We start from the raw sequence: 113,002 nt of genomic DNA, 5'->3' as shown, positions 1-113,002 counted from the left end.
GCCCGGCTCGCGGGTGACGATGGACAGGTCCAGGTCCTGGCGCTGCAACAGTTGCTTGGACGATTCGCAGTGGACTTCGATCTGGATCAGCGGGTAAGCCTGGGCGAAGCGCGACAGTATTCCCGGCAGAAACCGCATGACATAGTCATCCGGCGTGCCGATGCGCACCGTGCCGACCATGTGGGGTTCGCGCAGGGTATTGAACACTTCGCTGTGCAGTTTCAGGATCCGTCGCGCGTAGCCCAGCAGCACCTGCCCTTCGGCGGTGAGCTTGACCTGGCGCCCGTCGCGCTGGAATAGCTGGCGCTGCAGCACGTCTTCCTCCAGGCGCTTCATTTGCATGCTGACGGCAGATTGGGTGCGATTGACCAGCTCACCGGCCCGGGTAAAGCCGCCCTGATCGGCAATGGCGACGAAGGTCCGCAGGACTTCGGTGTCGATGCTGGGGTAGCTGGACAATTCATCAATCTCCGAGATGTATTGCATAAGAAACATTCGTTGGATTGATCTTAGCTGCGCGGCGAGACTTTAGTCATCCCCACTGGAGGGCAAGATGATGAAAGGTCAAAAAGGTTATGTGCTGGCGCAGAAGTTTTCGTTTCACGGTCTTTCCTGGCGGACGGTGCTGCAAACAGTCGCCCGCTGGCATCAGCGCAACCGTGAGCGGGTCGAGTTGGCGAGCATGAGCGACGAAGCGCTCAAGGACATTGGCTTGAGCCGCGCAGACGTCGAGCGTGAAATCAGCAGGCCCTTCTGGGATGACCCGATGTCCAAATAAACGGCTACACAAGCGGCTGGCGGCTGAGGTAGTTTGCGGGCAGACAAGGAGATGCCCATGCCCGCCCAACTGTCGTTTTCCATCAAGCAGGCCCGACGCCTGGCCTTGGCTGCTCAAGGCTTTGGCGTACGGCCCTCGACCGCTGCGATAAGTTCGGCCCAGGTCAATCGTATGATCGGGCGCCTGGGCCTGCTGCAGATTGATTCGGTCAACGCCCTGGTGCGCTCGCACTACCTGCCGTTGTTTTCGCGCCTCGGCAATTACTCCCCGCAACTGCTCGATCAAGCGGCCTGGAGCCAGGGCCGCCAACGTCGGTTGTTCGAATACTGGGGGCATGAGGCCTCGCTGCTGCCGTTGGCCATGTACCCCTTGTTGCGCTGGCGGATGCAGCGCGCCAGCCAGGGGCAAGGTATCTATGGGCAATTGGCGCGTTTTGGCCAGGAGCAACAGGCGACCATTCGCCGGGTGCTGGCCTGTGTCGAGGAACAGGGCGCGCTGGGGGCGGGCAGCCTGTCGACCCGGCAGGAGCGCGCCGGCCCCTGGTGGGACTGGAGTGCCGAGAAGCACGCGCTGGAGTGGCTGTTCGCTGCCGGCGAAGTGACGGTGGCCGGACGTCGTGGTTTCGAGCGGCTGTACGACCTGCCGGAGCGGGTGCTGCCCGCCGCCATCCTGCAGCAGCCCTTGCTCGACGAGGCAGAGGCCCAGCGCGGCTTGCTGTTGCATGCGATTGGTGCACTCGGAGTCGCCACGGAAAAAGACCTGCGTGATTACTTCCGGCTGAGCCCCGCGGACGGTCCGGCGCGCCTGGCCCAGTTGCTTGAGGCCGGTGAGGTGCAACGCTGCGAGGTCGAGGGCTGGCGGCAAGCGGCCTATTGCCTGCCAGCGCCTAAAGTGCCGCGCAAGGTCGAGGCCAGCGCCTTGCTCTCGCCCTTTGATTCACTGGTCTGGGAGCGCAGCCGGACCGAGCGCCTGTTTGATTTTCGCTACCGGCTGGAGATCTATACCCCGCAACACAAACGGATTTATGGCTACTACGTGCTGCCGTTCCTGCATGACGAGCGGATCGCCGCGCGGGTCGACCTGCGGGCTGAGCGGGCATTGGGGCGCCTGGCAGTGCATGCCGTGCATGAAGAACCGCAGGGGCTGGATGAACAGGGGATGATGGCGCTGGCAGCCAATTTACGCCAAATGGCGCAGTGGCTGGGGCTGGAGCAGGTCCAGCTCAATTGCCCAAGGGCCAGTGCCCAGCGATTGCGGGGTTTTCTCTAGGGCTGCGGGGCACGCTCGCGGGCTTATCCCGCCACGAGCGCGCCCGGCTTGCTCAGCGCTTGACCTGTTTCAAGGTCTCGGCAATCAGGAACGCCAGCTCCAGGGATTGATCGGCGTTCATCCGCGGGTCGCAGTGGGTGTGATAGCGGTCCGACAGGCCATCCTCGGTGATAGGGCGCGCGCCACCGATGCATTCAGTGACGTTTTGTCCGGTCATCTCGATGTGGATGCCGCCGGCGTAGCTGCCTTCGGCTTCGTGTACCTGGAAGAACTGCTTCACCTCGTTGAGGATCTGCGCGAAGTCGCGGGTCTTGTAACCGCTGCTGGCTTTGATGGTATTGCCGTGCATCGGGTCGGAGCTCCACAGCACCTGCTTGCCTTCGCCTTCCACCGCGCGGATCAGTTGGGGCAGGTGATCGCCGACCTTGTTCGCGCCCATGCGCACGATCAGGTTGAGGCGTCCGGGATCGTTATCCGGGTTGAGGATATCGATCAGGCGAATCAACTCGTCGGTGTTCATGCTCGGGCCGACCTTGACCCCGATCGGGTTGTTCACCCCGCGCAGGAATTCGACGTGGGCGCCGTCCAGCTGGCGGGTGCGGTCGCCGATCCACAGCATGTGCGCCGAGCAGTCGTAATAGTCGTTGGTCAGGCTGTCGCGCCGCACAAAGGCTTCTTCGTAGTTCAGCAGCAGGGCCTCATGGGCGGTGAAGAAGCTGGTCTCGCGCATTTGTGGCGAGCTGTCCATACCGCAGGCGCGCATAAAGGCCAGGGTTTCATCGATCCGGTCGGCCAGGTGGCTGTACTTCTCGGCCAGGGCCGAGTTGGCGATGAAGTCCAGGTTCCACTTGTGCACCTGGTGCAAGTCGGCAAAGCCGCCTTGGGCGAACGCGCGCAGCAGGTTCAGGGTCGCGGTGGACTGGTGGTAGGACTGCAGCAGGCGGTCCGGGTCCGGGACTCGGCTTTTCATGTCGAAACCGATGCCGTTGACGATATCGCCCCGGTAGGCCGGCAGGGTCACGCCGTTGATGGTTTCGTCGTTGGCCGAGCGCGGCTTGGCGAACTGACCGGCCATGCGCCCGACTTTGACCACCGGGCAGCCGGCGGCGAAGGTCATGACGATCGCCATCTGCAGCAGCACCTTGAAGGTGTCGCGGATCTTCGCGGCAGAGAACTCGGCGAAGCTCTCGGCGCAATCGCCGCCTTGCAGGAGGAATGCGCGACCCTGGGTCACCTCGGCAAACCGGCGTCGCAACTCCCGGGCTTCACCGGCAAACACCAGCGGCGGATAGCTGGCCAGGGATTGCTCGACCTGCAGCAAATGGGCTGCATCGGGGTAGTGGGGTTGTTGCTGGATCGGCAAGGCACGCCAGCTGTCGGGACTCCAGGGTTGGCTCATCACGCACTCAAGTGTTCTTCGGTGGGAGGCGCATGTTATCAGCAATTAGTGCGTGACCTGTTCCCGTCGCTTGGTCGACAATCGCGCCTTTCCCGCTCGGCGCCGAGTGGTTGGTTGATTGCAATGGCGAGCTTGAGCCCCATTGCGCCTAGGAGATGAGATGACTGAGGAGCGCGTCGAGCACCTGCTCGCCGAAGTGCACGATGAGTTCGGCATGATCCGGGTGCTGGAAGTGGCCGATTACCGCTTTCTCGAGTTTGGCGATGCCATCGAGCAGAGCTGCGTGTTCACTGCCGATCCGAGCTGGCTCGAGTACGACTACACCCGCGCCATGTTGATCGGTGCCTTGTGCCATGAGCACCCGGAAAGCGCGCTGTTTCTCGGCCTCGGCGCCGGGACCCTGACTCAGGCCTGCCTGAAGTTTCTGCCCCTGGAAGACGTCGAAGCCATCGAACTGCGTCCCGATGTGCCACGCCTGGCCATCGAATACCTGGGGCTGGACGATGATCCACGGCTGTACATTCGCGTCGGCGATGCCCTGGAACTGCTGGAGACTGCCGAACCTGCGGATCTGATCTTCGTCGACCTTTATACCGATGTCGGTCCGGGTGTCGGGCACCTGGCCTGGGGTTTCCTGGAAAACTGCCAGAAGCGCCTCAACCCGGGTGGCTGGCTGGTGATCAACCAGTGGGCCACCGATGATGGCAAGCCCCTGGGCGCGGCGCTGTTGCGTGGGCTTTATCATCGGCATTACTGGGAGTTGCCGGTGAAGGAGGGCAACGTGATTCTGATCGTGCCCGCAGACCTCGACCAGGAACTGGACAGTGGCGCCCTGTCTGCCCGCGCCGAAGCCCTGGCCCCGCGCCTGGGCTACTCATTGCAATCGCTGATCAAGGCCATCCGCCCAGCGACCTGATGGCCCGCCGTCGCAGTAGGCCGGTATGTGCGCCGGCGGGTTAGGGCCAGCGCAGCCTTGTTCCTCGGCAGCGGCTACAGACCCTTGAACACCCCTGGGCGCTTTTCGATCATTGCCCGCACGCCCTCCTTGGCGTCCTCGCTGTTCAGGAGTTTCTTCACCAGCGGCGGCAAACCCAGGGCTGCTGCGGTTTCACCTTCCAGGCGCGCCTGGCGGGCAGACATCAAGGTGGCCTGGACCCCCAGCGGCGCCTGCCGGGCAATCCGCTCGGCCAGCAGCATCGCGCGCGGCAGCAAATCCTCACTGGCCATCACCTCTTGCACCAGACCCAGGCGCAAAGCGTCGTGGGCATCGAATTCGTCGCCGGTCAGCAACCAGCGCATGGCGTTGCCCCAGCCGGCGATCTGATGCAGACGCAGGGTGGCGCCGCCAAAAGGAAAAATCCCCCGCTGCACTTCCAGTTGGGCAAACCGGGTATTGCTGGCGCACAGGTTGATATCGGCCGCCAGCATCAATTCGATGCCGATGGTCAGGCAGTAGCCCTGCGCCGCGACAATCACCGGTTTGCTGACCCGGGGGCCGGCAAACACACCCCAGGGATCACAACCGCCGGCCGGGGCCTGCCAGCCTTCAGCCAGTGCCGCGCCGACATTGGCCAGGTCCAGCCCGGCGGTAAAGTGCTCGCCATGGGCAAAGACCACCGCTACCCGGGCCTCGCTGCTCGCCTCGAATTCGCCATAAGCCAGGCTCAACTGGTTGAGCAGCTCGAGATCAAAGGCGTTGCGCTTGGCGACTCGGTCCAGGCCGATCAGAAACAGATGACCACGCTGTTCACGGCTGACGCGACTGCTGCTGGGCTGATTCATGGGCATATCCTAGGGGGGGAAGGGGCGTCTCGGACCGACGGTACCAGCCTGAAAGATGAACCGTTTAAGCTCCGTGGCCAGCGGGGCCGGGCCTTTGCAAAATAGACCGTTGGCGGATGATCCGCAAAGCCCATGGCGCACAGGCATACAGCGGGGTTTTCCGATAAAAAAATCTCCCTTTTTTGAGTAATTCCGGTATAGTGCGCGCCGGCCTTTAACCGGGCCACGTTTAGGTATTGCAATTCCCCGAAGTCAGCTTCGGCTGCTTGTCCGCTGCGCGGACTATCCTTGACGATTCTTTCATTCAATCGTTTTCGCAAATCCCCGCCGACAAAGCTGCCAGGGCGACTCTTGAGTCTTACACGGCATGCGCAGCTTTGGAGCATGGGTCTTTGCGGATGCACTTAGAGGCAGACCCATGACCCAGGAAACCGGCGGCTTCGCCGCTTTTAATCTTAATCCGAATATTCTTGCAGCCGTCATCGCGACTGGCTACGAGGAGCCTTCGGCTATCCAGCATCAATCGATCCCGATCATCATGGCCGGTCACGACATGATTGGTCAGGCGCAAACCGGTACGGGTAAAACCGCTGCGTTCGCCCTGCCGATCCTGCACCGCATCGATCCTGCTAAGCGCGAACCGCAAGCCCTGATCCTGGCTCCAACCCGTGAGTTGGCGCTGCAAGTTGCAACCGCTTTCGAAACCTACGCCAAGCAAATGCCGGGCGTTACCGTTGTGGCCGTTTACGGCGGCGCGCCTATGGGCCCACAACTGAAAGCAATCCGTAATGGCGCACAGATCGTTGTCGCCACTCCGGGCCGTCTGTGCGACCACCTGCGTCGTGACGAAAAAGTCCTGGCTACCGTGAACCACCTGGTTCTCGACGAAGCTGACGAAATGCTCAAACTGGGCTTCATGGACGACCTGGAAGTTATCTTCAAGGCCTTGCCAGCAACCCGTCAGACCGTACTGTTCTCGGCCACCCTGCCACAGTCAATCCGTGCCATTGCCGAACGCCACCTGCGCGATCCGCAACACGTGAAGATCCAGACCAAGACTCAGACCGTTACCGCGATCGAACAGGCTCACCTGTTGGTTCACGCTGACCAGAAGACCTCGGCTGTATTGAGCCTGCTGGAAGTGGAAGACTTCGACGCCCTGATCATGTTCGTGCGCACCAAGCAAGCGACCCTGGATCTGGCCAGTGCCCTGGAAGCCAAAGGCTACAAAGCCGCTGCGCTGAACGGTGACATTGCCCAGAACCAGCGTGAGCGCGTGATCGACTCCCTCAAGGATGGCCGTCTGGACATCGTTGTGGCGACCGACGTTGCTGCTCGCGGCCTGGACGTACCGCGCATCACCCACGTATTCAACGTGGACATGCCGTACGACCCGGAATCCTACGTGCACCGTATCGGCCGTACCGGCCGTGCCGGTCGCGAAGGTCGTGCGCTGCTGCTGGTGACTCCACGTGAGCGCCGCATGCTGCAAGTGATCGAGCGTGTAACCGGTCAGAAGGTTGCTGAAGTTCGCCTGCCGGACGCCCAAGCGGTGCTCGACGCGCGTATCAAGAAGCTGACCAACAGCCTGTCGCCGCTGGTGGCCGATGCTGAATCGACCCACGGTGATCTGCTGGATCGCCTGACCGCTGATATCGGCTGCACGCCACGTGCCCTGGCTGCTGCTCTGCTGCGCAAAGCTACCAACGGTCAGGCTCTGACCCTGGCAGCCATCGAGAAAGAGCGTCCACTGGTGCCGAACAACGCACCGCGTGGCGATCGTCCTGAGCGCACTGGCGACCGTCCAGACCGTGGTGACCGCGAGCGTCGTGCTCCGATCCCGCTGGCTGAAGGCCGTGCTCGCTGCCGTACCGCGCTGGGCGCGCGTGATGGTATCGCTGCCAAGAACCTGCTGGGCGCCATCCTCAACGAAGGCGGCCTGGCTCGTGAAGCGATCGGTCGCATCCAGGTGCGTGACAGCTTCTCCCTGGTGGAGCTGCCGGAAGATGGTCTGGAGAAGTTGCTGACCAAGCTGAAGGACACTCGCGTTGCCGGTAAGCAGCTGAAGCTGCGTCGCTATCGCGAAGATTGATCCGCTCTTGGGCTGATTGATCGAACATAAAAAATCCCCGACTGGTTCGGGGATTTTTTTTGCCTGGCGTTTATCGCCTGGCGGCAGGCAGGCCAGTGAGGCGCCTAGGCAAAGCGATAGATATCCATACCCAATGCACCCAGGGTGAAGCCTTGGTGGACGATGCTGAATTCGCCGCCGGCACCACGGGCGAAATACAGCGGCAACAGGTGTTCATCACTGGGGTGGCTGCGCACCGCATTTGGCGCCTGGCGCCGGTAATCATGCAAGGCCGCCTCATCGTTTGCTGCCAGCTTGTCGATCATCCAGTCACGAAAGGCCTTGGCCCAGGGCTCGATGCTTTCCGGCCCGGCGTGCCAGTCGAGCTCGCCCAGGTTGTGGGTGATGCTGCCGGAGCCGATCAGCAACACTCCCTGCTCGCGCAGGCTGGCCAATGCATGCCCGACATGGGTCTGCAGATCAGGGCCGAGGCGGCTTGGTAGCGAGACCTGGACCACAGGAATGTCCGCTGCGGGGTACATCAGCGACAACGGTACCCATACGCCGTGGTCGAGGGGGCGCTTGCTGTCGAGCTGTGCGGGCAAGCCATCGGCCTTGAGCAGCTCTACCACCTGGGCCGCCAGGGCCGGATCACCCGGGGCCGGGTACTGCACGGCGAACAGGGCGGCGGGGAAGCCACCGAAGTCGTGCCAGGTCTCCGGATGCGGGTTGGCGCTGACCCGCAGGTCTTGGCTTTCCCAGTGCGCGGAAACCATCACGATTGCCTTGGGTTTCGGCAGTTGCGCAGCCAGTCGCGCCAATGCCGGACCGCTGGCCCCGGGCTCCAGGGCGAGCATGGGTGAACCATGAGAGATAAACAGGCTGGGGAGCATGGAGGGGATCCTGGGGGGTTAAGATAGGGCCATCTTCAATCAGATCATCAATCTAAATCTAATATAAGTTTTAGTGCTTTTTGATCGAATTTTCAGGGTGATTCATGGAGCCGGAATTTTGGCAAAAACGCTGGGAGCGCGATCAGATCGGCTTTCACCTATCAGAGGTCAATCCCTATCTCCAGCAGTTCTGGCCGCACTTGGGGCTCACCCCAGGGGCGCGGGTGCTGGTGCCGTTGTGTGGCAAAAGCCTGGACCTCAAGTGGCTCGCCGGCCTGGGGCACGAGGTGCTGGGCATCGAGTTGTCGGAAAAGGCCATCCAGGACTTCTTCAGTGAACAGCAACTGACGCCCACCGTTACTCGGCACGGGCGTTTCCAGGTCTATCAGGAGGGCGCGATCCAGCTCTGGTGCGGCGATATCTTCGCCCTGGCCGCCGAGGACGTCGCCGATTGCACGGCTTTGTATGACCGGGCGGCGTTGATCGCCTTGCCGCCAGAGATGCGCGGCCAGTACGCAGCGCTGTTGAATCGCGTACTGTCCCAGGGCGCGCGTGGCTTGCTGATCACCATGGATTACGATCAGGCGCTCATCGAAGGACCGCCCTTTGCCGTGCTCGACGAAGAGGTCAGGCACTTGCTGGGCGCGCGTTGGCAGCTTGAGGTCGAAGTGGAGCGGGACATTCTGGGCGAGAGCTGGAAGTTTCTAAAGGGTGGGGTCACGCGCCTGGACGAACGGGTCTACCGGTTGCTGGACAAGGCCTGAGCCTGGTTTTATCGCGACCATGCAAAAGGGCGACTCGCGTCGCCCTTTTGGGTGTTACTGGTGTCGCTATCAGCCGCGACGACGCAGTGCTTCAATACGCTCTTCCAGCGGTGGGTGGCTCATGAACATCCGAGCCAGGCCTTGCTTGAGACCACCGTTGATGCCGAAGGCGTTCAAAGTGTCGGGCATGTGCACCGGCAAGCCCTGTTCCGAGCGCAGGCGCTGCAGGGCGCCAATCATCGCGCTGGTACCGGCCAGGCGGGCGCCGGCTTCGTCGGCACGGAACTCGCGTTTGCGCGAGAACCACATGACGATGGAGCTGGCGAGGATGCCCAGGACCAGCTCGGCGAAGATGGTCGCGATGTAATAGGCAATGCCCTGGCCTTCTTCGTTCTTGAAAATCACCTTGTCGACAAAGTTGCCGATGATACGGGCGAAGAACATCACGAAGGTGTTCACCACGCCCTGGATCAACGCCAGGGTGACCATGTCACCGTTGGCGACGTGCCCGATTTCATGGGCCAGCACGGCTTTAACTTCATCCGGCGAAAAACGTTCCAGCAAGCCCTGGCTGACCGCGACCAGCGCGTCGTTCTTGTTCCAGCCGGTGGCAAAGGCGTTGGCCTCGTAAGCCGGAAAAATACCGACCTCGGGCATCTTGATCCCGGCTTCACGGGACAGTTGTTCAACGGTCTGCAGCAGCCATTGCTCGTGACGAGTGCGTGGCTGGCTGATGATTTGGGTGCTGGTGCTCATCTTCGCCATCCACTTGGAGATGAACAGCGAGAACAGCGAACCGGCGAAACCAAAGACGGCACAGAAGATCAGCAGCTGAGTAAGGTCGAGATCAACCTTGTTGGCCGCCATGATCCCGTTGAAGCCGAAAAGGCTCAGGGTAATGCTGGCAATCAGCACGACCGCCAGGTTAGTGGCCAAAAACAGCAGAATGCGCATCATGGTTGTTAAAATCTCCTCATGCTTAAGATGTAGCGTACTGCGGGGTATATAAGGTGCGGCACCGGGCTATTCAACCGGGTGACTATTTCAAACTGTGTCTTACAGACTGATCCTAGACGCGTGCATGAAATTTCTGCGGCGAATCAGATAAATCCCGAAGTGTGTTTTTTGCTACAAGCCCTTGCACCAGCGGTGTGTCGGGAGGGTGTCAGCTTATAGAAGGGAGGCGGGGCAGGGGAGCGAAGATGTGTTGCTGAATTAATCGCAGTGCGACCGGCGGACCGATCGCGCTGCAACGGGTACTTACTGACGGTAAGACTTGAGGAAGCTGCCGATCCGGCCAATTGCCTGCTCCAGGTCATCTACCCGTGGCAGGGTGACGACGCGGAAGTGGTCGGGCCATGGCCAGTTGAAGGCCGTGCCTTGAACCACCAGCAGTTTCTCCGAGAGCAGCAGGTCGAGGACGAACTTCTCATCGTTATGAATCGGGCAGACTTTCGGATCGATCCGCGGGAAGGCGTACAGCGCGCCCATGGGCTTGACGCAGCTTACGCCGGGAATGTCATTGAGCAGTTCCCAGGTGCGATTGCGTTGTTCCAGCAGGCGGCCCTGGGGCAGGACCAAGTCGTTGATGCTTTGATAGCCGCCCAGTGCAGTCTGGATGGCGTGCTGGCTCGGCACGTTGGCACATAGGCGCATGTTGGCCAGCATATCGATGCCCTCGATGTAGCTCTGGGCATGGTGCTTGGGACCCGAAATGGCCACCCAGCCGGAGCGGAAGCCCGCGACCCGATACGACTTGGACAGGCCGTTGAAGGTCAGGCACAACAGGTCCGGAGCCAGGGACGCGGTGCAGATATGCACCGCGTCGTCGTACAGAATCTTGTCGTAGATCTCGTCGGAGAACACCACCAGGTTGTGCTGGCGGGCCAGTTCGAGCATGCCCAGCAGCACTTCCTTGGGGTATACGGCGCCCGTCGGGTTGTTGGGGTTGATAATCACCAGGGCTTTGGTGTTCGGGGTGATCTTGGCCTTGATGTCGGCCAGGTCCGGCCACCAGTTGGCCTGCTCGTCACACAGGTAATGCACCGGATTGCCGCCTGCCAGGCTGACCGCAGCGGTCCACAGCGGGTAGTCCGGGGCCGGGACCAGCACTTCGTCGCCATTGTTGAGCAGGGCCTGCATGGCCATCACGATCAGTTCGGAAACACCGTTGCCCAGGTAGATGTCTTCGATGCCGACGCCTTCCACCTGCTTCTGCTGGTAGTACTGCATGACCGCCTTGCGCGCACTGAACAGGCCTTTGGAGTCGCTGTAGCCCTGTGCGGTCGGCAGGTTGCGGATCACGTCCTGAAGGATTTCATCCGGCGCTTCGAAACCAAAGGGTGCCGGGTTGCCGATGTTCAGCTTGAGGATGCGATGGCCTTCCTCTTCCAGACGTTTGGCGTGCTTGAGCACTGGGCCGCGAATGTCGTAGCAGACGTTGGCGAGCTTGTTCGATTTGCTGACCTGCATGGCGATGTGTTCCCGAAAATGAACGATCCAGATGGCGGATGAACTACCGTACTGGGAATCCTGCGTTTTCACACAGGCCTGTAGCCTACGCTTGCAGCGGCAAAATCCGTTTGAATGCGCTTGGCGCGGCTGCCAGACTGGCGTCTAACGAGGCGCAATCATACGTGCCGCCTGATCCGTGGAAAAGATACAGATCGGGCTTTTTCAGTTGCAGAGGAGGGATGATGGAAAAGCTGGAAAAAACCCTTGAAGAATGGCGCGCCATGCTCGATCCCGAGCAATACAACGTATGCCGGCTCAAAGGCACCGAACGACCGTTCTCGGGCAAGTACAACGGCACCAAGACCGACGGGGTCTATCACTGTATCTGCTGCAACGAGCCCTTGTTCGACTCGCGGGCCAAATTCGATTCCGGCTGCGGCTGGCCGAGTTTCTACGAACCGATCGGTGAAAGCGCCATGGTCGAGATTCGCGATGTCAGCCACGGCATGATCCGCACTGAAGTGGTGTGCGCCAAATGTGATGCGCACCTGGGGCATGTATTCCCCGATGGCCCGCCACCGACCGGCCTGCGTTATTGCATCAATTCGGTGTGCCTGGACCTGGTGCCGCGCTAAGACCTGCCGACAAGAAGCGATTTTTCGAAATCGCTTTCCATTGAATTAGGTTGTACACAATTTAATTGGGCGCTATTTTTAGCGACCTTTACTGTTCCTGGAGCCTGCACCATGAGCGATACCCTGTTGAACATCCCGTGCACCACCATCAAGGGCGAGCAAACAACCCTGGCCGACTTCCACGGCAAGGCCGTACTGGTGGTCAACACCGCCAGCAAGTGCGGTTTTACGCCCCAGTACAAAGGGCTGGAGGAGCTGTGGCAGACCTACAAGGATCAAGGTCTGGTGGTGCTGGGGTTCCCGTGCAATCAGTTCGGCAAGCAGGAACCGGGAAACGAGGGGGCGATTTCCGAGTTTTGCGAACTGAACTTCGGTGTCAGCTTCCCGCTGTTCAAGAAGGTCGATGTCAATGGCGCACAGGCCCATCCACTGTTCGTTCAGTTGAAAAAGCGTGCGCCGGGCTTGCTGGGCTCCCAGGGCATCAAGTGGAACTTCACCAAATTCCTGATCGACAAGGACGGGCAGGTGGTCAAGCGTTTCGCGCCGACCACCAAGCCCCAGGACCTGACGAGCGAGATTGAAGCCCTGCTCAAATGAACGACCTGTCCGCCGATTCGCTGAGCCTCGACCGTCAGCTGTGTTTCAAACTCTACGCCGCCTCGCGGGCTGTGGTGCGTGGCTACAAGCCGATGCTCGACCAGTTGGGCCTGACTTACCCGCAGTACCTGGTGATGCTGGTGCTGTGGGAGTGGCAGGCAACGCCGCCCGAATTACCCACCGTCAAGGCGCTGGGTGAGCGCCTGGCGCTGGACTCCGGAACCCTGACGCCATTGCTCAAGCGACTGCAACAGTTGCAACTGGTGCAGCGCCAGCGCTCGGTCCTGGATGAGCGTGAGGTGCATCTAAGCCTGAGCCCTGCGGGCCTGGCCCTGCGCGAGCAAGTGCCGCCGCTCAAGGCGGCCTTGCTCTGCGACAGCGGCGTCGACCTCAATGGTTTGGACGAGTTGCGCAATGGTCTGGACCGTTTGCTGGCCCAGGTCAAAGCATTGTCGTAGTCGGCACCCAGAGGTCCAGCAGGGCGGCCAGTTCTTCGCGTCGGAACGGCTTGGCCAGGTAATCGCTCATGCCTGCCAGGCGGCAACGTTCGCGCTCTTCGGGCATGGCGTTGGCGGTCAGGGCAATGATCGGCAGGTCCGGCCAGCGGCCGCTGCGACGTATCTGCCGGCTCGCCTCGTAACCGTCCATGACCGGCATGTTGCAGTCCATCAGCACCAGATCGAAGTCCTCGTGCTCCAGCAGGTTGAGGGCTTCGGCACCGTGGGCCGCGACGCTCACGGCGCAGCCGAGTTTGCTGAGCATGCCCTTGGCCACCAGTTGGTTCACCGGGTTGTCCTCCACCAGCAGGATCCGTGCTCGACGTAAAGGCGTGTAGGTCTCCAGCTGAGCGTCGTCGATGATCACGGTGTGCCCCAGCAGTGCCCGACGCAGTGTCTGGTACAGGGCATTGCGCGCCAATGGCCGGGCCTGTTGCTGCAGCGGCGCCAGGGCCGCAGCCTCCTCACTGGGGAGAAAACTGCCATAGGCGGTGACCAGCAGGATCGGCGCAGAGAGGGTCGGGCGCAGGCCGAACAGGCATTCCGGGCAGTCGGTGATCAACAGGTCGGGCTCGAGCCCGAGCAGCGAATCGCTCAGGTTGCAGCGTCGATAATTCAGGCCCCAGGCCGGCAGGAGTTTGCCCAGCAGTTCAGCGAGGCCGCTGCCAGGCTCGGTAATTGCCAGGATAGTGCCAAACAACGGCGCCGGAGCCACGGCCGGGGTATGGCAGGGTAACGGCAGGTCGGCGCAGAACTGGCTGCCAAAACCCACCTCGGAGCTGATGCTCAGCCGTCCCTGCATGGCCTCGCACAGGTTGTGGGTCAGGGCCAGCCCAAGGCCGGTGCCGCCGTACTGGCGCGTGATGCCGGCGCCAGCCTGGGTATAGGGTTGAAAAATCCGCAGTTGAGCTTCCGGTGCGATGCCGATGCCGGTGTCGCAGACTTCGATCCGCACCCCGTCATCGTGGGTGCACAGGCGCACATCCACCCGGCCGAATCGGGTGAATTTCAGCGCGTTCGACAACAGGTTGCTGACGATCTGCCGCACCCGAGTCGGGTCACCCAGCACCAGGGCCGGGAAATCGGGTTCGATCAGGCAGGTCAATTCGACGCTGGACGCGGTGTTCTGCGACAGCAGATTGGCGGTGTCTTCGACCAGCACGCCGAGGTCGAACGGGATGCGTTCCAGTTCCAGTTGCCCGGCGTCGAACTTTGACATGTCGAGAATATCGTTGAGCAACTCCACCAGCACCTTGCCGGAATCGTGGGCGATCGACAGTTGCTGGCGTTGTTCGGCGTTCAGCTGGCTGTCCAGGGACAAGGCGATCATGCCCAGCAAGCCATTGAGCGGGGTGCGGATTTCGTGGCTCATGTTGGCCAGGAAGGCGGCCCGCGCCTGAGCCATATCCAGAGCGGTGCTGCGGGCGGTTTCCAGTTCTTCGTTGGATTGGCTCAGGCGCTGGTTGATCGCCTTGAGCTCAGTAGTGCGTGCGGAGACGATGTTTTCCAGTTGGCCAAGATAGTCGGTCAGGCGGTTTTCTGCGTTGCGCCGTTGCTGGATCTCGGTGGACATGTTTTCAAACTGCTGGTTGGCGACCTTGACCAGCACCCCGATTTCATCGTTTTCGTGGCCCGGCGGGAAATCCAGCTTGGGCTGGTCGGCGCTGCGCGGGTCGCGGCCACTGAGTTCGCGGATCACCCTGACCAGCGGCTTGGTCAGCATCACGTAAAACAGGCCAAGGAGAATCCCGGTCAGGATCAGGCTGCGGGCGAAGCCGTTGATCAGGGTCACTTCGGCCCGGCGCAGGAAGCGGCTGCCGAAGGCGAAGGTATCGACCTCCAGGTGCAAGGTGCCCAAGGATTCTTCGGGTAGATGGCTGAGAAAGAGCCGGTCTTCGAACTGGCGATTGGCGCCGAACAGGAAGTCGCTGATGGCCCGGTAGCGGCTTTTCAGCGGTGGACGCTCGACATTGGCCAGCAGGGTGTTGTTGTTATCGATCAGTTGCGCGCCAATGATGGCCGGTGAGCGTAGCAAACCCAGGGTCAGTTCCTGGGCCAGTTCGGCGTCGATGTTGTAGGCGATACGCGAGGCCGGGTTATGGCTGATTTCCAGGAGCGAGCGTATTTCCTGATTGATGGAGGCGTCTTCACTGGCATAATCGATGCCGATTTGCAGCAGACTGAGCGCCGTCCCGAGGATGAAGCCGACCAGCACTGTAAGCCTGGCTTGTTTGTAAGACAGGCGGTGGGTGAATTTAATATCCATGGGATGCTGAGCCACTTTCCGTTTCCCTTCGCTGGGCAAGCATAGCTGATCGTCAGTTATTGCCGGCAGGGGCCTGGCGCTGATCCTGCTTGGGTAGACCACGGGCATCGCACTCCTGTTTCGTCTGGATGCCCGACCATTATTGTGAACCTGTCTGAGGAGAAGTCGTGGATTCTCGATTGAATGCTTTTCTTGAACGCGCCGATGCGGTCCTGGCTCGGCTTGAGCCGTTGCTGCCGGCCCCGCGACAAGTCATCGACTGGACGCACTGCCTGGCCGCGCGCTGGCAACGGGAGGGACGCAATGGCTTCCTGTTGCCCCTGGAGGTCAGCCTCGACATGCGCTTGTCCGATCTGATCGGCGTCGACCGGCAACGTGAGCAATTGGCACGCAATACCCAGCAGTTTCTCGATGGCATGCCGGCCAACCACGCTTTGCTCTGGGGCTCGCGCGGTACCGGCAAGTCGTCGTTGGTGCGCGCCTTGCTGGCTGAACACGCCAAGGGCGGTTTGCGCCTGATCGAAATCGAGCGCGATCACCTCGCGGACCTGCCGCGAGTGGTGGAGCAGTTGGTCAAGCTGCCCCAGCGTTTCGTGCTGTTCTGCGATGACCTGTCGTTCGAGGCCGGTGAAGGCGATTACCGGGTGCTCAAGAGCGTACTCGACGGCTCGCTGGAACAGGCGCCGGACAACGTGCTGCTCTACGCGACCTCCAACCGGCGGCACCTGGTGCCCGAGAAAGAGAGCGACAACGAGAACTGGAAGCGCGTCGATGGCGAACTTCACCCTAGTGAAGCGGTGGAAGACAAGATCGCCCTGTCGGATCGCTTTGGCCTGTGGCTGTCGTTCTACCCTTTCACCCAGGAACACTTCCTCAATGTGGTGGAGCACTGGATCGGCGAGCTGGCGAGCAAGGCAAACCTCAGCTGGCAGCGGGATGAGGAACTGGAGATTCTCGCGGTGCGCTGGGCCACGGGCCGCGGCAACCGCAATGGCCGTTGTGCCTACCAATTCGCCCGCTACTGGGTTGGCCTGAAGTTGCTGGAGCAAAAGGCATGATCGATTTGCAAAGCGCCGGTAAGGGCCTGGAAGGCTATGGGTTGTTGTGCGCCCAGCTGGAATCCCTGCTGGCCGATGAGCGGGATTTCATTGCCAATGCCGCGCAGTTTTCGGCGTTTCTGTTCAACCAGCTCGACGATTTGAACTGGGCCGGCTTCTACCTCAACCGTGATGAAGAACTGGTGCTCGGCCCGTTCCAGGGCCAGATCGCCTGTGTGCGGATTGCCTTCGGTCGTGGTGTATGTGGCGCGGCTGCGGCCTCGCGGCAAACCCAGCGGGTCGAAGATGTACACGCGTTCCCGGGGCACATTGCCTGCGACAGCGCGTCCAACAGCGAGTTGGTCGTGCCGCTGGTCAAGGACGGACGGCTGATCGGCGTGCTGGATCTGGACAGCCCGAAACTGGCCCGCTTCAGCATCGACGATCAAACCGGCATTGAAGCCCTGGCGGCGATTTTCCTACGGCTGAGCGACTGCTGATCCGCTTCACTCCATCAGTCCGGCCTTGCGCAGCAGGCCTTGCGGGTCGACCGCATCGATCTGCTGCGGCTCCAGAAAGCGTTCGGCGTAATGCCGATAGACCTCTGCCTCGATAAACAAGCCGAACAGTTCGGGATCGATATGGGCGTCATGGCACATCATGGCCATGATGCCCAGGGCTTCACTCAGGGTCTTGCCCTTCTTGTAGGGGCGATCCGCGGCTGTCAGCGCTTCGAAGATATCGGCGATTGCCATCATCCGTGCCGGCAGGCTCATCTGTTCGCGCTTCAACTGTTTGGGGTAGCCGGTGCCATCCATTTTCTCATGATGGCCGCCAGCGATTTCCGCGACGTTGTGCAGATGGTGGGGGAAGGGCAGGTGGTTGAGCATCAGGATGTTTTGCACCATGTGGTGGTTGATCACATAGCGCTCCTCACGGGTCAGCGTGCCGCGGGTGATGCTCAGGTTGTAGAGCTCGCCACGGTTGTACTTGTGCGGTGGTGCGTCGAGCTTGAAACCCCAGGGGTTGTCTGCGGCGATCAGTTCGCTTTCATCGCGCTCCAACAGATGCTCGGGTTTGTCGGCGAGGAGCCGTTCACGGACCGGCAGCGTTGGAAGCGGCCCGCGCTCCTGGCGTTTTTTCTCCTCCCAGGAGACCCCCAGGCGATCATCCAGGGTTCGGCTCCAGGTGCGTTCGGCAATCTCTCGCAGGCGCTGCAAGTCGGCCTCGGCCATGGCTTCGCCGCCCACGTTGCAGTGGGCGACAAAGGCGAAGTCGGCGTCCAGCTGGGCCAGCTCGGCATCCCGGGTGCTGGCCAGTGAGGATTCATCGCCTTCGCGGGCCAGGCCTTGCCAGTAGTTGATCCAGGCATCGCGCTTGAGGACTTCGAAGCGTGTGCGGATTTCGTGGATACGGTCGTTCAGGGTTTCCAGCTTGGTGGCCTTGTCGACCACGTATTCCGGGGTCGTGACCTTGCCGCAGTCGTGCAGCCAGGCAGCGATATGCAGGGCCTCCCATTCATCTTCATTGGGCTGGTAGGCGGCGAAGGCCGGTTGCTGGCTGGCGGCAGCGGCTTCGGCCAGCATCAGGGTCAGTGCCGGCACCCGTTGGCAGTGACCGCCGGTATAGGGGCTCTTGGCATCGATGGCCCCGGCCAGCAGTTGGATAAATGAGTCGAGCAACTGCTTTTGTTTGTTTTGCAGGCGCTGGCTGTCGATGCACAGCGCGGCAGCACCTGATATGGCCTGGATGAAGGCGATGCGATCAGGACGCAGTTTTTCCAGGTCGGCTTCCTGGCCGCTGTCCACCAGCAGCAGGACGAGCACGCCGACGGTTTCGTTGTGTCGATTGCGCAGGCGCAGGCCAATCAGGTGGGCGCTGGGGCAGGCCAGGGCCAACATCACACTTTGCAGATTCCCGGCCTGTTCGAAACCCAGGGTGGTGACCAGGCTGTCGCGGTTTGCCAGTTGCAGCAGCCAGGTCGGGCCCTGGGGGTTGTCGAGGACCAAAGCGGGCAGGTTGAACGCCGCCGGGTCTTGCTGTTGGCCGTCGATGGTCAGCCCGTGGGGCTCCAGGCGCGTGCCTTCGCTTTCGCAGAGGAAGATCAGCCCCGCCTGGGCCTGGCCGATTTTCACGGTTTCAAACAACACGCGTTGTAACAGCGGGTCGAACCGCGTCTCGGCGGACAGGCTGGCAGTGATCTCGAAGAAACTCGCCAGGGTGTCCTTCATCCGCGCCATGGAGACACTCAACTGATCGACCTCAAGCACCGGCGAACGTCGGGTGACCGGGTAGTGGAAGTCGAAGCTGCGAATGGCGTCGGCCTCCTGCACCAGGGCCCGCAACGGCCGGACCAGCACTCGCGAAATCAGCCAGCCCAGGGGCAGACACAGCAACAGCGTGGCCAAGGTGATCAGTGCACCCTGCCAGCGCATGCGATAGGCATCCACCAGCAGTTCATCCTCCGGCACCAGCAGCGCCAGTTGCAGGCCGCCGGGACCCCCTTCCGCGATATGTCGGCTGGCGACGATCCAGGTGCGGTCTCCCACCTGCAGACGATTGGCCTGGGCCGCGCCGTGCAGCAACGCATCAAGGGCCGGGCTCAGATCGTTGGCCTTGATCAGTCGCGCGGTCTGGGCCTCGATGATCAGCCGGGTACTGTCCGGGTAGGCCACCGCATTGCCGTTGGCGTCGATCAGGGCGATTTCGGTACTGGGGGTGACGCGGTGCTTGGCCAGGGTGGCGGACAGTTGCTCGAGGGTCAGGTCGGCGCCTATCACTGCGCTGTCGCCGCTGCGCCGGGCCAGGGTGGTGCCGACGTTGCGCGTGGAAAAGAACACATAGGGGGCGGTGGTGATCTGTTCGTCATCGCGAGGAGCATTGGCAAACCAGGCGCGCGTGCGCGGGTCATAGCGTTCGTTGCTATTGCTGCGTTGATCGAGCAGGCCCAGGGTGCTGTCGTAGAACAGGGTTTGCGAGCGCACCTGCTCGCCGCCGGGGTCGCGCTCGATGCTCCAGACTTCGTAGGCGGCCGCCTCCGGAGCCTTGCGTGCGGCCTTGAGCGCGGCGCTGCGCAGCGGCCGGACCATGAAAAAGTCGCCGTTGGCATAACCCACATAGAGTGAGGCCAGTTCCCCATGGTCGATGAGCGATTGGCTGAACGGCTTGAGCAGCGCCAGGCGTCGATTCAGGTCGGGTGTCTGGATGGCCGGGTTGTCGGCCTGCAGGCTGAGCAGGTAACGAATCGGCTGGTAGGTGTGTTTCAGGTCCTGCTGCACATCCTGCTCGATGCGCTGGAACAGATGTTCGCTGCTGGACAGGATGATCCGAGTGGTTTGCTGGTAGTTGAAAAAGCCCAGCACGATACCGGTCAACAACAGCAAAAAGGTAAACATCACGCTGATATGCACGTGGAGAGGAAAGCGGCGTTGTTCGGACCGCGGCGTGCTCGGCATTGCAGTGCTCTCCAGGGCGCACGGGGGGGCGCTGCTTAGGGGGTAAGCATAGTTAAGGCAGATCCATTTTGCCTCGCGACGCAAGCGGGAGGCTGCCGCCCAGCACCCTGGACATCAAGGCAGAGTCTTGAAAATACCGAATAGTGGCGTTTTGATATTTATCTGGCAAGCGCCGATTTTTCCTGGTGTGTGGGCCGTCAGACCAGTGCATTGCGTTTCGCCATATCGATCAATTTGGCCATGGACTGGATATCCAGTTTTTGCATGATTCTTTTCTTGTAGGTACTGACGGTCTTGTTGCTCAGAAACATGCCGGTGGCTATTTCCTTGTTGGTACGGCCCAGGGCGAACAGCTGCAAGACGATCAGTTCGCGGTCATTGAGTGAGCGGAACAAGGCCAGTTCCAGGGGCGAGCTGTGCTCGGCGGGCGTGGTGGACAGGGTTTGGCTGGGAAAGTAGTGGTAGCCCCCCAGGATTGCCTTGATCGCGCCGAGCAGTTCATTGAGCTCCTGCTCCTTGCTCAGGTAGCCGCTGGCTCCGCCCCGCATGCAGCGGTTGGCGAACAGCGCCGGCGGCTGGGCGGTCAGGACCAGGGTCCGCAGGGAGGGGCTCAGGGCGTTGAAGCGGTAGAGCAACTCCAGGCCGTCGATCTTGGGCAGGCAGATGTCGAGGATGACCAGGTCCGGCATGCACTCGCGGACCAACTGCAGGGCATCGACGCCGTTGTCGGTTTCGCCGACGATCTGGTGCCCCTCGTGTTCCATCAGGATACGGATTGCCAGACGCATGATCGGATGGTTGTCGATGATGAAAATCGAACTCATGTTAAACCTGCTCGGAGCAATTAAAGGCCCCGAACATTAGCCCAGCTCAACGCTGGAATTACGTGATCCAGGGCCTCAAACGCAAACTAGGAAGGTTCCTACGCTCAATGGAGGTGGGGATTACAACGGGCTGGCGGTTGGGTGAAGTACATCCGTTTGCAAATGTTAATGAGCGACCATCAGCGCTGCGCACCGCGGTCGGTGAACAGGCCTGGAAGCCGTCCAAAGGTGTGCCTGAGAGTGTCAGGTCGGGCATCAGGGGAATGCCGCCCTTCCACGATGGGGAAGGGCGGGGCAGGACCCGGTTAGTGCGGGCTTGAGCGGCCGGTCATTTCCCGGGCCATTTCACTGGCGTAGCTGTCAGTCATGCCTGCGATAAAGTCGATCATGCGCAGGAACGACGCGTGCAGCGGCCAGTTCGGGTCCGGGGCGTTGTTGCCCAGAAGGTCGAGGATGCGCCGGTTCTTGAACGACGGGGTGCGCCCGCCATGTTGCTCCAGCGCTGCGCCGCAGAAGGAGTTGAGGAGGATTTCCAGGGTGGTGTAGGCGCCGATTTCATGCAGGGTCTTGCGCTTGTCCTGGAAGATTTTCTTGCGGGCGATGTCCTTGGCGTTCAGCACGCAACGCTTGGCCGGGCCGTGCATGTGCTCCACCAGGTCACCGTGCAGGGTGCCGGCCAGCAGCGCATCCTGTTGCTCGACGAACGCGCGGGCGGCGGCATTGGTCAGGTGCTCGATGGCCTTGCCCCGCAGGATCGCCAGCTTGCGCCGGCGTGAATCCTGAGGGCCGAGCTGGCGATAGGTCTCGGGCAGGTCGTCACCCACCAGCCCCAGCAGCAGTGATTCAACCTCGGCATACTCCAGCAGCTCCATCTCCAGGCCATCTTCGAGATCGATCAGGGCGTAGCAGATGTCATCCGCGGCCTCCATCAGGTACACCAGCGGATGGCGGGCCCAGCGCTGTTCTTCGAGTTGCGGCAGGCCGAGTTTGTGGGCGATCTGCTCCAGCAGCGGCAACTCGCTCTGGTAGCAGCCGAACTTGTGCTTCTTGTAGCCCAGGGAGTCGGCGTGGCGTGCGGTCCAGGGGTATTTCAGGTACGTGCCGAGGGTGGCGTAGGTCAGGCGCGTGCCGCCGTCGAACTGGTGGTATTCGAGCTGGGTCAGTACCCGGAAACCCTGGGCATTGCCTTCGAAGTTGAGGAAGTCGTTGCGCTCGGCCTCGCTCATCGCATCCAGCCAGCCACGTCCGGCAGCCTGCTGGAACCAGTGGCGGATGGCATCTTCACCGGAATGGCCGAAGGGCGGGTTGCCGATGTCGTGGGCCAGGCAGGCCGATTGCACCACCATCCCCAGGTCGCTGGGTTCGCACCAGTCGGGCAGGGCGCTGCGGATCGTCTCGCCGACCCGCATGCCCAGGGAGCGGCCGACGCAACTGACTTCCAGGGAGTGGGTCAGGCGCGTGTGGATGTGATCGTTGCTGGTAACCGGGTGCACCTGGGTCTTGCGTCCCAGGCGGCGGAAGGCGCCGGAGAAGATGATGCGATCGTGGTCTTTGTGAAAGGGGCTGCGGCCGAGTTCTTCTGGGCTGTGCAGCGGTTTTCCGAGGCGTTCGCGGTTGAGCAGGGTCTGCCAATCCAAGGCTGGGTCTCTCCGTCAAGTGACTGATGGGCTAGCTTCCCGGTTCGCGTCACGACCTGCAAGTGCTGCTAATCACTAAAGCCCGGCGGCATCGATATCGATCAACAGCAGACGTTGGCCATTATCGAAAAACTGCCCGGCGGTCAGGCAATACTGGTTGCTGGTGGCATCGCGGTAGGTGTTGGACAGGGTCAGGCGGCGCTCGTCCCAGCCTTCGGCCAGCAGGTGATAGAAGTAAGGTCGCCACGACCAGTTGTGCCCGACATAGCTGTGGTTGGCTTCCCAGCCGTTGTTGCGCCACTCCAGGTTGGGGGTCAGTTGCGTGCCATGGCGGTCGCATTGATAGAAGCGCAGCAACCAGGGGAATGCCTGCAACTGTGGCAGTTGGCTGATCGGCGCCTGAGCCTGGGCCCAGGCTTGCAGAATCGCCATCAGCTCGGCGAGTTGCTGGCGCATCACCATCAATCGATTGCGCTCGCCGAGCTTGTGCTGCACGTAGCGTTCGCGCAGTCGGGCGAACGGCGCGACAAAGGCATCGCTGGCGAAAAAATGTTCCTCGGCGCGGGCAAACAGAAACCCTTGCACATAGCGCGAACCGCACTCCAGGGCGAAACTCAGCTCGGCCTCGGTCTCCACTCCTTCGGCGATGATCCAGCAGCCGGTCTTCTCGGCCATCTGTGCCAGGGCCTTGACCACGTCGCTGCTCGGGCCGCCTCGGGCCGCCTGGAACAGGCGCATGTCGAGCTTGAGGATATCCGGCTGCAGGGCCAGCACCCGATCGAGCTGGGAATAGCCGGCGCCGAAGTCGTCGATGGCGATACGCGCCCCGGCCTCGCGATAACGCGCTACCACTTCGGCCAGGCGCTGACTGTTGCCGCCCAGTTCGGTGATCTCGAACACGATGCGCTGTGGGTCGACCCCGTGTTGCTGCAACTGCTTGAGGCTCGGCAGGGCTTGGCCGCTGCGCAGGCGGCTGATCCAGCGCGGCGAGATATTCAGGCTCAGGAACCACTCTTCGGGCGCTTCGTGCAGGCGGCTCAGGGCGTTGTCGCGAATCAGGCGATCAAGGCGGCGCAGGGCGGTCGAGGGGGTTCTGGAGTCGGCGAACAGAGGACCGACCGAAGCCAGTTGGCCATCAGCCTGGCGCAGGCGCCCCAGGGCTTCGACACCCGCGATACGCCCGGTGGCGGTATCGATGAATGGCTGAAAGCAGGCGAGCGGTTGCCCGTCGATCACATGGCCTCCTTAAGTGTGTCTTGTTGGATTTGAAGCCGGCGACTGTCGGTTGGACAGGCAGGAAACGGCCCCTTTGATAAAGGGGCCGATCGAGGATGCTTAGCAAGAATGCAGCCAGATTCAGACTGACTAGTTTTTACGCGAGGAGCCTTGCATGGCCAGTTTGATCAGCGGCACCAGGGTGGTGCCCAGGCGGACTATCCGGGTCAGGCTGCTGACGCTGCCGCCCTTGGCCCCCTTGCCGGTGAAAAACCCCAGCAGGGTCACCGCAGCCACGCCCCATAACGGCGCGTGCTTGATACCAAAACCGGCTTGCCAGCTTTGACCCAGCCCGCGCATGCGCTGCAAGGGCTGGAGCAATTGCTGGGATTCGTGGCGGATTTCCTGGCGATGCATTTCCATGCGCAAGCGAATCAGCGCCTTGCGCATTTCCCGGCGGGAGCTGTTTTGCGGAATCTCGGGCAGGTTCATGGCAGCAGGCGCTCCCGGTCGTTGGCGAGTTCTTCGAGGGTGCCGTGGAAGGGCGAGGACTCATCGAAGATCGCGGCTCTCAGGCGCATGGCGCAGAACAGCGCGGCCAGGCTGTAGAACACGCACAGTCCGATGATGCCGGCCAGGCGGTAGGTGTCCCAGAGCAAAATCAGCACCAGCGCCGACAGCCCTACCAGCAACAGCAAGGCGAACACCAGGGCCAGCCCGGCAAACAGCAACAGGCTTACGGTGCGCGATTTCTGCTCTTGCAGCTCGATGCCGAACAGCTCGACGTGGCTGTGCAACAAACCCAGGAAAGCAGCGCCCAGGCGCCGCGATGAGGAGCTGGCGCCCGCTGCGGGCGAGTCGGAATCACCGATAGCCATATCAGCGCCGTGTCGCCAGCAAGCCAATCAAAAAGCCCACGCCTGCCGCAATGCCGACCGACTGCCAGGGGTTGGACTGGACATAGTCTTCAGTGGCAGTGACCGCCGCCTTGCCGCGTTCGCGCAGGGAGTCTTCAGTCAGTTGCAGGGTTTCGCGGGCGCGCAACAGGCTGTCGTGGATCTGCCCGCGCAACTCGTCGGCCTGGTCGCCGGCCAGGGTCGCGGTGTGTTCCAGCAGACGTTCCGTGTCACTGACCAGTGCCTGAAAATCCGCCATCAGTATTTCTTGAGCAGTCTTTGCCGTTTTGCTGGCCATGGTTATCTCCGTAGTGGCTTGTGAGTGTTTCGAGTATGAGCCTTGGCTGAAGGTTCAGTGCAAATCTCTGGTACAGCTTTTGCTTTGTCGTGGTGCGCAATCTCGGGCGATTGCGCTGAAAACGCGCACCCGCACCCGCAAGGCGCGTCAAACCTTAGCCTAAAAAACCAAAAATCGAACCTTTGATCCCCGAGCACGATTTGCCTCGACACCGGCTCTGCGCCAAAACGGTTCGCCAATGACCCCGCCAAGGGGTGGTTGGTGCCAACTTGGTGCAAGTAGCCTGGTCCACAGCATCAGGGGTCTATTGCTGATATCAGGTCTGCCAACCCCATGGAAAATTTGCAAAGCGCTGTGGACAGTCTGGTCCATGCTTCCAACTCGCTGTTTATCCTGATTGGCGCGGTCATGGTCCTGGCCATGCACGCCGGCTTTGCGTTCCTTGAAGTCGGCACCGTGCGCCAGAAGAATCAGGTCAATGCCCTGTCGAAGATCCTCAGTGACTTCGCGATCTCGACCCTGGCCTATTTCTTTATAGGCTATTGGATCTCCTACGGCGTCAGCTTCCTGCAGCCGGCGGCGGTGCTCAGTGCCGATCACGGCTACGGGCTGGTGAAGTTCTTCTTTCTGCTGACGTTTGCCGCGGCGATCCCGGCGATTATTTCCGGTGGCATCGCCGAGCGGGCGCGCTTTGTGCCGCAACTGTGTGCGACGGCGCTGATCGTGGCGTTTATCTATCCGTTTTTCGAAGGCATGGTCTGGAATGGCAATTTCGGCCTGCAAGCCTGGTTGCAAGCGCGCTTTGGCGCCGGCTTCCACGACTTTGCCGGCTCGGTGGTGGTGCACGCCATGGGCGGCTGGCTGGCGCTGGCGGCGGTGCTGTTGCTGGGCCCGCGCAATGGCCGCTATCGCGACGGCAAGCTGGTGGCGTTTGCGCCTTCGAGCATTCCGTTCCTGGCCCTGGGATCGTGGATTCTGATTGTCGGCTGGTTCGGCTTTAACGTGATGAGCGCCCAGACCCTGCAAGGCGTGAGTGGCCTGGTGGCGGTCAACTCGCTGATGGCGATGGTCGGCGGCACCGTGGCGGCGTTGATTGTCGGGCGCAATGACCCGGGCTTTTTGCACAACGGCCCATTGGCCGGGCTGGTGGCGATCTGTGCCGGATCCGACCTGATGCACCCGGTGGGGGCGCTGGTCACCGGGGCCATTGCCGGCGCCTTGTTTGTCTGGTGCTTTATCGCCGCGCAGAGCCGATGGAAGATCGACGATGTGCTGGGCGTCTGGCCATTGCACGGTTTGTGTGGCGTGTGGGGCGGCATCGCCTGCGGGATCTTCGGCCAGAGCGCCCTGGGTGGCCTGGGCGGGGTCAGCCTGGCCAGCCAGTTGATCGGCACCACCCTCGGGGTGATGGTGGCGCTGCTCGGCGGCTTTGCCGTGTACGGCACGATCAAGGCTTGCCACGGCCTGCGTCTGAGCCAGGAAGAGGAGTATTACGGCGCCGACCTGTCGCTGCACAAGATCGGCGCGGTCAGTCAGGACTGACCGCGGTCGTTCCACGGCGCGAGCTAAAGGCCGCTGAGCAGGCGTGCTTCGCAGGCTTCGATCGCCCCCAGGGGGCCGCACAGCACCAAGGTATCGCCGGGCTGCAGACGGGTCGCGGTGTCGGCCGAGAGTTCCTTGCTGTTGCGTTGGATGCACTGCACCTGGGCCCCCAGTTGTTCCAGGCCCAGGGCGCTCAAGGGCAGGTAGCAGGCGTGAGCGTCGGGCCCCAGGTTGACCGCATGCTTGAGCACCCGGGGCTGGCCATTGTTGTCCATGAGGTTGCTTTGCGCCCCGTGGTAGAAACCGTGAAGCAACTGGTAGCGGTCGCGGCGAACATCGTCGACCTTGGCCTGCACCTGCTGTTCGGGCACGCCGAGCATGATCAGGGCATGGGAGGCGAGCATCAGGCTCGACTCCAGCAGTTCGGGCACCACTTCGCTGGCGCCGGCGGCCTTGAGTTCGGCCAGTTGGCTGTCATCTCGGGTGCGCACCAGGATCGGCACCTGGCGATTCAGGCGCCGGGCTTCCTTGAGCACCAGCAGGGCGATATCGGTTTTATCCACCGCAATCACCACCAGCCGGGCGCGCTCCAGGCCGACCGCGGTGAGCAGGTCGCCGCGTCGTGAGTCGCCGTAATGCACGCAGCTTTCACCCGCCGCCGCTTCCTGGACCCGCACCGGGTCGTCATCCAGGGCAATGAAGTGCTGCTGCTCGCGGCGCAGAAAGCGCCCGATCGACTGGCCCACGCGGCCATAACCGCAAATCACCACGTGTCCTTGCAGCTCGGCGGTGAGGGCGCTGATTTCTTCGAGCCGGGCTTCCTGGTTCGGCTTGCGGTGCAAGCGTGCGGCAATCGCCGGCGCCGCCCGCAACAGCAGGGGCGTGAGCAACATCGAGCAGAACGTCGCGGCCAGCAGCAGGCCGCTGATCTCGGCGGGCATCAACTGGCCTTGTTGCATCTGCGCCATCAGGGCAAAGCAGAACTCGCCGCCCTGGGCCAGGGCCAGGCCGCTGCGCCAGGCGGTTTCGCCATCGCTGCCCCGCAGCTTGAGCAGGATCGCCACCACCGTCCCTTTGATCAGCAGCAACGCCAGGGTCAGGCCGAGAATCAGCAGCCCGTGGCTGGCGAACAATTGCAGGTCAATCAACATGCCGATACTGACGAAAAACAGGCCCAGCAGGATGTCGCGAAACGGCCGGATGTCGGCCTCGATCTGGTGCCGGTAATGGCTTTCACCCAGCAACATCCCGGCCAGAAACGCGCCCAGGGCCGGGGACAGGCCAAGCAGGTGGGTCAGCCAGGCGGTCAGCAGCACGATCACCAGCGCCAGCAGCACAAACAGCTCGGCGGAATGGGAAGCAGCAACCTCGTGAAACAGCCGGGGCAGCAACCAGCGGCTGGCCAGCAGCAGGCCGACAAACAGCACCACGGTCTTGCCCAGGGTGCTCGGCAAGGCCCAGTACCAGGCCTGCTCGCTGTGGCCGGCGAACACCGGGACCAGGGTCAGTAGCAACACCGCAACCACGTCCTGAAACAGCAGCACGCCGATGGCGTTCTGGCCGTGGCTGCTGAAGATTTCCCCCAGGCTGGTCAGTTCCTTGCTGACAATTGCCGTCGATGACAGGGCCAGGCCGGTACCGAGCATCAGTGCCGCGCCCAGAGGCATGCCGAAGATCGCCAGCAGGCTGCCCAGCAATACGCCGCAGCACAGCACCTGCAAGCTCCCCAGGCCGAACACCACGTGGCGCAGGGCGAGCATTTTCGAGAGGGAGAATTCCAGCCCCAGGGAAAACAGCAGAAACACCACCCCCAATTCGGCCAGGTCCGGCAGGTCTTCGCTGTCATTCACCCAATCGAATGCCGTAGGCCCCACCAGCAGGCCGACGCACAGGTAGCCCAGTACCGGCGGCAGGCGCAGGCGCCGGAACAGGGCTATCACCACCAGCGACGAGGCGAGAATGATCAACAGATTGGCAAACACAGGTATCTCCGGACAGGGGGCGCACGTGGGGGTACAGCCTAGAGGCAAAAAAGCCGCGAGGGTCGCGCAATCGCCCTGGGCGTGAGCTGATATAGGTCATGTTTTGCCCGGAATGTCCGAATGCGTGGTCCGGCAGCCGGATTCGAGGGGCCGTCGAGGCGTGGGTTTCGGCTGTAATGCGCCCCGGGCCTGGGTCGACGAGCATTGGCGACAGGCTTAGAATAACGCCCCTGTTCCTTTTTTTGGTCTGTGCGTCATGCCTCCTGAATGCCAGTTGTTCGGCACCCTTGGTTGCCACCTGTGTGAGCTTGCCGAAACAGAATTGATGCCGCTGGTCGAGCATGGATTGCTGGTCGAACTGGTGGACATCGCCGACAGCGAGGCCTTGTTCGAGGCTTATGGCTTGCGCATTCCGGTACTGCGCCGGGTAGACACCGGTGCCGAACTGGACTGGCCCTTCGAAGCCGAACAGGTCGTGGCCTTCCTGCGCTGAGGGCAACGCGCCCTGGCTCCCCGCCTGTCGCACGCCTGCTAATCCGTTGGCAACAACCCGATAATTCGTTTACTGTATGTGCGTACAGTATTTGGGGTGCCCTGCCATGTCCTTGACCATTCTTGCCCGTGCCGAGCGCTTGCAGCACTTGCTGCCCGAGCCCGGAGAGTCGCGAGCTGATTCCAGCGTTGTCGCGGATGAACAGGCGCTGCTGAACGGGTTTTCCCTGGACCGTACCGTAGGCCTGGGCGCCCCGCAGATCCGTGCAGTGCTGGTCGATGACGACAGCTTGCTCGGGTTTGGCATTTACCCCGGTGACCGCTTGATTGTCGATCGCTCGGCGACCCCGGTCGCGGAACACTATGTCGTGGTCCATCTCGATGGGGAAAGTCGCTTCAGCCTGCGCCTGCTGGCGCCCGATCCCAGGGGCGGCCTGCTGCTCAAGGCTGCGCGCCCGTCGATACCGTCGGTAGCGGTGAATGATCAGGAGTCGCTGCAGATCTGGGGTGTGGTGCTGTGGGTGGTCAGCTATGTGGGCCGTGGATGATCTTGCCATGCAGAGGGTGCAGGCAGGGGACGAATGAAGAAGGGAAGGGATAGATGATGGTCAATGTCGAACAACTGAAAAGCAGTGTGAACCGCATGTCGGCCGATGTGGTGCATGAGGCGGTGCTCGAACTGCGCCTGGATGGCCTGGTCACCGAAGGCAAGACACCGTTCAACAAGTTGCATTTCAATACCTGCTTCGCCGAAATCGAAGCCTTGTTTCAGCGGGCCGGTTACCACCGCCAGTTGGATGTGGTGGGCTACCAGGGCCTGCTTTATGCGCTCTACGATCCAGGGCGTTGGGAGGCGGTGGATGTGCTGCGCTGGCTCAAGGAGTTCACCGATGCAGCGGCGCAAGCCAAGGTCGGGCACGCTTGATTCGCTTGCGCAAACTCTCCTAGGCGCCTCGCAGCCCTTGCCGGATAATGCGCCTTTGCATTAACGGCTCGAGCTTTTCGTATGTCTTCCACACCTTTCAATGCCGCGCAGCACCAGGCCAGCACCTTGTACCTGCCTCCAGGTTCCTGGTCGACAGTGCTCGATTGCCTCTGTGATCACTTCAGCACCATCAGCCGCGAGCAGTGGCTCGACCGCATTGCTCGCGGACGGGTGCTTGACGGGCAGGGGCAGCCTGTCGGCATTGACCTGGTGTACCGCGAAGGCTTGCGAATTCATTATTTTCGAGAAGTGCCGGGCGAAAAGGTGATACCGGTGCAGGAGTCGATTCTGTTTGCCGACGAGCATCTGGTCGTGGCTGATAAACCGCATTTTCTGCCGGTCACGCCGGCAGGCGAGTATGTCGAGCAGACGCTACTGCGACGATTGATTCGGCGTCTGGACAACCCCCACCTGGTGCCCTTGCACCGTATCGATCGGCATACCGCAGGGCTGGTGCTGTTCTCCGCCAATCCCCATAGCCGTTCGGCCTATCAATCGTTGTTTCCCACGCGGCAGATTGAAAAACGCTACGAGGCCATTGCCCGGGCGTTGCCGCAACATGACTTTCCACTGGTGCACAAGAGTCGGCTGGTAGAGGGCGAGCCGTTCTTCCGCATGCAGGAAGGCGCCGGCGTCAGTAATACCGAAACGGCGGTGGAGGTGCGTGAAAAAAACGGTGAGCTCTGGCGCTACGGTCTGTACCCGGTGACGGGCAAGAAGCACCAGCTGCGGGTGCACATGAGTGCCTTGGGGGCGGGGATCTGCAATGACCCGTTCTATCCACAGGTGCTCAAGGACGCGCAGGACGACTATGCCCAGCCGCTCAAGTTACTGGCCCAGGGCCTGCGTTTTCTCGACCCGTTGACGGGGCAGGAGCGCGAGTTCGAAAGTCGCATCCGCCTGGACTGGTAACGGGGCATGGCGCTGGATTTCAGTGCCCTGCATAGAATAAAGCCCGCGCAAGGCGGGCTTTATGTCAGTCGGGCGCAAGCTGGTGGGCTTACAGCTCTTTGACAGTACGAACCTGATCTTTGTTGATGCGGGTTTGCTTGCCGTCCAGTTGTTCGAATTCGTAGAAGCCCGAATCCTTGTCGAACTTAGGTGAGTCGACGGCCTGGATTTCGCGACCGTCATTCAAGGTGATCACTGTAGGCGAGGCGCAACCGGCAAGAGTGGCGATACCCAGTGCGAGCATGAGCGTGGCGAGAGTCCGTTGAGTCATTGCATGTCTCCGAAATTGAATACTTTGAGTACTGATGTTCAGACGTATACAGCGTCAGCAAGTTCCTTACTAGCGTCATTCTGCCACTCTGTTGTGCTGGTGTAACAGCTCAGGCGTGTTCAGGTTAGCCAGCCGTGCATCATTTTCCGGGCATTGCAGTGCCACACACCTCAGGTCCCGCATGACTTTGCCGGGGCTGCGCTGACCTTCCAGCCAGGCCCGCTCCACGTCCGGTAGCAGTGATGTCGGGATGACACACAACAGGGGCTCCCAGTGCCCGCCCTGGCGCAGCATCAGCGGTTTGCCTGGGTGGGCACTGGCGGTTTGCAGCATCTGCAACAGCAGTTCGGTATCGACCTGCGGCACATCGCAGGGCAGCACCAGCAACCGCTCATGGCGCGCAGCCTTGAGCCCGGCGCGAATCCCCGCCAGCGGCCCGGGAAAGTCCTGGCTTTCGTCGTGCACCAACTGATCGGCATAGCTGGCGTACAGCTCCAGGTTGCGGTTGCAGGAGATGATCAGGTCGTCGCTCAAGCCACGGGTCAGGCGTTGCAAGTGGGCGATCAGCGGCTCCCCGCGCCATTCGATCAAGCCTTTGTCCTGGCCACCCATGCGTTGCCCTCGTCCGCCAGCCAGGAGCAGGATCGAACAGGGCGGTGTGGGCAGACACAAGGTCATGGCGAGTCTCCGTAGCGGCAGTCAAAGAGAGCGCTGTGATATAACACCGGGCTGTTTCTCCTACAACTGGATCGAGCCTATGAAAGCCAAGGCTGATGTGCCTTTCGCAGCGCTGAACATTGCCGTGCTGACGGTCAGTGATACTCGCACCCTGGAGACCGATACCTCCGGTCAAGTCTTCGTCGATCGCCTGAGCGCAGCCGGGCATAACCTCGCCGCACGGGTTCTGCTTAAAGACGACCTCTACAAGATTCGCGCGCAGGTGGCGACCTGGATTGCCGATGACGTGGTGCAGGTGGTGCTGATCACCGGCGGTACGGGCTTTACCGGTCGCGACAGCACGCCCGAAGCGGTCAGTTGCCTGCTGGACAAGCAGGTCGATGGTTTCGGGGAGCTGTTCCGGCAGATCTCGGTGGCCGATATCGGCACTTCCACTGTGCAGTCCCGGGCTCTGGCCGGGCTGGCCAACGGTACGCTGGTCTGCTGCCTGCCGGGATCGACCAATGCCGTGCGCACCGGCTGGGACGGGATCCTCGCCGAGCAGTTGGACTCGCGCCATCGGCCGTGCAACTTCGTTCCCCATTTGAAGCAGGCCGCACCCTGTGAATCCCGTGGGTAAGCCTGGCAAGACCGGCACCTTGCTGCCGGTGGAAGAAGCCCTGGCACAGTTGCTGGCGATGGCGGAAGCGGCGCCGATTCTTGAGCGTGAACGCTTGCCCCTGGCCCAGACCCAGGGGCGAGTGTTGGCCGATGACCTGGTTTCCACCCTGGACCTGCCGCCATGGCCCAACAGTGCGATGGACGGCTATGCCTTGCGTCTTGCGGATTGGCACGGCGAGCCGCTGCCGGTCAGCCAGCGGATCTTCGCCGGGCAAGCGCCCGAGCCGCTGAAGGCGGGCACCTGTGCGCGCATTTTCACTGGTGCGCCGGTGCCGGCAGGGGCCGATTGTGTAGAAATGCAGGAAAACGCCCAGGTCCAGGCGGATGAGCGAGTGCTGTTCAGCGAGCCGATGAGCCCCTGGCAGAACATTCGCCCCCAGGGCCAGGAAACCACCGTAGGCGAGACAGTGCTGGTGGCCGGCACACGCCTGGGGCCTATCGAGCAAGGGCTGGCCGCTTCCCTGGGTTGCGCCGAGCTAGAGGTGGTGCGCCCTGTGCGCGTGGCGGTGTTGTCTACCGGTGACGAGTTGGTTGAGCCGGGCCAGGCCTTGGGACCGGGGCAGATCTATAACAGTAATCGGGTCCTGCTCTGCAGTTGGCTGCAACGCCTGGGGTGTGAGGTGGTAGACGCCGGGATTCTTCCCGATGACCTGCCGACCACGCGCCAGCGCCTGGCCGAGCTGTCCGATGTCGACCTGATTTTATCCACCGGCGGAGTCTCGGTGGGCGAAGCGGATTTCCTCGGCATCGCCTTGCGCGAGGAAGGTGAACTGGCGTTGTGGAAGTTGGCGATAAAGCCTGGCAAACCGCTGACCTTCGGACATTTTCGCGGGGTGCCGGTCATTGGTCTGCCGGGTAACCCGGCGTCGACCCTGGTGACCTTTGCCTTGCTGGCCCGGCCTTATCTGTTGCGCCGGCAGGGTGTACGCGACGTACTGCCATTGCAGTTTCAGGTACCTGCGGGTTTTGTCTGGGCCAAGCCCGGTAACCGGCGTGAGTACCTGCGTGGGCGGATGGAGCAAGGTCGGGCGGTGATTTACCGCAACCAGAGCTCCGGTGTGTTGCGCAGCGCTGCCTGGGCCGAAGGGCTGGTCGAGGTGCTCGAGGGGCGCACACTGGTCGAAGGGGATTGGGTCAACTTCATTCCCTTGAGTGAAGTGCTCGGTTGAAGTGGCAGCAGACATGCCCGACCGGATCATGGTCGGGCGTGTGTCGGCAAGGCCTGGCGGCTAGCGCAGCAGGAGCAATAGCAGCAAGCCGAAGCGGCTGTTGATGCCCCAGCTCAGCAGCCCCGTCAGCAGGGCCACGGCCAGGCCGGCCCAGGCGAGCCTTTTCAGCAGGCGCAGGCATTTTCCCTCGCCGGCCTTGAGTTCGACGGTCGATTGCACGACCCCGCCAGCCACCTGCACAGGCTTGGGTGCCAACCACAGGTTATGGCCGGGTCGGCGATTGAGGCCGGAGTTCGAACCCTCGAAAAGTTGCTTGTCGTTCATGATATTCACGTCCCTGTAACAGGCGCCGTTCGCCTGACCTGAACCTTCTTCGATTACCGGGATGGGGTCAATTCAGGCAATTCCCAATCTGTTGTAAGAAAAGTAAAGAGAGTCCGTACGAAAGTTGGAGCCTCGCTCAGAGAATCCGGCTGACCGGATCAGGCCGGCCCTTTTTCTCCAGGGGTGCGTCCATAGGCATCGGTGAAACGCACGATGTCATCCTCCCCCAGGTACTCGCCGCTTTGCACTTCGATCATCACCAGTTCGTCAGCCTCCGGGTTGACCAGGCGGTGCGGGCGGCCCGGTTTGATAAAGGTCGATTCGTTGGTTTTCAGCACGAACGCCTGGTCGCCATTGGTGACCTGGGCCGTGCCGCTGACCACTATCCAGTGCTCGCTACGGTGATGGTGCAGTTGCAGCGAGAGTGAGGCGCGGGGCTGCACCACGATGCGCTTGATCTTGAACCCCGGGCCTTCTTCCAGAACCGTGTAGGTGCCCCAGGGACGGCTGACGGTGCGGTGCAGGCGATAGGCATCATGGCCTTGGCGCTTCAGGGCCTGGGCGATGACCCCGACGTCCTGGCTGCGTGCCCCATCGGCGATCAGCAGGGCATCCGGGGTGTCGATAATGATCAGGTTGTCCAGGCCAATCGCACCTACCAGGCGGCGCGGGGCGTCGATGTAGCAGTTGCTGACGTCCAGCAACACGCTTTCCCCCTGGCATTGGTTACCGTGGGCGTCGACCGGGCGCAGTTCGCGCACCGCCTGCCATGAGCCGATATCGCTCCAGCCCAGTTGGCAGGGCACCACCGCCACCTTGTGCGAGCGCTCCATGAGGGCGTAGTCGATGGAAATATCCGGTACGCAGGCGAAGCTGTCCGCGTCGAGTTCCAGGTGCAGTTCGCCAGGGCCCTGGCGGCTGTGGCTTCGCGCCAGGCACTCTTGCACGCTGGTCAGCACCTCGGGCGCATGCTCGCGCAATTGCTCCAGCAGGGTGTCGACGCGCATGCAGAACATGCCGCCATTCCACAGGTGGCGACCGCTGTCGACATAGGCCTGGGCGGTCATTGCGTCGGGTTTTTCGACAAATCGCGCGACCTGAAAGCTCGCATCATCCAATGCCGCGCCTTTTTCGATGTAACCGAAGCCGGTTTCCGCGCGCTGAGGAACCAGGCCGAAGGTCACCAGCCAGCCCTGTTCGGCGAGTGTCCGAGCGTGGCCTACCGCGGTGGCGAAGGCGTCCAGCTCGGTGATCAGGTGATCGGCCGGCAGCACCAGCAACTGGGCGTCCTCGCCGTAGTGGCGGCGCACGTGCAGGGCGGCGGCGGCGATTGCTGGCGCGGTGTTGCGCCCGAAAGGCTCGAGGATGAAGTCCAGCTCCAGCTTGCGGCGGTTCAGGGGGCGGTAGTCATCAAGGGTGTTAAACAGCACTTCCCGCCGGGTTACCGTCAGCAGCCGGCCGACGTCATCCAACCCGCTCGCGCGAGCGAAGGTTTTTTGCAGCAGGCTTTCGCCATCGGGCAGACGCATGAAGGGTTTGGGCAGGGCCTCCCGAGAAACAGGCCACAACCGGGTCCCGGCGCCGCCAGCGATGATGCAAGGAATGAGAGTGCTCACTCAGAAGGCCTCAGGTGTCAGGTGCGCGGCCAGGGCTGCGCCGAGTAAAAGCGAAATGGTTTGTGACGGCATGCGCGCACGAAACCTGGGCTGTCGACCTACGCTGGGTAATGGCGAACCGCCCTGTTACGAGTGAGTGCGCTGTTTTTCCACAGGAATCGACGAAGGTGATGAATTAAATGGCCAACCACGGGTTTTTTTCCTCGTCCGGTGGTCAACATCCAGCAGCAACCTTCGACTGACAGGAGTGACGACGGATGAGCGAGCGCAAAGCGCTGTTGATTTTACACGGTAAGCAAGCCCTCAACGAACAAGTACGCAACGCCGTCGAACGCAAGCGTGAGCAGGGCTGGGAGCTGGCCGTACGTCTGACCTGGGAGGCGGGCGATGCCCAGCGCCTGGTGAGTGAAGCCCTGGCCGCAGGTTATCCACAGCTGATTGCCGGCGGCGGCGATGGCACCTTGCGCGATATCGCCGAGGCCATGGCCGGGCATGCCGGCGAGGCCAGCCTGGTTCTGTTGCCTTTGGGCACGGCCAATGATTTCGCGCGTGCGGCGGGCGTTCCTCTGGAGCCGGAAGCCGCGCTGGACCTGCTTGATGTCGCGCCCCAGGCGATCGATCTGGGGGAAGTCGGCGGCCAGGTGTTCCTGAACATGGCCACCGGCGGGTTTGGCAGCCAGGTGACCGCCAATACGTCCGAAGATTTGAAGAAAGTCCTGGGCGGTGCGGCCTATCTGTTTACCGGTCTCTCCCGTTTCAGCGAGCTGCATGCGGCCTACGGCGAGTTGCAGGGGCCGGATTTCCACTGGCGCGGCGAGTTGCTGGCGCTGGGGATCGGCAACGGTCGTCAGGCGGGTGGGGGGCATGTGCTGTGCCCGAATGCGCTGGCCGACGACGGGCTGCTGGATATCAGCATCCTGCCGGCGCCGCAGGAGTTGGTCGGGACCTTGAAGGATCTGTTGGCCGGGGGCTTTGGCCTGGACAACATGTTTGTCCGGGCGCGCTTGCCGTGGGTCGAGATCAAGGTCAGCGAAGGCCTGGACATCAACCTCGACGGCGAGCCGCTGAAGGGCGACAGCCTGCGCTTCTGCGCCCGGCCTGGGGCGCTACGCGTGCATTTGCCGGTGGGCTCACCCTTGCTCGGCCAGCGCCCGGCGCACTAGTCGTCGAGGCTGATGATCTGTTCGCGCACGGCAAACAGCACCAGGCCTGCGACGTCGTAGATCTGCAGGCGCTTCATGATCTGCGAGCGGTGGGTTTCCACGGTCTTGATGCTCAGACCCAGGCCCTGGGCGATTTCCCGGGTCGACTTGCCGCGGACGATCAGGCGCAGGATTTCCAGCTGGCGCGCAGTCAGGTTGTGGGTATCGGCCTGTTCCGGCTGCTGCTTCTGGACTCGGGTGAGGGCCTGGTTGATTACTGTGTGGGCGATGGCCGGGCTCAGGTAGCGCTCGTTGTTGCGCAGGGCTTCAAGGGCGTGCTCGAGTTCGGTGGCGGTGGTGTCCTTGAGCAGGTAGCCATGGGCGCCGGATTCCAGCGCTTGCATGATCAGGGCCGGGTCGGTGTGCATCGACAGGATCAGCACCTTGCTCAGCGGACGTACCGCCTTGAGCCGCTGCAAGGCTTCGAGGCCACCGGTGTCTTTCATGGAAATATCCAGCAGCACGATATCCGGCAGCAGCTGTTCAACCAGCTCCAGCAGTTGGCCGCCGTCGCTGGCCTCGCCGACCACTGCGTAGCCGGGTATGTCCATGACCAGGGCTCGCACGCCGGCCCGGATAAGCGAGTGGTCATCCACCAGAAGTAAATTACAGGTCAATGTAAAACCTTATTCTTGCTGGCCCGTTCGAGTGCCCGGGGAGCCCAGGGGAAGAGTGCTTCAATCTGTGTTCCCTGCTCGGACTGGCTGGTGATTTTCAAGGTGCCGCCCAGTTGTGCGATGCGCTCGGACATGCCGGCCATGCCCCGTTGCCCCTGGGCACCCGGGTTGGCCGCCGGGGCAAAACCCCGGCCATCGTCGCTGATCAGCAATGACAACCCCTGCGGCAGGCGCTGCAGGCGCACCAGCAGGTTTTGCGCCTGGGCATGACGCAGGATATTGGTGACGGCTTCCTGGGTAACCCGAAAGGCTGCCACGGCCATTTCCTCGGGGATCCCGGTCAAGTGCTGCTGGCATTCCAGGCTCCAGTGCACCGGGGTGTTTTCCAGGGTCTTGAGCAGGTGCGCGCGCAGGCTGGCTTCCAGTCCCAGGCTGTTGAGTTGTCGGGGGTTGAGAATAGCCGAGACGTCGCGCACCTTGGCCAGGGTCTCATCCAGCGTGGCGCCCAGGGTCGCGCAGTGACTGTGCAGGTCGTCGGGCAGGCGCCGCTTGAGCCATTCGTTTTGCAGCTTGGCTGCGGTCAGCAGTTGCCCGATATCGTCATGCAGTTCGCGGCTGAGGCGATGGCGTTCGTTTTCCTGGACTTCCAACAGGCGGTCGGCCAACTCCTGGGGCTGGAACTCGATCGACTTGCGGGTATAGCCGTACTGGATCCAGGTACAGGCCAGCGCCGCCATATTCAACACCAGCAGGGCCGTCGGCAGGGTACTGGCCAGGCAGTAAATAACCAGGTTGGCGACGGCTGCGCATGAGCACAGCAACAGGCTCAGCCACAGCAGGTTTTTATGAGGACGCGACCAGGTGATAAAGGACTTGAGGCTGGCGTGCATAGCATATGAAGCCAATAAATGTTCAGTACGGGGAGCCCGGTCACAACGTGTGACGGGACCCGGTTTGAAAAGCGGTGCTGTTTGAAAGGGCAAGGTTAAAAATCAGCACGCTCCATAAGTCGCGAGCCAGCCTTTTGCAGGTTCTGAATGAAGGCAATTTGCCATTATTTAATGCATCTAATGGATCGCATAATACCACTTCGAATACCGTTGGTCGCGTTTCCAAATAGACGACTTATATGTCTGGGAAGTCAGGTTTATTGGGTTTGGGACGGGTGTTCCATTTGTGTCTTATGCTTGTAATCAGTAAATATCTATTTGATTTTATTAGGGTTTTATTGGGTGTTAGAGCGCCAAACTTGCAGTCCCGATAATGGGCCTTAGTTGGCGGTGCTAATACTTGAGTATGTCGCTGAGGGATATGAAGTATTCAATGGCGACATCACGCTCAAAACGCTCAGCGGTCTGTTCGGGCAGGCCCGAAGTCGAAATGACTGGCAGCGTTTTCAGTTGTTTCGCTTGGAGATAGAGAGCGTTTGGTAGGGCGTGCCTGAGGAAATTCGCCGGGGAGGGTGCTGATCAAGCTGCGTGGCAAGGGCATCGAGCAGCAGGCTTTGTTCGCTGTCATCCATGTTCAGTTGGCCGCTGGTGGGGTCGACCAGTTCCAGTTGCCAGGCCATCAGTGTCAGGCAGTCCTTGAGTGCGAGCAGGACCTGTTGCCCCAGGTCCATAGAGTTTCGGGAGGGGTCCAGTACCTCATGGACGCACCGGGCAAAATCACTGAGAGGCTCTACATCTCTGGCGTGGGTGATGTTCGCAAGCTTGAGCAGGGAGTCGCGCAGGCACTGGATGGCTTCTTCATCGTTGCTGATCAGGTGCAGGTGATTCAGGCAATCTTCGGACTTGGCCAGCAGCTTCTCGGCTTCGGCAAGGAATTCCGACAGCGGCTGATACCCCTTATAGCCTTCCTTCAGCATGCGGATCTCCACGACGGGGTGCCAGGTAATGGAAGGGTTAGGCCGGCCAGGGATTTGAGGATGCCTATGAGGCCGAACGTGCTGCGCGCCGGTGCGACTGATGGGGCGGCGAGGGTAGGCAGGGAGTGGCCGAATCTGCAAAGGCAGGCACCGTCAGCGCCGCTGACAAGCAAGAGCTCGCGCGCTGGAAGATCAAGGACGGTGGGGCTTGAGAGGGTTCCAAGCTGTGTTCCTGCGGTCGCACACAAAAGCCTGACTCCATTCATGCAATGAGAATGGCGTCACATTAATGGCTATTGGATACTGCGAATATCAGGTTGGTCCTGATTGTTCCTAGGGGATTCCCCTAGACGCAGGAACTTTGCCGGCGCTTTGTGGTCGGCGCCAGTAATGTCGTGTTCGTGTGAGATGACGACCGCAGTAAACCATGATGTTAATGTGACATCAATGGTTTTACGTGGCATTTTGTAAGGGGGTCAAGGTCCGGCTTTATCAGCCGATAACTCCCTTTAGTGAATTCATCAGAACACGCCCAGGAGTCATTAATGGCCGGCATTCTCGACACGGTAGATCAACGTACGCAGCTGGTGGGTGAGAATCGCCTGGAAATCCTCATGTTCCGCCTGGCCGGGCGGCAGCTGTTCGCGATCAACGTTTTCAAGGTGCAGGAAGTTCTGCAACTGCCCAAGCTGACCCTGATGCCCCAGCGCCATCCGTTTGTATGCGGTGTGGTCAACCTGCGGGGCCAGACCTTGCCGGTCATCGACCTGTCCCAGGCCATTGGCATGCGCCCGCTGATCCCGGGGCCAAACAGCACCATCATCGTGACTGAATACAATCGCTCGGTGCAGGCCTTCCTGGTCGGCGGCGTCGATCGCATCGTCAACATGAACTGGGAAGCCATCTTGCCGCCACCGACCAGTGCCGGCCGCCAGCATTACCTGACCGCCATCAGCAAGGTCGACGATCAACTGGTGGAAATCATCGACGTCGAGAAAGTCCTGGCGGAGATCGTCCCCTACAACGCCAAGGTTTCCCGCGACAAGCTCGACGATCCGGTGCTGGAGCGCGCCCGTGGTCGCGAAGTGCTGCTGGTGGATGACTCCAACGTAGCGCTGTCGCAACTGCGCGATACCCTGGGCCAGCTCGGGGTCAAGATGCACATCGCCAGTGACGGCCTCAAGGCCCTGAATATGCTCAAGGCCTGGGCCGATACCGGCGTGGTCATGACCGACAAGTTGTTGATGATCTTCACCGATGCGGAAATGCCGGAGATGGACGGTTATCGCCTGACCACCGAGATCCGCAACGACCCGCGCCTGCGTGGCCTGTATGTAGTGCTGCACACGTCACTGTCCGGGAGCTTCAACGACTCGATGGTGAAGAAGGTCGGCTGCGACAACTTCCTCTCCAAGTTCCAGCCGGACAAATTGGTCGACGTGGTGCGCCAGCGCCTGATGCTCGACGAAGTCCCGGCCTGACCTGGCGGCTGCGGGCAGGCGCAAGGCCTGCCCGTGTCGGGTTTTCTTGCATCACCCGGTGGCTCGTATAAGGTGGCGTTTTTGCCCCCCAGGAAGCAGCCATGCGTCTCAGTGCGCTTTATCGATACCCCCTCAAGTCCGGCCAGGGCGAGTCCCTGCAACAGATCACCCTGGACAAACTGGGCCTGGATGGGGATCGACGCTGGATGCTGGTGGATGAAGCCAGCGGCCGCTTCCTGACGCAGCGCGCGGTGGCGCAGATGAGCCAACTCTCGGCGCTGTATAACGAACGCGGCGGCCTGACCCTGAGTGCCCCCGGGCATAGCGCGATTGATGTCGCCTTGCCCGGCGCCGATGCCGAGCTGCGGGGGGTGACCATCTGGCGCGATACCCTGCGCGTGCCGGATGCCGGCGCGGCTGCTGCGGCCTGGGTCAGCGACTTTGTCGGCAAGCCGACGCGCCTGGTGCAGGTGCCGCTGGAGCGGGCCCGTGCCACCGAGGCGGGTTACGGCAAGGACGACGATCAGGTGGCCTTTGCCGATGGTTTTCCGTTGCTGCTGATTGGCCAGGCGTCCCTTGAAGATTTGTCGCAGCGTGTGGGGCGCCCCCTGGAGATGCTGCGTTTTCGACCCAACCTGGTGATCGAGGGCAGCAGCGCCTATGCCGAGGACGGCTGGAAGCGGGTGCGAATCGGCGATATCGAGTTTCGGCTGGTCAAGCCATGCGCGCGCTGCATCCTCACCACCATCGACCCGCAGACCGGCAAGCGCAGCGCCGACCGCGAGCCCCTGGCCACCCTGCAGCAGTACCGGGCCCAGGAAGACGGTGCAATGTTCGGGCAAAACCTGGTGAACGACAGCAACGGTCGGCTTGAAGTCGGGATGCCGGTCACCGTGCTCGAATAACCCCTGATCCTGAAATGCAAAATGCCCGTATCGCAGGATACGGGCATTTTTTTGTACAGTGTCCGGTGTTCGGATCAGCCGCGGTACTCGCACAGGTAGGCGGTATCGACCGCGACCTTGAGCTGGAACTTGCTGTTGGCCGGAACATTGAACTGGCTGCCGGCGGCGAAGGTTTCCCAGCCGTTGCTGTCAGGCAGCTTGACGGTCAGGGCGCCGGAGACCACGTGCATGATTTCCCGTTGCGCGGTGCCGAACTCATATTCGCCCGGAGCCATGACGCCGATGGTGGCCGGACCTTCGGCCGTGCCGAAGGCAATCGACTTGACGGTGCCGTCGAAGTACTCGTTGACTTTAAACATGGGCGATTCCTCTAGAAAAAGGGTCAAAAAGGTCGGCCAGTATGCACAAGGGCATTAGGGGCGTCACCTGTTGCCCGCAGGCTCAGGCCGGAAGAATCAGTGGCAGCAGGCGCGCGGTATTGCGCGCGTCCTCCAGGGCCCGGTGTTGCTGGCCGCTGAACTGCATTCCCGCCAGTTGCAGCGCGCTGTTGAGGCCCATGGGCCGTTCCAGGCGCCGGGCCTTGGCGAAGCGCTGCTTGAGGTTCATGTGGGGTACCTGGCTCAGGTGGCTTTGCAAGTGCAGTTGCTGCCATTCCTGCAGCAGTTGCTGACGATCGTAATCGCCCCAGCTGGCCCAGCCGTGCAAGCGCTCGTGGTGCGGGCTGAGCCAGCGCTCGAACTGCGGCCAGACCTCGCTCAAGGGCATCGCCGCGTCGATATGGGCCTGGGTGATGTGGGTCAGTTCACGGCAGAAGGGCGTGAGCATCGGCCGCCGCGAGGGCCGGACGAAGCGTTGAAAGTGATCCAGTTCGCGGCCTTCCCGGTTCACCAGGGTGGCGCCGATCTCGATGATTTCCATCTCGCTCACCGGCCAGCCGCCTTCATCGGTGGTGGCTTCCAGATCTATTACCAGCCAGTGGGGCATCGCAAATTCCAGCCTTGAGCATCCAGATGAGGCATGAGCGTAGCCAAAGCCGGCGTATCCGCCTAGCGGCTTATTCCACCTCCAGCAGAATCTGGCGGTTTTTCACCTGGTCGCCCAGGCTCACCTGAACCCGTTTGATCACCCCGTCGATGCCGGCCTTGAGCGGGTGTTCCATCTTCATCGCTTCCAGCACCAGCAGCAGTTGGCCCTTGCTCACCGGCATGCCCTCGCTGACCAGCACATCGACAATCGCCCCGTCCATGGGTGCCTTGAGGGTGCCCGTCTCGGCGCTGGCCTGGCCGACCACCGGCGCGTGGGTCAGGTCCTGCACGTGCAGGCTGCCGGGGCCGGTGCCCAGCCAGAGGTGCTCGCCCTGCAAGTGGTAGGCATGGCGCCGCTGCACGCCGTTGACCTCGACCCGGGCCCAGCGCCCGTCCTGTTCCAGCAGTTTGAGCTGAAGGGTCTGCTCTGCCAGGTGCACCTGCACCGTGCCCGCCGGCAACGGGCTGACCGCGATCGACCAGCTTTGCAGCTCATGTCCCAGGCGGTAGTTCAGGGCCGGGTTAGGGGTGTTGCGCCAGCCCGCCAGGCCTGTGGGATGGGCGCCGCTGGCCTGTTGGTAAAACAGCGCGGCGGCGATGGCCAGGTGTTCGGGGCTGGGGGTCAGAGCTTGCAGGCTCGGGTCGTCGGCGCAGTGCTCGGCAATAAAGGCGGTGCTGAACTGGCCGCTGACAAATCCCGGATGGGCCAACAGATTGGCCAGCAGCCGCTGGTTGCTGGCCAGCCCCAGCAGCACCGAATCCTGCACGGCCCGCAGCAGCTTGCGTCGGGCTTCTTCACGGGTGGCGCCATGGGCGATGAGCTTGCCCAGCAGCGGATCGTAGAAGGGGCTGACCGATTGGCCCTCAAGCAGGCCGTGATCGATGCGCACCCCTGGGCCCGAGGCGGGCTCCCAGCGCTGTACCCGGCCGGTCTGGGGCAGAAACTGCTGCGCCGGATCCTCGGCATACAACCGTACTTCGATGGCATGGCCCGTGAGCTGCACCTGCTCCTGGCGCAAGGGCAGGGGCAGGCCGGCGGCGACCTGCAACTGCCAGGCCACCAAATCGAGGCCGGTGATCAGCTCGGTGACCGGGTGTTCGACCTGCAAGCGGGTGTTCATCTCCAGAAAATAGAACTGCCCGCGCGCATCCAGCAGAAACTCGACGGTGCCGGCACCGACGTAATTGACCGCACGCCCGGCCTGCAAGGCGGCCTCGCCCATGGTCTGGCGCAGCTCGGCAGTCATCACCGGGCACGGCGCTTCCTCGATGACTTTCTGATGCCGGCGCTGGATCGAACAATCGCGCTCGCCGAGGTAGATCAGGTTGCCGTGCTGGTCGCCGAACACCTGGATCTCGACGTGCCGCGGTTCGATCAACGCCTGTTCCAGAATCAACTCATCGCTGCCAAAGGCATGCAGTGCCTCCGAGCGGGCGGTGCGCAGTTGCTCCTGCAACTGTCCGGGCTGTTGCACCAGGCGCATGCCGCGCCCGCCGCCACCGGCGCTGGCCTTGATCATCAGCGGGTAGCCGATGCGTTCGGCCTCGGCCTGCAAGCGGGCATCGTCCTGCTCGGCGCCCTGGTAGCCGGCAATGCACGGCACACCCGCCGCCAGCATAGCCAGTTTGGACAGGCGCTTGCTGCCCATCAGTTCGATGGCTGCGGCGCTGGGGCCGATAAAGGTCAGGCCGGCCGCCTCGCAGGCGCTGGCGAACGCGGCGTTTTCCGAAAGAAAGCCGTAGCCGGGGTGAATCGCATCGGCGCCGCTGCGGCGGGCAGCGTCCAGGATCGCGGCACTGTTGAGGTAGGACTGTTGCACCGGCGCCGCGCCGATATTTACCGCTTCATCGGCCATGCGCACGTGCAGGGCGTCGGCATCGGCATCGCTGAACACCGCCACGGTGCGATAGCCCAGGGCCTGGGCCGTGCGCTGGATACGGCAGGCGATTTCACCACGGTTGGCGACAAGGATTTTGCTGAAGGCACGCATGGGGGGCTCCCTGAGGTGGTAGTTCTGGCGAAGCCGGCTTCAGCATCAGTGGCTGGCCGGCCACTGGCTCAACGGGCCCAGGCCGGTTTGCGTTTTTGGACAAAAGCCAGGGTGCCTTCGACCCCTTCGGCGCTGACCAGCGCCTGGCTGAACTGCTCGGCGGCGCGATCCAGCAGCGAGGGCAGGGCTTCTTCGGCACTGGCCAGAAGCAGGGCCTTGGTCGCGGCATTGGCCTCTGGGGCGCAGCACAGGACGTGGGCCAGCACCTCGTCCAGGCGTTCCGCCAGGGCCTGTGGGTCATGCTCGACAAAGTGCACCAGCCCCAGGCGTTCGGCTTCGTTGCCGTCGAAACGCGCAGCGGTCAGGGCCAGGCGGCGGGCCTGGGTCAGGCCGATACGTCGGACCACAAAGGGGGCGATCTGCGCCGGCAGCAGGCCGAGGCTGGTTTCGGGCATGCCGAACTGCGCCTGGTGGTCGGCAATCGCGATGTCGCTGACACAGGCCAGGCCGAAACCGCCACCGAGGACCGCACCTTGCAGGACCACGATCAGGACCTGGGGCACCTGCTGCGCCTCTTCGAGCAAGGTGCCAAAGGCGCGATTCAGGTCGCGGTAGGCGCTCGGGCCCTGGGCGCGGGCGGCGGCCATGTCCTTGAGGTCGCCACCGGCGCAGAAGTGCCCGCCGGCGCCGCCCAGTACCAAGGCGCGCACGCTGCGATCGTCCCCCACGGCAGCCAGGACCGCGCGCAGTTCGGCGACCATCTGCAGGCTCATGGCATTGCGGCTGTCCGGGCGATTGAGGGTGATGTGCAGCACGCCGTTGTGGGGTTCGAGCAGCAGGGTCTGGCATTCGGGCAGGCGGCTCATTTCTTTTTCCCCGGGAGGATGCCCATCAGTTTGCAGATGATGCCCAGCATGATTTCGTCGGCGCCGCCGCCAATCGACACCAGGCGCACATCGCGATAGGCCCGGGCCACGGGGTTATCCCACATGAAGCCCATGCCGCCCCAATATTGCAGGCAACTGTCGCTGACTTCGCGTCCCAGGCGCCCGGCCTTGAGCTTGGCCATGGACGCCAGGCGGGTCACGTCCTGGCCCCGCACGTACTGCTCGGTGGCCTGGTAGACCAGGGCCCGCAGGCATTCGATCTCGGTTTGCAGTTCGGCCAGGCGGAAGTGGATCACCTGGTTGTCGATCAGCGCGTTGCCGAAGGTCTTGCGCTCCTTGCAGTACTCGATGGTGCTGTCGACGCAGTACTCCAGGCCCTTGAGCATATTGGCCGCGCCGAACAGCCGCTCCTCCTGGAATTGCAGCATCTGCATCATGAAACCCGCGCCCTCGTGGCCGATGCGGTAGCGCTGAGGCACCCGCACATTGTCGAAAAACACCTGGGCGGTTTCCGAGCTGCGCATGCCGAGCTTGTCCAGGTGCGAGCTGAGGCTGATGCCCGGGGTGTTCATCGGCACCATGATCAGCGACTTGTTGATATGGGGCTTGTCGTCCGAGGTGTTGGCCAGCAGGCAGATAAAGTCGGCGCAGGGCGAGTTGGTGATCCACATCTTGCTGCCGTTGATCACGTAGTCGTCGCCATCCTTGCGGGCCGTGGTCTTCAGGCCCGCCACGTCGGAGCCGGCGCCGACTTCGGAGACGCCGATGCAGCCCACCTGTTTGCCGCTGATGGCGGGCCGCAGGAATTGTTCACGTAACTCATCGGAGCCGAACCGCGCCAGGGCCGGGGTGCACATATCGGTCTGGACCCCGATGGACATCGGGATGCCGCCGCAATGGATGGTGCCGAATTCTTCGGCGGCGACGATCGAATAGCTGTAGTCCAGGCCCATGCCGCCGAATTTCTCCGGCTTGGAAATGCCCAGCAACCCCAGCTCGCCGGCCTGGCGAAACAGCTCGTGGATCGGAAAGCGCCCGGCTTTCTCCCATTCCTCGACATGGGGGTTGATCTCGCGCTCGACAAAACTGCGCACGGTGCGCCGCAGCGCTTCATGTTCCTGGGTGAAGATCATTTTTATTGTTCTCCTGAGGTTGAGTCACACCGCGTCAATCCTGATTGCCCGAACTCCCGATCTGTAGCCGCTGGCGAAGGCTCGGGCCGCGTTCGGCAGCGGCTACAGGGTATTTCGTTTCAAAACCGTGCTACGCCGAAGCTGTTGGGTTGCAACTGGCGAACCTCGGCTTCGTGGCAGATATCCAGCAGGTAACCCAGCAGCGTACGGGTGTCTCGGGGGTCGATCAGCCCGTCATCCCACAGGTTGGCGCTGCCATACAAGGCGCTGGACTGGCTGTCGAGCTTTTGCGCGGTGGCCTGTTCCAGCATGTCGAGCATCTTCGGGTCGGCGACCTGGCCTTGCTTGGCGTGCTTGGCCTCGGTGACGATGCGCAGCACCTTGCCGGCCTGGGCGCCGCCCATCACCGCCGTGCGGCTGTTGGGCCAGGCGAAGATAAAGCGCGGGTCCAGCCCGCGCCCGCACATGGCGTAGTTGCCGGCGCCGTAGGAACCGCCGACGACGATGGTCAGCTTGGCGACCCGGGCATTGGCCACCGCCTGGATCATCTTCGCCCCATGCTTGATCACCCCTTGCTGTTCCGACTCGGTGCCCACCATGAACCCGGTGGTGTTGTGGAAAAACAGCAGCGGAGTGCGGCTTTGATCGCACAGCTGGATAAACTGCGCGGCCTTGCTCGCACCTTTGGGCGTGATCGGCCCGTTGTTGCCGATAAAGCCGCAGGCCCGGCCCTGAATCTGCAAATGGCCGCAAATGGTCTGCTGGTCGAACTCGGCCTTGAACTCCAGGAAGTTCGAGGCATCGGCCAGGCGCGCGATGATTTCCCGCACGTCGTAGGGTTTTTTCGGGTCGTCAGGGATCAACCCCAGCAACTCGTCGATCGGGTACAGCGGTTCGGCGTAGGGACGCGGGGCAGCCACTGGCAACTGGTCGTTCCACGGCAGCAGGCCGACGATTTCGCGGGCGATGCGCAGGCCATCGGCGTCGTTCTCTGCCAGGTACTCGGCGGTCCCGGCGACCTGAGCGTGCATTTGCGCACCGCCCAGTTCTTCATCGGTGGCCACTTCACCGGTGGCGGCCTTGAGCAGCGGTGGCCCGGCCAGAAACAGCTTGGCCTTGCCACGCACCACCACCACGTAATCCGACAGCCCCGGTTGATAGGCGCCGCCGGCAGTGGCTGAACCATGGACCACGGTGATCTGCGGCAGGCCCATGGCCGACAGGCGCGCCTGATTGGCGAAACTGCGCGCGCCTTCGACGAAAATCTCTGCCGCGTAGTTGAGGTTGGCCCCACCGCTCTCGGCGAGGGTCACCACCGGCAATTTGTTTTCCAGGGCGATCTGCTGCAGGCGCAGGGATTTTTTCAGGCCGCTGGGGGAGATGGTGCCGCCCTTGATCGCACTGTTGTTGGCCACCACCAGCATGCGCACCCCGCACACGTAGCCGATCCCGGCGATCAGGCCGCCACCGGCCTGGCTGCCGTCCTTGTCGTCATGCAGCTTGTAGCCGGCCAGGCTCGCCAGCTCCAGGAACGGCGCTCCCGGGTCCAGCAGCAAATTGAGGCGTTCACGGGGCAGCAATTGTCCTCGCTGGGCGAACTTCTCCTTGGCTTGGGCGGCCTTGTCCAGCAGGTTCTGCTCCAACTGGCGGATCTGCGCGATGGCGGCCAGCATCGCCTCGCGGTTCTGCGCAAATGACGGGCTGTGCGGGTCGAGCTGGGAGTGGATCACCGGCATGGCTTACTCCTCGTCCTTGAGTACGTCCGGCAGGTAGGCGCGGTGGAAACCGTTGTACGCCGAAGCACCGCGTTGCGCCTTGTGCAGCGGCCAGGCGCGGCTGCCAAGGCTGGCGGCGCCGTCGATGCGCAAGGTGCTGCCGCTGATAAAGGCCGCCGCCGGGCTCAGCAGAAATACAATCGCCGCGCTGACTTCCGACTCGCTGCCGATGCGTTTGAGGGGCACGTGTTCGCGCAAGGTCGGGATCACCGCCTTGAAGGCGCCTTGATAGGTGTCCATGCCGCTGGAGGCGATCCAGCCCGGCGCCACGGCGTTGACCCGCACCCCGGCATAACCCCATTCGCAGGCGGCGGTCTTGGTCAGGTTGTCCATCCCCGAGCGCGCCGCGCCGGAATGGCCCATGCCCGGCATGCCGCCCCACATGTCGGCGAGCATGTTGACGATGCTCCCGCCGTGCTTGCTCATGGACTGATTGAAGACTTCCCGGGCCATCAGGAAACCGCCTACCAGGTTGGTGCGCATCACGGTTTCAAAACCTTTCTGATTGATCGACGCCAGCGGCGAGGGGTACTGCCCGCCGGCGTTATTGACCAGGCCATGAATCGGCCCGTGGGCGGCGATCAGCTCGGCCACCAGCGCCTTCACTGCCTCTTCATCGCGAATATCGCAGGCTTGCCAACTGGCCTTGCCACCGTCCTCGGCGATCTCCCCGGCCACCGCTTGCAGCTTCTCGGCCTTGCGCCCCACCAGCAGCACATGGGCGCCCAGCGCCGCCAGTTCATGGGCGGTGCAGCGGCCGATACCGCTGCCGCCGCCGGTGACCAGCACGGTCTGGCCGCTGAACAGCCCAGGTTTGAATATCGAGTCGTAAGCCACGGCGGCTCCTTTGTGTCAATTGACGGCGTCAGCGATGCCCTGGGGCACCGGGATCTGGATTTCCAGCAACTGCTGGGCGAAGGCCTTGCCTTGCGGGTCGATCCGCAGGCTGGCCACGCCACCGCCGCCGAGGGCGTTTTCCAGCAGGAAGTTGAGGCTGTGGCTGCCCGGCAAGTACCAGCGTTCGACCCGGCCATGCACCGGATCGAGCACGTGGCTCATCCAGTCCACCAGCACTTCCGGGGTCAGGGCTTCGGCAATCCACGGCAGGTACTCGGCGCTGCGAGCCATGACCCCTATATTGCTGTGGTTGCCTTTGTCGCCGGAACGCGCCACTGCCAGTTTGATCAAGGCCACGCTGGCGTCGGCGCGCCCTTCGGGCCTGGGCACCGGGTGCGGGGCGGGCAGGGCCGCCGGGTCGAGGGCGTCGACGGCGGGCAGGGCGCAGGGATGCTGCTGCCCGGCGAAGTCGATGCTTAACGGGCAGGCCTGTTTATCGATCAGGAAGGAGAACAGGCGGATCAGCGGATACACCGTCGGCCGGCCGCCGACGATCCCGGTCAGGCCCGGCGCCATGCCGGTGGCGGCCTGGGCGATCTCCCGGGAAAACAGGACCAGGGCCTGCTTGCTCGGATGGCGCACCGCCAGTTTGATCACCACTTCACGGCTGTCCTGGCGCTGGCCATGGGGACCATAGGTGGCTTCGCTGCCCAGCAGTTCGATGTTCACTTCGCTGTAGGGCGCCCAGCCGCGCTGGCTGAACATCTCGCTGGTCTTGTCGATGATCGCCTGGCTGACCCTGCGTGCCTTGGCGACGGCGTCGATGCCGGCCATCAGGCAACTGGCGGTGCAGCGAAACCCGTCGAGGTAGGTGGCGCTGACCTTGTACTGGGCCGTGGGCGGCAGGCCCTTGGCGCCGTGCACGCTGACCGCCTGCTTGCCCTGTTGCCGCAGCCGGACCTGGCTGAAGTCGCAGACCACATCCGGCAGCAGGTAGGCACGCGGGTCGCCGATCTCGTAGAGCAACTGTTCGCCGACGCTCAGGGGGCTGATCAGGCCGCCGCTGTGTTCGACCTTGCTCACCACGAACTGGCCGTCGGCCGCGACTTCGACGATAGGGAAACCGATGTGTTCGTAGTCCGGCACCTCGCGCCAGTCGGTGAAGTTGCCGCCGGTGCATTGTGCGCCGCACTCGATGATGTGCCCGGCCAGGGCGGCCTGGGCCAGTTTGTCGTAGTCCTGCCACGACCAGTCGAACTCATGCACCAGCGCCGCACTGACCACCGCGCTGTCGACCACCCGCCCGGTAATCACGATGTCGGCGCCCAGGCGCAGTGCTTCGACAATCCCCGGGGCGCCCAGGTAGGCGTTGGTCGAGACGCACGTTGCCGGCAGGGGCGCACCGCTGAACATCTCGTGGAGGCCGGCATCGCGCAGTTGCTTGAATTGAGGTTGCAGGTCGTCGCCCAGCAGCACGGCGATCTTCAGCTTGACCCCGGTTTTGTCGCAGGCGGCTTGCAGAGCAGCGGCGCAGGCCTGGGGGTTGACCCCGCCAGCGTTGCTGATGACCCGGATCCGCTGCTGGGCAATGGTCGCCAGCAGCGGGCTGAGGACGTCGACAAAGTCGGTGGCGAAGCCGGCCGTCGGGTCCTTCATGCGGGCACCGGCCATGATCGACAGGGTGATTTCGGCCAGGTAGTCGAACACCAGGTAATCCAGGTGTCCGCCCTCCACCAGTTGCGCGGCGGCACTTGAGGTGTCGCCCCAGAAGGCGCTGGCGCAGCCGATGCGTACGGTCTTGGTCATGGCAGGGCTCTCGGGTAAAAGAACTGCGAGGAGACTACCAAGCAAGCGCTTGGTTTGTAAATGCACAAGGTATCTTCGACCCGAGCGCTTGCTTGGTCGCCCCCGGAGGCTTAAATTGCGCGCGCAACCCGCCTGTTTTCAGGGGCGGCAGCGTATTTCTGATTGGCTGAATGTAGGAGAGAACCCGTGGACGAGCAAAAAGCCTTGCAGGCCATACGCGAGCTGGTCGCCAACGGGCAACTGACCGACCCCGACAGCGCCCGGGGCAAGCTGCTGCAAACCGCCGCCCATCTGTTTCGCAATAAAGGCTATGAGCGCACCACGGTGCGTGACCTGGCCAGCGCCGTGGGCATTCAATCGGGCAGCATTTTTCACCACTTCAAAAGCAAGGACGACATCCTGCGCGCGGTGATGGAAGAAACCATCCACTACAACACCGCGTTGATGCGGGTCGAACTGGCCGCGGCCGGCAGCGTGCGCGAGCGTGTGCTGGCGCTGATTCGCTGTGAATTGCAGTCGATCATGGGCGGCAGCGGCGAAGCCATGGCGGTACTGGTGTACGAGTGGCGCTCGCTGTCCGCCGAGGGCCAGGCGCAAGTGCTGGCGCTGCGCGATATCTATGAGCAGATCTGGTTGCAGGTGCTGGGCGAGGCCCGGGAAGCGGGGTATATCAAGGGCGATGTGTTTATCACCCGGCGCTTTCTGACCGGTGCCTTGTCCTGGACCACCACCTGGTTTCGCGCCGATGGCAGCATGACCCTGGAGCAACTGGCCGAGGAAGCGTTGACCCTGGTGCTCAAGGACCGGTAGCCCAAGCCATCATTGTTTGTTGCAAAAGTTGTCGAAGTGCTTGAAACCGCCTAGCTTACTTGCATTCCCCCCGATCTTTTTTGAGGTGTGTTGCCTTGATGTCCTTGTCCATGCGTACGGCCACGCACATCGCGTTATTGGCGTTGGTTGCGCTATGGATGGGGCCGGCAACCGCGGCGCAGTTGGTACGGGTCGCGGCGGCGCATTTTCCGCCGTACACCGTACGCCCCGAACAGGGCGCCGACACCGGGCTCCTGCCGCAATTGGTGGAAGCCCTGAACCAGCTGCAAAGCGACTACCAGTTCGTTCTGGTTCCCACGTCCATCCCCCGGCGCTTTCGTGATTTCGAGCAGGGCCGCGTGGACATGGCGATTTTTGAAAACCCCGCCTGGGGCTGGCAGGACATCGCCCACACCAGCGTCGACATGGGCCTTGAGGACGCAGAGATTTTCGTCGCCCAGCGCACGCCGCAGCGGGGCCAGGAATACTTCAACGACCTTTCCGGCAAGCGCCTGGCGCTGTTCAGCGGCTACCACTATGCCTTTGCCCACTTCAACGCCGACCCCAAGTACCTGGCGCAAACCTTCAACGCCACGCTGACGTACTCCCACGACAGCAATTTGCTGATGGTGCTGCGCGGGCGTTCGGACATTGCCCTGGTGACCCGTTCCTACCTCAGCGACTTCCTGCTGCATAACGCCGATGACGCCCCGCAACTACTGGTGTCCGAGCGCATCGATCAGGTGTATCACCACTACGCGCTGATCCGTTCCAAAGCGCCGATCAGCGGCGAAGCCTTCGGCCAGTTGCTCCAGGGCCTGCGCGACAACGGGCAGATGCTGAAGATCTTCGACCCCTATCGCATCGTGGTGAGTCCGGTGGCCCGTCGCTGATTGCGCAAGATGGCCGACGCCTGGCGTTGAAGGCTAAATTTTTGCTCTCCGATCACGTCACTTGCTTGAACTGTCGACGATTATCGTGAGCCCGACCCATGTCCAACCTGAACGATCTGAGCGCCCTGGCGTTGCCCCAGGGGCAGCGCCTTGCCGCCGATGAAACCGCCACCTGCCTGAGCCTGATACTGGAAGGGCAGTTGCTGATCCAACTGCGCCTCGACCGTGAGGAACAGACCCAGGTCCACCTGCTGCAACTGCACCAGCGGCCGTTGGGCCAGGCGATCTGGGCCGCCTGCTATTGGTTGTTCGCCCGCGACCCGAGCTGCCAGAGCCTGACCTGGCACCTGCCCGAGCGTCCTGATGAGGCGTTGCGCAGCGGGCTGCTGATAGCCGGCGAGCACGCCGAGCAGTACCTGTGCCAGCGCACCCTGTTCTGGCAGTTGCCGCAGCCCTGGCTGGGCGAGTCGCTGACGGGCAGTTATCCACAGCAGATGATCATCAGCGACGGCAAGCGCCACCCTCGACGTCCGGTCAAGCCCCGGGGTGAAGTCTATCGACGCTTCGATGCGCGGTTGGGGGCCTGGGTGTCGTTGCGCACCCTGGAGATCGAGAGCGACCTGGCGCGCTTCAACCGCTGGCAGAACAACCCGCGGGTCCTGAGTTTCTGGCAGGAAGGCGGCAGCCTCGAGCAGCACCGCGAATACCTCGACAAGCTCCAGGCCGACCCCCACACCCTGACCCTGATCGGCTGTTTCGACGACCAGCCGTTCGCCTACTTCGAAGCCTACTGGGCCAAGGAAGACCGGATTGCGCCGTTCTATGACGCCGACAATTACGATCGCGGCATTCACATGCTGGTGGGAGAAGAGGATCAGCGCGGCCCGCACAAGGTGGCGAGCTGGTTATCGGCGTTGGTGCATTACCTGTTTCTCGACGACCCGCGCACCCAGACGGTGGTTGCCGAGCCGCGCGCCGATAACGCGAAGATGATCGGCTACATGCACAACCAGTGTTTTCACTGCGAGAAGGAGTTCGATTTTCCCCACAAGCGCGCGGCCTTGATGATGTTGGGGCGTGAACGCTTTTTCGATCATTGCTCCCTGCTGTAATCCCGGGAGCGGGCTTGCCGGCGAGGGCGGTGCAGTTTTCTGCTCCGGGCCCTGGTCGGCTGCAAGCGAGTTGCTGACCTCAGGAAGAGGCGGGGTTCAACGGCGGGCGTAGGTATCGGCGCGGTTGCCCGAGACCTTGCGGCAGTGCACCAGGGCATCGCGAATCATGAAGTTGACCAGGGTCGGCGAGACGCCGAGCTCCTTGGCGATGTCCTTTTGCGGCACGCCGTGCAGGCGGTACATCTCGAACGCATAGCGGGTGCGACTCGGCAGCTCGGTCAAGGCGTCGGCGATGTGTTCCAGGGTCGAAAAATTGATGTGCGAGGTTTCCGGGGACGCGCCATGAATGACCACATTCAAACCTTCCTCTTCAGTGCCTGAGTACTTCTGCTCCAGCGCCTGCTTGCGGTAATGGTCGATCGCCAGGTTGCGCACGATCTGGAACAGATAGCTGAGCTGGGCCTTGAACGATGAAGTGATCTGCGGTGCCGACTGCAATCGGAAGAACGCATCCTGCACCACGTCTTCGGCGCGCGAGCGGCAGCCCGTGATGCGCGCGGCAATCTTGACCAGAATCAGGCGGTTATCGACAAACGCCTGGAGAAGCGGTGAATCACACTTGCTTGTGGATACTTGTTCCGTCATGGAAATCACCTTGTTGCAGGGAGGTAAGTGGGACGACAGAAGATTGGGACTCGTCCTACACATCGAGCGACAAATTAGGCTTAATGATAATGATTGTCAATTGAGAAAGAGAATTAATGCTCCCCTGAGGTGCAGATTGAGAACTGCTGCACGTCTGACCCCGGCGCCGAGCCTTGAGAGCGCAGGATGGCGACTAATTATTTCAAGACGTCATCCGTTCTCATTGGAGAAAGGTCACGGGCCAAGAGCCTTGTCGTGCAGCGCTTAAAACCTTCTGTATATCGGCATAACCCTTTGTTTATAAAAGGGTTGTTAGGCGCTAGGCAGCTCCCGGATCGACACCAATTGCAAGCATAATCCTGGCAGGAAACCCCATGACGGACGCGTTCGAACTCCCCAGCACCCTGGCCCACGCCCTTCAACGCCGGGCGGCTCAGACGCCCGATCAAGTGGCCTTGCGCTTTCTTGCCGAAGACCAGGATCAGAACGTGGTCCTCACTTACCGCGACCTCGATCTGCGCGCGCGGACCCTGGCTGCGGCCCTGCAAGCCAACGCCGAGCTGGGCGACCGGGCGGTGCTGCTGTTCCCCAGCGGGCCGGATTATGTCGCGGCGTTTTTTGCCTGCCTGTATGCCGGGGTGATCGCGGTCCCGGCTTATCCACCGGAGTCGAGCCGGCGCCATCACCAGGAGCGGCTGATCTCGATCATCGCCGACGCCGAGCCCAGGCTGCTGCTGACCAGTGCCGGCCTGCGTGAATCCCTGCTGCAGATGGAAGAGTTGCAAGCCCCCGGTGCACCGCCCCTGCTTTGTGTCGACACACTGGATCCGAGCCTGGCCCAGGGCTGGCGGGCCGTTGAGCTGGCGGCCGACGATATCGCCTTCCTGCAATACACCTCCGGTTCGACGGCGCTGCCCAAGGGTGTGCAAGTCAGCCATGGCAACCTGGTGGCCAACGAACTGCTGATCCGTCGCGGCTTTGGCATCGACCTTAACCCCGATGATGTGATCGTCAGTTGGCTGCCGCTGTACCACGACATGGGCCTGATCGGCGGGTTGCTGCAACCGATCTTCAGCGGCGTGCCCTGTGTCCTGATGTCCCCGGGGTATTTCCTCGGTCGGCCCCTGCGCTGGCTGGAGGCGATCAGCGAGTACGGCGGCACCATCAGCGGTGGCCCGGACTTCGCTTACCGCCTGTGCAGCGAGCGGGTCAGCGAGTCTGCCCTGGCGCGCCTGGACCTGAGCCGCTGGCGCGTGGCCTATTCCGGTTCCGAGCCGATTCGCCTGGACACCCTGGAGCGTTTCGCCGAGAAATTCGCCGCCTGCGGATTCACCTCCCATCAGTTCTTTGCGTCTTATGGTTTGGCCGAGGCCACCTTGTTCGTGGCCGGCGGTACCCGTGGCCAGGGCATCCCGGCGTTGCGCCTGGATGACCGGGCCCTGGCGCGCAATTGCGCCGAGCCGGGCAGCGGCAATGCGCTGATGAGTTGCGGCAGCAGCCAGCCGCTGCACGCGGTGCTGATCGTCGATCCTCACAGCTTGTCCGAACTGGCCGAAAACCAGGTGGGCGAAGTCTGGGCCGCCGGCCCGAGCATCGCCCACGGTTACTGGCGCAACCCCGAAGCCAGCGCCAAGACCTTTGTCCAGCACGCTGGTCGCACCTGGCTGCGCACCGGTGACCTGGGCTTTATGCGCGCTGGCGAGCTGTACATCAGCGGGCGCCTGAAAGACCTGCTGATCGTGCGCGGGCACAACCTTTATCCACAGGACATCGAGCAAACCATCGAGCGTGAAGTGGAGGTGGTGCGCAAAGGCCGGGTCGCGGCGTTCGCAGTCACCGAGCAGGGCGTGGAAGGCATCGGCATTGCCGCCGAGATCAGCCGCAGCGTGCAGAAAATCCTGGCGCCCGAGGCCTTGATCAAGCTGATTCGCCAGGCCGTGGCCGAGGCCTATCAGGAAGCGCCAAGCGTGGTGGTGCTGCTCAACCCGGGGGCGTTGCCCAAGACCTCCAGCGGCAAACTGCAACGCTCGGCCTGCCGCACGCGCCTGGCCGATGGCAGCCTGGATCACTATGGATTGTTCCCGCCGTCGCACGGGGGCGCCCTTGAGTCGACCCCGGCCGAGCAGGGCAGCAGTGAGCTGCACGCCGTGATTGCACAGATCTGGGCCGAGCAGCTGCAAGTGCCCCACGTGGCGGCCGATGATCACTTCTTCCTGCTTGGCGGCAACTCGATTGCCGCGACCCAGGTGGTGGCGCGCCTGCGGGAAGCGCTGGGCCTGGAACTGAACCTGCGGCTGCTGTTCGAGGCCCCGACCCTGGCCGGTTTTGCTGCCCAGGTGGCGCGCCTGCAACAGGACGGCGGCCTGGCCCAGGGCGCCATTGGCGCCTTGTCCCGCAGCGAGGCCCTGCCGCAATCCCTGGCCCAGAACCGACTGTGGATCACCTGGCAACTCGACCCGCAGAGCACGGCCTACAACATTCCCGCCGGTTTGCGCCTGCGCGGCGAACTGGACCAGGACGCCCTGCGCACCAGCTTCGAGCAATTGATCGAACGCCATGAATCGCTGCGCACGCGCTTTTTCGAACGCGACGGCCAGGCCCTGCAGCAGGTGGCCCCGAGCGCTGAATTCAACCTGCAACTGATCGATCTCGGCGACCTGCCGCCGGCCGAGCGCGAAGCCCGGGCCCGGCAGATCCGCGAGGACGAAGCCCGCACCCAGTTCGACTTGGAGCACGGCCCGCTGCTGTGGGTCACCCTGCTGCGCCTGGACGACGAAGAGCACCAACTGCTGGTGACCTTGCACCACATCATTGCCGACGGTTGGTCGCTGAACCTGCTGATCGACGAGTTTTCGCGCCTGTATGCAGCGGCCTCCCAGGGGCAGGTGGCGACGCTTGCGCCCCTGCCGTTGCAGTACGCCGATTACGGCAGTTGGCAGCGCCAGTGGCTGGCCCAGGGCGAGGGCGAACGCCAACTGGCGTATTGGAAACAGCAACTGGGGGACGAGCACCCGAGCCTGGAACTGGCCACCGACCACCCACGCGCCGCGCAGCTCACCCGCAGCGCCGCACGCCACAGTCTGCGCCTGGGCGCGAGCCTGAGCGAGGCAGTGCGCGAGGCCGCCCAGGCCCAGCAATCGACCGCCTTCATGGTGCTGCTGACGGCGTTCCAGAGCCTGTTGTATCGCTACAGCGGTCAGCGCGACCTGCGCATCGGCGTGCCCAATGCCAACCGCCCGCGCCTGGAAACCCAGGGCCTGATCGGCTTCTTCATCAACACCCAGGTGCTGCGCGCCAACATCGATTCGCGGCTGTCGTTCGCCGAGCTGCTGCAACAGACCCGGCTAGCCGCGCTGGAAGCCCAGGCCCATCAGGACCTGCCGTTCGAACAACTGCTGGAAGCCTTCCCCCAGGCGCGGGAGCAGGGCCTGTTCCAGGTCATGTTCAACCACCAGCAGCGCGATCTCAGCGCCTTGCGCCGGCTGCCCGGGCTGCTGGCCGAAGAGTTGCCGTGGCACAGCCGCGAAGCCAAGTTCGACCTGCAACTGCACAGCGACGAAGACCGCAATGGGCGCCTGAGCCTGGCCTTCGACTACGCCGATGAACTGTTCGACGCCGCCACCATCGAGCGTCTGGCCGAGCATTTCGTCAGCCTGCTGCAACAGGCCTGCGAGCAGTCGGATACTGCAATTGGCGACCTGCAACTGCTCAACCCGGCCGAGCAGGCCCAGCAACTGCAATGGAGCAGCGCCCCCTGCGCCCCGGCCACGCGCTGGCTGCCGGAGCTGCTCTGCGAACAGGCGCGGCTGACCCCGGAGCGCAGTGCCCTGCTGTGGGACGGCGGCCAGATGAGCTTTGCCGAGCTGCACACCCAGGCCAACCGCCTGGCCCATTACCTGCGCGACAAGGGCGTGGGCCCGGATGTGCGGGTGGCGATTGCCGCCGAGCGTTCGCCACACCTGCTGATCGGCCTGCTGGCGATCCTCAAGGCCGGTGGCGCCTATGTGCCGCTGGATGCGGATTACCCCGCCGAGCGCCTGGCCTACATGCTGGGCGACAGCGGCGTCGAGCTGCTGCTGACCCAGACCCACCTGCTCGAGCGCCTGCCCCCGGCCGAGGGCGTCAGCACCATCGCCATGGACAGCCTCAAGCTCGACACCTGGCCAAGCCAGGCCCCGGGCCTGCACCTGGATGGCGAGCACCTGGCCTATGTGATCTACACCTCCGGTTCCACCGGCCAGCCCAAGGGTGTGGGCGTGACCCATCAGGCGCTGAGCGAACGCTTGCAGTGGATGCAGGCCACCTACCGCCTGGACGCCAGCGATGTGCTGATGCAAAAGGCGCCCATCAGTTTTGACGTGTCGGTCTGGGAGTGCTTCTGGCCGTTGATCACCGGTTGCCAGTTGTTGATCGCCGCCCCCGGCGAGCATCGCGACCCGCACCGTATCGCCCGCTTGGTGCAGGACTTCGGCGTGACCACCCTGCACTTTGTGCCGCCGCTGTTGCAGCTGTTTATCGATGAGCCCCTGGCCGCCCAGTGCACAAGCCTGCGCCGCCTGTTCTCCGGGGGCGAAGCCTTGCCTGCCGAATTGCGCGGCCGAGTCCTGGAGCAACTGCCGCAGGTGCAACTGCACAACCGTTATGGCCCGACCGAGACCGCGATCAACGTTACCCACTGGCACTGCACCGATGCCGACGGCGAACGTTCGCCCATCGGCCGGCCCCTGGGCAATGTGATTTGCCGCGTGCTCGACCACGACCTCAACCCATTGCCTGCCGGCGTGCCGGGTGAGCTGTGCATCAGCGGCAACGGCCTGGCCCGTGGCTACCTGGGACGTCCGGCGCTGACCGCCGAACGTTTTGTGGTCGACCCGCTGAGCGTCAGCGGCGAGCGCCTGTACCGCACCGGTGACCGGGTGCGTTGGAGCCGCGAGGGTGTGCTCGAATACCTCGGACGCCTCGATCAGCAGGTCAAACTGCGGGGCTTTCGCGTCGAGCCGCAGGAAATCGAAGCGCGGCTGCTGGCCCAGGACGGCGTGGCCCAGGCTGCGGTACTGGTGCGCGACACCCTGGCCGGGGCGCAACTGATCGGCTACTACACCAGCAGTGACAGCAGCGAGGAGCACGCGGCGCAGAGTGTCCGCCTGAGAACCGCGCTGGCCGCCGAGCTGCCGGACTACATGGTGCCGGCGCAACTGCTGCGCCTGGAGGCCATGCCCCTGAGCCCCAGCGGCAAACTCGACCGCCGTGCCTTGCCCGAGCCGCAGTGGCAGGTGCGCGAGCACGTTGAGCCGAGCAGCGCCCTGGAACAGCAAATCGCCGGGGTCTGGCGCGAAGTGCTGGGCCAGGAACGGATCGGCCTGCGTGACGATTTCTTCGCCCTGGGCGGCCACTCGTTGCTTGCCACGCAGATTATTTCCCGCACCCGCCAGGCCTGTGATGTCGAGCTGCCGCTGCGGGTGCTGTTCGAAGCCAGCGAGCTGGGGGACTTTGCCGAACAGGTGCGATTGATCCAGGAAGCGGGGCAACGCAACCAGCAGCCGCCGATTGCCAAGGTCGACCGCAGCCTGCCGGTGCCACTGTCCTATTCCCAGCAGCGCATGTGGTTCCTGTGGCAAATGGAGCCCGACAGCCCGGCCTATAACGTCGGCGGTATGGCGCGCTTTAGCGGTGTGCTGGATATCGGGCGTTTCGAGGCGGCGTTGCAGGCGCTGATCATGCGCCATGAAACCTTGCGCACCACCTTCCCCAGCGTCGACGGCGTGGCCCGGCAACAGGTGCACGGGCAAAGCGCGGTGCGCATGGCCTGGAAGGATTTTTCCGCGCTCGACGCTGCGGCCCGGGAGTCGCGTCTGCAGCAACTGGCCGACAGCGAGGCGCATACACCGTTCAACCTGGAGACCGGCCCGCTGCTGCGGGTGTGCCTGGTCAAGGCCGGCGAGCAGGAGCACTACCTGGTCCTGACCCTGCACCACATCGTCACCGAGGGCTGGGCGATGGATATTTTCGCCCGGGAGTTGAGCGCGCTGTACGAAGCCTTTATCGACGACCGCGAGTCGCCCCTGGAACCCTTGCCGGTGCAGTACCTGGACTACAGCGTGTGGCAGCGCCAGTGGCTGGAGGCCGGCGAACGCCAGCGCCAGCTCGACTACTGGACCACGCAACTGGGCTACGAGCACCCGCTGCTAGAGTTGCCCAGCGACCGTCCGCGGCCGCCGGTGCAAAGCCATCAGGGCGAGCTGTACCGCTTCGACCTGAGTGACGATTTGGCAGCGCGGGTCCGCGCCTTCAATGCGCAACAGGGCCTGACCCTGTTCATGACCATGACCGCGACCCTGGCAGTGCTGCTGTACCGCTACAGCGGCCAGACCGACCTGCGCATCGGCGCGCCGGTGGCCAACCGCATCCGCCCGGAAAGCGAAGGGCTGATCGGTGCCTTCCTCAATACCCAGGTCCTGCGTTGCCAGCTCGACGGGCAGATGAGCGTGGCCCAGCTGTTCGAGCAGGTGCGGCACACCGTGATCGAGGGCCAGTCCCATCAGGACCTGCCGTTCGACCACCTGGTGGAAGCCCTGCAACCGCCGCGCAGTGCTGCCTACAACCCGTTGTTCCAGGTGATGTGCAACGTGCAGCGCTGGGAATTCCAGCAAAGCCGGCAACTGGCCGGGATGAGCGTGGAATACCTGGCCAACGACGCGCGGGCGACCAAGTTCGACCTCAACCTGGAAGTCACCGACCTCGACCATCGCCTGGGTTGCTGCCTGACCTACAGCACCGACCTGTTCGACGAGCCGCGCATTGCGCGGATGGCCGGGCACTGGCGCAACCTGCTGCAGGCGCTGATCGCCAATCCGCAGCAGCGCTTGAGTGAACTGCCGCTGCTGGACGCCGGCGAGCAACAGCAGCTGCTGGACAGCCTGGGCATCGAGCCCGGGGTGCATCGTCTCGACCAGTGCATCCAGCAGCTGTTCAGCCAGCAGGCGCAGCTTCGCCAGGACGCGCCGGCCCTGACATTTGCCGGGCAGACCCTGAGCTACAGCGAGCTCGACAAGCGCGCCAATCGCCTGGCCTGGATGCTCCGTGAGCGTGGGGTTGGCCCCCAGGTCCGGGTCGGTCTGGCCCTGCCGCGCTCCCTGGAAATGGTCATCGGCTTGCTGGCGATCCTCAAGGCCGGCGGCGCCTACGTGCCCCTGGACCCGGAATACCCGCTGGACCGCCTGCATTACATGATCGAAGACAGCGGCATCGGCCTGCTGCTCAGCGACAGCGCGATGTTCGAGGCCCTGGGCCCGCTGCCGGCCACGGTCGGGCGCTGGTGCCTGGAGGCAGACGGCGCGCTGCTGGCCGACTACCCGGCCAGTGAGTTGCCCTTTATCAGCCTGGCGCAGCATCAGGCCTACCTGATCTACACCTCGGGTTCCACCGGCAAACCCAAGGGCGTGGTGGTGGCCCACGGCGAAATCGCCATGCATTGCCAGGCGGTGATCGAGCGCTTCGGTATGCGCGCCGACGATTGCGAGCTGCACTTTTATTCGATCAACTTCGACGCCGCCACCGAGCGCCTGCTGGTGCCGCTGCTCAGCGGCGCCCATGTGGTGCTGCGGGCCCAGGGCCAGTGGGACGCGCAGGAGATCTGCCAACTGATCCGCCAGCACCGGATCAACATCCTCGGCTTTACCCCCAGCTACGGCAGCCAGTTGGCGCAGTGGCTGGCAACCCAGGGTGAAACCCTGCCGGTGCGCATGTGCATCACCGGCGGCGAAGCCTTGACCGGCGAGCACCTGAGCCGGATCCGCGGGGCGTTCCAGCCGAGCCTGTTCTTCAACGCCTACGGCCCCACTGAAACCGTGGTCATGCCCTTGGCCAGCCTCGCACCCCAGGTGCTGGAGGAGGGCGTCGGCAGCGTGCCGATCGGCAGCGTGATCGGCGCCCGTGTCGCCTACATTCTCGATGCCGACCTGGCCTTGGTGCCGCAAGGTGCCACCGGTGAGCTGTATGTCGGCGGTGCCGGCCTGGCCCAGGGCTATCACCAGCGTCCGGGCATGAGTGCCGAACGCTTTGTCGCCGACCCGTTCAGCACCGAGGGCGGGCGCCTGTACCGCACCGGCGACCTGGTGCGCCAGCGTGCCGACGGCCTGGTGGAATACCTGGGGCGGATCGACCATCAGGTGAAAATCCGTGGTTTCCGCATCGAGCTGGGGGAGATCGAGACCCGCCTGCTGGAACATGCTGCGGTGCGTGAGGCGGTGGTGCTGGCGCTGGAGATGCCCGGTGGCCGGCAGTTGGCGGCCTACCTGGTGAGCGAGGCGGCCGAGCACGGCGCCGAGCAGCAGAACGCCCTGCGTGATGCGCTCAAGCTGCACCTGAAAAGCCAGTTGCCGGACTACATGGTGCCGACCCACCTGATCCTGCTGGCGAGCATGCCCCTGACCGCCAACGGCAAGCTCGACCGTCGCGCCTTGCCCCTGCCGGACCCGGAGCTCAACCGCCAGCAGTACTTGGCCCCGAGCAACGAGTTGGAGCAGACCCTGGCCCAGGTCTGGTGCGAAGTGCTGAACCTGGCCCAGGTCGGCCTGAACGACAACTTCTTCGAACTGGGGGGCGACTCGATCCTGTCGATCCAGGTGGTCAGCCGGGCGCGCCAGCTGGGTATTCATTTCAGCCCGCGTGACCTGTTCCAGCACCAGACCGTGCAGACCCTGGCCGCCGTCGCCAGTCGCAGCCATCAGGTCAGTGCCGAGCAAGGCCTGCTCAGCGGCGCGTCGGGCCTGACGCCGATCCAGCACTGGTTCTTCGACAGCGCCATTCCCGAGCGCCAGCACTGGAACCAGGCCTTGCTGCTGCAACCGACCCAGTCGCTGGATCCGCAGCACCTGGAGCAGGCCCTGTTGACGGTGCTGGAGCACCACGACGCCCTGCGCCTGCGCTTCAGCCAGGACTCGGGCGCGTGGCAGGCCGAACACCAGGCCCTGGGTGACGAGCCGCTGCTGTGGCACGTGCGCGTGCCGTCCATGGAGCGTTGCCTCGAACTGTTCAGCGACGCCCAGCGCAGCCTCGATCTGCAGCAGGGGCCGCTGATGCGGGCGCTGCTGGTGGACGGGCCGCAAGACCAGCAACGGCTGTTGATTGCCATTCACCACCTGGTGGTCGACGGGGTCTCGTGGCGCGTGCTGCTGGACGATCTGCAAAGCGTCTACCGCCAGTTGCTCGAGCAGCAGGCGCCGCGTCTGCCGCTGAAAACCAGTGCCCTGCGCGACTGGGCGGCGCGCTTGCAGGCCTATGCCGGCAGCGAGTCCCTGCGCGAAGAGCTGGGCTGGTGGCAGGACCAATTGGCCGGTCCCAGCGCCGAGCTGCCGGTGGAGCGCGCCCAGGGCGGGCAGCAACACCGGCACGGGCAGACCGTCAGCGTGACCCTGGATGCCCCGTGCACCCAGCAACTGCTGCAACAGGCGCCCGCCGCCTACCGCACCCAGGTCAACGACCTGCTGCTGACGGCCCTGGCGCGGGTGCTGTGCCGCTGGACCGGGCAGGACTCGGCGTTGATCCAGCTCGAAGGCCACGGCCGCGAAACCCTGTTCGACGACATCGACCTGACCCGCAGCGTGGGCTGGTTCACCAGTGCCTACCCGTTGCGCCTGACCCCGTTGCAGATCGAAGAAGCAGCCGGGCAGGGCGCCTCGATCAAGGCCATCAAGGAGCAATTGCGCGCGGTGCCGCACAAGGGCCTGGGTTATGGCGTGCTGCGCTACCTGGCCGACGACCTGAGCCGCCAGACCCTGGCCGCCTTGCCCCGGGCGCCGATCACCTTCAACTACCTGGGGCAGTTCGACCAGAGTTTTGCCCAGGACGCGTTGTTCCGCCCCCTGGACGAGCCGGTGGGCCCGGCCCACTCGCCGGACGCACCGCTGCCCAACGAGCTGAGCGTCGACAGCCAGGTGTATGGCGGCGAACTGGTGCTGCGCTGGACCTTCAGCGCCGAGCGCTTCGACAGCCAGACCATCACCGACCTGGCCGAGGCCTACCTGGGCGAGCTGCGCAGCCTGATTGCCCATTGCCTCAAGGACGATGCCGGCGGCCTGACGCCCTCGGATTTCCCCCTGGCTCGTCTGACCCAGGCACAGCTAGACGGTTTGCCGGTGCCGGCGGCGCAGATCGAAGACGTGTACCCGCTGACCCCGATGCAGGAGGGCATGTTGCTGCACACCCTGCTGGAGCCGGGCACTGGCCTGTACTACATGCAGGACCGCTACCGCATCAACAGCGCACTCGACCCCGAGCGTTTCGCCAAGGCCTGGCAGGCGGTGATCGCCCGTCATGAAGCCTTGCGCGCGTCCTTCTGCTGGAACGTCGGCGAGGACATGCTGCAAGTTATCCACAAGCCGGGCAGCACGCCGATCGAGTACCTGGATTGGACTGCGGTAGCCGAGGTCGAGCAGGAGCCCCAACTGCAAGCGCTGCTCAAGCGTGAGCGCGAAGCCGGGTTCGAACTGTTGGACAAGGCGCCGTTCCACCTGCGGCTGATCCGCGTCGGCGCCACCCGCTACTGGTTCATGATGAGCAACCACCACATCCTGATCGATGCCTGGTGCCGCTCGTTGCTGATGAATGACTTCTTCGAGATCTACAGCGCCCTCGGCGAAGGCCGCGACCCGCAACTGGACGTGCCGCCGCGCTATCGCGACTACATCGGCTGGCTGCAACGTCAGAGCCTGGCCGAGGCGCGCCAGTGGTGGCAGCGCAACCTGCAAGGGTTCGAGCAGACCACGCCGATCCCCAGCGACCGGCCTTTCCTGCGTGAACACGCCGGTGACAGCGGCGGCATGACCGTCGGCGACTGCTACACCCGTCTCGATGCCTGCGACGGTGCGCAATTGCGCGAGTTGGCGCAGCAGCACCAACTGACCATCAACACCTTCGCCCAGGCGGCCTGGGCCCTGGTGCTGCGGCGTTTGAGCGGCGAGCGCGACGTGCTGTTCGGCGTCACCGTGGCCGGACGCCCGGTGGAGATGCCGCAGATGCAACGCACGGTGGGGCTGTTTATCAACAGCGTCGCGCTGCGGGTCAAGATGCCGGCTGACGATCAGCCGTGCAGCGTGCGCCAGTGGCTCGGCGAGTTGCTGGCCAGCAACATGGAGCTGCGCGAGTACGAATACCTGCCGCTGGTGAGCATCCAGGAACACAGTGAACTGCCCAAGGGCCAGCCGCTGTTCGACAGCCTGTTTGTGTTCGAGAACGCGCCGGTGGAAGTCTCGGTGCTGGACCGTGCGCAAAGCCTCAATGCCACCTCGGATTCGGGCCGCACCCACACCAACTTCCCGCTGACGGCGGTGTGCTACCCGGGGGATGACCTGGGGCTGCACCTCTCTTACGACCAGCGTTACTTCGACGAGAACACCGTGCAGCGCATGCTGGGCGAGTTCAAGCGCCTGCTGCTGGCGCTGATGCACGGCTTGCACGGGGACATGGCCGACCTGCCGTTGCTCGGCGAGCAGGAGCAGCAATTCCTGTTGCACGACTGCAACCAGAGCGCCGGTGATTATCCGCTGGAGCGCAGTTACGTCGAGCTGTTCGAGGCGCAGGTGGCGGCCCATCCGCAACGCATTGCCGCCACCTGCCTGGATCAGCACCACAGCTATGCCGAGTTAAACCGACGCAGCAACCGCCTGGGGCATGCCCTGCTGGCCAAGGGCGTGGGCTTCGATCAACCGGTGGCGCTGCTGGCCGAGCGCGGCCTGGACCTGCTGGGCATGATCATCGGCAGCTTCAAGGCCGGGGCCGGTTATCTGCCCCTGGACCCGGGCCTGCCGAGCCAGCGCCTGGAGCGCATCATCGACCTGAGCCGGACCCCGTTGCTGGTGTGCACCGAAGCCTGCCGTGAACAAGCGCAGCACCTGCTCGACGAGTTGGCCTGTGCCCACCGCCCGCAATTGCTGGTGTGGGAGGCGGTGCAGGCCGGCGATTTTGCCGAGGGCAACCCGGGCCGCTACAGCGCCCCGGACAACCTGGCGTACGTGATCTACACTTCGGGTTCCACCGGTCTGCCCAAGGGCGTGATGGTGGAGCAGCGCGGCATGCTCAATAACCAGTTGAGCAAGGTGCCGTACCTGCAACTGAGCGAGGCCGATGTGATCGCCCAGACGGCGTCCCAGAGCTTTGATATTTCGGTCTGGCAGTTCCTCGCTGCGCCGCTGTTCGGGGCGCGGGTGGACATCGTGCCCAACGCCCTGGCCCAGGATCCCCAGGGCTTGCTGGAACACGTGCAGGCCCAGGGCATCAGCGTGCTGGAAAGCGTGCCGTCATTGATCCAGGGCATGCTCGCCCAGGAATCGGTGGCGCTCGACGGCCTGCGCTGGATGTTGCCCACCGGCGAGGCGATGCCACCGGAACTGGCCCATCAGTGGCTGCTGCGTTATCCACAGGTGGGGTTGGTGAATGCCTACGGGCCGGCCGAATGTTCCGATGACGTGGCGTTCTTCCGCGTCGACCAGGCCTCGACCCGTGGCAGTTACCTGCCGATCGGCACGCCCACCGACAACAACCTGCTGTACCTGATGGACGACGCCCTGGCCCTGGCACCCCTGGGTGCGGTCGGCGAATTGTGCGTGGCCGGCACCGGTGTCGGGCGCGGTTATGTCAGCGATCCGCTGCGCACCGCCCAGGTGTTCGTGCCCAACCCGTTCGGCGCGCCGGGCGAGCGTTTGTACCGTACCGGTGACCTGGCGCGGCGCCGCAGCGATGGCGTGCTGGAGTACGTCGGGCGCATCGACCACCAGGTGAAAATCCGCGGCTACCGCATCGAGCTGGGGGAAATCGAAGCCCGCCTGCACGAGCACCCGGACGTTCGCGAAGCGGCGGTCGGGGTGCAAGAGGGCGCCAATGGCAAGCACCTGGTGGGCTACCTGGTGGCCAGTGACTCGGCGCGCACGCCCGGCGAACGCCTGGAGCGGATCAAGCAGCAACTGCGCAGCGAACTGCCGGAATACATGGTGCCGCTGCATTGGCTATGGCTGGAGCGCATGCCTCTCAACGCCAACGGCAAGCTCGAGCGCAAGGCCCTGCCGGCCCTGGAAATCGGCCAGTTGCAAGGCCAGGACTACCTGGCACCGCGCAACGAACTGGAGCAGACCCTGGCCGCGATCTGGGCCGAGGTACTGAAGGTCGAGCAGGTGGGTATCCGCGACAACTTCTTCGAGCTCGGCGGCCACTCGCTGCTGGCCACGCAGATCGCCTCGCGGGTGCAAAAGCAACTGCAACGCAACGTACCGCTGCGGGCCATGTTCGAATGCAGCACGGTGCAGGAACTGGCCGAGTACATCGACGGCCTGGGCACCAGCGAAATCGATGAAGAAAAAGCCGACCGCCTGAGCGATCTCATGGCCGAACTGGAGGGCCTCTAACCCACTGACCCTGTAGCCGCTGCCGAGGCACGAGGCTGCGCTGTCCCCCTCCATCCGCCAACCCACCCGTAGGCGAATCCAAGGTCAGCCCAGCCTCCATCTTGCGCGGCAATCCTTGCTATAGTCCCGCCCCCATGCCCGCCAGCGCCCTCATCGTTGCTGCCGGGCATTGTTGTTTCAGACAGGTTTTCAAGAATCAAGAATCAAGAGTCAAGGATCAGGGACGATGACGGCACAGCTTTACTGGCGGGATATCGAGAGTCGGCAAGGCCGCTGGGTGGGCCTCGGGGTTCAGGTCGAGGGCGAGGCGCGCAAGCCCGAGCTGCACCTGCTGACCGGCAACAACTGGCGGATGCAACTGATGCTGGGCGCCACGCCACTGTTCTGGGCGACCATGGCCGGTTATTGCGACGGCGTGTGGCTGATCAGGAATGCCCAGGCGGCCGAGGCGCTGCAACTGTTGCCGAGCATCTCCTCGGCAGAGGTCGAACAGCATCAAGCGCTGGCCCCCGACGCGCGGCTCAAGGCCTGGAGCCGCCATTTCGTCAGCCAACTGCACAGCCTGCAAACGGACTTCTTCTACCCCGGCTACTGGATTGCCCGGGGCCTGCTGCCGGACCCGGACAACATTCGTGGCATCGAGCGCAACGGCGTTTCGGCCTGGTCCTTTGCCTCCATCGACGACACCTCCAGCCACCTGCCGGGCTGGCGCCTGCGGGGCACGGCGCTGGCCGACGACCTGGCCGTGGAGCCGGTGCACTGGATCAACTGGTGGTCCCACGACAGCAACCTGATACGCCTGCGCCGCGTCGACCCCACGGCCGGGCGCCTGAAGTGGTGGCGCAAGAAGGCGCGCGAGGGCAGCTTGCCGCCGATCCTGTTGTGGTTCGTTGGTGGCCTCAGTGCCTATGTGGTCCTTGATGGCCATTACCGCTTGCAGGCCGCCATCGAGGAAAACCGCCCGCCGCAGTTTATCGTCCTCAGCTCGACCCATATCCAGCCGGTGCAGCCCGACCCCGATTGGCAGCAACAGGTGCTGGAAACCTTGCGCCGGCAGATCGACAAGTACCCCAACTTCAACCCGGCGAGCATGAATGACGTGCTGATCCACGCCTTCGACGACCGCCCCGAGCATTCCCCGCAGACCCACACCTGGGTCGGGATCGATTCGGACCAGGCCTGGGTCGATGACGTCAGCCGGCATTTGCAGGCCCAGGGTGAAACCGGGCATTTGCAGGACATTATTCAGCGCAAGGCGTGAGCCTCGCGGGTGGCAGGCAGGGATTGAGGAGTGAAGGTGGAACAGATTTTCTGGCGTGATATCGAGGACCTCGCAGGCAACTGGAGCGGCCTGGGCGTGGACGTGAAACGGCCGTCCGCTGCTAAGCCGCCGTTGCGTCTGCTCAGTGGCGACAACCTGCGCATGCAACTGGTGCTGGGGGATCAGACCCTGCTCTGGGGCACCCTGTCGCGCTGCTTTTACGGGGTGTGGCTGATCCGCAACACCCTGCTCGAGCAACTGCCGCTGACCCTGGTCGAGGCCATTGATTCGCCTACGGTCGAACAGCATGCGCAACTGGCGCCGGCCTTGCGCTTAAAGGCCTGGAGCCGGTTTTTCATCGACCAGCTGCGGCACCAGCAGCCCGACTTCCTGTACCCCGGCTACTGGCTGGTGCGCGGCTTGTGGCATCAGCCGCTGAAGCTGATACAGCGCCAGTGGGCACAGGAACAGCGCTGGAATTTCGTCGGCGGCCAGGACGCCCTGAGCCATCTGCCTGAGTGGTCGATACGGGGCGACAACCTCCTGAGCAACCAGGAGCCCGGCGCGCCACGTTGGGTCGCACTCGGGGAAGCCGGCGGGGCGGTGGTCGGCCTGCACGCGGTGGACCGGTTTTCCGGACGCCTTACCGGACGCCTGAAGTGGTGGCGCAAAAAGGCGCGCGAGGGCAGCCTGCCGCCGATCCTGCTGTGGTACGTCAGCGGCCTGAATGCCTACCTGATCCTGGATGGCCATTACCGCTTGCAGGCGGCCCTGGATGAACAGGTCGCGCCGCAGTTCCTGGTCCTCAGCTCGCCGAAACTGTCCCATTACCGCCGCAATGAAGAAGAGGAACAGAAAGTCCTGAATGCCCTGCTGCGTCAAAGTGAAAAGAACAACCTCGACCTGAGCCACGTCAACCAGCGCTTGATCTACACCTTCGACGACCGCCCCTACCACAGAGTCGGCAGCCAGGCCTGGGCCGGTATCGCCTCGAACGAGGCCTGGGTCGACGAAGTGACCCGGTATTTGACGGCGCACGGCATGACCGAGCAGTTGCCGAATATCATTGAGCGGCGTGAGTGAGGTTGCGCTACAACCCCGTCGCCCCGATACCCTGTAGCCGCTGCCGCCAGGCTCGGGCCGCGTTCGGGCGCTGGCCCTCCACGACACCCCCAAACCACTGACACCCTATCGGCGGCTATCCTGGCCAGCGCAGCCCGGCGGCAGCGGCTACAGGTGCCTCAATCAATCTGACTTCCTGTTGCCTTTGGTCGCGGACACAGAGGTGCTGATCCACCTCTGCCTGCTGCTTGAATCAGGGAAACCGCGGGCGGTATGGCTTATTTCGGACCGAGGATTTTCAGCAGTTTGTCCGGCGAAGGCGCGCCTTGCTGCTGTTGCAGTTCGCCCTTGTCGTCGAGGTAGAAGATCGCCGGGGTGGCGGACAGTTCGAGTTCTTCCATCAGCTTCATGTTGGCGTCGAGCTTGGCCTGGATGGCTGCCGGGATTTTCGCCAGGGGCTTGAGGGTGCTGCTCTTGCCGGCCTTTTCGTGCTCGGCCAGGGTTTTCTGCGGGTCTTTGGCGGCGAGCAGGGCGGCGGATTTACCCGGGCTGTCTTCGCGGATGATGCCGACCATGATGTGCCGCAGCTGGACCTTGCCTGCGTTCACCCAGGGCCGCGCCTGTTCCCAGAACATGTTGCAGTACGGGCAATTGGGGTCGCTGAACAGGTACACGGTGCGCGGCGCGTCCTTGCTGCCGTCGGCGATCCAGTTGCTGGCTTCCATCTTGGCCCAGACTTCCTTGGACATCGGCGCGTACACCAGCTTTTGCAGGGGCTCGGCGCTCAGGTCCTTGCCGTCGGCGTCGTACAGGTTGCCCAGCAGCACGTGCTGACCGTCGGCGGTCAGGTACAGGGTCATGCCCCGGTTCTGGTACTGCGCGGCGTAGCCCTTGAGACCGCTGGGGGCGTCGAAGCTACCGATGATCTTGGCGCCCTTGGCTTCGATCTTGCGGATGGGCGCCGGCAGTTCTTCGGCGTGCAGCGCGGTTACCGGCAGCAGGGCGGCGCCCAGGGACAGGGTCAGCAGGTGGCGGATGAAGGGCATGGCAGTTTCCTTGAAGGGGCGAGCGCCGAGGTGTGCGGCGTGTCGAAGTTTTCCAGGGCGCGGGCCAGGCTGGCCTCGGACAGCTCGCCCAGATGGCTGCCCAACAGGCGCCCGTCGGCGCTGTAGAACAGGGTAGTCGGCAACGCCATCGAACCCACGGCCTTGCCGAGACGACCGCTGCCGTCGAACAGCACGTTGTTCAGGTTCAGACCCTGGGTGGCCAGGTAGGTGCTGACGCTTTGCATGCTTTCGGCCTGGTTGACGAACAAGAAGGTCAGGTCCGGGCGTTGCTGCTGGGCTTTTTCCAGCACCGGCATTTCTCGCCGGCACGGTGGGCACCAGGTGGCCCAGAGGTTGATCACCAGCGGGCCGCCCTGATAGTCGGTCAATTGCACGCTTTCGCCGGTGGCGCTGTGCAGGGTGATCTCGGGCAGGCGCGTGCCTTGCTCGTACAGGGTCAACGACAGGCTGGCCAGCATCCAGAACGCCAGGCCGCTGCCGACCCCGGCGCCCAGGGGCCGGCGCAGCGCCGGCCGGCGCCAGCCCCAGGCCAGCGCCCCGAGCACCAGGACAATGACCCCGGGCCAGACCAGGAAGCCGCCGTCGCGCAGGTCGACGATCTGCCACAGGTCATCGCGATAGTGTTTCCAGTAGGCCAGCACAAAGCCTGCGCGCGCGGCCAGGAGGCCGAGCAGGAACAGGCTGAACAGCACCGATTCGGGGTTTTCACCACCGCGCTTGGCCACCCTCCAGCCAATCAGGGTGGCGAGCGCCAATGCACTGATCAACAGCAGGTGGTTAAGGGCGATGGCAAAGGTGCCGATGGTAAAGGTCAGCATCAACGGGCTTCCCGGGTGATGGTCCAGCGTTGCAGAAAAGCCGCGGCATCCACCTCTCCGGTGATCCGCTGGCTACGACGTTCTTCGCCGTCCGGGCCGATCCACAGCAGGCTCGGCGGCCCCGGCACTTTATACCGGTTGAGCAGTTCGCGGCTGTCGGCGTTGTCGGCTGTGACATCCAGGCGCAGCAGGCGCACGTCGCTCAGGGCCTGCATGACAGTGGCCTGGCCGAACACCTGCTTCTCCATGACTTTGCACGACACGCACCAGTCGGCGTAGTAGTCCAGCAGCACCCATTGGCCCTGGGCCTTGGCACTGTCGAGGGCGCCTTGCAACTCGGCCGGGGTCTTGACGGTATGGAACGCTTCGTCGGTGGTCGCGGCGCTGGCGACGTTGCCGTCGCTGTAGACCTGCAAGGGTTGCCACAGGTTGTCGCTGCCGCCGGCAGCGCCCACCAGCAGCAGGCTGCCCCACAAGCCGACCAGCAGCGCGCCGGCACCGAACAGGTGCAGCAGCCGTCCGGCAATGGCCCGTTGTTGCCAGGTGGCGTAGGCCAGCACCAGGCCCAGGGCGCCCCACAAGCCCATCCACAGGCTGGCGTCCAGCACCGGGCGCAGCATGTAGATCGCGGTGCCGAGGAACATGAAGCCGAACGCGCCCTTGAGCAGGTTCATCCACGGCCCGGGCTTGGGCAGGAAACGGTTGCCCACGGTCACCAGCAGCAACAGTGGCAGGCCGATGCCCAGGCCCAGGGCAAACAGGGCCAGGCCGCCGAATACCAGGTCGCCGGTCTGGGCGATATACAGCAGGCCGCCGGCCAGGGGCGCGGTCATGCACGGGCCGACCAGCAAGGCGGAGAGGGCGCCGAGAATGCCGCAGCCGATCAGGCTGCCGCCCTGGCGCTGACGGCTGGCGTCTTCCAGGCGGTCGCGCAGGAAGGCGGGCAATTGCAATTCGAAGAAGCCGAACATCGGCAGCGCCAGCAGTACGAACAGCGCGGCGAAGCTGCCCAGGACCCAGGGCTGTTGCAGCCAGGCTTGCAGGTTGCTGCCCAGCAGCGCGGCAATCACGCCCATGGCGGCATACACCAGGGCCATGCTCAACACATAGCTGCTGGCCAGGGCCAGGCCGCGACGGGGGCTGGCGCCACTGCCCACCACCAGCCCGCCGAGGATCGGCAGCATCGGCAGCGAGCACGGGGCAAAGGCCAGCACCAGGCCCAGGCCGAAGAACAGCAGCAGGCTCCAGCCCAGGCTCTGCTGTTGCAGGCTGCTGGCCAGGGCCTGGTCCGCCGCTTGCGTGGTGTTGCCAGCCAGCGCCGGGCTGCCCCCCAGGTCAACCTCCAGCGATTGCGGCGGGTAGCACAGGCCAGCGTCGGCGCAGCCTTGCCAGCCGACCTTGATCTTGCCACTGGCGCCGGCCGGGATCTTCAGTTCCAGGCCCTGGCGATAGACTTGCTGGGCGCCGAAAAACTCATCGCTATGGGCCTCGCCCTCGGGCAGCGGCGGTTTGTGCGCATCCGCCAGGCCATCGAGTTTCAGCCGCTGTTGATAGAGGTAGTAGCCATCGGCAATTTGCCAATAGAGCTGGGTCTCTCCGGAGTCGAGACGTTGTGAAGTGAACACGAAAGCCTTGCCGACCGGCAGGAAGTCCGGCTTGACCTCGAACGGGTTATTCCCCGCCTGGGCCACGGCCGAGACCAGTAAACACAGCAAAATAAACAATCGACGCATGCTAAAGCCTTAAACCTTTGGGGGCAGCGAGCACAATGGCGGGTGGCGATTAACCGATGATTAACCCTGCGCAGCTTGTGGCGTTGGCCGTGCGGGCCATAATGTCGGCTTAATCCCGCGCGGTCTTAATCTACGCTTTTCTACAGGTCTCACCATGCACGTACTTGTCTGTGAAGATGATGAGCTGATCGCCAGCGGCATAGTCGCCGGTCTCACGGCCCAGGGCCTGACCGTGGAGCATGTCGCCACCGCTTCCGCGGCGCGGGCCATGCTTGGGGTGGCCGAGTTCGATGTGATGGTGCTCGACCTGGGCCTGCCTGATGAAGACGGCCTCAAGCTGCTCAAGCAACAGCGCCAGCAAGGCCTGGAGATTCCGGTGTTGATCCTTACCGCACGCGATTCGGTCACCGACCGCGTCGACGGCCTGCAGGCCGGTGCCGACGATTACCTGCTCAAACCCTTCGACCTGCGTGAACTCGCCGCACGCCTGCACACCCTGTTGCGCCGGGTGGCCGGGCGCAGCGTCAACCTGATCGAGCATGGCCGCCTCAGCTACGACCCAAGCACCCGGGAAACCCTGCTCGGCGGCGCACCGGTAGACCTTTCCCGACGCGAGCAGGCGCTGCTCCAGGCGCTGCTGCACAACCGTGGTCGGGTGCTCTCCAGCGAGCAGCTCAAAGACAGTGTCTACGGCTTCAACGACGAGCTGGAGAGCAACGCGCTGAACGTGCACATCCACCACCTGCGGCGCAAGCTCGGTAACGGCATCGTCGAGACCGTGCGCGGCCTGGGCTATCGCCTGGGGCCGGCAGATGGCGGGGAGGACGCCTGAGTGATGAGCCTGCGCCTGCGCCTGAGTCTGACCCTGGGCGCTGCCTTTATCCTGATCTGGGCCCTGGCGGCGGCCTGGATGCTCAGCGACCTGCGCAATCAGATGATGTTTTCCCTCGACCAGCGCCTGGTGGCTTCGGCGCGCATGGTCGCCGGCCTGCTGGAGCAGTTGCCGGAGCTGCCGAACAAGGGTGAGGGCACCCATTTCAGTGCCCAGCAATTGAACGTCCCCGGCGGCATGGCGTGCCAGGTCAGCTCGTTGCGGGGCGAGATCCTGGCCCGGAGCCACAGCACCCCGGAGCAGAAACTGGAGGCCGAAAAACTGGGGTTTCATGATCAGATGATTGACGGCGCGCGCTGGCGCAGTTTCACCCTGGCCCGCGACAACCTGCGCATTACCACCGCTGATCGCCAGGTGGAGCGCGAAGCCCTGAACATGTCGGTGCTGCTGGCGGCCTCGGTGCCGGTAGGCGTGGCGCTGCTGGGGTGCCTGTGGCTGTTCTGGCTGGGCATCGGCCAGGGCCTGGCGCCGCTCAATCGTATTCGCGACGCTTTGATGCGGCGCAGCGCCGATTCCCTGGAGCCGTTGCAGATCGATCCGATGCCCAGTGAACTGCGGCCGTTGGTGGAAACCCAGAACCAGCTGTTCCAGCGCATCGCCAAGACCCTGGAACGGGAACGCCGCCTGACCGGCGACGCCGCCCACGAACTGCGCAGCCCACTGACGGCGATCAAGACCCACCTGCAAGTGGCGCGCATGACCGAGGGGGCCGCGCGCGACCAATCCCTGGCTCGCGCCGAAGAGGGCGCCGACCGCATGCACCGGACCCTGGAACAATTGCTGCTGCTGGCCCGGGTCGAGGGCAGCCTGTCGTTCGACGACGGCGTGCAGTGCAACGCCGAGCAGGTGGCGCGCCTGGCGATCCAGGACGCGGCCAGCGGCGCGCGCCAGCGGATCCGTCTGCACCTGAACGACTCGGTGGCCACCGCACCGGTGGAAATGCCCTCGGTGCTGGCGATTGCCGCCCTGCGCAACCTGCTGGACAACGCCTTGCGCCACACACCGGACGACGCGCCGGTGGAGCTAACCCTGGAAACCGTCGGCAGCCGTGTGCGCTTCCAGGTGCGCGACCATGGCCCCGGTATTGCCCAGGAAGACCTGCAGCACCTGACCCAGCGTTTCTGGCGCAATGGCCAGAGCACCGGCTGTGGCCTGGGTCTGGCGATTGTCCAGGCGATCGTCCAGCGCTGCGGTTGTGCCTTGCTGTTCGACAGCCGGCCGGATGGCCTGCGGGTCGAATTGACCTTGCCGCTGCACGCCGCCTGATCCCACTCCAGGGCATCACGCCCTGGGTCTTTTTCGTGACTGGAGCAACGCGGCTGATGACCGCTCGCGGGCCCACGTCGCCGGATGCGGATTGCCCGGCACCTGCCGTTGAGCAATTAACTGTCCCCTGGGTGTAAATCCCTGTCGTGCTGGTGCGTTTCCAGAACAGGAAAACCTGCGAGTGTGCGCCGTCACGGCTGCCTCTGGCTGGTGAGCAGTTTTGGTCAATTCCAGCGTGAGGGTTTGCGATGTCAGCCGTTACCAGCCTTATTGAAGATCAGCCCGCGCGGGTCAGCCCCGCGCCGGCCGAAACCCTGTATCAGTTCAACGAATCGCCGTTGCTGGCGCGTCAGGCCCGCCAGGAGTCCAACGCCCGCAGTTACCCACGGCGCATACCGTTGGCGCTCAAGCGCGCGCGCGGCATTTATGTCGAGGACGTCGAAGGCCGGCGCTTTATCGATTGCCTGGCCGGTGCCGGCACCCTGGCCCTGGGGCATAACCACCCGGTGGTGATCGAGGCCATCCAGCAAGTGCTGGCCGACGAATTGCCGCTGCTGACCCTGGACCTGACCACGCCGGTCAAGGACCAGTTTGTCCAGGACCTGTTCGGCCTGTTGCCCCAGGCCCTGGCCGACGAGGCGAAGATCCAGTTTTGCGGCCCCACCGGCACCGACGCGGTGGAAGCCGCGTTGAAGTTGGTGCGAACCGCCACCGGCCGCAGCACCGTGCTCTCGTTCCAGGGCGGTTACCACGGCATGAGCCAGGGCGCCTTGAGCCTGATGGGCAGCCTGGGCCCCAAGCGCGCGATGGCCGGCCTGTTGAGCAGCGGTGTGCAGTTTCTGCCCTACCCCTACGACTACCGCTGCCCGTTCGGCCTGGGGGGCGAGGCCGGGGTCAAGGTCAACCTGCATTACCTGGAAAACCTGTTGAGCGACCCGGAAGCCGGCGTGCAATTGCCGGCGGCGGTGATCGTCGAGGCGGTGCAGGGCGAGGGCGGGGTGATCCCGGCCGATCTTGATTGGCTGCGCGGTCTGCGGCGGATTACCGAGAAGGCCGGCGTGGCGCTGATCGTCGACGAGATCCAGAGCGGTTTCGGCCGCACCGGCAAGATGTTTGCTTTCGAACACGCGGGGATCATTCCCGATGTGGTGGTGATGTCCAAGGCCATTGGCGGCAGTTTGCCGATGGCGGTCATGGTCTATCGCGAATGGCTCGACACCTGGTTGCCGGGGGCCCATGCCGGCACCTTCCGTGGCAATCAGATGGCCATGGCTACTGGATCGGCGGTGATGCGTTACCTCAAGGAGCATCGCCTGCCGGAACACGCGGCTGCCATGGGGGAGCGCTTGACCGAGCACTTGCGGATCCTGCAACGCGAGTTCCCGCAACTGGGGGATATTCGTGGCCGTGGGTTGATGCTCGGCGTCGAGCTGGTCAACCCCGAAGGCGAGCGCGATGCCCAGGGCCACCCGCCGCACTACGGGCAGTTGGCGCCACTGGTGCAGCGCGAGTGCCTCAAGCGCGGGTTGATCCTGGAGTTGGGCGGACGCCATGGCAGCGTCGTGCGTTTCTTGCCGCCGTTGGTGATTACCGCGGCGGAAATTGACCAGGTGGCGAAGATTTTCAGCCTGGCGGTGGCTGCTGCGGTGAGCAGTTTGTAATTTATTGCCGCGCTGATCCGTTCCTTTTACACAGTGGCCGCGCACGTGGCGTGGCGAACCTTATATCGATGGAGACACGCAATGACTTCAGTATTTGACCGCGAGGACATCCTCTTTCAGGTAGTGGTCAACCACGAGGAGCAATACTCGATCTGGCCCGACTACAAAGCCGTGCCACAAGGCTGGCGCACCGTCGGCAAGAGCGGCTTCAAAAAGGAATGCCTGGCCTATATCGAAGAGGTCTGGACCGACATGCGCCCCCTGAGCCTGCGCCAGAAAATGGATGGCCAGGCCGTCGCGGCGCAGTAAATCCCAGATACGCCGCGCCTGTAGCCGCAGCCTGCGGCAGCGGCTACAGGGCTCACCAAAACGCCGTGATGTGTCAGGTGTGCTTGGCGCAGCCTGCGGCCGTGGCCACAAGGGTGTAGCTCAATGGCAAGCGCCATGGCGCTTCTTTGAGGTGCCATTCTTCCTGGTCGTCCAAGACCATCTGTCCAGGCAGCGCTTCCCAGGGAATACTTTGGTGTTCCACCAGGGCGCTGATCTGCAGGCCATATTTCAGCAGTGCGGTGATGACCTCGCCCAGGCCGTGGTTCCATTCGTAGCTTTGGCTGGCCTTGATCCGGACCTCGCTTTGCACATAGGTCGTCTCATCGTTCCAGCTCAGCGGCTGCGCCTGTTCGAAGTAGGGGCGGTCCACCACCAGGGCGTCTTGGCGATCTTCGTTGAGGCTCATCATCATTGGGTGCCCATCGCGCAGGAACAGCCGGCCACCGGGCTTGAGCAGTTCACTGACGGTGCGTGCCCATTGGTCGATGCTCGGCAGCCAGCACAGGGCGCCGATGCCGGTGTACACCAGGTCGAAACTCGCCTTGGGCAGCACCTCGCAGGCCGCGTAGACATCGGACTCCACATAGGTGATCGGCGTGGCGCATTGCTGCGCCAGGCTGCGGGCCTGGACCAGCGACGCCGCGGAGAAATCCAGCCCGCTCATCTGCGCGCCGAGGCGCGCCAGCGACAGCGTGTCGGTGCCGATATGGCATTGCAGATGCACGGCCCGCAGGCCGCGGATATCGCCCAGCAGCGGTTGATCGAAACGCACCACGCACGACAGGTGGTGGGGGTCGTCGAGGTAGCGCTGAAATGCATATTCCTCGGACGCGGCATGCAGCGGTGCGCGTTCGTCCCAGTTGGCTTGGTTGAGCTTGAGGTAGTCGCTCATGGGGCAGGGCTCCTGTCGGTCCTTGAAGGCGAACGGCAGGTTAGCACCGGCTTGGGGGCTATTTCCTGAAGGTTTTTGTAAGCGCGTAACGGCCTGTAGGCGCCGGGTTGCGGATGCCCGCTCGCCGGCTCCCGTTTACAGCGCTCAGGATTGAGGCGCGAGGGCGCGGGTGACCTGGCCGATGTTGGTTTCCAGCTCGGTCAGGGGGTCGTCGCTGTCGGTTTGCAGTACCAGCAACTGGCTGCCTGCGGCGCTGATCGCGGCTTTCACGGCGTCGGACGGTTGGCGGTGGTGGAGGACGATGGCCACGTCGTTGTCCTTGAGCTGGGTCTTGAGTTGTTCAAGGGTTTGGGGCGTCCATTCGTTGTCGGGCCGTGCATCGACGCCGATCGACTCCAGGTTGAGCCCGCTGATCAGGTAACCGAAGTGTTCGCTCAAGCTGAACGTGCTGAGGTTATCGGCATCGGCCAGGCGCGCTTCGCTGTCGGCGCTGAGTTTGAGCAGGCGCTGCTTGAGCGCGGCCAGGTTGGCTTCGATCTTCGGTTTGGCCTCGGGGGCCAGGCGCACCAGGTCGGCGGCGAGCACATCGGCCATGCGCCCCAGGTTGTTGCTCGACAGCCAGGGCTGGCTGTTCAGGCCATCGGTCTTGCCCGGTTGCAGGGCGATGCCCGGCAAGGCGCCATCCACCGGCCGCGCGGCGTCGACTTCGACCACATGGATATTGCTGCGCCGGGCGTTGGGGTACAGCGGATCGTCGGGCCAGATCGAGCGCAGGCCAATCACCGCGTCGGCGCTCAGGGCCAGTTTGCTCAGGGCCGGGGCGCCGCGCCCGGTGAAGTAGGCGGTCTGCCGCGAACCCGGGAGGTTGGCCGGTGCTGCCCGCTCCAGCTTGACCGGCGTGCCTTGCAGCAATATCTGCCCCAGGCCGAAGGTCACCGGCAACGAGGCCAGTACGGTGACCGGCTTGCTGGCCGTGGCCGAGTGCAGGGCCGCATTGCCCAGGCCGTTGCTGGCGAGCATGTGCATCGGCTCGAAGCGTTCGACGGCGCCGGCATGGCTGATGCCGAGCCCGGCCAGGGCCAGGGCGACGGTCAGGTGACGCAGGGGAGTGTGCATTGAACGAAGCATTTATCCGATATTCCCTTTCAGACTGGGGACCGTGCCGCGGGCGATGGCGGCGAGGGCGAAGGCGATGCCGGCCACCAGGATGATCGCGGCGCCGGAGGGGATGGGCAGGTCGAACAGGATCGGCGCGAGAATCCCGCACAGGGTGCTGACCGTGGCGATCAACACCGAGATCCAGAAAAAGCCCTTCAGCGACTGGCTTAGCAGGCGTGCGGCAGCGGCCGGGATCACCAGCAGCGCGCCGACCAGGATCGCGCCGATCACTTTCACCGCCGCCACGGTGATCAGAGTCACCAGGATCACGAACAGGTAATCCAGGCTTTTCACCGCCACCCCGCGCACCGCTGCCAGTTGCGGGTTGAAGCTGGCGAGCATGATGCGGTTGTACAGCGGCAGGCTCAGGCCCATGACCAGTGCGCCAACCACGGCCAGCACCAGCAGGTCGTTGCCGTTGACCGTCAGCACCGAGCCGAACAGCACGTTCTCCAGAATGTGCACGTTGATCTTGCCCGCCAAAATCAGCAGCAGGCTGGCGCCCAGGGCCAGGGACACCGAGAGGAACACGCCGATCAGGGTGTCCGGCGCCAGGCCCGTGCGGTTGCGCAGGTAGTTGAGCAGGATGCCGAACAGCAGGCAGTAGCCGAAGAGGCTGCCGTAGGGCCCGGTGTAGGGTTCGCCCAGGAGGATGCCGATGGCGACCCCGGTCAGCGCCGCGTGGCCCACGGCTTCGGAGAAGAACGCAAAGCGCTTGACCACCACCAGGGTGCCCAGGCCGCCCAGCACCGGGCCGATCAACAGGCCGGCGAGCAGGGCGTTGACCACGAAACCGTAGGCCAGGGCTTCGGGTAAATAACCGGAAGAGGCCCAGCCCTGGATCATCAAACGGAAGGCTTCATAACTCATCAGGCAGCACTCCCGCTGACAACGTCGGCAGCGCGCGGGTGGGTGGAAAACAGGGTCAGCAGGCGTTCCGGAGTCAGGGCCTGTTGCGGGTGGGCGTCGAACAGCACGCGACGGTTGAGGCCGGTCACCCGGTCCGCCAGGCGCCCGACCGCTTCCAGGTCGTGCTCGATCCACAGCAGGGTGATCCCGGCGCGGCGCCAGTCGCCCAGCAGGCGCTCGAAGACCTGGATCCCGGCTTCGTCGAGGGCCGACATCGGCTCATCCAGCACCAGCAGTTGCGGGGCCGGGATCAAGCCCTGGGCCAGCAGCACGCGCTGGCGTTCGCCGCCGGACAGCGCGCCCATGCGCCGCTTGCGTTTGTCCTGCATGCCGACCCGCTCCAGGGCTTCGCCGATGGCCCCGGCGTAATGCCGGCTGAGGCCGAGGAACGCCGGGCGGCGCTGGCACATGGCGGCCATGAAGTCGTCGACGGTCATCGGCAGGCCGCGGTCGAATTCCAGGGCCTGGGGCACGTAGCCGATCACCCCCGGTTCGCCCGGCCATTGCAGGCTCAGCTGGCCCTGGTGCGGCATCTGCCCGAGCAGGGTCTTGATCAGCGAGCTCTTGCCGCCGCCGTTGGGGCCGACCAGGGCGTGCACGGTGCCGGGTTGCACGGCAAAACTCACGTTGTCGAGGATGGTGGTGCGGCCCAGGGTCAGGCTGACCTGGGCGAACTCGATGGACGGGCCGCGGGTCAGGGTTTCAATGGCGGTCATGCCCCGGCCTCCTGAATCGCCCGGACCACGGTGTCGAGGTTGCCGGTCATTTCCTTTTCATACTTCTCGGCGCTGTAGTCGCCATAGGAAATATGCGACAGCGGGTACAGCTTGACCCCGGATTCGCGCTGGATGGTGTCGACGTAGGTGGACGGGAAGTCCATCTCGGAGAAGATCACCTTCACGTCCAGTTCACGCAGTTGGTCGATGGTCTTTTTCAGCTGGCTGGGGCTGGGCTCGATGCCGTGGGCCGGTTCGACCACGGCCGTGACTTCCAGGCCGAATTCGCGCAGCAGGTAGTCGTAGGCCGCATGCACCGTGGCCACTCGCAGGTCGGCGTTGGGGGCCTTGGTCAGCTTGGCCAGGGCGTCGGCGCGCATCTGCCGCAGGCGCTTGCCATAGGCACGGGCGTTCTGGGTGTAGGTCTTGGCGTTGTCCGGGTCCATCTTGCCCAGCTCGCGGGCGATGTTGTTGACCTGGGCAATGGAGGCGCTGATGGAGAGGAAGGTGTGCGGGTTGACCACCTTGCCCGCGCCCCGAGCGGCGACACCGGTGGCGGCCAGCAGCGGTACGTTTTCGTTGGCCTCGATCACCGGGATGTCGGGGCGCTCGCTGGCGGCGATCATGCGGTCGGCGAAGTCATCGTGGCCCACGCCGTTGAGCACAATCACGTCCAGGGTGCCGATGCGCTTGATGTCTTCGGCGCGCGGTTCGTAGGCGTGGGGGTTGAAGCCGGCGGGAATCAGCGGCACCACCTCGGCCTTGTCGCCGACGATATTGGCCACATAGCTGTAATACGGGTGCAGGGTGATGCCGATGCGCAGGCGCTTGGCCTGATCGGCCTGGGCCAGGGGCGCCAGCAGCAGGGCCAGCAGGCCGACCAGCAAACCGCGCAGCAGCGGGCGACGTAGAGATGAAATAGGCATGGGCAAGCAGTCTTCTCTCGGGTGAATGCGGAGTTTCAGTGCCGATGCTGGCGGGTCACCCCGGCATCGAATTGCGCGACCACTTGTTTCCAGCCGGCATCGAGCAGGGCCTGGTCACTGAAGTCGGTCGGGGCGGCGAGGGGCTTGCTGCGGTTGAGCCAGATGTCCGGGTTGGTCGGGTCAGCGCCGATGCGCATCACAAACGAGCCCGCCACCTCCGGGTTCTGGCTCAGGCCGACATAGGCCTGGCCGAGCAATTGCCAGGCGTGGTCGCCACGGCTGACCGAGCTGGCGTCCTGGGCAAAGGGCGCGAAACCTTCTGTGGCCAGTTGCGCGGGGCTAGGCAGCGCCTGGGCCTCGGCTTGCAGCAGGTGGATTTCATCGAGGGTCACCCGCAGGTCGGCGTAGATCCCCTGTTCGCCGGCGCTGAGGTCGCGTCGGGCGTCCAGTTGATGACTGTCGACGCTGCTGACGGTCTGCGACTCGCCGCGCAGCAGCGCCACCGAACCGGCCACGGCCAGGATCACCAGGCACAACAGCAGCACGTACAGGGTTTCATGGCCGGCGCCGGCAGGGCGCACGATCTGGGTTGTGGAGGCGCTCATGGGGCCTCGATATCGGCTTGGTCGATTTCCACCACGTGGCCGGGGCCGGCGTCGAACAGCACGTAGAACTCGGACGCCGGCTTCTTGAAGGTCAGTGTCGAGTCGGTGCCCAGCTTGCCCGGGACGAGGATGGTCTCGTCGTAGCCGATCACGTCCAGGGTCACCCCTGGGGCGCCACTGCCGTCGGAGAAGCCGCCGGTGCACTGGATCTGCTCGGCGTCGATGGCCTTGCATTCGCACATCGGGTTGTGGGCCAGGGCATTGCCGCTGAATGCGGCGCCGGCGGCCAGCAGCAGCGCGCTGCCCAGCAGGCGCAGGCGGGAGATGGGTGCGGCGAAGATCATGGTTTGCCTCCTTGTTTGTTCAGCCAGGCAATGGTGGCGGGCGACGCTTGGCTCAGGGGGATGGCGGCCTGGTGCATGCTGCCGTCCCAGCCTTCCATGGTGATCCACAGTTCGGCGTCGGCCTTGGTTTTTTCCGCGACCGGCAAGGTGGCGCCCATGCGGTACGGGGTGCCGAAGAAAATCACCCCGGCGGCGCGCAGGCTGCGCGGTTTGCCGATGCGCAGGTACGTGGCCTTGACCTGATCGATACAGGCCTCGCACAGGGCCGCATTGAAGCTCTTCATGTAGCCGGCCGGGCCGTCGAAGCGCGGTGCTTCATTGCGCAGTTCGGCCAGGCGCAGGCTCCAGGGCCCGACCTGGATTTCCCCGAGTTCCCGTTCGCCCAGGCCGCTGTCACCGCGAAACAGCGCGGCGTCGGCAAAGTACTTGGGCATGAACCCCAGGGGGACCAGCAACAGCAGGATGTTCAGGTGGAAACGCCATTTGTGCCACAGCCGGCTCAGGCCCGAGGTCGGTGTGGTCGTGGTTGCCTGGCTCACAGGTTGCCCTCCGGGGTGTCGGTGTTCATCGCCGGGACAGCCCGGGGCGGGGTGCTGCCACGGGCCGGTTTGTTACTGCGCTTGAGCGCGTGGGCGGTGGCCAGGGCGGTGCGTTTGGTCCAGATCAGCAGGCCGCTGAGGACCATCATGCTCAGCAGCAGGCCGAAGAAGAACCAGATCAGCTTGATCCACAGGCCGCCGAAATCGCCGGTGTGCAGCGGGCGCATGGATTCGGTGACGAACTCCAGGGCGTTGCGGTCCGCCAGCAGGCTGGAGCTGTCCACCGAGCCGGTGTAGGGGTTGATGTTGGCGGTCTGGAACATCAGCGGATACCAGCCGCGGCCGCCAATGTACAAGTGGCTGTAGGCGTTGCTCGGCAGGCTGACGAAGCTGATGTCGAAGCCGGGGATTTTCTGCGTGGCGATGCTGATGGCTTCATCCAGGCCGATCATCGCCGCCGGCTTGCCGTCGGCCGAAATCGGCACGTTTTCGCGGGCGATCACCGGGACGATCGGTTCGCTGGAGATGCTGATGTGGTTGTCGCCCAGAATCGCCCGGATCAGAAACCAGATGCCGGTGATGGAAATCACCGCAATAAACCAGATCGACCACAGGCCGCTCAGGCGGTGGAAATCGCCCCAGAAGATCCGCGCCCCGTGCCTGAAGCGTACGGGCTTGAAGAAGCCTTTCCAGAATTTCTTGTACACCACCAGGCCGGTCACCAGGGACGCCAGCATCGGCAGCCCCAGCAGCGACACCAGGTACCAGCCCCAGCTGTAGCCGTTGGTGAACGGCACCAGCCACCAGCCATGCAGGGCGCGGGTAAAGGCCTGGAAGTCGAACTGCGGGCTGACCCCCTGGATCGCCCCGGTGTACGGGTTGACGTACACCGTGACCGAGCGCCCGTCGGGGTAGTTGATGCCCACATCCAGGGCGAAATGCGCTTCGTCGGGGGTGCTGATGGACTCGACCAGCAGCTGCGGCTCGGCCTGCTTGATGGCCGCGACCACCTGGTCGTAGCTGAGGGCCTGGGCATCATCCGACGGTTTGCTGGCCCGGACATCCGGGTTGGCCAGCCACACGATCTCCTGGCTGACCACCGCCAGGGTGCCGGTGACGCACACGATCAGCACAAAGAACCAGATGGGCAGCGCCAGCCAGCTGTGGACGAGAAACCAGATTTTTGAGCGAGACTTCTTCGACATTGAATGCACGTCTTGATTCGAGGAGTGGAGCCGCTTTGGCAAATTGCCATCATGCCCCGGGCACAAAAAGTGGAGGCACAGGTTTAGCCAACGCGGCCGGCTGCATCTAATTAAGACGAATGAGAATCTTAAAACCCGCAGGTGGATATGAAAGGAAATGTTTCAGAGCCAGCCAGCGGCCCACCGGGCCCCGAGCCTGGGCCAGGCCACAGGGGGCGGGAGGGCGGGTGAGCCGCTAACGGTCAGGCAGGGCGCGGGCGGCGGTGAGGTGCCGCAACGTTCGGGCTCAGGCCTGTTGAAACATCTGCGCTGCGCGCTGGCTGATTTCTTCGTTGCTGAGGTTTTCCTTGCGGCTGGCGAGGAACCACAGGTGGCCGAACGGATCCTTCAGGGTGCCGCTGCGGTCGCCGTAGAACTGGTCCTTGACCTCGGACACCACCTGGCCGCCGGCAGCGATGGCCTGGGCGAACTGCTGGTCGACGTCCTTGACGTACAGGTGCAGCCCTACCGACGGCGAGGCCTGAGGGTTGCTCAAGGGGCCCTGCTCGCAGGGGCTGCCGAGCATGATCGGGCAGTCGCCGATGCGCAGTTCGGCATGGCCGATGCCGCCGTCGGGCATGCTCAGGCGCATGACTTCAACGGCGCCGAAGGCCTTTTTATAGAACTCGATGGCCTCGGCGGCCTTCTGGATGCCCAGGTAGGGGGTGATGCTGGGGTAGCCCTCGGGAATCGGATTCACGCTCATGACGCTTCTCCTGGATCGTGGTGAGTGACGCGGGTGGGCCGGTTTTTCCGGTGGATTCACTATAGGCCCGGGCGTCATTGGCCCTGGTGCGAGCCGACGAGGTGTCGCCCTGGCAACAGTGGCGCGCTGTTGGCCGGGCAACAGTGATCCAGCAGTTTGCTCGCCAGGGCAACCTTCACTGCTGGTCGCACTGGCGCAACTGCTTGAATCCATTGGCTAAAACTTCCGGCATGGAAGCTGCAATGGCCCTGGCAGACCTTTATTCACCCGAGAGCGCTGCATGCCTTCCTTGCCTGAATCTGCCGTTTACCCCATTCATTCGCCCGCTGCCCATGTGATCCGCGACGAGGCCGAAGCCATCAGCGTCGCCGAGCGGGTCGCCGCCGTGCTGCTGGAACAGGACGCCGAGCGCGACCGCAGCCGCGAGGTGCCGGTCGAGGTGGTCGACCTGTATTCCAACAGTGGCCTGTGGGGCATCAGCGTGCCGCGCGAGTTTGGCGGGGCCCAGGTGTCCTACGCGGTCCTGGCACGGGTGATTGCGATCATTTCGGCGGCCGATCCGTCCCTGGGGCAGATCCCGCAGAACCACTACTGCCTGCTGGAGGACATCCGCTTGCAGGGCAGCGCCGAGCAGCAGGCGCATTTTTTCGCCCTGGCCCTGCAAGGCCATCGCTTCGCCAATGCGTTGTCGGAAACCGGCGGCAAGAACGTGCAGGACATCCAGGCCACCATTCGTCGCGAGGGTGACGGCTACCGCGTCAATGGCCGCAAGGGTTACTGCACCGGCTCGCTGTATGCCCACTGGCTGGCGGTACTGGCCCTGGACGAAGAGCAAAAGGGCCAGTTGGCCTTTGTGCCCCGTGGCACCCCGGGGCTTTCGGTGATCGATGACTGGGACAGCATGGGCCAGCGCACCACCTCCAGCGGTACGGTGCTGGCCCAGGACCTGTATGTACCGGCCTTCAACCTGTTTCCCACCTACCGCTCCTATGAAAGCCCGACCCTGGCCGGGCCGTTCGCCCAACTGACCACCGCCGCCATCGACGCCGGGATCGCCCGCGCCGCGCTGCGCGACACTGTGACTTTTGTGCAGCAGCATGCGCGGCCATGGATCGACGCCGGTGTGGAAAAAGCCAGCGAAGACCCGCTGACCATCATTCAGATCGGTGCCCTGGACATCCGCCTGGAAGCCGCCGAGGCCCTGCTGGAACGTGCCGGCCTGGCCCTGGATGCGGCGCGCCCGGTGCCCGATGAAGACAACGTGGGCCGGGCCTCGCTGGCGGTGGCCCGGGCCAAGGTGCTGACCACCGAGATTGCCATCGAGGCCAGCAACAAGCTGTTCGAACTGGGCGGCACCCGCTCGACCCTGAAAAAGCACAACTTCGACCGTCACTGGCGCAACGCCCGGGTGCACACCTTGCACGACCCGGTGCGCTGGAAGTACCACGTGCTCGGCAACTGGCTGCTCAATGGCGTGAAGCCGCCGCGCCACGACTGGTCCTGAGGCACACGTCATGGCTGAGTGGCTGAAGAATATTTACTGGGCCGATATCGGCCAGGCCTGCCTCGATACCCTGAGCATGCTGTTTGCCGCCCTGGGTTTTACCGTGCTGCTGGGGCTGCCCCTGGGGGTGTTGCTGTTTCTCACTGGCAAGCGCCAGTTGCACGAGGCCATTGGCGTCTACCGGGTGCTGTCGGTGATCGTCAACATACTGCGTTCGCTGCCGTTCATCATTCTGCTGATTGTGCTGATCCCCCTGACCACGCTGCTGGTGGGCACCTCCCTCGGAGTGCCCGGGACCATCCCGCCGCTGGTGGTGGGCTGCACGCCGTTTTTCGCGCGCCTGGTGGAAACCGCCCTGCGCGAGGTCGACCGCGGCGTGGTCGAGGCGACCCAGGCCATGGGTGGCAGCACCTGGCAGATCATCCGCCACACCCTGTTGCCGGAAGCCCGTGGCGGGTTGCTGGCGGCCGTCACCGTGACCGCCATCGTCCTGGTGGACTACACCGCCATGGCCGGGGTGATTGGCGGCGGCGGCCTCGGCGACCTGGCCATCCGCTACGGCTACCAGCGTTTCCAGACCGACGTGATGGTGGTCACCGTGGTCCTGCTGCTGGTGCTGGTCCAGGCCCTGCAGATGACCGGCGACCGCCTGGTGGCGCGCTACAGCCGGCGTTGAGCCTTTCCTTTTCAAAACCAAAAAACGGCCTCACGTGCGCCCCACGACGGTCACTCGCCTCTGCCTTAGGAGCACAGCATGAAAAAGTCCCTGGCCATCCTGGCCGCCGTCCTGTCGTTGAGCGTTCACGCCAATGAAAAACTGATCGTCGGTGCCACCCCGGTGCCCCACGCGGAGATCCTCGAATTCGTCAAACCAACCCTGGCCAAGGAAGGCGTGGACCTGGATATCAAGGTCTTCACCGACTTTATCCAGCCCAACCAGCAACTGGCGCTGAAAAACCTCGACGCCAACTATTACCAGTACCGGCCGTTCCTCGATGACTTCAACAAGACCCGCCACACCGACCTGGTGCCGGTGGTGGGCGTGCACATCGAACCCTTTGGCGCCTACTCGACCAGGATCAAGAACCTCTCCGAGTTGAAGGACGGGGCCACGGTGTCGATCCCCAATGACCCGGTGAACACCGGCCGCGCCCTGGTGCTGCTGCACGAGGCGGGCCTGATCAAGCTCAAGGACCCGAGCAACACCCTGGCCACCCAGCGCGATATTGCCGAGAACCCCAAGCACCTGAAGATCCGTGAACTGGAAGGGGCCTTGCTCGCCCGTTCGGTGAGCCAGGTGGACCTGGCGTTTGTCTTCGCCAACTACGCCCTGGAAGCCGGGATCGACACCAACAGCGCGCTGATTGTGGAGAAGGGCAAGGACCTGTACATCGAGTTCCTGGTGGCGCGCCCGGACAACATCAACGACCCGCGGATCCAGAAGCTGGCCAAGGCCTTGAACTCCGATGAGGTCCGGCAATTTATCCTGACCCGCTACAAGGGTCAGATTGCCCCGGGCTTCTGATTTGCCCACTCGGCGCCCGGTGCCCGCCGGGCGTTGTCACAAGGTGCGCAGCTGACGCACGTCGTGCTGCACCAGCGCTTCATCCAGCGCCACTTCCTTGAGCGGGACCGCGCCCACGGCCAGGGCCTTTTCGATGCTCAGGTCATCGCCCTGGGCCGCGAGCAGGGCCTGCAGGCGCTGGAATTCGCCGCACCAGATGGTTTCGATGTCCTGGTCGCGCTGGCTGTCGTGATTGGCGGTCAGCGCCACCGCACGCACTTGCAGCCGGCCATTGTCGGCGCTGCCGCCGACTTCGACGCCATAGCCCGGGGTGGCGGTTTTGCGCAGCACCACCCGGCCCTTGTCGGCCCAGGCCGTGGCCATGCCTTCACGGACTTCGTAGCCCAGGCTGCTCAAGCCTTCCAATACCGCCTGGCGCCGGGCCAAAGCGGCCTGGTGTTGCAGGTGCTCGGCGATCAGTGCGGTGCATTGTTCGATCAGCTCATTGACCCTGTGCGGGTCGTCGGCGGCGCACTGCTGCACCTGGCTGAGCAAGTCCTGGGCCGCTTCGCCGAGCAGGGTCTCGACTTCCGCCGCCAGATCCTGCAACTGGGCCAGGCGCCCCCGGCGTTCGGTGCTGGCGCGGGTGGCCGCGGCCAGTTCCAGCACCAGGCTGTCCAGCAGCAGGTTGCGTTGCAGGCTCCGGTGTTCGCTTTCGATCAACACCAGCTTGGCCAGGTACGGCTCGGCGCTGGCGTCGCTATCGAGGGTCTGCAGGTGGGCGATATGCCGATCGATGTCGAGCAGGCGGGGTTCGCGTTGTTCATGGGCGGCGCGCCACTGGGCCAGGGTCTGGGGCGCGGTGTCGGTTTGCAGGCGCCGGGCCAATTGTTGCTGCGCCTCGCTCAGGCTGCTGTCGACCGGCGTCGCGCTGAGTGCGGCAAAGCCCTCGGCCAGAATGCCTTCGGCCTGTTCGTCCCCTCGGCCGTCTGCCAGGGCGTGCAGTTGCTCCAGCAGCGCGGCCGGCGCCTCTTTGCCTTGCAGGGCCTTGAGCAGGGTCGCCGCGTTTTCCCGCAGGCGCCGCTGCCATTGCCGCTGCTCGGCAGCGCGTTGCACCGCGCGCTCTTCGCGTTGGGCCAGGTCACGCTGGAGAAACTCGATCTCGATCGGCACCAGGGTTTGCAGTTCGCGTAACTGGTCGGCGTCGATCAGGCGTCGCAGTTGATCGCGACGGGCATAGGTCGCGGCCTGTTCGTCGGCGTTGAGCTCACCGATCCGTGCAGCTTGCTGCTCCCAGCGGGCGATGGCTTTTTCCAGGCGGCGCAAATGGCCGGCGCAGATCTCGAGGACTTCTTCGCGGGTAATGATGCGTACGACTTTAGGGCCGCTCATGGGGTGTCTTCCGTGTCGAGGAGGGGCTGCACTGCGTCCGGCTCGGCGACTATGGCCGGGGCCGGGGCCACCAATGGCGGGGCCACGACCGGCTGGCTCAGGGCGCGTTCGATGGCGGCTTGCAGGCGGGCGCGCTCGGCGTCGCCATCCTGGTACCAGCCCTGGGACGAGACCCGGTGGATATGGGGAATGGCCCGGCGCAGCACCGATGGCCGCCAGATCTCCCGCGAACGGGCGCGGCCGAGCAGGGCGTGGCGCGGGGTGTCGCATTCGATGCCGATGGCGTACAGCCCGGTGGCCGGGTTTTCGATGGCGAAATCCAGGCCGAAGGCATCGCCTTCATTGGCCGGCGCTGCGGTCCAGCCCAGGGTTTGCACAAAGGCCGCCACGGCCTGGGTAAAGCCGTCGCTGTGGGCGCTGTGTTGCAGGCGCACTTCCGGGCGCTCGGTGAGCAGGCGCCCGAGTACGTTCTGGCTGGTGCTGAATTCCCCGGCCGACAGCGCCCGGGCGTATTCCAGGTAGCCCTGCAGGTAGTCCCGGGGGCTGGCCGGTGGGCGCTGGGTGCTGAGCATGTCGGAGATGTCGGCAATCGGCATCGAGGTGATCATCACCACTTTTTTCCGCGCCCGGGTCACCGCCACGTTGAGTCGGCGCTCGCCGCCGGTCTGCCCGAGCACACCGAAGTTGCGGCGGAAACTGCCCTGGCTGTTACGGCCGAAGGTCGAAGAGAAAACAATGATGTCGCGTTCGTCACCCTGGACGTTTTCCACGTTCTTGACGAACACCGACATGTCTTCGCCGTCTTCGCTGCGCTCACGTTCCTGGCTGTAGGCGGCGCGGAATACCGGGTCGAGTTCGGCGCGGCGTTCCAGGCATTCCTCGATCAGGTCGGCCTGCTTGCGGTTGAAGGTCACCACGCCCACCGACGGCCGCTCGTCGTACGGCGTCAGCCACAGCTGGGCCAGGTGCTCGACGACGCGCTCGGCTTCCAGGGGGTTGCTCTGCTGCTGGTAGATGCCGTCGACACGAATCAGCTCCAGGGGCTTGATGCTGAGGATATTGGCCTGGGGATGGCGCACCGGAATACTCAGGCGGTTGCCATAGAACGAGGCATTGGAGAAACCGATCAGCTCGCGGTAGGCCGAGCGGTAGTGGATCTGCAAGGTGGTGGCCGGCAGCGAACTGCGGGCCAGTTGCAGCAGGTCCGGGCAGTCCTTGATCTCGCGCCGGTTCCAGGTGTCTTCGAATTCTTCGCGCTGTTCTTCGCTGTCCTGGTCTTGCGGCAGGTCGCCGTCGAACAGTTCGGCTTCGTCGCTCTCGACCCGGCTGGAGAAAAACGCGGTCGGCGGCATTTGTTTTTCATCACCGCTGACCACCGTCACCCGCCCGCGATACAGGGTCGGCAGGGCGAACTCCACCGGCATCTGCGAGGCCTCGTCGTAGATCACGATGTCGAACAGCCCGGGCTTGAGCGGCAGCACCCTGCTTGCCACATCGGGGTTCATCAGCCACACCGGACGCAGGCTCATCAGGCCCAGGCTCGAGCCCATCTCGATGAATTCCCGCAGGCGCCGCGAACGGCGGCCTGTCAGGCGCGTCACGTCTTCCCATTGCTTGCGCGTGCCCAGGCGTGCGGCGTCGATGCCCTCGCTGAGCAACTGGCGATTGAGCAGGCGCATCTGCGCGTCGGCTTCGGCCAGGCTGGCGATTTTTGCGGCGGTTTCGCTTTGCTCCAGCATCAGCTCCGGCAGTTGCTGCTCCATGCGCCGTTTCCAGCCCAGGCGCGCTTCGCGGTTGAGCATGCGCCGGATCAGCGCCTCCAGTTGTTCGGGCGGCACGGCATCGAGGGCCGCTTGCTGCTCGCGCAATACGCCAAGCAGTTCAAGGTCGGCGGCGGACAGTTGGCCGACCCGGGTCCGGAACTGCTGATAGGCCGCCAGCGTCGGCAGCGCAGCCTCCAGGCGGTTGAGGATCAGCAGGTTGCTCTGGTTCTGCTGCACCGCGCCTTGCAACTGTGCCAGGAGCGGCGGTTCCAGCCAGTCCCCCAGGCGTTGCAGGGCGGCCAGGCTCAGTTGGCGCACATTGCAGCGAATAAAGGCCGCGTCGTAACCAGCGAGCAAGGCTTCCAGGGACTGCCGCTCGCCGGTGAGGATCGCGGCGTCCACCTGGTCGACCCGGGGTGCTTCGGCCAGGCCCCGGGCCAGGGCGCGCATGTCCTGCAATTGCCGCAGGTCATTGCGCACCAGCGGGTGCAGGGCCAGGCCGCTGTCGCTGGCCACTTCGCCCAGGCCCAACACCTGGTGCAACTGGCCGAGCTGGTGGCGCAGCGGACGCCACTGGCTTTCCAGCAGGGCGGCGTTGAGCAGGGCCGGCAGCCGTTGTTCGCTGGCGCTTTCCCCCTGTTCGGCGAGGAAGCCCAGCACCTTGCTGCGGCGCACCAGGCGCAAGGGGTTGAGCCGGGCCAGCCAGGAAGTGCCCTGGATCAGGCTGCGGGTGCGGTTCTGCAAGGCCCGCAGCTCGGCCGGTGGCAGGCTGCCGAGGGCCGGCGACAGGCTGGCCTGGTAATGGGCCGGGTCGCACTGCTGCAATTGCAGGTCCAGTTGTTCCAGGGCCTGGATCAGGCCATCGCCCTGGGGCGTTTCGCCGCCGTGGCTGCGAAACAGCGGCAGCCAGCGGGCCAGCAGGTGGCGATGACTGTCGTCGAGGCCGAGCAGGCTTTGCACATGGCCATCGAGCCAGGCGCGATAGGGCGCCGGGTCCTCGACTTCAAAGCTTGCCGGGTGGCTGTCCAGGGTTTGCAGGCGCGTGCGTTCGGCTTCCTGAAAGCTTCGCAGGCTGCTGTCGAAGGCTTGCAGGCTGGCCTTGTCGGTGGGGAAGGCCTGGACCTGGGCGAGCACGCTGTTTTCGTAACGTGCCGGCAACCACAGCCGGGCCAGGGGCGCGCAGGCTTCTTCCAGGCGCGTCAGGTCGGCAATGTCCAGGGCCGCCAGGCGCTGGCGCAGCACCGGCATGTCCAGCGGCGCGGTGCCTTGTTCGAGGCCGATCAGCTCGCCGAGCAGGGTCCGGTAGCTGAGGCCGGTGTGTTCATCGAGACGGTGCAGGCTCTGGTGGAAACGATCCAGCTCGCCTTCCAGGGCTTCGATGCGCGCCGCCAGGCGTTCGCGCTGGCGCAACCAGGGCTGCTCCACCACCTCGACCTTGAACAGTGCCTCCAGTTGTTCGCGCACGCTGCGGATCACCGGTTCGCGGTCGCGGTTGATGTCGTTGAGCATGACGATGCGGTTGCCCAGGCCTTCGGCCACCAGGCGTTTGTGCACCACTTCCAGGGCCGCGTGCTTCTGGCAGACGATCAGCAGGCTGCGCTGGCGGCCAATGGCGTCGGCCACCATGTTGACGATGGTCTGGCTCTTGCCGGTGCCGGGCGGACCTTCCACCAGCAGCCCGGGGGCTTGCCGGGCCTGGAGCACGGCGGCTTCCTGGGACGGGTCGCTGGCCACGGTGAAGAAGCGTTGCAGTTCCGGCACCGCCTCCATGGCCGGCGCCTGGGTGCTGCCCTCGGTCAGGCGCAGGGCGGTTTCCAGGCCGGTGCCGCCGGGGGGCAGGGCCTTGAGCTGGCGCAGGTCTTCGCCGATGGCCTGGCCCATGAAGGCCACATGGAACAGCACCGCGGAGCAGGCCAGTTGATCCTGGTAGGCGACCACCTCGGTGGTGGCCGGCGGCAGTGCCCCCAGCACCCGCGAACGGGCGGTGGCCAGCATGCCGAAGGCGTCCATCACGTCGGCCGCCTTGAGCGCCGAGCGCCCCAGCAGCTCGTCGGCGGCCTTGCGCCAGACCTTGCTGGCGTCGATCCCGAGCAGGGTTTCCAGGCCCGGGTTGAGCCGCACCTCTTCGCGTTCGCTGTCGAACACCAGGGACACCTGGCCACGGCTGCCGACTTCCAGCAGCAGCTTGACCGGCCACAGCAGCAGCGGGGCGATGCGGGTGCGGGTGGTGCCGCGCGGGTCGCGGGTCAGCAGGAACGGAAAGCCCAGGTACAGCCCGTCGATCCCGGTGTCGCGCTTATACAGCGAGCTTTGCCGGTACAGGCTGTTCAGGCGCCCCTCTCGCCCTTCGTCGCTGGCGAAGCAGGCCGGGTCCAGGGCAATCGGCTGCGCGTTGCGCGCCACCAGGTGATCCAGCAGGGCCGGGGCCGGGCTGCGTTCGCTGTGCAGTTCGTGGAGGTCGACCCGGGCCGTGGTCTTGCCGATGCTCATGCGCACCAGCGGCCCGCGCATGACCACGCTGGCAACCTTCTTCTCAAAGAAATCCAGGATCTGCGACACGTAATGCTGCTTTTGCGGCTCCAGCCATTGCTCGGCCGGGATCGCCAGTAGCACCAGGGCCCGGGCCAACGGCATGCGCCGCTCCAGGCGGAACTGCTCGGCCCACTCATCGATACTCGGCACGCCACAGCGGGCAAAGCCGCTGATGCGCTCGTCGACGCTGCGGTAAATGGACGACCGTGGCTGCGCCAGCAAGCTGCGCGCCGCTTCGTCTTCATAGCTCAGCACCACCGCGTCCCGGGCCAGTTGCGCGGCTTCCTCGAGGATCGCGTCCACCGAACGGAACTGGCCGATGGCCGCACTGAGCAGCACGATCAGGTCTTCTTCGCTGATCAGGCGCCGGTCCGACAGTGACAGCACGCCGTGGTGCTCGCTGTCGGGCAGCAAGCGCTGACGCTCTTCCCACTGCGCCGCCAGGCGCGCGCGGGAGGTCGAGAGCAGGTAGATCCGCAGCTGGTCTTCGTCCAGTTCGATGGATTGATGCTGGGCGCGCTGGCGTACCTGTTCGGCGCGTACCTTGAGCCGCGACAGCCAGTGTTCGGTCTCCAGGCGTTCCAGCAGGTCGGGGGCCGGGCCGCTGATCAGGCGATAACCGTCCAGGGGGTGTTCCAGCAGCCAGCCCGGGGTGACGATGTCACCGCGCTGGATCAGCGGCATTTCCGGGTTCAGCAGCTTGAGCGCGAGCATCAGCCGCACGTCATCTTCCAGGCCTTCGTGCTGGGCCACCTGGCGCAGGCCGGCCAGCAACTTGGGCGCCAGGCCGGCCTGTTCGGCCCAGGTCACGATCACGCCGCGCAGCAGGTGGTCCAGGGCCTGGTCCCAGTGCTGCGCTTCGGCGGCGGCCAGGGCAAACAGCCGGGGCTTGCGAAAGCGCCGGCTGTCCAGGGCGATGATTGCGCCTTCGGCGGTATCTTCCTCGGCGGCCGTGGCGGCGGGGGCGCTGACCGCCTCGCCATTGAGCCAGGCCTGGACCTGCGGCCATTGCCAGCGCTGGTGGCGGTCACGGGCCAGCAGGCCGCGCAGCAGCAGGTCGAGTTGCGGGTCGAGATCCTCGGGCAACAGCACGCCGTTGGCCAGGATATGGATCAGGTAGGCATTGGCGTTGATGCCTTCAAAGCAGGCGCCCTGGGTCAGTTGCTCGAGCAGGATCATGCCCAGGCTCCACCAGTCCGACGCTGCGGCCACGCCGCCGGCAATCGCCTCGGGGGCCATGTAGCGGCTGGTTTCCAGGGGCGAGACGATGTCCAGGTCGAATTCCGACAGGCGCGCCGAACCGAAGCCGCTGATCACCAGGTCCAGCGGCTCGCGGCTGCGTACCAGCAGGGTCGCCGGGCGCAGGTCGCGGTGGCGCAGGCCGGCTTCGCTGAAGGCATGCAGGGCCTGGCCCAGCTCGCGGACGATGTGCTGCACCGCGCTGACATCAGTGACCACGATCCCCAGGTCGGCCAGGGTGCCGCCGGTGAGTTCTTCGGCCACTTCATAGGCGCGTTCGTCCCAGCGCCCGGTGGCGATGATTTCCGGCACGTGCTCGCGGGGCAGGCGCTTGAGCACTTCGTACACTGCCGGGTCCGGCTCGGAGCCAGCCTGGTACAGGGTCAGCACCGCTTGGCGGGCGCTGTCCAACTGCTCGGCCATGAACCGTTCGCGCACGCCGGTGCTGCTGATCTGGCGCAGCAGGCGCCAGCCGTCGATCACGGTTTCGCCGCTGGCGGCAGCCGGTTCCGGGGCCGCCACCGGCGCCGGGTCGGTGACGGGGTCGGCGCTGGCCGGGTCGGCGCCGCACTCCAGGCACATGATGTCGCCGGGGTCCATGGGGTGCCCGGCGGTGCAGTGCAGGCCAATGGGCGCGGCGTCCAGAGTCTGCTGCTGGGCCAGCAGTTCCTGGGTGATCACCGGTTGCGGGTGCCAGCCGTCCGGGTGGATGGCCTCGGCGGAAAGCTCCCAGCCACAGGGCCGGTCATCCGGCAGCTGGCCTTCGCAAAAGATTTCCGCCAGCGGGCGTGCGGTCTGGCAATTGGGGCAAAAACGTATCATCGGTGGCAATTCCGGTTAACGGCGGCGTGAGGTATGGGCGCTGATCTGGAGTTGGTGACCCTGCTCGTGCAACAGGTCGCGCAGTTGCAACAAGTCGTCACGGCGAGGGATGCCGGCCATCCAGATGCTGCCATCGTCATCGAACATAAGGTCCAGAGCCCGGTCGTCCGCCTGCAATGGGCGCTCGTAGGCACTCAGGCGTTGCCGACCCAGCTCAGTGAAAAAAATCAGGCGTTGGTTATCGCTGCCGCGTAAGACCCGCGTTTGCGCCTGTTGTTGCTCGAACGGGTCGCATATCAGTGCATCGAGCAAACCCTCGGCGCGTTGCAGCAACGGTTGCAGGGTTTCCAGCGGGTGGCCGCTGTACACCAGGATATCGACCCGGGTGCGCTGGCGCAGCGCACCGAGCAGGGCCAGCAGGGCGTCGGGCTGGTCGAACGGCTCGCCGCCGGAGAGGGTGATGCCCTCGGCCTCGGCCAGCCACGGCTGGATATCGTCCAGCAGTTGCGCCAGGGCCAGCGGCCGTTTGCCGGGGCCCCAGGTGTCGGCGGAGATACAGCCGTCGCAGCGGATGCTGCAGCCCTGGAACCAGATGCCCAGGCGCCGACCCGGCCCGAGGGTGGTGACCGGGAAATGCACCCGCGACAGGCTGATATTCACAGGGTACGGCGTTCCAGCAGCAGGCCTTCGGCGTTCAGTTGGCTGATCTGGAAGTGCTCGCCGGGTTGCGCATCCTGGTCGAACAGAGCCCGGGCCAGCGGGTTGAGCAGGTGCGCCTCGAGCTGGTTGCGAATGCCCCGGCCGCCGTTGGACAGGTCATGCAGGCACAAGTCGCGCAGGCTTTGCAGGGAGCCGGCGTCCAGTTCGATATGCAGCGCCTGGGCCGTGAGGTCGGCCAGGGTATTGCCGACCATCTGGTGAAAGATCTCGCCGGCCACGTCCTCACGGATGAAATCGAAGACGATGATGTTCTCGCCGATGCGGTTGAGGATCTCCGGACGGTTGAGCACCAGTTTGAAGTAACGCTCGATTTCCCCCAGGACCTTGCCCTGGACCACCGGGAAGGTTTCCCCCGGCAGTACGTTGGCCACCCGCTCGCCGTTCTCGCCCTGGCGGTAGATGCCGAGGTTGGAGGTGAAGACAATCAGCGCCTCGGAAAAGTACACCCGGTCGCCCCGGCCCGAGGTGAGCACACCGTCGTCGAGGATTTGCAGAAACTTGTCGAGGATGCGCGGGTGGGCTTTCTCGATTTCATCGAACAGCACCACGCTGAAGGGTTTTTCGCGGATGGCATTGGTCAGTTCGCCACCGACGTCATAACCGACATAACCCGGGGGCGCGCCCACCAAGCGCTGGTCGGCATGTTCGGCGCTGAATTCCGACATATCGAAGCGTATGTACGCGCTTTCATCACCAAACAGCAGGCTGGTCACGGTCTTCGCCAGTTCGGTCTTGCCCACCCCGGTGGGGCCGGCGAGAAAGGCCACGCCCCGGGGTCGATTGCCCTTGCGGCTGGCGCCAACGCCGGTCATGGCGCGCTTGACGATATCCAGCATGTGGGTCACGGCATGGCTCTGGCCCTTGACCCGCTGGCGGATGAAGTCGTCGGCCTGGCGAATCCGCTGGCGGTCGATCTTCAGCCACGGGTCTTCGGTGACCCCGACCTTGTAGCGCCGCACCGCATCGCCGATGCGCTCCAAGGCCAGGCCTTCGACCCGGGCCAGTTGGGCGATGGCATTCAGGTCGAGGAGCAGCAGGCCTTCGGTGTTTTCGGCAAAGTCGCGGGCGGCTTTGTGCTGGGTTTCCTCGCTGGCTTCCTGGCCGCCGGCAAGGCCGCGCAGCAAGGCCGGGGCCAGGGCCAGGCGCGCTTGCTGGTCGGGTTTGGACACCGGGATATGGCGCAGGCGAGGGTTGTCGATCAGCATCCAGTCCGGCAGGTCGCCTTCTTTTTCCACCACCCAGAGAATGCTGTTGAAGAACGGTTTGCGCTGCTCGCCGGCCGGGCGGCCCCGGGCCTGGTGGGACAGCACCAGGGCCTGGGTGAAGAGTTGGTGTTCGGCCGGGGTCAGGGCGTCGTTGCGAATGACCAAGCGCGAGGCAAAATCGACAATCAGCGCCAGGGGCTCGCCGGGGCGATTGACCAGGCGCTGCAAGGTGGCGCTGAGCAGGTCGGTGCCGGCTGGCGCGGCGCCTTCCACCGGGGTCAGGCCCAGTTCGCGCAGCAGGGTGTCGGCAATGGCCGGATCGGCCCCGGGTGGCTGCAACACGCGAAACCCGGCCAACGGGTCCCAACTGATGACCTGGCTGTAGCCGGCCGCCAGCAGTTCGTCGCGCAGGTTGAGGTTGAAAGTCTGGGGCGTGATGACCCCGGGCGCGACTTCGCTGGCCTGCAGGTCGCGGACATTGCCAGACAGCACGAACTGACTTTTAAGGGGCAGGAAACGCAGTAGGTCGCGCAGCCAGCGCGGCTTTTCGAAGGAGGCAATCCGTGGCATGGAAGGGTGCTCAATGTAGGAGGCAGTTGCGGACATTAGCATAGGGTCGATTTTACTGACGACGGCCTACGGCCTGTTCCTACGTACTCGGCAGATTTCTTAACCTTCTCGGTCACCAGCCCCGCTTAATCCTGGAGGTGCGCCCCCGGTCCGCGCTCGCCCAGCACGTCACCAAAATTGCGCAGCGGGCAGGCTTCCATGGACAGGCAGCCACAGCCGATGCAGCCATTGAGCTGGTCGCGCAGCCAGATCAGTTTGCTGATGCGCTCGTCGAGGTCATTGCGCCACTGGGCGGAAAGATTTTTCCAGTCCGCTGCCGTGGGCGCCCGGCCATCGGGCAACGCCTGCAAGGCTTCGCCGATGGTGGCCAGCGGGATGCCCAGGCGCTGGGCGATCTTGATCAGCGCCACCCGGCGCAGCACCTCGCGGTGGTAGCGGCGCTGGTTGCCTGCATTGCGATTGCTTTTGATCAGGCCCTTGGATTCGTAGAAGTGCAGGGCGGTGACTGCCACGCCGCTGCGCTCCGAGAGTTGGCCGACGGTCAGTTCCTTGTGGATGTTGTCGCTGCAGATCATGGACGGCCCCGGATAAAAAAGTGACTTGACCTCTAGTTAACTCGAGGTTTTACCCTGCGCACCTTCGAATCGCAAGATTTCCGTTTTCACTTGTCCGTGGGGATTGGCCATGCACCTGCCCGAAAAAAACCGCAGCTTCACGCAATTGATCGAATTCGAAATCGAACCCCACCAGCAGCCGGGGCTGGTGGCCGCACTGTCGGTACAGACCGAGCGTCTGGCCCAGGATCATGAGGGGTTCTTGAGTGCCAGCGTGCAGGCCAGCGACGACGGGCGGCGGGTCCTCAACTACCTGCAATGGCAATCACGGGAAGCCGGGGAGGCGGCCTTTCGCAGTTTTGAAAACGGCGAGCAGGACTTCTGGCAGCTGATTCACGCCTATCAGGCCAGGACGGTGACCTTTGGTTCGTTCCAGGTGCTGCGCAGCATCGAGCGCAGCCCGGACAACGCCCTGCATTGTCTGTTGGTCGAGCCGCAAACGCCGGCCCCGCAACGGGTCAACTGACGTTATATCGACAGTTGCAGGGTGCGTTCGCTGGGGGCTTCGACCGGTCGCCTTTTGTTGACGGCCAGCTCGCCGATCTTGATCAGGCGGGTGCGGGTGACGTTGCGGCTCAGGCCCAGCAGGTTGGCGGTGTGCACCTGGTTGTAATGGCTGAAGCGATAGGCCGCGCGCAGCAGGGCGTCTTCGACTTTCTCGTGCAGAGCCCCGGCCTGTTCTTCAAACAGTTTATGGAAGGCCCGCTCGAGCAGGGCCTGGGCCGAGTCGTCCTGGGTGCCGTGGCCGTCGTCCTGGCGCTCGATGCGCATGTTCGACAGGCGCAGGTCGTCGCGCTCGATCACCCCGTTGCGGCAGATCAGCAGGGTGTGGTGAATCACGTTTTCCAGCTCGCGGATATTGCCCGGCCAGCTGTAGCTCTTGAGCTTGGCTTCGGCTTCGCTGCTCAGGGACACGCTGCCGTAACCCAGGCGCTGGCTGTAGGCATCGATAAAGTGCCGGGTCAGCGGCAGGATATCGCCGGGGCGCTCGCGCAATGGGCTCAGTTCAAGACTGACCACGTCCAGGCGGTAGTACAGGTCCTCGCGAAAATGCCCGGCGTTGATGGCTTTTTCCAGTTGCACGTTGGTCGCCGCCAGCACCCGCACATCGATCGGGATGCTTTTGCGCGAGCCCAGGCGCACCACTTCGCGCTCTTGCAGCACCCGCAGCAACTTGACCTGGATCGCCATCGGCAAGTCGCCGATCTCATCCAGGAACAGGGTGCCGCCGTTGGCCTCCTCGAACCAGCCGGCCTTGGCACTCAGGGCGCCGGTGAACGCGCCTTTTTCATGGCCGAACAGTTCGGCCTCCACCAGGGATTCGGAGAACGCGCCGCAGTTGACCGCCACGAACGGCCGGTTGCGACGCGCGCTGAGGTTGTGGATATGTCGCGCCACCAGCTCTTTGCCGGTACCGGTCTCGCCGATGATCAGGACGCTGGCTTCGCTCGGCGCGACCTGTTGCAAGTGGGCGAGCAGGGCCCGGGATTTCGGGTCCTCGAAGACCTGGGCGGTGGCCCGGATCGAGGTGGCCAGCGCGGGCGAGGGCGGTAAGGTCAAAAGCTGCATGGACACGCTCCGGGAACAGAAGGCTATGAATAGAAAGTCGGTGTCGGCAGGGACTGGTTCAGTGCCCAGTCGCCCAGCTCATGGAGTTTGTAGTCCAGCGGGTCGTGCAGGGTCTGGGTGCGCAGGTTGCGCCAATGCCGGTCCAGGCGCAGCGAGGCATGGGTGGAGCGGGCGCCGGTGACTTCGAACAACTTGCTGCACAGCTCAAGCCCGTTGCGGCTGGCGGCGACCTTGGCGGTGGCGATGGCGGTGGCCAGGTGCCCGCGTTCTTCGGCGCTCAGGGCCGGACCCCGGGCCCAGGCCTTGTCCAGCAAGTCGGCGGCGCGTTCCACCAACAGGCGCACGCCTTCCAGGGCAACCCAGAACTCGCCGTAGTGGCTGAGCACGTAAGGGTCCTGGCGTACGTCCTGGGCGCTGGATTTATGCCAGGGCCGGGTTTCGGTCAGGGTGTATTGCCGGGCTTCTTCGAACGCGCCTTCGGCGATGCCGAGGAACATATGGGTAAAGGTCAATTGAGCGATCAGCGGCCGCAGGCAGGCGAACGGCGTGCTCAGCGGACCCGGGTCGAGCAGCAGCTCCGATTCTTCGACCCGCACCCGTTCGAAGCTGGCACTGCCGCTGTCGGTCTGGCGCTGGCCCATGTTGTTCCAGTCGTTATGCAGGGTGATGCCGCTGCGGCCGCTGGGGATGGCGGCAATCAGCAGCTTGCCGCCGGCGCTTTCATCGACCGCCGAGGCGATAAGCATTTCCGAATCGCTGGCGCCGGAGCAGAAGCTCTTCTTGCCGGAAAACTCGCGCCAGCCTCCGAGGTTCTTGACCACGGTGCGGGTGTCCAGCGGGTTGAGGGCATTGCCCCAGAACCAGTTTTTGCGCGCGGTCTGTTCGAACCAGGGTTGCCACTGCTCGGGGCGGGCAAACAGGCGCACGGTGGCCAGCATCAAGTGATGAAAGCCGAAGACGTGGGCGATGGAACTGTCGACCTTGGCGAACTCGCGGACGATGTTCAGGGTGTCGCTCCAGCTGGCGCCGAGGCCGCCGTACTGGGTGGGGATACTCAGGGCCAGCAGCCCGCTCTGGCGCAGGGCATCGCGCTGGGCCTTGGGGGTGCCGCCACGCTCATCGCGTTCGACGGCGGTCAGGGCAAACTCGGCGGCCAGTTGGCGGGCGGTCTGCAGGGGGGACAACAGGGCGCTTTGCGGCTTGGCAGTCACGCGGTGTTCCTCGTGGAGAAGCGTGGTCATCGCAAACCCTGCGCAGCAGTCGTACTCCCATCCAATGGGCCGGCCATGAAGCACCGCCCATCGGCTTTGCACGACCACCGCGCGACACAGGTTTGCGAGCAATCAGGCCTTGGCGTGTGCGGGGAGGACATCGTTGGCGATCATTTCGCCAAACGGCCCGGTGAGGTTGGTGACGCCACGGCCGGCAAGGCTGGCGTAGGGTTCCGGCAGCAGCGGGAACACCAGTTCGGCGAAGCGGTAGGCCTCTTCCAGATGCGGGTAGCCAGAGAAGATAAAGCTCTCGATGCCCAGGTCCGCGTATTCCTTGATGCGTGCCGCCACCTGCTCGGGGTTGCCCACCAGCGCGGTGCCGGCGCCACCACGGACCAGGCCGACCCCGGCCCAGAGGTTGGGGGCGATTTCCAGGTTGTCGCGGCGCCCGTCGTGCAGCGCGGCCATGCGGCGCTGGCCTTCGGAGTCGAAGCGGGAAAAGGATTTCTGCGCGGCGGCGATGGTTTCGTCGCTGATGTGCTCGATGAGTTTGGCGGCGGCTTTCCAGGCGTCCTCTTCGGTTTCACGCACGATCACGTGCAGGCGGATGCCGAATTTCACGGTCCGGCCATGGCGTGCGGCGCGCTCGCGGACGTCGGCGAGTTTTTCCGCCACGGCGGCCGGTGGCTCGCCCCAGGTCAGGTACACGTCCACCTGTTCGGCCGCCAGGTCATGGGCCGCGTCGGAGGAGCCGCCGAAGTACAGCGGGGGATAGGGCTTCTGCACCGGTGGGTACAGGGCCTTGGCGTTTTGCACCTGCAAGTGCTTGCCTTCGAAATCCACGGCTTCGCCTTGCAGCACGCGGCGCCAGATCTTGAGGAACTCGTCGGTCACTTCGTAGCGTTCGCTGTGGTCGAGGAAGATCCCGTCGCCACGGTTTTCATCGGGGTCGCCGCCGGTGACCACGTTGATCAGCAAACGGCCGTTGGACAGCCGATCCAGGGTGGCGGCCATGCGCGCCGAGACCGTGGGCGAAATAATCCCCGGGCGGATCGCCACCAGGTAGCGCAGGCGTTCGGTGAGGGGCACCAGGGCCGAGGCGATGACCCAGGAGTCTTCGCAGGAACGGCCGGTGGGGATCAGCACACCGTGGTAACCGAGGTTGTCGGCGGCCTGGGCCACTTGTTTCAGGTAATTGAGGGTGACCGGGCGCGCGCCCTGGGTGGTGCCCAGGTAATGGCCGTCGCCGTGGGTCGGAAGAAACCAGAAAACATCCATGACAGGTCCTTAAGCGATTTTCAGCAGATTTTTCGGATGGGCGCCGAACAGGGGAGCGGCGCGTTCTGCAGCAAGGCGAATGCGGGCCTTCAAGGGCTCACTGGTTATTTGGTAATTGGCGAAGTCGGCTTCAGTGGCATAGACCCCGATCGGCAGCGTCAGGGCCTGGAAGAAACTGAACAGCGGGCGCAACTGGTGATCCAGCACCAGGGCATGCCGCTCGCTGCCACCGGTGGCGGCCAGCAGCACCGGGGTGTCGATCAGCGCATTGAGGTCGATCAGGTCGAACAGGTGCTTGAGCAGGCCCGGGTAGGAGCCGCGATACACCGGGGCGGCGACGATCAACAGGTCGGCGCTTTCGATGGCTTGCAGCTCGGCCTCGATCTCGGCCGGCAGCTCCTGACGCGACAGCGCGGCGCCCAGGGGCCGGGCAATGTCGCCCAGTTCGATCAGCTTGCTGTCGATCGGCAACTGTTCGGCCAGTTCGGCGAGCAGGGCCTGGGTCAGCACCAGGGTGCGCGAGGGACGCCAGGTACCGCCGGAAAGGGCAACGACTTTCAATGGACGCGACATGATCAGTTCCTTTTTAAACAGTGGCTCAAGGAGCAGTGAGAAGTCCCAGAGCCTGAGCAAGAGCTGTACCAACGACCGCAGCCCAGGTATTACGGGGCTTGTAGCCCAATGGCAGGGTGTCGGGTGCTGTTGCCTGGGTCTGCTTTTGTTGATTGGCTGTTGCCTGGCAAACAGTTGCTCAGGCAACAGCCGTGCAACGGATGGCCAGTTATAAAGCCTTGTTGTTATTCCTCAAAAGAGCGTATTTCCATATTTATAGATCGTTAAGAAATATAAGGGCCGCCAATAGCGGGTACACAAACAGTCGATAGCGACTATCGAGGCCGTTGATTTTTCTCTCCCGGGAGGCGGGAGTAGCCTGTGTTCATTGTCCGCAACCCGATTTCCAGGAACCCGCCATGAACCGTCTTCCCGCCCTTTTACTGTTGCTCGCCGCCACCGTTCTTGCCGGTTGCGCCAGCCCTTCCACCCCCGAATTGCGGCCCTACACGGCTGAAGAAAGCCGGGAACTGGCCCTGGAGGCGCTGAGCCGTCGCGGCTTGTCGTTCGATGAGTACCAGCAGAAAAAAGCCCAGTTGCTGGGCCTGCCGCAAAAGGTCCCGGGTTTTGACAAGCAGGGTGAGATGAGCGCCGAGCGTGGGCTCAACCTGCACGGGCGGGCCAGCTGAGGCGTCTGTACTGCTCGAAGTTTTCTCCAACTGTCCGTGGGTTTCGCGCCTGGGCTCGAATAAGGTCAATGCCTGACTGACCTGCCCCAAGGACTTGCCCCATGACTCTCTCCCCGGACCTGCTGCTGGCGTTTGCCTTGTTTGCGCTGGTCACCTCCATCACCCCCGGACCGAACAACACCATGCTCCTGGCGTCAGGGGTCAACTTCGGTTTCAACCGTTCGATCCCCCATATTCTCGGCATCAGCTGCGGCTTCTTCGTGCTCGTATTAGCGGTCGGCCTGGGGCTGGGCGCGGTGTTCGAGGCGTACCCGGTGCTGTACAGCGTGTTGCGTTATGTCGGCGCGGCCTATTTGTTGTACCTGGCGTGGAAGATCGCCCGTTCCGGGCCAATGTCCGAGACCGAGCAAGGCCAGGGCAAACCCATCAGTTACTGGGGCGCCGCGGCGTTTCAATGGGTCAACCCCAAGGCCTGGGTGATGGCCGTCGGTGCCATCAGCACCTACACCCCCTTGCAGGGCTATTTCACCAATGTGCTGGTGATCTCGGCGGTATTCGCCTTGATCAATGCACCGACCGTCAGCCTGTGGGCGGCCTGCGGCAGCCTGTTGCGCAATGTGCTGCGTAACCCGCGCTGGCTGCGGCTGTTCAATCTGGGCATGGCGGCCCTGCTGGTGATTTCCCTGTACCCGTTGCTGCTCGAAAGCTTTGGCTGAACCGCTTCAACCCGGCGCCAGTAGCCTGTTAAGCTGATTTCAGGAGCGTTCCTACGCACTTTTAAACGAAGTTGTTTTTCTTTAACTGCATTCGATCGGCTGTTGCCGGGCTGTCCTGCCGTTGTCGCATGGCCTTCGAGCCTGCGCTGTGAGCGGCAACAGGACGCCCCGCGGCCTGATCCTGGAATAGTCTCTGTGGGTTTTTTGCCATGAATAAACGTCCTCTTTATTTCGACTACGCCGCCACCACGCCGGTGGATGAGCGAGTCATCCAGGTGCTGGTGGAGTGTCTGGGGTTTGCCGGCAACTTCGGCAATCCGGCGTCCAGCTCCCACGCGTTCGGCCAACAGGCACGACGCAGTGTCGAACTGGCGCGCCAGCAGGTCGCGCAACTGGTGGGTGCAAGCGCCGAGCAGATCGTCTGGACCTCCGGCGCCACCGAGTCCAACAACCTGGCGCTCAAGGGTGTGGCCCAGGCACGCGGGGTGCCCGGCGGGCACATCATCACCAGTCAGATCGAACACAAGGCGATTCTCGATACTGCCAAACAACTGCAGGAAGCCGGCATTGCCGTGACGTACCTGGTGCCGGATGCCGAAGGGCTGATCAGCGCCCAGGCCGTGAGCGAGGCGCTGCGTGACGACACCTTTCTGGTGTCGCTGATGCTGGTCAACAACGAGCTGGGCACGGTCAACGATATTCCTGCCATCGGTCAGGTGGTGCGGGAGCGCGGTGCGTTGCTGCATGTGGACGCGGCGCAGGGCGCGGGCAAGGTGGCCATCGATCTGGCGCAATGGCCGGTGGACTTGATGTCGTTTTCCGCACACAAGATCTACGGGCCCAAGGGCATCGGCGCGCTGTATGTCGGCCCGCGCGCGCAACAGCGTTTGCAGGCGCAGATTCACGGCGGCGGCCACGAGGGCGGCTTGCGTTCCGGCACCCTGGCCACCCATCAGATTGCCGCGATGGGCGCCGCCTTTGCCCTGGCCGCCGAACACTTTGAGCAGGAAGCCGCGACCATCGCCGATCTGCGCGCGCGCCTGCTCGAACAACTGGCCGATATTCCAGGTTTGCGGCTCAATGGCAGCGCCACGCAGCGTATTCCCCATACCCTGAGCCTGACCTTTAACGAAGGTGCGTTCGATGGCGCAGCCTTGAGCGCGTCCATGGCGTTTTCCGCGACCTCGGCCTGCAATTCGGCGAGCAATGCGCCGTCCCATGTGCTGCTGGCACTGGGGCATGACGCACGGTCCGCCGGCCGCACCATCCGCCTGAGCCTGGGGCGTTTCACCACTGAGCAAGACATCGATCAGGCCGCACAGTTGATCAAGGCCGCCGTGGCCAGTGCGCCTGCGTTCTGGGCGGTGGCCCAACCCTGAAGAGGGCGCGGGCTTCAACCTTCTATAACAATGATCCAAACGGTTAGCAGGAGAGACAATGAGTACGCAGCCTTTGACCCATGGAACGGTTCCCCAGCGCCTGGCGCGCACCCGCGAACTGATGCGCCGCGAGGGCATCCACGGATTGCTGGTGCCATCGGCCGACCCGCACCTGTCGGAATACCTGCCGGGCTACTGGCAGGGCCGGCAATGGTTGTCGGGGTTTCATGGCTCGGTCGGGACCCTGATCGTGACGGCGGACTTCGCCGGAGTCTGGGCGGATAGCCGGTACTGGGAACAGGCGACCAAGGAACTCAAAGGCAGTGGTATCGAACTGGTCAAGTTGCTGCCGGGGCAACCCGGGCCCCTGGACTGGCTGGCCGAGCACACGCCCGAAGGCGCGGTGGTGGCGGTGGACGGCGCGGTGATGGCCGTGGCGTCGGCCCGCACCCTGGGTGACAAGCTGGAGCAACGGGGCGCGCGCTTGCGCACCGATATCGACCTGCTGGAGCAGGTCTGGAGCGATCGCCCGGCCTTGCCGAATCAGCCGATCTATCAACACTTGCCACCCGAAGCCACGGTCAGCCGGGTCGAAAAGCTGGCCAAGTTGCGGGAAACCCTGAAGGCGCGTGGGGCGGACTGGCACTTCATTGCCACCCTCGATGACATCGCCTGGCTGTTCAACCTGCGCGGCGCCGATGTGTCGTTCAACCCGGTGTTTGTCTCCTTTGCCCTGATCAGCCAAGAGCAGGCCACCTTGTTTGTGGCCCTGGGCAAGGTCGACCCGGCACTGCGCGCGGTACTTGAGCAGGACGGTGTGAACCTGCGCGATTACAGCGAAGTGGCCGCCGCCTTGAGCGCGGTGCCTGCGGGGGCCAGTGTGCAGATCGACCCGGCGCGGGTGACCGTCGGTTTGTTGGGCAACCTGGACGGCGCGGTGACCCTGATCGAAGGCCTGAACCCGACGACCCTGGCCAAGTCGCAAAAGAGCCTGGCCGACGCCGAACATATTCGCCAGGCCATGGAACAGGACGGTGCCGCGCTCTGCGAGTTCTTCGCCTGGCTCGACAGTGCCCTGGGCCAGGAGCGCATCACCGAACTGACCATCGACGAACACCTCACCGCAGCCCGTACCCGGCGCCCGGGTTATGTTTCGCTGAGCTTCAATACCATCGCCGCATTCAACGCCAACGGCGCGATGCCCCATTACCACGCCACGCCCGAGGAACACGCGCTGATCGAGGGTGATGGGCTGTTGTTGATCGACTCCGGTGGCCAATACCTGGGTGGCACTACCGATATCACGCGCATGGTGCCGATCGGCACCCCGAGCGCCGAGCAGAAAGCTGATTGCACCCGGGTGCTCAAGGGCGTCATCGCGCTGTCCCGGGCGCAGTTTCCCCGGGGCATTCTCTCGCCCTTGCTGGACGCCATCGCCCGTGCGCCGATCTGGGCTGAAGGCGTGGACTACGGTCATGGCACCGGCCACGGCGTGGGCTACTTCCTCAACGTCCATGAGGGCCCGCAGGTCATTGCCTACCAGGCCGTGCCGGCACCGCACACGGCGATGCAGCCGGGGATGATCACGTCCATCGAACCGGGCACCTATCGGCCCGGCCGCTGGGGCGTGCGTATCGAAAACCTGGTGTTGAATCGTGAAGCAGGCAGTACCGAGTTCGGTGAGTTCTTAAGGTTTGAAACCCTGACCCTGTGCCCGATCGACACCCGTTGCCTGCAACCTTCGTTGTTGACCCAGGACGAGCGTGATTGGCTCAACGCCTACCACGCCGAAGTTCGCCAGCGTCTGAGCCCGTTGCTGCAAGGCGCGGCACTGGCCTGGCTGGAGACCCGCACCGCGGCGATCTGATTGCCGATTGCGCCGTCTGCCCCTGGCAGGCGGCGCAGGGCGTGGGGAGATCAGCTCAGGGCTTCGCGCACGAAGTCCAGACGATCCTGGCCGAAGAACAGCTGATTATCGACAAACATGCTCGGCGCCCCGAATACGCCGCGCTGCAGGGCGTGCTCGGTTTTGTCTTTGAGGGCCGTCTTGACCTCTTCATCCTCGCACAGCGCGAGAATTTCCCGAGGGTCGAAGCCGCCCTGGCTCAGGGTGGCAGCTACCACTGCCGGATCATTGAGGTTCAGTTGGTCGACCCACAGCGCGCGGAACAGGCAATCGACAAACTGCCCGAAGCGTTCAGGGTGGCGCAATTGGACGCCGGTCACTGCGCGCATCAGTTGCAGGGTGTTGATCGGGAAGTGCGGGTTGAAGTTGAGCGTCACCTGGTAGCGTCTGGCGTAGCGTGCAAGGTCTTGCAGCATGTAGCGACCTTTGGCGGGAATGGTCACGGGTGAGGCATTGCCGGTGGTCTTGAACACGCCTCCGAGCAACATCGGTTGGTAAATCAGCTGGCTGCCGGTTTCGGCGCAGATCTTGGGCAACTGGGTGTAGGCCAGGTAAGACGTGGGGCTGCCCAGGTCGAAGAAGAACTCGACGCTTTTGCTCATGGAGGGTACTCCCTGATTGTTGTTATTGAGGGGGGGGGGTTACCAGCGCTCGTTCCACGGCCGCAGGTCGAGCTCAAAGGTCCAGGCGTCCCGGGGCTGGCTGTGCAGGTACCAGTAGTTGTCGGCGATGTGCTCGGGATTGAGGATGCCGTCCTGATCCTTGAGCGCGTATTTTTCCGGGAAGTTGCTGCGAATAAAGTCGGTATCGATGGCGCCGTCGACCACTACGTGCGCGACGTGGATATTCAACGGGCCCAGCTCCCGCGCCATGCTTTGTGCCAGCGCGCGAATACCGTGCTTGGCTCCGGCGAACGCGGCGAAACCGGCGGCGCCCCTTAGGCCGGCAGTGGCGCCGGTGAACAGGATGGTCCCTCGCTGGCGGGTGACCATGCGCTTGGCGACTTCCCGTCCATTGAGGAAGCCGGAGAAGCAGGCCATTTCCCAGATCTTGAAGTACTTGCGTGCCGTCTCTTCAAGGATGCTGCATGGCACATTGGCACCGATATTGAAGACGAAAGCCTCGATCTGCCCGACCTGGGTTTCGATGTGCTCGATCAACGCGACCACGTCTTCTTCCTTGCGTGCATCGCAAGCGAACCCATGGGCCTCGCCGCCTGCTTGCTGGATGGACTCGACCAGCGGCTGCAGTTTGTCGGCGCTGCGTCGTGTGACACAGGCGACGTACCCTTCTGCGGCGAAGCGCCTGGCGATGGCGCCGCCGGTGGCATCGCCAGCCCCAACGACCAATACGACTTTCTTGTTATCAATAATTGCAGTCATGGTGGGATCACTCATTAGTAAACGATCGTTAACTAAACGAACGTTATGCTACGATTCGCGACGCGTCAAGACGAGAGATCAGCGAGGCAGACCATGCGCTATTCAACCAGTCACAAGCAGGAAACCCGGGAGCGGCTGCTGCAAAGCAGCGCGGTGTCGGCCAAGAAGGAAGGCTTTTCCAGTGTTGGTGTGGATGGGTTGATGAAGGCTATCGGACTGAGTGGCGGTGCTTTCTATAGCCACTTCTCGTCCAAGGACGAACTGTTCGCCACGATCGTCGAGCGTGAACTGAGTCATAGCCTCGAGCGGCTGGGTGGGGAGGGCGAGCAAAGTCAGGCCAGGTTGCGCCGTTGCCTCAAGCAATACCTGAGCATGAGTCATGTCGAACAACCGGAGGCTGGGTGCGCGTTACCGACATTGGGTGCGGAAATTTCCCGGGCATCGGTGGAGGTGCGTCAGCAGGCGCAGGACTGGATTTGCCGTTTGCAACAATGCTGGGCCCAGACCCTGGGCGATGAAGCCCTGGCCTGGTCGATCCTGTCGCAGTGCGTGGGGGCACTGGTAGTGGCGAGAATGCTGGTCAGCCCGGACATGCAGCGCCAGGTGCTGAAGTCGAACCATGACCGGATCGTCAGTCAGCTAAGCGAACCCACCTGAGGCGCGTGCGCTTACTTGCAGATGACGATCATGCTGCGGCTGGTGTAGCCGGCGGGGTTCAGCCCGAACGGGTAGTCACCGGGTTCTTCCGTACCGTCACCCGACTTGGCGATCACCCTATAGCCTTTGGGGCCGCAGGAGTCGGTAGCGCGGGTGTAGCATTTGTCCCAGGAAGAGGACAGCCCTGAACAGTTGATATGCAGCCCCTTTTTGCCACGCTTGACCTCGGTCTTCGCGGTCGCGGCGCAGCCTGCAATAGCAAGTACAGCCAACAGTATCAAAAATCGTTTCATTCCCGTCCTTAATGCCGGCCTCGAGTCTGGTGCTCGAGTGTGACTGCAGTGAGCCTGCATTGACTGCTGCTTTAGCGTTTGCGATATCCCTGTCCGAAAAGTCCGTGGTTGACGCTCCATTAGCCGGCTAAACATCGCTTAATTGAGCGCTAAATACCAGAGCTAGATCGCAGATAGAATCAATCCGCTGCGACCATGGGTTTGGATTCGCTGCGCATGGTCATGGTCGCTCCGACCGAGGCCAGGATAATGCAGGCGATCGCGAGCCATTGCGCCAGGGACAGGTATTCATGCAGGAACAGTAAGCCGGACAAGGCGCCGAAGGCTGGTTCGATGCTCATTAACGTGCCGAAGGTGCGGGCGGGCAGCCGGGTCAGGGCGACCATCTCCAGGGTGTAGGGCAGGGCGGTGGACAAGATTGCCACGCCGAGGGCAACCGGGATCAGGGCTGGTGTCAGCAAAGCCGCGCCCGCATGGACAATGCCGACCGGGGCCACCACCACGGCGGCGATCATTACGCCGAGGGCTGCTGTCTGAATGCCGTTATCGGCCCCGGCCTTTTGCCCGAACAATATATAGAGCGCCCAGCACACGCCTGCGCCCAGGGCATAGGCTGCGCCGACCAGGTCAATGCTGGCGCTGGTCTCGCCAATGGGCACCAGCAACAGTAGCCCGATGATCGCCAGGCCTATCCACAGGAAGTCGACTGCACGCCGTGAAGCATAAATAGCCACCGCCAGCGGCCCGGTGAACTCCAGGGCCACGGCAATACCCAGAGGCACGCTTCTGAGGGACATATAGAAGAGGAGGTTCATGCCGCCCAGTGCCACGCCATACACCAGCACCGTGCGCAATGACTTGGCGGTGAGCTTGGCGCGCCAGGGGCGCAGGAGCAGCAACATGATCACGCTGGCGAAAATCAGCCGCAGGGTGGTGGTGCCCTGGGCTCCAACCACGGGAAACATGCTCTTGGCCAGGGAGGCGCCGGATTGGATCGAAGCCATGGCGATTAGAAGCAGGCCAACCGGGAACAGGGTTGCACCGAGGCTGCGGGGTTGATCGTTCATTTCTGGATGTATCCGAACTAGTCAGGCGGGAGCACATCATGCTCAAGTCGTCCGGGTTGCGCAATATATTGCTCAAGGTGTTTCTTTCCTTCTATATAGAAGGGCGATTGGCGGGTATTTCCAGGTTATTGATAGTAAATACAAATTAGGGGTTGACGGCAGATTCTGGAGGTCTATAATTCGCCCCACTTCCGGCGCAGTCGAAACGGAAAACTCCTTGGTAAACAAAGAGTTACGCGGTTTTCGACAGCGAGCTGCTTCAGATCATCGAAGCCCAGAAGGAGTTGATAGAGCGGTGTTGTTTGGCTCTATTAACGGTTCGATCTTCTCGGTCGAAAGCGGTGAAAAGAAGGTGTTGACAGCAGCGAGTAACGCTGTAGAATTCGCCTCCCGCTAACGAGAGATCGGAAGCGCAAGTGGTTGAAGTTGTTGAAGAAATCTTCGAAAACTTCTGAAAATAATCACTTGACAGCAAATGAGGCTGCTGTA

Annotated in this window: 96 protein-coding genes and 1 pseudogene (1 of these 97 cut by a window edge); 39 read left to right on the top strand and 58 right to left on the bottom strand. The window is 63.8% G+C overall.

From position 1 onward, the window contains the following. Positions 1–459, bottom strand: partial view of a LysR substrate-binding domain-containing protein gene (locus ACOZJV_RS20725; RefSeq protein ID WP_178102948.1) — the 5' portion only. Its footprint begins 396 nt before the window's first position; 459 of the gene's 855 nt are visible here — the first part of the coding sequence; the start codon lies at positions 457–459; its stop codon lies off the left edge, out of view. A 97-nt stretch (positions 460–556) separates the two neighbouring features. On the opposite strand from ACOZJV_RS20725, the gene ACOZJV_RS20720 reads away from it, so the two are divergent. Then, a complete protein-coding gene (locus tag ACOZJV_RS20720; protein ID WP_078470935.1) occupies positions 557–778 on the top strand; it encodes a DUF1127 domain-containing protein in 222 nt (73 codons plus the stop codon). Positions 779–835: 57 nt separating this feature from the next. Next, positions 836–2,047 (top strand): winged helix-turn-helix domain-containing protein, encoded by a 1,212-nt coding sequence (locus ACOZJV_RS20715; RefSeq protein WP_201131894.1) that lies wholly within the window; start codon positions 836–838, stop codon positions 2,045–2,047. A gap of 52 nt (positions 2,048–2,099) precedes the next feature. Here the strand turns inward: ACOZJV_RS20715 and ACOZJV_RS20710 are convergent, their stop codons facing one another. Beyond that, a complete protein-coding gene (locus tag ACOZJV_RS20710; RefSeq protein ID WP_421548378.1) occupies positions 2,100–3,446 on the bottom strand; it encodes a class II 3-deoxy-7-phosphoheptulonate synthase in 1,347 nt (448 codons plus the stop codon). A 160-nt stretch (positions 3,447–3,606) separates the two neighbouring features. Here ACOZJV_RS20710 and ACOZJV_RS20705 point away from each other — a divergent pair, with 160 nt between their 5' ends. Further along, complete coding sequence (locus ACOZJV_RS20705) at positions 3,607–4,362, top strand: spermidine synthase (RefSeq protein ID WP_078470661.1); 756 nt, start codon at positions 3,607–3,609, stop codon at positions 4,360–4,362. A 74-nt stretch (positions 4,363–4,436) separates the two neighbouring features. On the opposite strand, the gene ACOZJV_RS20700 is transcribed toward ACOZJV_RS20705, so the two are convergent. Continuing rightward, positions 4,437–5,228 (bottom strand): crotonase/enoyl-CoA hydratase family protein, encoded by a 792-nt coding sequence (locus ACOZJV_RS20700; protein WP_421548377.1) that lies wholly within the window; start codon positions 5,226–5,228, stop codon positions 4,437–4,439. A gap of 418 nt (positions 5,229–5,646) precedes the next feature. Here ACOZJV_RS20700 and ACOZJV_RS20695 point away from each other — a divergent pair, with 418 nt between their 5' ends. Then, positions 5,647–7,320 (top strand): DEAD/DEAH box helicase, encoded by a 1,674-nt coding sequence (locus tag ACOZJV_RS20695; protein WP_020299699.1) that lies wholly within the window; start codon positions 5,647–5,649, stop codon positions 7,318–7,320. A gap of 104 nt (positions 7,321–7,424) precedes the next feature. On the opposite strand, the gene ACOZJV_RS20690 is transcribed toward ACOZJV_RS20695, so the two are convergent. Then, positions 7,425–8,192, bottom strand: coding sequence for a DODA-type extradiol aromatic ring-opening family dioxygenase (locus ACOZJV_RS20690; protein ID WP_078470659.1), 768 nt, complete (start codon positions 8,190–8,192; stop codon positions 7,425–7,427). Positions 8,193–8,296: 104 nt separating this feature from the next. On the opposite strand from ACOZJV_RS20690, the gene ACOZJV_RS20685 reads away from it, so the two are divergent. Then, positions 8,297–8,956, top strand: a complete 660-nt coding sequence (locus tag ACOZJV_RS20685; RefSeq protein WP_421548376.1) for a thiopurine S-methyltransferase — start codon at positions 8,297–8,299, stop codon at positions 8,954–8,956. A 69-nt stretch (positions 8,957–9,025) separates the two neighbouring features. On the opposite strand, the gene htpX is transcribed toward ACOZJV_RS20685, so the two are convergent. Both htpX and ACOZJV_RS20675 read right to left on the bottom strand, forming a co-directional pair. After that, the gene (htpX, locus tag ACOZJV_RS20680) at positions 9,026–9,913 is read right to left on the bottom strand and encodes a protease HtpX (protein WP_020299702.1); all 888 of its coding nucleotides are present in this window, start codon (positions 9,911–9,913) and stop codon (positions 9,026–9,028) included. Positions 9,914–10,216: 303 nt separating this feature from the next. Further along, positions 10,217–11,428 (bottom strand): pyridoxal phosphate-dependent aminotransferase, encoded by a 1,212-nt coding sequence (locus tag ACOZJV_RS20675; RefSeq protein ID WP_020299703.1) that lies wholly within the window; start codon positions 11,426–11,428, stop codon positions 10,217–10,219. Positions 11,429–11,652: 224 nt separating this feature from the next. On the opposite strand from ACOZJV_RS20675, the gene msrB reads away from it, so the two are divergent. The 3 genes from msrB to ACOZJV_RS20660 all read left to right on the top strand — a co-directional run bounded on the left by msrB (position 11,653) and on the right by ACOZJV_RS20660 (position 13,100). Further along, positions 11,653–12,045, top strand: a complete 393-nt coding sequence (gene msrB, locus ACOZJV_RS20670; protein ID WP_020299704.1) for a peptide-methionine (R)-S-oxide reductase MsrB — start codon at positions 11,653–11,655, stop codon at positions 12,043–12,045. A 111-nt stretch (positions 12,046–12,156) separates the two neighbouring features. Continuing rightward, positions 12,157–12,642: a glutathione peroxidase gene (locus tag ACOZJV_RS20665; protein ID WP_421548375.1), complete on the top strand. Its 486-nt coding sequence runs from the start codon at positions 12,157–12,159 to the stop codon at positions 12,640–12,642. Continuing rightward, positions 12,639–13,100, top strand: coding sequence for a MarR family winged helix-turn-helix transcriptional regulator (locus ACOZJV_RS20660; protein ID WP_201131888.1), 462 nt, complete (start codon positions 12,639–12,641; stop codon positions 13,098–13,100). The genes ACOZJV_RS20665 and ACOZJV_RS20660 overlap by 4 nt, the downstream gene beginning before the upstream one ends. On the opposite strand, the gene ACOZJV_RS20655 is transcribed toward ACOZJV_RS20660, so the two are convergent. Continuing rightward, complete coding sequence (locus ACOZJV_RS20655; protein WP_078470654.1) at positions 13,084–15,405, bottom strand: hybrid sensor histidine kinase/response regulator; 2,322 nt, start codon at positions 15,403–15,405, stop codon at positions 13,084–13,086. The two genes, ACOZJV_RS20660 and ACOZJV_RS20655, sit on opposite strands and share 17 nt — an antisense overlap. A gap of 167 nt (positions 15,406–15,572) precedes the next feature. Here ACOZJV_RS20655 and ACOZJV_RS20650 point away from each other — a divergent pair, with 167 nt between their 5' ends. Continuing rightward, complete coding sequence (locus tag ACOZJV_RS20650) at positions 15,573–16,463, top strand: DUF815 domain-containing protein (RefSeq protein WP_201131886.1); 891 nt, start codon at positions 15,573–15,575, stop codon at positions 16,461–16,463. Continuing rightward, positions 16,460–16,942, top strand: coding sequence for a GAF domain-containing protein (locus ACOZJV_RS20645; RefSeq protein WP_421548374.1), 483 nt, complete (start codon positions 16,460–16,462; stop codon positions 16,940–16,942). Before ACOZJV_RS20650 ends, ACOZJV_RS20645 begins: the two co-directional genes overlap by 4 nt. A 6-nt stretch (positions 16,943–16,948) precedes the next feature. Here ACOZJV_RS20645 and ACOZJV_RS20640 read toward each other — a convergent pair whose 3' ends face one another. From ACOZJV_RS20640 to ACOZJV_RS20610, 7 genes are all read right to left on the bottom strand, one after another. Beyond that, the gene (locus ACOZJV_RS20640) at positions 16,949–19,897 is read right to left on the bottom strand and encodes an HD domain-containing phosphohydrolase (protein WP_421548373.1); all 2,949 of its coding nucleotides are present in this window, start codon (positions 19,895–19,897) and stop codon (positions 16,949–16,951) included. A gap of 197 nt (positions 19,898–20,094) precedes the next feature. After that, positions 20,095–20,721, bottom strand: coding sequence for a response regulator transcription factor (locus ACOZJV_RS20635; protein WP_078470650.1), 627 nt, complete (start codon positions 20,719–20,721; stop codon positions 20,095–20,097). A gap of 305 nt (positions 20,722–21,026) precedes the next feature. Continuing rightward, positions 21,027–22,358, bottom strand: coding sequence for a deoxyguanosinetriphosphate triphosphohydrolase (locus ACOZJV_RS20630; RefSeq protein WP_201131883.1), 1,332 nt, complete (start codon positions 22,356–22,358; stop codon positions 21,027–21,029). A gap of 75 nt (positions 22,359–22,433) precedes the next feature. Continuing rightward, positions 22,434–23,594 (bottom strand): EAL domain-containing protein, encoded by a 1,161-nt coding sequence (locus ACOZJV_RS20625; RefSeq protein WP_421548372.1) that lies wholly within the window; start codon positions 23,592–23,594, stop codon positions 22,434–22,436. Positions 23,595–23,723: 129 nt separating this feature from the next. Then, positions 23,724–24,065: a hypothetical protein gene (locus ACOZJV_RS20620; protein ID WP_421548371.1), complete on the bottom strand. Its 342-nt coding sequence runs from the start codon at positions 24,063–24,065 to the stop codon at positions 23,724–23,726. Then, positions 24,062–24,451, bottom strand: coding sequence for a phage holin family protein (locus ACOZJV_RS20615; RefSeq protein WP_020299715.1), 390 nt, complete (start codon positions 24,449–24,451; stop codon positions 24,062–24,064). The genes ACOZJV_RS20620 and ACOZJV_RS20615 overlap by 4 nt, the downstream gene beginning before the upstream one ends. 1 nt (position 24,452) lies before the next feature. Continuing rightward, positions 24,453–24,767, bottom strand: coding sequence for a DUF883 family protein (locus tag ACOZJV_RS20610; protein ID WP_020299716.1), 315 nt, complete (start codon positions 24,765–24,767; stop codon positions 24,453–24,455). Between the two features lie 333 nt (positions 24,768–25,100). Between ACOZJV_RS20610 and ACOZJV_RS20605 the strand changes: the two genes are divergently transcribed. Next, positions 25,101–26,309 carry an ammonium transporter gene (locus ACOZJV_RS20605; protein ID WP_201131881.1) on the top strand — a complete coding sequence of 403 codons (1,209 nt, stop codon included), beginning with the start codon at positions 25,101–25,103 and terminating at the stop codon, positions 26,307–26,309. A 23-nt stretch (positions 26,310–26,332) separates the two neighbouring features. On the opposite strand, the gene ACOZJV_RS20600 is transcribed toward ACOZJV_RS20605, so the two are convergent. Then, on the bottom strand, positions 26,333–28,291 hold the full coding sequence (locus ACOZJV_RS20600) for a monovalent cation:proton antiporter-2 (CPA2) family protein (protein ID WP_421548370.1): 1,959 nt from the start codon (positions 28,289–28,291) through the stop codon (positions 26,333–26,335). Between the two features lie 256 nt (positions 28,292–28,547). On the opposite strand from ACOZJV_RS20600, the gene ACOZJV_RS20595 reads away from it, so the two are divergent. From ACOZJV_RS20595 to ACOZJV_RS20580, 4 genes are all read left to right on the top strand, one after another. Next, positions 28,548–28,784 (top strand): glutaredoxin family protein, encoded by a 237-nt coding sequence (locus ACOZJV_RS20595; protein WP_421548369.1) that lies wholly within the window; start codon positions 28,548–28,550, stop codon positions 28,782–28,784. A gap of 106 nt (positions 28,785–28,890) precedes the next feature. Further along, complete coding sequence (locus ACOZJV_RS20590) at positions 28,891–29,331, top strand: S24 family peptidase (protein ID WP_078470642.1); 441 nt, start codon at positions 28,891–28,893, stop codon at positions 29,329–29,331. A gap of 56 nt (positions 29,332–29,387) precedes the next feature. Further along, positions 29,388–29,708, top strand: coding sequence for a hypothetical protein (locus ACOZJV_RS20585; protein ID WP_043230518.1), 321 nt, complete (start codon positions 29,388–29,390; stop codon positions 29,706–29,708). Positions 29,709–29,789: 81 nt separating this feature from the next. After that, complete coding sequence (locus ACOZJV_RS20580) at positions 29,790–30,680, top strand: pseudouridine synthase (protein WP_421548368.1); 891 nt, start codon at positions 29,790–29,792, stop codon at positions 30,678–30,680. Between the two features lie 88 nt (positions 30,681–30,768). Here ACOZJV_RS20580 and ACOZJV_RS20575 read toward each other — a convergent pair whose 3' ends face one another. Together ACOZJV_RS20575 and mobA are read right to left on the bottom strand one after the other, a co-directional pair. Beyond that, positions 30,769–30,990 (bottom strand): YgdI/YgdR family lipoprotein, encoded by a 222-nt coding sequence (locus tag ACOZJV_RS20575; RefSeq protein WP_043230450.1) that lies wholly within the window; start codon positions 30,988–30,990, stop codon positions 30,769–30,771. A gap of 75 nt (positions 30,991–31,065) precedes the next feature. Then, positions 31,066–31,668, bottom strand: coding sequence for a molybdenum cofactor guanylyltransferase MobA (gene mobA / locus ACOZJV_RS20570; protein ID WP_421548367.1), 603 nt, complete (start codon positions 31,666–31,668; stop codon positions 31,066–31,068). A 79-nt stretch (positions 31,669–31,747) separates the two neighbouring features. Here mobA and moaB point away from each other — a divergent pair, with 79 nt between their 5' ends. Together moaB and glp are read left to right on the top strand one after the other, a co-directional pair. Then, the gene (gene moaB, locus ACOZJV_RS20565; RefSeq protein ID WP_020299725.1) at positions 31,748–32,287 is read left to right on the top strand and encodes a molybdenum cofactor biosynthesis protein B; all 540 of its coding nucleotides are present in this window, start codon (positions 31,748–31,750) and stop codon (positions 32,285–32,287) included. Continuing rightward, entirely contained in the window at positions 32,271–33,497 is a 1,227-nt protein-coding gene (gene glp, locus ACOZJV_RS20560) for a gephyrin-like molybdotransferase Glp (RefSeq protein WP_421548366.1), read from the top strand. The genes moaB and glp overlap by 17 nt, the downstream gene beginning before the upstream one ends. Positions 33,498–33,557: 60 nt before the next feature. Here glp and ACOZJV_RS20555 read toward each other — a convergent pair whose 3' ends face one another. Together ACOZJV_RS20555 and ACOZJV_RS20550 are read right to left on the bottom strand one after the other, a co-directional pair. Further along, a complete protein-coding gene (locus tag ACOZJV_RS20555; protein ID WP_078470638.1) occupies positions 33,558–33,821 on the bottom strand; it encodes a hypothetical protein in 264 nt (87 codons plus the stop codon). A gap of 158 nt (positions 33,822–33,979) precedes the next feature. Then, positions 33,980–35,437: a mannose-1-phosphate guanylyltransferase/mannose-6-phosphate isomerase gene (locus tag ACOZJV_RS20550; protein WP_421548365.1), complete on the bottom strand. Its 1,458-nt coding sequence runs from the start codon at positions 35,435–35,437 to the stop codon at positions 33,980–33,982. A gap of 257 nt (positions 35,438–35,694) precedes the next feature. Here ACOZJV_RS20550 and yegS point away from each other — a divergent pair, with 257 nt between their 5' ends. Continuing rightward, positions 35,695–36,600: a lipid kinase YegS gene (gene yegS / locus ACOZJV_RS20545; RefSeq protein ID WP_078470636.1), complete on the top strand. Its 906-nt coding sequence runs from the start codon at positions 35,695–35,697 to the stop codon at positions 36,598–36,600. On the opposite strand, the gene ACOZJV_RS20540 is transcribed toward yegS, so the two are convergent. The 3 genes from ACOZJV_RS20540 to ACOZJV_RS20530 all read right to left on the bottom strand — a co-directional run bounded on the left by ACOZJV_RS20540 (position 36,597) and on the right by ACOZJV_RS20530 (position 39,123). Beyond that, the gene (locus ACOZJV_RS20540; RefSeq protein WP_078470635.1) at positions 36,597–37,256 is read right to left on the bottom strand and encodes a response regulator; all 660 of its coding nucleotides are present in this window, start codon (positions 37,254–37,256) and stop codon (positions 36,597–36,599) included. The genes yegS and ACOZJV_RS20540 overlap by 4 nt on opposite strands. Then, entirely contained in the window at positions 37,253–38,146 is an 894-nt protein-coding gene (locus tag ACOZJV_RS20535; protein WP_421548585.1) for a sensor histidine kinase, read from the bottom strand. Before ACOZJV_RS20535 ends, ACOZJV_RS20540 begins: the two co-directional genes overlap by 4 nt. Positions 38,147–38,652: 506 nt before the next feature. Continuing rightward, entirely contained in the window at positions 38,653–39,123 is a 471-nt protein-coding gene (locus tag ACOZJV_RS20530; RefSeq protein WP_421548364.1) for a hypothetical protein, read from the bottom strand. Positions 39,124–39,668: 545 nt separating this feature from the next. Here ACOZJV_RS20530 and ACOZJV_RS20525 point away from each other — a divergent pair. Both ACOZJV_RS20525 and ACOZJV_RS20520 read left to right on the top strand, forming a co-directional pair. Then, positions 39,669–40,604 (top strand): chemotaxis protein CheV, encoded by a 936-nt coding sequence (locus tag ACOZJV_RS20525; protein ID WP_020299733.1) that lies wholly within the window; start codon positions 39,669–39,671, stop codon positions 40,602–40,604. A gap of 101 nt (positions 40,605–40,705) precedes the next feature. Further along, positions 40,706–41,509 carry an MOSC domain-containing protein gene (locus ACOZJV_RS20520; protein ID WP_421548363.1) on the top strand — a complete coding sequence of 268 codons (804 nt, stop codon included), beginning with the start codon at positions 40,706–40,708 and terminating at the stop codon, positions 41,507–41,509. Between the two features lie 74 nt (positions 41,510–41,583). On the opposite strand, the gene ACOZJV_RS20515 is transcribed toward ACOZJV_RS20520, so the two are convergent. From ACOZJV_RS20515 to ACOZJV_RS20480, 8 genes are all read right to left on the bottom strand, one after another. Beyond that, the gene (locus ACOZJV_RS20515) at positions 41,584–41,868 is read right to left on the bottom strand and encodes a pyrimidine/purine nucleoside phosphorylase (protein WP_020299735.1); all 285 of its coding nucleotides are present in this window, start codon (positions 41,866–41,868) and stop codon (positions 41,584–41,586) included. An 82-nt stretch (positions 41,869–41,950) separates the two neighbouring features. Beyond that, complete coding sequence (locus ACOZJV_RS20510) at positions 41,951–42,493, bottom strand: exonuclease domain-containing protein (RefSeq protein ID WP_421548362.1); 543 nt, start codon at positions 42,491–42,493, stop codon at positions 41,951–41,953. Positions 42,494–42,563: 70 nt separating this feature from the next. Then, positions 42,564–44,525 carry an acetyl-CoA carboxylase biotin carboxylase subunit gene (locus ACOZJV_RS20505; RefSeq protein ID WP_421548361.1) on the bottom strand — a complete coding sequence of 654 codons (1,962 nt, stop codon included), beginning with the start codon at positions 44,523–44,525 and terminating at the stop codon, positions 42,564–42,566. 68 nt (positions 44,526–44,593) lie between these two features. After that, a complete protein-coding gene (locus ACOZJV_RS20500) occupies positions 44,594–45,391 on the bottom strand; it encodes an enoyl-CoA hydratase/isomerase family protein (RefSeq protein WP_421548360.1) in 798 nt (265 codons plus the stop codon). Further along, positions 45,388–46,545, bottom strand: coding sequence for a citronellyl-CoA dehydrogenase (gene atuD, locus ACOZJV_RS20495; protein ID WP_421548359.1), 1,158 nt, complete (start codon positions 46,543–46,545; stop codon positions 45,388–45,390). The genes ACOZJV_RS20500 and atuD overlap by 4 nt, the downstream gene beginning before the upstream one ends. A 119-nt stretch (positions 46,546–46,664) precedes the next feature. Then, on the bottom strand, positions 46,665–48,281 hold the full coding sequence (gene atuC / locus ACOZJV_RS20490; RefSeq protein WP_078470627.1) for a geranyl-CoA carboxylase subunit beta: 1,617 nt from the start codon (positions 48,279–48,281) through the stop codon (positions 46,665–46,667). A gap of 3 nt (positions 48,282–48,284) precedes the next feature. After that, the gene (locus ACOZJV_RS20485; RefSeq protein ID WP_421548358.1) at positions 48,285–49,157 is read right to left on the bottom strand and encodes an SDR family oxidoreductase; all 873 of its coding nucleotides are present in this window, start codon (positions 49,155–49,157) and stop codon (positions 48,285–48,287) included. 15 nt (positions 49,158–49,172) lie between these two features. Further along, entirely contained in the window at positions 49,173–50,963 is a 1,791-nt protein-coding gene (locus ACOZJV_RS20480; RefSeq protein ID WP_421548357.1) for an acyclic terpene utilization AtuA family protein, read from the bottom strand. Positions 50,964–51,149: 186 nt separating this feature from the next. Here ACOZJV_RS20480 and ACOZJV_RS20475 point away from each other — a divergent pair, with 186 nt between their 5' ends. The 3 genes from ACOZJV_RS20475 (at position 51,150) to ACOZJV_RS20465 (ending at position 53,778) form a co-directional block, all read left to right on the top strand. Further along, positions 51,150–51,773: a TetR/AcrR family transcriptional regulator gene (locus tag ACOZJV_RS20475; protein WP_020299743.1), complete on the top strand. Its 624-nt coding sequence runs from the start codon at positions 51,150–51,152 to the stop codon at positions 51,771–51,773. A 98-nt stretch (positions 51,774–51,871) separates the two neighbouring features. After that, positions 51,872–52,666 (top strand): substrate-binding periplasmic protein, encoded by a 795-nt coding sequence (locus ACOZJV_RS20470; protein WP_421548356.1) that lies wholly within the window; start codon positions 51,872–51,874, stop codon positions 52,664–52,666. 98 nt (positions 52,667–52,764) lie between these two features. Continuing rightward, positions 52,765–53,778, top strand: a complete 1,014-nt coding sequence (locus ACOZJV_RS20465; protein WP_078470623.1) for a GNAT family N-acetyltransferase — start codon at positions 52,765–52,767, stop codon at positions 53,776–53,778. Between the two features lie 96 nt (positions 53,779–53,874). Here ACOZJV_RS20465 and ACOZJV_RS20460 read toward each other — a convergent pair whose 3' ends face one another. Then, the gene (locus ACOZJV_RS20460; protein ID WP_020299746.1) at positions 53,875–54,423 is read right to left on the bottom strand and encodes an RNA polymerase factor sigma-70; all 549 of its coding nucleotides are present in this window, start codon (positions 54,421–54,423) and stop codon (positions 53,875–53,877) included. A 374-nt stretch (positions 54,424–54,797) separates the two neighbouring features. Between ACOZJV_RS20460 and ACOZJV_RS20455 the strand changes: the two genes are divergently transcribed. From ACOZJV_RS20455 to ACOZJV_RS20445, 3 genes are all read left to right on the top strand, one after another. Further along, a complete protein-coding gene (locus ACOZJV_RS20455) occupies positions 54,798–67,820 on the top strand; it encodes a non-ribosomal peptide synthetase (RefSeq protein WP_421548355.1) in 13,023 nt (4,340 codons plus the stop codon). A 226-nt stretch (positions 67,821–68,046) separates the two neighbouring features. Next, positions 68,047–69,081 carry a hypothetical protein gene (locus ACOZJV_RS20450; RefSeq protein WP_421548354.1) on the top strand — a complete coding sequence of 345 codons (1,035 nt, stop codon included), beginning with the start codon at positions 68,047–68,049 and terminating at the stop codon, positions 69,079–69,081. A gap of 36 nt (positions 69,082–69,117) precedes the next feature. Continuing rightward, positions 69,118–70,164: a hypothetical protein gene (locus ACOZJV_RS20445; protein WP_421548353.1), complete on the top strand. Its 1,047-nt coding sequence runs from the start codon at positions 69,118–69,120 to the stop codon at positions 70,162–70,164. A 257-nt stretch (positions 70,165–70,421) separates the two neighbouring features. On the opposite strand, the gene dsbG is transcribed toward ACOZJV_RS20445, so the two are convergent. The 3 genes from dsbG to dsbD are packed head-to-tail and all read right to left on the bottom strand — an operon-like array spanning position 70,422 to position 73,761. Then, positions 70,422–71,189 (bottom strand): thiol:disulfide interchange protein DsbG, encoded by a 768-nt coding sequence (gene dsbG / locus ACOZJV_RS20440; protein WP_421548352.1) that lies wholly within the window; start codon positions 71,187–71,189, stop codon positions 70,422–70,424. Further along, a complete protein-coding gene (locus ACOZJV_RS20435; protein WP_201131864.1) occupies positions 71,165–72,028 on the bottom strand; it encodes a TlpA disulfide reductase family protein in 864 nt (287 codons plus the stop codon). Before ACOZJV_RS20435 ends, dsbG begins: the two co-directional genes overlap by 25 nt. Next, positions 72,028–73,761, bottom strand: a complete 1,734-nt coding sequence (gene dsbD / locus ACOZJV_RS20430) for a protein-disulfide reductase DsbD (RefSeq protein ID WP_421548351.1) — start codon at positions 73,759–73,761, stop codon at positions 72,028–72,030. The genes ACOZJV_RS20435 and dsbD overlap by 1 nt, the downstream gene beginning before the upstream one ends. 154 nt (positions 73,762–73,915) lie before the next feature. Here dsbD and ACOZJV_RS20425 point away from each other — a divergent pair, with 154 nt between their 5' ends. The 4 genes from ACOZJV_RS20425 to ACOZJV_RS20410 all read left to right on the top strand — a co-directional run bounded on the left by ACOZJV_RS20425 (position 73,916) and on the right by ACOZJV_RS20410 (position 77,889). Next, positions 73,916–74,593 (top strand): response regulator, encoded by a 678-nt coding sequence (locus ACOZJV_RS20425; RefSeq protein ID WP_020299753.1) that lies wholly within the window; start codon positions 73,916–73,918, stop codon positions 74,591–74,593. A 3-nt stretch (positions 74,594–74,596) separates the two neighbouring features. Further along, complete coding sequence (locus ACOZJV_RS20420) at positions 74,597–75,919, top strand: ATP-binding protein (RefSeq protein ID WP_078470615.1); 1,323 nt, start codon at positions 74,597–74,599, stop codon at positions 75,917–75,919. A gap of 248 nt (positions 75,920–76,167) precedes the next feature. Then, positions 76,168–77,580, top strand: coding sequence for an aspartate aminotransferase family protein (locus tag ACOZJV_RS20415; RefSeq protein WP_421548350.1), 1,413 nt, complete (start codon positions 76,168–76,170; stop codon positions 77,578–77,580). 81 nt (positions 77,581–77,661) lie between these two features. After that, a complete protein-coding gene (locus ACOZJV_RS20410; protein ID WP_201131861.1) occupies positions 77,662–77,889 on the top strand; it encodes an MbtH family protein in 228 nt (75 codons plus the stop codon). A gap of 73 nt (positions 77,890–77,962) precedes the next feature. On the opposite strand, the gene ACOZJV_RS20405 is transcribed toward ACOZJV_RS20410, so the two are convergent. The 10 genes from ACOZJV_RS20405 to ACOZJV_RS20360 form a co-directional block, all read right to left on the bottom strand. Next, positions 77,963–78,802 (bottom strand): class I SAM-dependent methyltransferase, encoded by an 840-nt coding sequence (locus ACOZJV_RS20405; protein ID WP_421548349.1) that lies wholly within the window; start codon positions 78,800–78,802, stop codon positions 77,963–77,965. A 144-nt stretch (positions 78,803–78,946) separates the two neighbouring features. Beyond that, positions 78,947–79,918, bottom strand: coding sequence for a metal ABC transporter solute-binding protein, Zn/Mn family (locus ACOZJV_RS20400; protein WP_421548584.1), 972 nt, complete (start codon positions 79,916–79,918; stop codon positions 78,947–78,949). Between the two features lie 12 nt (positions 79,919–79,930). Further along, the gene (locus ACOZJV_RS20395; RefSeq protein WP_020299759.1) at positions 79,931–80,830 is read right to left on the bottom strand and encodes a metal ABC transporter permease; all 900 of its coding nucleotides are present in this window, start codon (positions 80,828–80,830) and stop codon (positions 79,931–79,933) included. Next, positions 80,830–81,585, bottom strand: a complete 756-nt coding sequence (locus ACOZJV_RS20390; RefSeq protein ID WP_421548348.1) for a metal ABC transporter ATP-binding protein — start codon at positions 81,583–81,585, stop codon at positions 80,830–80,832. Before ACOZJV_RS20390 ends, ACOZJV_RS20395 begins: the two co-directional genes overlap by 1 nt. Beyond that, positions 81,582–82,511 carry a metal ABC transporter substrate-binding protein gene (locus tag ACOZJV_RS20385; protein WP_020299761.1) on the bottom strand — a complete coding sequence of 310 codons (930 nt, stop codon included), beginning with the start codon at positions 82,509–82,511 and terminating at the stop codon, positions 81,582–81,584. Before ACOZJV_RS20385 ends, ACOZJV_RS20390 begins: the two co-directional genes overlap by 4 nt. 35 nt (positions 82,512–82,546) lie before the next feature. Continuing rightward, a complete protein-coding gene (locus ACOZJV_RS20380; protein ID WP_020299762.1) occupies positions 82,547–83,116 on the bottom strand; it encodes a DUF6162 family protein in 570 nt (189 codons plus the stop codon). Next, positions 83,113–83,460, bottom strand: coding sequence for a hypothetical protein (locus ACOZJV_RS20375; protein ID WP_020299763.1), 348 nt, complete (start codon positions 83,458–83,460; stop codon positions 83,113–83,115). Before ACOZJV_RS20375 ends, ACOZJV_RS20380 begins: the two co-directional genes overlap by 4 nt. Then, complete coding sequence (locus ACOZJV_RS20370; protein WP_020299764.1) at positions 83,457–83,999, bottom strand: hypothetical protein; 543 nt, start codon at positions 83,997–83,999, stop codon at positions 83,457–83,459. The genes ACOZJV_RS20375 and ACOZJV_RS20370 overlap by 4 nt, the downstream gene beginning before the upstream one ends. Continuing rightward, complete coding sequence (locus ACOZJV_RS20365; RefSeq protein ID WP_020299765.1) at positions 83,996–85,204, bottom strand: PepSY-associated TM helix domain-containing protein; 1,209 nt, start codon at positions 85,202–85,204, stop codon at positions 83,996–83,998. The genes ACOZJV_RS20370 and ACOZJV_RS20365 overlap by 4 nt, the downstream gene beginning before the upstream one ends. Before the next feature lie 286 nt (positions 85,205–85,490). Next, a complete protein-coding gene (locus tag ACOZJV_RS20360) occupies positions 85,491–85,949 on the bottom strand; it encodes a VOC family protein (RefSeq protein WP_078470605.1) in 459 nt (152 codons plus the stop codon). A 280-nt stretch (positions 85,950–86,229) separates the two neighbouring features. On the opposite strand from ACOZJV_RS20360, the gene ACOZJV_RS20355 reads away from it, so the two are divergent. The 3 genes from ACOZJV_RS20355 (at position 86,230) to ACOZJV_RS20345 (ending at position 88,978) form a co-directional block, all read left to right on the top strand. After that, positions 86,230–87,453, top strand: coding sequence for an SfnB family sulfur acquisition oxidoreductase (locus ACOZJV_RS20355; RefSeq protein WP_421548347.1), 1,224 nt, complete (start codon positions 86,230–86,232; stop codon positions 87,451–87,453). Positions 87,454–87,463: 10 nt separating this feature from the next. Then, entirely contained in the window at positions 87,464–88,129 is a 666-nt protein-coding gene (locus ACOZJV_RS20350; RefSeq protein WP_020299768.1) for a methionine ABC transporter permease, read from the top strand. 78 nt (positions 88,130–88,207) lie between these two features. Continuing rightward, positions 88,208–88,978, top strand: coding sequence for a MetQ/NlpA family ABC transporter substrate-binding protein (locus ACOZJV_RS20345; protein ID WP_421548346.1), 771 nt, complete (start codon positions 88,208–88,210; stop codon positions 88,976–88,978). 36 nt (positions 88,979–89,014) lie between these two features. Here the strand turns inward: ACOZJV_RS20345 and ACOZJV_RS20340 are convergent, their stop codons facing one another. From ACOZJV_RS20340 to soxR, 5 genes are all read right to left on the bottom strand, one after another. Further along, complete coding sequence (locus ACOZJV_RS20340) at positions 89,015–90,349, bottom strand: hypothetical protein (RefSeq protein ID WP_421548345.1); 1,335 nt, start codon at positions 90,347–90,349, stop codon at positions 89,015–89,017. Continuing rightward, positions 90,346–96,705: an AAA domain-containing protein gene (locus tag ACOZJV_RS20335; protein WP_421548344.1), complete on the bottom strand. Its 6,360-nt coding sequence runs from the start codon at positions 96,703–96,705 to the stop codon at positions 90,346–90,348. The genes ACOZJV_RS20340 and ACOZJV_RS20335 overlap by 4 nt, the downstream gene beginning before the upstream one ends. Before the next feature lie 15 nt (positions 96,706–96,720). After that, positions 96,721–97,365 carry a 4Fe-4S cluster-binding domain-containing protein gene (locus ACOZJV_RS20330; RefSeq protein WP_421548343.1) on the bottom strand — a complete coding sequence of 215 codons (645 nt, stop codon included), beginning with the start codon at positions 97,363–97,365 and terminating at the stop codon, positions 96,721–96,723. Beyond that, positions 97,362–99,242, bottom strand: a complete 1,881-nt coding sequence (locus tag ACOZJV_RS20325) for an AAA family ATPase (protein ID WP_102047905.1) — start codon at positions 99,240–99,242, stop codon at positions 97,362–97,364. The genes ACOZJV_RS20330 and ACOZJV_RS20325 overlap by 4 nt, the downstream gene beginning before the upstream one ends. Positions 99,243–99,325: 83 nt before the next feature. Further along, entirely contained in the window at positions 99,326–99,775 is a 450-nt protein-coding gene (soxR, locus tag ACOZJV_RS20320; RefSeq protein WP_421548342.1) for a redox-sensitive transcriptional activator SoxR, read from the bottom strand. A 109-nt stretch (positions 99,776–99,884) separates the two neighbouring features. Between soxR and ACOZJV_RS20315 the strand changes: the two genes are divergently transcribed. Then, complete coding sequence (locus ACOZJV_RS20315) at positions 99,885–100,280, top strand: antibiotic biosynthesis monooxygenase family protein (RefSeq protein WP_421548341.1); 396 nt, start codon at positions 99,885–99,887, stop codon at positions 100,278–100,280. A 2-nt stretch (positions 100,281–100,282) separates the two neighbouring features. Here ACOZJV_RS20315 and ACOZJV_RS20310 read toward each other — a convergent pair whose 3' ends face one another. The 4 genes from ACOZJV_RS20310 to msuE all read right to left on the bottom strand — a co-directional run bounded on the left by ACOZJV_RS20310 (position 100,283) and on the right by msuE (position 104,445). After that, positions 100,283–101,383, bottom strand: coding sequence for a sigma-54 interaction domain-containing protein (locus ACOZJV_RS20310; protein ID WP_421548340.1), 1,101 nt, complete (start codon positions 101,381–101,383; stop codon positions 100,283–100,285). Positions 101,384–101,406: 23 nt separating this feature from the next. After that, positions 101,407–102,624, bottom strand: coding sequence for an acyl-CoA dehydrogenase family protein (locus ACOZJV_RS20305; protein WP_177326786.1), 1,218 nt, complete (start codon positions 102,622–102,624; stop codon positions 101,407–101,409). A 102-nt stretch (positions 102,625–102,726) separates the two neighbouring features. After that, entirely contained in the window at positions 102,727–103,872 is a 1,146-nt protein-coding gene (gene ssuD / locus ACOZJV_RS20300; RefSeq protein ID WP_078470594.1) for an FMNH2-dependent alkanesulfonate monooxygenase, read from the bottom strand. Between the two features lie 9 nt (positions 103,873–103,881). Next, on the bottom strand, positions 103,882–104,445 hold the full coding sequence (gene msuE, locus ACOZJV_RS20295; RefSeq protein ID WP_020297809.1) for an FMN reductase: 564 nt from the start codon (positions 104,443–104,445) through the stop codon (positions 103,882–103,884). 398 nt (positions 104,446–104,843) lie between these two features. Here msuE and ACOZJV_RS20290 point away from each other — a divergent pair, with 398 nt between their 5' ends. From ACOZJV_RS20290 to ACOZJV_RS20275, 4 genes are all read left to right on the top strand, one after another. After that, entirely contained in the window at positions 104,844–105,113 is a 270-nt protein-coding gene (locus ACOZJV_RS20290; protein ID WP_421548339.1) for a hypothetical protein, read from the top strand. Between the two features lie 101 nt (positions 105,114–105,214). After that, positions 105,215–105,829: a LysE family translocator gene (locus ACOZJV_RS20285; protein ID WP_020297806.1), complete on the top strand. Its 615-nt coding sequence runs from the start codon at positions 105,215–105,217 to the stop codon at positions 105,827–105,829. A 209-nt stretch (positions 105,830–106,038) separates the two neighbouring features. After that, complete coding sequence (locus tag ACOZJV_RS20280) at positions 106,039–107,208, top strand: cysteine desulfurase family protein (protein WP_421548338.1); 1,170 nt, start codon at positions 106,039–106,041, stop codon at positions 107,206–107,208. Between the two features lie 58 nt (positions 107,209–107,266). Further along, positions 107,267–109,075, top strand: a complete 1,809-nt coding sequence (locus ACOZJV_RS20275; protein WP_421548337.1) for an aminopeptidase P family protein — start codon at positions 107,267–107,269, stop codon at positions 109,073–109,075. 50 nt (positions 109,076–109,125) lie between these two features. On the opposite strand, the gene ACOZJV_RS20270 is transcribed toward ACOZJV_RS20275, so the two are convergent. Beyond that, positions 109,126–109,716, bottom strand: a complete 591-nt coding sequence (locus ACOZJV_RS20270; RefSeq protein ID WP_078470589.1) for a 2-hydroxychromene-2-carboxylate isomerase — start codon at positions 109,714–109,716, stop codon at positions 109,126–109,128. A gap of 39 nt (positions 109,717–109,755) precedes the next feature. Beyond that, positions 109,756–110,496, bottom strand: coding sequence for an SDR family oxidoreductase (locus ACOZJV_RS20265; RefSeq protein ID WP_421548336.1), 741 nt, complete (start codon positions 110,494–110,496; stop codon positions 109,756–109,758). A gap of 93 nt (positions 110,497–110,589) precedes the next feature. On the opposite strand from ACOZJV_RS20265, the gene ACOZJV_RS20260 reads away from it, so the two are divergent. Then, complete coding sequence (locus ACOZJV_RS20260; protein WP_421548335.1) at positions 110,590–111,153, top strand: TetR/AcrR family transcriptional regulator; 564 nt, start codon at positions 110,590–110,592, stop codon at positions 111,151–111,153. Positions 111,154–111,164: 11 nt separating this feature from the next. On the opposite strand, the gene ACOZJV_RS20255 is transcribed toward ACOZJV_RS20260, so the two are convergent. The 3 genes and pseudogenes from ACOZJV_RS20255 to ACOZJV_RS20245 all read right to left on the bottom strand — a co-directional run. Then, positions 111,165–111,446: a hypothetical protein gene (locus ACOZJV_RS20255; protein WP_020297800.1), complete on the bottom strand. Its 282-nt coding sequence runs from the start codon at positions 111,444–111,446 to the stop codon at positions 111,165–111,167. Between the two features lie 179 nt (positions 111,447–111,625). After that, positions 111,626–112,513: a threonine/homoserine exporter RhtA gene (gene rhtA / locus ACOZJV_RS20250; protein WP_421548334.1), complete on the bottom strand. Its 888-nt coding sequence runs from the start codon at positions 112,511–112,513 to the stop codon at positions 111,626–111,628. Positions 112,514–112,772: 259 nt separating this feature from the next. After that, positions 112,773–113,002: pseudogene (locus ACOZJV_RS20245) on the bottom strand (hypothetical protein); the annotation flags it as partial.

Source organism: Pseudomonas sp. QD4, assembly GCF_049199125.1.
Lineage (GTDB): Bacteria > Pseudomonadota > Gammaproteobacteria > Pseudomonadales > Pseudomonadaceae > Aquipseudomonas.
The sequence above is the reverse complement of the archived record's forward strand: the minus strand, read 5'-3'. Positions and strand labels throughout refer to the sequence as shown.

Excerpts from the sequence above, each read along its gene's own strand:
- ACOZJV_RS20425 (WP_020299753.1), top strand. The coding sequence starts at position 73,916 with ATGCACGTACTTGTCTGTGAAGATGATGAGCTGATCGCCAGCGGCATA.
- ACOZJV_RS20350 (WP_020299768.1), top strand. The coding sequence starts at position 87,464 with ATGGCTGAGTGGCTGAAGAATATTTACTGGGCCGATATCGGCCAGGCC.
- ACOZJV_RS20535 (WP_421548585.1), bottom strand. The coding sequence starts at position 38,146 with ATGCACGCCAGCCTCAAGTCCTTTATCACCTGGTCGCGTCCTCATAAA.
- ACOZJV_RS20455 (WP_421548355.1), top strand. The coding sequence starts at position 54,798 with ATGACGGACGCGTTCGAACTCCCCAGCACCCTGGCCCACGCCCTTCAA.
- ACOZJV_RS20525 (WP_020299733.1), top strand. The coding sequence starts at position 39,669 with ATGGCCGGCATTCTCGACACGGTAGATCAACGTACGCAGCTGGTGGGT.
- yegS (WP_078470636.1), top strand. The coding sequence starts at position 35,695 with ATGAGCGAGCGCAAAGCGCTGTTGATTTTACACGGTAAGCAAGCCCTC.
- ACOZJV_RS20585 (WP_043230518.1), top strand. The coding sequence starts at position 29,388 with ATGGTCAATGTCGAACAACTGAAAAGCAGTGTGAACCGCATGTCGGCC.
- ACOZJV_RS20710 (WP_421548378.1), bottom strand. The coding sequence starts at position 3,446 with ATGAGCCAACCCTGGAGTCCCGACAGCTGGCGTGCCTTGCCGATCCAG.
- ACOZJV_RS20335 (WP_421548344.1), bottom strand. The coding sequence starts at position 96,705 with ATGATACGTTTTTGCCCCAATTGCCAGACCGCACGCCCGCTGGCGGAA.
- ACOZJV_RS20270 (WP_078470589.1), bottom strand. The coding sequence starts at position 109,716 with ATGAGCAAAAGCGTCGAGTTCTTCTTCGACCTGGGCAGCCCCACGTCT.
- dsbG (WP_421548352.1), bottom strand. The coding sequence starts at position 71,189 with ATGCCCTTCATCCGCCACCTGCTGACCCTGTCCCTGGGCGCCGCCCTG.
- ACOZJV_RS20655 (WP_078470654.1), bottom strand. The coding sequence starts at position 15,405 with ATGGATATTAAATTCACCCACCGCCTGTCTTACAAACAAGCCAGGCTT.
- ACOZJV_RS20355 (WP_421548347.1), top strand. The coding sequence starts at position 86,230 with ATGCCTTCCTTGCCTGAATCTGCCGTTTACCCCATTCATTCGCCCGCT.
- ACOZJV_RS20275 (WP_421548337.1), top strand. The coding sequence starts at position 107,267 with ATGAGTACGCAGCCTTTGACCCATGGAACGGTTCCCCAGCGCCTGGCG.
- ACOZJV_RS20705 (WP_078470661.1), top strand. The coding sequence starts at position 3,607 with ATGACTGAGGAGCGCGTCGAGCACCTGCTCGCCGAAGTGCACGATGAG.
- ACOZJV_RS20500 (WP_421548360.1), bottom strand. The coding sequence starts at position 45,391 with ATGAGCCGCCTGCCCGAATGCCAGACCCTGCTGCTCGAACCCCACAAC.
- ACOZJV_RS20720 (WP_078470935.1), top strand. The coding sequence starts at position 557 with ATGAAAGGTCAAAAAGGTTATGTGCTGGCGCAGAAGTTTTCGTTTCAC.
- rhtA (WP_421548334.1), bottom strand. The coding sequence starts at position 112,513 with ATGAACGATCAACCCCGCAGCCTCGGTGCAACCCTGTTCCCGGTTGGC.
- ACOZJV_RS20590 (WP_078470642.1), top strand. The coding sequence starts at position 28,891 with ATGTCCTTGACCATTCTTGCCCGTGCCGAGCGCTTGCAGCACTTGCTG.
- soxR (WP_421548342.1), bottom strand. The coding sequence starts at position 99,775 with ATGATCTGCAGCGACAACATCCACAAGGAACTGACCGTCGGCCAACTC.
- ACOZJV_RS20510 (WP_421548362.1), bottom strand. The coding sequence starts at position 42,493 with ATGCCCCACTGGCTGGTAATAGATCTGGAAGCCACCACCGATGAAGGC.
- ACOZJV_RS20380 (WP_020299762.1), bottom strand. The coding sequence starts at position 83,116 with ATGAGCGCCTCCACAACCCAGATCGTGCGCCCTGCCGGCGCCGGCCAT.
- ACOZJV_RS20615 (WP_020299715.1), bottom strand. The coding sequence starts at position 24,451 with ATGGCTATCGGTGATTCCGACTCGCCCGCAGCGGGCGCCAGCTCCTCA.
- ACOZJV_RS20460 (WP_020299746.1), bottom strand. The coding sequence starts at position 54,423 with ATGACGGAACAAGTATCCACAAGCAAGTGTGATTCACCGCTTCTCCAG.
- ACOZJV_RS20635 (WP_078470650.1), bottom strand. The coding sequence starts at position 20,721 with ATGAGTTCGATTTTCATCATCGACAACCATCCGATCATGCGTCTGGCA.
- ACOZJV_RS20265 (WP_421548336.1), bottom strand. The coding sequence starts at position 110,496 with ATGACTGCAATTATTGATAACAAGAAAGTCGTATTGGTCGTTGGGGCT.
- ACOZJV_RS20480 (WP_421548357.1), bottom strand. The coding sequence starts at position 50,963 with ATGACCAAGACCGTACGCATCGGCTGCGCCAGCGCCTTCTGGGGCGAC.
- ACOZJV_RS20415 (WP_421548350.1), top strand. The coding sequence starts at position 76,168 with ATGTCAGCCGTTACCAGCCTTATTGAAGATCAGCCCGCGCGGGTCAGC.
- ACOZJV_RS20310 (WP_421548340.1), bottom strand. The coding sequence starts at position 101,383 with ATGCAGCTTTTGACCTTACCGCCCTCGCCCGCGCTGGCCACCTCGATC.
- ACOZJV_RS20450 (WP_421548354.1), top strand. The coding sequence starts at position 68,047 with ATGACGGCACAGCTTTACTGGCGGGATATCGAGAGTCGGCAAGGCCGC.
- ACOZJV_RS20595 (WP_421548369.1), top strand. The coding sequence starts at position 28,548 with ATGCCTCCTGAATGCCAGTTGTTCGGCACCCTTGGTTGCCACCTGTGT.
- ACOZJV_RS20700 (WP_421548377.1), bottom strand. The coding sequence starts at position 5,228 with ATGAATCAGCCCAGCAGCAGTCGCGTCAGCCGTGAACAGCGTGGTCAT.
- ACOZJV_RS20580 (WP_421548368.1), top strand. The coding sequence starts at position 29,790 with ATGTCTTCCACACCTTTCAATGCCGCGCAGCACCAGGCCAGCACCTTG.
- ACOZJV_RS20410 (WP_201131861.1), top strand. The coding sequence starts at position 77,662 with ATGACTTCAGTATTTGACCGCGAGGACATCCTCTTTCAGGTAGTGGTC.
- ACOZJV_RS20470 (WP_421548356.1), top strand. The coding sequence starts at position 51,872 with ATGTCCTTGTCCATGCGTACGGCCACGCACATCGCGTTATTGGCGTTG.
- ACOZJV_RS20395 (WP_020299759.1), bottom strand. The coding sequence starts at position 80,830 with ATGAGTTATGAAGCCTTCCGTTTGATGATCCAGGGCTGGGCCTCTTCC.
- ACOZJV_RS20290 (WP_421548339.1), top strand. The coding sequence starts at position 104,844 with ATGAACCGTCTTCCCGCCCTTTTACTGTTGCTCGCCGCCACCGTTCTT.
- msrB (WP_020299704.1), top strand. The coding sequence starts at position 11,653 with ATGGAAAAGCTGGAAAAAACCCTTGAAGAATGGCGCGCCATGCTCGAT.
- ACOZJV_RS20340 (WP_421548345.1), bottom strand. The coding sequence starts at position 90,349 with ATGAGCGGCCCTAAAGTCGTACGCATCATTACCCGCGAAGAAGTCCTC.
- ACOZJV_RS20665 (WP_421548375.1), top strand. The coding sequence starts at position 12,157 with ATGAGCGATACCCTGTTGAACATCCCGTGCACCACCATCAAGGGCGAG.
- ACOZJV_RS20285 (WP_020297806.1), top strand. The coding sequence starts at position 105,215 with ATGACTCTCTCCCCGGACCTGCTGCTGGCGTTTGCCTTGTTTGCGCTG.
- ACOZJV_RS20620 (WP_421548371.1), bottom strand. The coding sequence starts at position 24,065 with ATGAACCTGCCCGAGATTCCGCAAAACAGCTCCCGCCGGGAAATGCGC.
- atuD (WP_421548359.1), bottom strand. The coding sequence starts at position 46,545 with ATGATCTTCACCCAGGAACATGAAGCGCTGCGGCGCACCGTGCGCAGT.
- msuE (WP_020297809.1), bottom strand. The coding sequence starts at position 104,445 with ATGTCGCGTCCATTGAAAGTCGTTGCCCTTTCCGGCGGTACCTGGCGT.
- moaB (WP_020299725.1), top strand. The coding sequence starts at position 31,748 with ATGAAAGCCAAGGCTGATGTGCCTTTCGCAGCGCTGAACATTGCCGTG.
- ACOZJV_RS20435 (WP_201131864.1), bottom strand. The coding sequence starts at position 72,028 with ATGCTGACCTTTACCATCGGCACCTTTGCCATCGCCCTTAACCACCTG.
- ACOZJV_RS20365 (WP_020299765.1), bottom strand. The coding sequence starts at position 85,204 with ATGTCGAAGAAGTCTCGCTCAAAAATCTGGTTTCTCGTCCACAGCTGG.
- ACOZJV_RS20685 (WP_421548376.1), top strand. The coding sequence starts at position 8,297 with ATGGAGCCGGAATTTTGGCAAAAACGCTGGGAGCGCGATCAGATCGGC.
- ACOZJV_RS20375 (WP_020299763.1), bottom strand. The coding sequence starts at position 83,460 with ATGATCTTCGCCGCACCCATCTCCCGCCTGCGCCTGCTGGGCAGCGCG.
- ACOZJV_RS20255 (WP_020297800.1), bottom strand. The coding sequence starts at position 111,446 with ATGAAACGATTTTTGATACTGTTGGCTGTACTTGCTATTGCAGGCTGC.
- dsbD (WP_421548351.1), bottom strand. The coding sequence starts at position 73,761 with ATGCGTCGATTGTTTATTTTGCTGTGTTTACTGGTCTCGGCCGTGGCC.
- ACOZJV_RS20530 (WP_421548364.1), bottom strand. The coding sequence starts at position 39,123 with ATGCTGAAGGAAGGCTATAAGGGGTATCAGCCGCTGTCGGAATTCCTT.
- ACOZJV_RS20260 (WP_421548335.1), top strand. The coding sequence starts at position 110,590 with ATGCGCTATTCAACCAGTCACAAGCAGGAAACCCGGGAGCGGCTGCTG.
- ACOZJV_RS20690 (WP_078470659.1), bottom strand. The coding sequence starts at position 8,192 with ATGCTCCCCAGCCTGTTTATCTCTCATGGTTCACCCATGCTCGCCCTG.
- ACOZJV_RS20465 (WP_078470623.1), top strand. The coding sequence starts at position 52,765 with ATGTCCAACCTGAACGATCTGAGCGCCCTGGCGTTGCCCCAGGGGCAG.
- ACOZJV_RS20280 (WP_421548338.1), top strand. The coding sequence starts at position 106,039 with ATGAATAAACGTCCTCTTTATTTCGACTACGCCGCCACCACGCCGGTG.
- ACOZJV_RS20420 (WP_078470615.1), top strand. The coding sequence starts at position 74,597 with ATGAGCCTGCGCCTGCGCCTGAGTCTGACCCTGGGCGCTGCCTTTATC.
- ACOZJV_RS20555 (WP_078470638.1), bottom strand. The coding sequence starts at position 33,821 with ATGAACGACAAGCAACTTTTCGAGGGTTCGAACTCCGGCCTCAATCGC.
- atuC (WP_078470627.1), bottom strand. The coding sequence starts at position 48,281 with ATGCCGGTGATCCACTCCCAGCTCGACCCGCACAGCCCGTCATTTGCG.
- mobA (WP_421548367.1), bottom strand. The coding sequence starts at position 31,668 with ATGACCTTGTGTCTGCCCACACCGCCCTGTTCGATCCTGCTCCTGGCT.
- ACOZJV_RS20345 (WP_421548346.1), top strand. The coding sequence starts at position 88,208 with ATGAAAAAGTCCCTGGCCATCCTGGCCGCCGTCCTGTCGTTGAGCGTT.
- ACOZJV_RS20575 (WP_043230450.1), bottom strand. The coding sequence starts at position 30,990 with ATGACTCAACGGACTCTCGCCACGCTCATGCTCGCACTGGGTATCGCC.
- ACOZJV_RS20515 (WP_020299735.1), bottom strand. The coding sequence starts at position 41,868 with ATGTTTAAAGTCAACGAGTACTTCGACGGCACCGTCAAGTCGATTGCC.
- ACOZJV_RS20400 (WP_421548584.1), bottom strand. The coding sequence starts at position 79,918 with ATGCACACTCCCCTGCGTCACCTGACCGTCGCCCTGGCCCTGGCCGGG.
- ACOZJV_RS20605 (WP_201131881.1), top strand. The coding sequence starts at position 25,101 with ATGGAAAATTTGCAAAGCGCTGTGGACAGTCTGGTCCATGCTTCCAAC.
- ACOZJV_RS20360 (WP_078470605.1), bottom strand. The coding sequence starts at position 85,949 with ATGAGCGTGAATCCGATTCCCGAGGGCTACCCCAGCATCACCCCCTAC.
- ACOZJV_RS20675 (WP_020299703.1), bottom strand. The coding sequence starts at position 11,428 with ATGCAGGTCAGCAAATCGAACAAGCTCGCCAACGTCTGCTACGACATT.
- ACOZJV_RS20315 (WP_421548341.1), top strand. The coding sequence starts at position 99,885 with ATGCACCTGCCCGAAAAAAACCGCAGCTTCACGCAATTGATCGAATTC.
- ACOZJV_RS20325 (WP_102047905.1), bottom strand. The coding sequence starts at position 99,242 with ATGCTAATGTCCGCAACTGCCTCCTACATTGAGCACCCTTCCATGCCA.
- ACOZJV_RS20640 (WP_421548373.1), bottom strand. The coding sequence starts at position 19,897 with ATGCCGAGCACGCCGCGGTCCGAACAACGCCGCTTTCCTCTCCACGTG.
- ACOZJV_RS20610 (WP_020299716.1), bottom strand. The coding sequence starts at position 24,767 with ATGGCCAGCAAAACGGCAAAGACTGCTCAAGAAATACTGATGGCGGAT.
- ACOZJV_RS20405 (WP_421548349.1), bottom strand. The coding sequence starts at position 78,802 with ATGAGCGACTACCTCAAGCTCAACCAAGCCAACTGGGACGAACGCGCA.
- ACOZJV_RS20715 (WP_201131894.1), top strand. The coding sequence starts at position 836 with ATGCCCGCCCAACTGTCGTTTTCCATCAAGCAGGCCCGACGCCTGGCC.
- ACOZJV_RS20520 (WP_421548363.1), top strand. The coding sequence starts at position 40,706 with ATGCGTCTCAGTGCGCTTTATCGATACCCCCTCAAGTCCGGCCAGGGC.
- ACOZJV_RS20505 (WP_421548361.1), bottom strand. The coding sequence starts at position 44,525 with ATGCGTGCCTTCAGCAAAATCCTTGTCGCCAACCGTGGTGAAATCGCC.
- ssuD (WP_078470594.1), bottom strand. The coding sequence starts at position 103,872 with ATGGATGTTTTCTGGTTTCTTCCGACCCACGGCGACGGCCATTACCTG.
- ACOZJV_RS20645 (WP_421548374.1), top strand. The coding sequence starts at position 16,460 with ATGATCGATTTGCAAAGCGCCGGTAAGGGCCTGGAAGGCTATGGGTTG.
- ACOZJV_RS20660 (WP_201131888.1), top strand. The coding sequence starts at position 12,639 with ATGAACGACCTGTCCGCCGATTCGCTGAGCCTCGACCGTCAGCTGTGT.
- ACOZJV_RS20695 (WP_020299699.1), top strand. The coding sequence starts at position 5,647 with ATGACCCAGGAAACCGGCGGCTTCGCCGCTTTTAATCTTAATCCGAAT.
- ACOZJV_RS20385 (WP_020299761.1), bottom strand. The coding sequence starts at position 82,511 with ATGCCTATTTCATCTCTACGTCGCCCGCTGCTGCGCGGTTTGCTGGTC.
- ACOZJV_RS20390 (WP_421548348.1), bottom strand. The coding sequence starts at position 81,585 with ATGACCGCCATTGAAACCCTGACCCGCGGCCCGTCCATCGAGTTCGCC.
- htpX (WP_020299702.1), bottom strand. The coding sequence starts at position 9,913 with ATGATGCGCATTCTGCTGTTTTTGGCCACTAACCTGGCGGTCGTGCTG.
- ACOZJV_RS20305 (WP_177326786.1), bottom strand. The coding sequence starts at position 102,624 with ATGACCACGCTTCTCCACGAGGAACACCGCGTGACTGCCAAGCCGCAA.